General features: G+C 51.5%; 79 protein-coding genes, 2 pseudogenes and 1 riboswitch (1 of these 82 cut by a window edge). Of the genes and pseudogenes, 59 read left to right on the top strand and 22 right to left on the bottom strand.

The features are described from left to right. Nucleotides 1-133: 133 nt before the first annotated feature. From AC0LWN_RS21530 to AC0LWN_RS21515, 4 genes are all read right to left on the bottom strand, one after another. Nucleotides 134-445 (bottom strand): hypothetical protein, encoded by a 312-nt coding sequence (locus AC0LWN_RS21530; protein WP_474668897.1) that lies wholly within the window; start codon nt 443-445, stop codon nt 134-136. 94 nt (nt 446-539) lie between these two features. Beyond that, nucleotides 540-851, bottom strand: a complete 312-nt coding sequence (locus AC0LWN_RS21525; RefSeq protein WP_474668895.1) for an antibiotic biosynthesis monooxygenase — start codon at nt 849-851, stop codon at nt 540-542. Nucleotides 852-890: 39 nt separating this feature from the next. Continuing rightward, nucleotides 891-1,610 (bottom strand): 3-ketoacyl-ACP reductase, encoded by a 720-nt coding sequence (locus AC0LWN_RS21520; RefSeq protein ID WP_474668893.1) that lies wholly within the window; start codon nt 1,608-1,610, stop codon nt 891-893. Nucleotides 1,611-1,751: 141 nt separating this feature from the next. Then, complete coding sequence (locus AC0LWN_RS21515; protein WP_474668891.1) at nt 1,752-3,308, bottom strand: FAD-dependent oxidoreductase; 1,557 nt, start codon at nt 3,306-3,308, stop codon at nt 1,752-1,754. A gap of 186 nt (nt 3,309-3,494) precedes the next feature. Between AC0LWN_RS21515 and AC0LWN_RS21510 the strand changes: the two genes are divergently transcribed. The 12 genes from AC0LWN_RS21510 (at nt 3,495) to AC0LWN_RS21455 (ending at nt 18,317) form a co-directional block, all read left to right on the top strand. Beyond that, nucleotides 3,495-3,896 (top strand): Fur family transcriptional regulator, encoded by a 402-nt coding sequence (locus AC0LWN_RS21510; RefSeq protein WP_474668889.1) that lies wholly within the window; start codon nt 3,495-3,497, stop codon nt 3,894-3,896. 154 nt (nt 3,897-4,050) lie between these two features. Beyond that, nucleotides 4,051-4,863 carry a uroporphyrinogen-III synthase gene (locus tag AC0LWN_RS21505; RefSeq protein WP_474668887.1) on the top strand — a complete coding sequence of 271 codons (813 nt, stop codon included), beginning with the start codon at nt 4,051-4,053 and terminating at the stop codon, nt 4,861-4,863. 137 nt (nt 4,864-5,000) lie between these two features. Beyond that, nucleotides 5,001-5,633: a ThuA domain-containing protein gene (locus tag AC0LWN_RS21500; protein WP_474668885.1), complete on the top strand. Its 633-nt coding sequence runs from the start codon at nt 5,001-5,003 to the stop codon at nt 5,631-5,633. A gap of 98 nt (nt 5,634-5,731) precedes the next feature. Then, nucleotides 5,732-6,079 (top strand): phasin family protein, encoded by a 348-nt coding sequence (locus tag AC0LWN_RS21495; protein ID WP_474668883.1) that lies wholly within the window; start codon nt 5,732-5,734, stop codon nt 6,077-6,079. Next, nucleotides 6,080-7,750 carry an ABC1 kinase family protein gene (locus tag AC0LWN_RS21490; RefSeq protein ID WP_474668881.1) on the top strand — a complete coding sequence of 557 codons (1,671 nt, stop codon included), beginning with the start codon at nt 6,080-6,082 and terminating at the stop codon, nt 7,748-7,750. It abuts the gene before it with no gap. Between the two features lie 212 nt (nt 7,751-7,962). After that, a complete protein-coding gene (locus AC0LWN_RS21485) occupies nt 7,963-9,645 on the top strand; it encodes a DEAD/DEAH box helicase (protein WP_474668917.1) in 1,683 nt (560 codons plus the stop codon). A 119-nt stretch (nt 9,646-9,764) separates the two neighbouring features. Continuing rightward, nucleotides 9,765-10,688, top strand: a complete 924-nt coding sequence (locus AC0LWN_RS21480; protein ID WP_474668879.1) for a M15 family metallopeptidase — start codon at nt 9,765-9,767, stop codon at nt 10,686-10,688. Between the two features lie 663 nt (nt 10,689-11,351). Next, a complete protein-coding gene (locus tag AC0LWN_RS21475) occupies nt 11,352-12,923 on the top strand; it encodes an FAD-dependent oxidoreductase (protein ID WP_474668877.1) in 1,572 nt (523 codons plus the stop codon). A 247-nt stretch (nt 12,924-13,170) separates the two neighbouring features. Continuing rightward, nucleotides 13,171-14,187, top strand: a complete 1,017-nt coding sequence (locus tag AC0LWN_RS21470) for an LLM class flavin-dependent oxidoreductase (protein ID WP_474668875.1) — start codon at nt 13,171-13,173, stop codon at nt 14,185-14,187. Nucleotides 14,188-14,301: 114 nt separating this feature from the next. After that, complete coding sequence (locus AC0LWN_RS21465) at nt 14,302-14,778, top strand: glutathione peroxidase (protein WP_474668873.1); 477 nt, start codon at nt 14,302-14,304, stop codon at nt 14,776-14,778. 179 nt (nt 14,779-14,957) lie between these two features. Beyond that, nucleotides 14,958-16,592, top strand: coding sequence for a formate--tetrahydrofolate ligase (locus AC0LWN_RS21460; protein ID WP_474668871.1), 1,635 nt, complete (start codon nt 14,958-14,960; stop codon nt 16,590-16,592). 360 nt (nt 16,593-16,952) lie between these two features. Beyond that, nucleotides 16,953-18,317, top strand: coding sequence for an FAD-dependent oxidoreductase (locus AC0LWN_RS21455; protein WP_474668869.1), 1,365 nt, complete (start codon nt 16,953-16,955; stop codon nt 18,315-18,317). A gap of 67 nt (nt 18,318-18,384) precedes the next feature. Here the strand turns inward: AC0LWN_RS21455 and AC0LWN_RS21450 are convergent, their stop codons facing one another. Then, nucleotides 18,385-19,983, bottom strand: coding sequence for a DUF3863 domain-containing protein (locus AC0LWN_RS21450; RefSeq protein WP_474668921.1), 1,599 nt, complete (start codon nt 19,981-19,983; stop codon nt 18,385-18,387). Here AC0LWN_RS21450 and AC0LWN_RS21445 point away from each other — a divergent pair. Then, on the top strand, nt 19,976-20,755 hold the full coding sequence (locus tag AC0LWN_RS21445) for a hypothetical protein (protein ID WP_474668919.1): 780 nt from the start codon (nt 19,976-19,978) through the stop codon (nt 20,753-20,755). The two genes, AC0LWN_RS21450 and AC0LWN_RS21445, sit on opposite strands and share 8 nt — an antisense overlap. Nucleotides 20,756-20,784: 29 nt before the next feature. On the opposite strand, the pseudogene AC0LWN_RS21440 reads toward AC0LWN_RS21445, so the two are convergent. Beyond that, a pseudogene (locus AC0LWN_RS21440) lies at nt 20,785-21,363 on the bottom strand (S-layer homology domain-containing protein); the annotation flags it as partial. 318 nt (nt 21,364-21,681) lie between these two features. Here AC0LWN_RS21440 and AC0LWN_RS21435 point away from each other — a divergent pair. From AC0LWN_RS21435 to AC0LWN_RS21395, 9 genes are all read left to right on the top strand, one after another. Further along, complete coding sequence (locus AC0LWN_RS21435; protein WP_458965948.1) at nt 21,682-22,509, top strand: formate/nitrite transporter family protein; 828 nt, start codon at nt 21,682-21,684, stop codon at nt 22,507-22,509. A 302-nt stretch (nt 22,510-22,811) separates the two neighbouring features. Then, nucleotides 22,812-24,917 (top strand): molybdopterin-containing oxidoreductase family protein, encoded by a 2,106-nt coding sequence (locus tag AC0LWN_RS21430; RefSeq protein ID WP_474668866.1) that lies wholly within the window; start codon nt 22,812-22,814, stop codon nt 24,915-24,917. A 120-nt stretch (nt 24,918-25,037) separates the two neighbouring features. Further along, a complete protein-coding gene (locus AC0LWN_RS21425; RefSeq protein ID WP_474668864.1) occupies nt 25,038-26,249 on the top strand; it encodes an MFS transporter in 1,212 nt (403 codons plus the stop codon). A 73-nt stretch (nt 26,250-26,322) separates the two neighbouring features. Then, on the top strand, nt 26,323-26,853 hold the full coding sequence (locus AC0LWN_RS21420) for a GNAT family N-acetyltransferase (protein WP_474668862.1): 531 nt from the start codon (nt 26,323-26,325) through the stop codon (nt 26,851-26,853). Then, nucleotides 26,819-27,478, top strand: a complete 660-nt coding sequence (locus AC0LWN_RS21415; RefSeq protein WP_474668860.1) for an MOSC domain-containing protein — start codon at nt 26,819-26,821, stop codon at nt 27,476-27,478. Before AC0LWN_RS21420 ends, AC0LWN_RS21415 begins: the two co-directional genes overlap by 35 nt. 252 nt (nt 27,479-27,730) lie before the next feature. Then, a complete protein-coding gene (locus tag AC0LWN_RS21410) occupies nt 27,731-28,363 on the top strand; it encodes a TetR/AcrR family transcriptional regulator (protein ID WP_474668858.1) in 633 nt (210 codons plus the stop codon). A 75-nt stretch (nt 28,364-28,438) separates the two neighbouring features. Continuing rightward, nucleotides 28,439-29,371, top strand: coding sequence for an ABC transporter ATP-binding protein (locus tag AC0LWN_RS21405; RefSeq protein ID WP_474668856.1), 933 nt, complete (start codon nt 28,439-28,441; stop codon nt 29,369-29,371). Further along, on the top strand, nt 29,364-30,074 hold the full coding sequence (locus AC0LWN_RS21400; protein WP_474668854.1) for an ABC transporter permease: 711 nt from the start codon (nt 29,364-29,366) through the stop codon (nt 30,072-30,074). The genes AC0LWN_RS21405 and AC0LWN_RS21400 overlap by 8 nt, the downstream gene beginning before the upstream one ends. Nucleotides 30,075-30,167: 93 nt before the next feature. Then, entirely contained in the window at nt 30,168-31,010 is an 843-nt protein-coding gene (locus tag AC0LWN_RS21395) for an enoyl-CoA hydratase/isomerase family protein (protein ID WP_474668852.1), read from the top strand. An 83-nt stretch (nt 31,011-31,093) separates the two neighbouring features. Here the strand turns inward: AC0LWN_RS21395 and AC0LWN_RS21390 are convergent, their stop codons facing one another. Together AC0LWN_RS21390 and AC0LWN_RS21385 are read right to left on the bottom strand one after the other, a co-directional pair. Next, entirely contained in the window at nt 31,094-31,642 is a 549-nt protein-coding gene (locus AC0LWN_RS21390) for a GNAT family N-acetyltransferase (RefSeq protein ID WP_458965956.1), read from the bottom strand. 35 nt (nt 31,643-31,677) lie between these two features. Beyond that, a complete protein-coding gene (locus AC0LWN_RS21385) occupies nt 31,678-31,923 on the bottom strand; it encodes a DUF2164 domain-containing protein (protein ID WP_474668850.1) in 246 nt (81 codons plus the stop codon). 231 nt (nt 31,924-32,154) lie between these two features. Between AC0LWN_RS21385 and AC0LWN_RS21380 the strand changes: the two genes are divergently transcribed. Further along, nucleotides 32,155-33,855 carry a glutamine--tRNA ligase/YqeY domain fusion protein gene (locus tag AC0LWN_RS21380; protein WP_474668848.1) on the top strand — a complete coding sequence of 567 codons (1,701 nt, stop codon included), beginning with the start codon at nt 32,155-32,157 and terminating at the stop codon, nt 33,853-33,855. A gap of 97 nt (nt 33,856-33,952) precedes the next feature. Here AC0LWN_RS21380 and AC0LWN_RS21375 read toward each other — a convergent pair whose 3' ends face one another. Beyond that, nucleotides 33,953-35,188 carry an MFS transporter gene (locus AC0LWN_RS21375; protein WP_474668846.1) on the bottom strand — a complete coding sequence of 412 codons (1,236 nt, stop codon included), beginning with the start codon at nt 35,186-35,188 and terminating at the stop codon, nt 33,953-33,955. Between the two features lie 144 nt (nt 35,189-35,332). Here AC0LWN_RS21375 and mobA point away from each other — a divergent pair, with 144 nt between their 5' ends. The 4 genes from mobA (at nt 35,333) to AC0LWN_RS21355 (ending at nt 39,856) form a co-directional block, all read left to right on the top strand. Continuing rightward, a complete protein-coding gene (mobA, locus tag AC0LWN_RS21370; RefSeq protein ID WP_474668844.1) occupies nt 35,333-35,944 on the top strand; it encodes a molybdenum cofactor guanylyltransferase in 612 nt (203 codons plus the stop codon). A 390-nt stretch (nt 35,945-36,334) separates the two neighbouring features. Next, entirely contained in the window at nt 36,335-38,200 is a 1,866-nt protein-coding gene (locus AC0LWN_RS21365) for an ABC transporter ATP-binding protein (RefSeq protein WP_474668842.1), read from the top strand. Beyond that, nucleotides 38,130-38,810 carry a response regulator transcription factor gene (locus tag AC0LWN_RS21360; RefSeq protein ID WP_474668840.1) on the top strand — a complete coding sequence of 227 codons (681 nt, stop codon included), beginning with the start codon at nt 38,130-38,132 and terminating at the stop codon, nt 38,808-38,810. Before AC0LWN_RS21365 ends, AC0LWN_RS21360 begins: the two co-directional genes overlap by 71 nt. Next, nucleotides 38,807-39,856 (top strand): sensor histidine kinase, encoded by a 1,050-nt coding sequence (locus tag AC0LWN_RS21355; RefSeq protein ID WP_474668838.1) that lies wholly within the window; start codon nt 38,807-38,809, stop codon nt 39,854-39,856. The genes AC0LWN_RS21360 and AC0LWN_RS21355 overlap by 4 nt, the downstream gene beginning before the upstream one ends. On the opposite strand, the gene AC0LWN_RS21350 is transcribed toward AC0LWN_RS21355, so the two are convergent. Beyond that, entirely contained in the window at nt 39,849-40,592 is a 744-nt protein-coding gene (locus AC0LWN_RS21350) for an SDR family oxidoreductase (protein WP_474668836.1), read from the bottom strand. The genes AC0LWN_RS21355 and AC0LWN_RS21350 overlap by 8 nt on opposite strands. A gap of 48 nt (nt 40,593-40,640) precedes the next feature. Further along, the gene (locus AC0LWN_RS21345; protein WP_474668834.1) at nt 40,641-41,246 is read right to left on the bottom strand and encodes a TetR/AcrR family transcriptional regulator; all 606 of its coding nucleotides are present in this window, start codon (nt 41,244-41,246) and stop codon (nt 40,641-40,643) included. A gap of 188 nt (nt 41,247-41,434) precedes the next feature. On the opposite strand from AC0LWN_RS21345, the gene AC0LWN_RS21340 reads away from it, so the two are divergent. The 3 genes from AC0LWN_RS21340 to AC0LWN_RS21330 all read left to right on the top strand — a co-directional run bounded on the left by AC0LWN_RS21340 (nt 41,435) and on the right by AC0LWN_RS21330 (nt 46,163). Beyond that, nucleotides 41,435-45,139, top strand: coding sequence for an immunoglobulin-like domain-containing protein (locus AC0LWN_RS21340; RefSeq protein ID WP_474668832.1), 3,705 nt, complete (start codon nt 41,435-41,437; stop codon nt 45,137-45,139). A 441-nt stretch (nt 45,140-45,580) separates the two neighbouring features. Then, nucleotides 45,581-45,889, top strand: coding sequence for a hypothetical protein (locus tag AC0LWN_RS21335; RefSeq protein ID WP_474668830.1), 309 nt, complete (start codon nt 45,581-45,583; stop codon nt 45,887-45,889). A gap of 70 nt (nt 45,890-45,959) precedes the next feature. Further along, nucleotides 45,960-46,163 (top strand): hypothetical protein, encoded by a 204-nt coding sequence (locus AC0LWN_RS21330; protein ID WP_474668828.1) that lies wholly within the window; start codon nt 45,960-45,962, stop codon nt 46,161-46,163. 238 nt (nt 46,164-46,401) lie between these two features. Here the strand turns inward: AC0LWN_RS21330 and AC0LWN_RS21325 are convergent, their stop codons facing one another. Beyond that, nucleotides 46,402-46,629 carry a hypothetical protein gene (locus tag AC0LWN_RS21325; protein ID WP_474668826.1) on the bottom strand — a complete coding sequence of 76 codons (228 nt, stop codon included), beginning with the start codon at nt 46,627-46,629 and terminating at the stop codon, nt 46,402-46,404. Then, a complete protein-coding gene (locus tag AC0LWN_RS21320; RefSeq protein ID WP_474668824.1) occupies nt 46,626-48,152 on the bottom strand; it encodes an aminotransferase-like domain-containing protein in 1,527 nt (508 codons plus the stop codon). Before AC0LWN_RS21320 ends, AC0LWN_RS21325 begins: the two co-directional genes overlap by 4 nt. Nucleotides 48,153-48,314: 162 nt before the next feature. Between AC0LWN_RS21320 and AC0LWN_RS21315 the strand changes: the two genes are divergently transcribed. The 5 genes from AC0LWN_RS21315 to AC0LWN_RS21295 all read left to right on the top strand — a co-directional run bounded on the left by AC0LWN_RS21315 (nt 48,315) and on the right by AC0LWN_RS21295 (nt 53,206). Then, nucleotides 48,315-48,929 carry a LysE/ArgO family amino acid transporter gene (locus AC0LWN_RS21315; RefSeq protein WP_474668822.1) on the top strand — a complete coding sequence of 205 codons (615 nt, stop codon included), beginning with the start codon at nt 48,315-48,317 and terminating at the stop codon, nt 48,927-48,929. Nucleotides 48,930-49,104: 175 nt separating this feature from the next. Then, nucleotides 49,105-50,499, top strand: coding sequence for a helix-turn-helix domain-containing protein (locus tag AC0LWN_RS21310; protein ID WP_474668820.1), 1,395 nt, complete (start codon nt 49,105-49,107; stop codon nt 50,497-50,499). A 395-nt stretch (nt 50,500-50,894) separates the two neighbouring features. Then, nucleotides 50,895-51,074, top strand: a complete 180-nt coding sequence (locus tag AC0LWN_RS21305) for an aspartyl-phosphate phosphatase Spo0E family protein (RefSeq protein ID WP_474668818.1) — start codon at nt 50,895-50,897, stop codon at nt 51,072-51,074. Between the two features lie 54 nt (nt 51,075-51,128). Beyond that, nucleotides 51,129-52,418, top strand: coding sequence for a helix-turn-helix domain-containing protein (locus AC0LWN_RS21300; protein ID WP_474668816.1), 1,290 nt, complete (start codon nt 51,129-51,131; stop codon nt 52,416-52,418). Nucleotides 52,419-52,840: 422 nt separating this feature from the next. After that, nucleotides 52,841-53,206, top strand: coding sequence for a BLB8/JUQZ-1 family protein (locus AC0LWN_RS21295; RefSeq protein WP_474668814.1), 366 nt, complete (start codon nt 52,841-52,843; stop codon nt 53,204-53,206). A 52-nt stretch (nt 53,207-53,258) separates the two neighbouring features. Here AC0LWN_RS21295 and AC0LWN_RS21290 read toward each other — a convergent pair whose 3' ends face one another. Together AC0LWN_RS21290 and AC0LWN_RS21285 are read right to left on the bottom strand one after the other, a co-directional pair. Next, nucleotides 53,259-54,389 carry a DUF4179 domain-containing protein gene (locus AC0LWN_RS21290; protein ID WP_474668812.1) on the bottom strand — a complete coding sequence of 377 codons (1,131 nt, stop codon included), beginning with the start codon at nt 54,387-54,389 and terminating at the stop codon, nt 53,259-53,261. Further along, complete coding sequence (locus AC0LWN_RS21285) at nt 54,361-54,936, bottom strand: RNA polymerase sigma factor (protein ID WP_474668810.1); 576 nt, start codon at nt 54,934-54,936, stop codon at nt 54,361-54,363. The genes AC0LWN_RS21290 and AC0LWN_RS21285 overlap by 29 nt, the downstream gene beginning before the upstream one ends. A gap of 260 nt (nt 54,937-55,196) precedes the next feature. Between AC0LWN_RS21285 and AC0LWN_RS21280 the strand changes: the two genes are divergently transcribed. The 3 genes from AC0LWN_RS21280 (at nt 55,197) to AC0LWN_RS21270 (ending at nt 57,089) form a co-directional block, all read left to right on the top strand. After that, nucleotides 55,197-55,376, top strand: a complete 180-nt coding sequence (locus AC0LWN_RS21280) for a Spo0E family sporulation regulatory protein-aspartic acid phosphatase (protein ID WP_474668808.1) — start codon at nt 55,197-55,199, stop codon at nt 55,374-55,376. A gap of 110 nt (nt 55,377-55,486) precedes the next feature. Beyond that, nucleotides 55,487-56,719, top strand: coding sequence for a tetratricopeptide repeat protein (locus tag AC0LWN_RS21275; RefSeq protein ID WP_474668806.1), 1,233 nt, complete (start codon nt 55,487-55,489; stop codon nt 56,717-56,719). A gap of 82 nt (nt 56,720-56,801) precedes the next feature. Continuing rightward, nucleotides 56,802-57,089 (top strand): hypothetical protein, encoded by a 288-nt coding sequence (locus AC0LWN_RS21270; protein WP_474668804.1) that lies wholly within the window; start codon nt 56,802-56,804, stop codon nt 57,087-57,089. A 75-nt stretch (nt 57,090-57,164) separates the two neighbouring features. Here AC0LWN_RS21270 and moaA read toward each other — a convergent pair whose 3' ends face one another. Then, the gene (gene moaA / locus AC0LWN_RS21265; protein WP_474668802.1) at nt 57,165-58,166 is read right to left on the bottom strand and encodes a GTP 3',8-cyclase MoaA; all 1,002 of its coding nucleotides are present in this window, start codon (nt 58,164-58,166) and stop codon (nt 57,165-57,167) included. Nucleotides 58,167-58,555: 389 nt separating this feature from the next. On the opposite strand from moaA, the gene AC0LWN_RS21260 reads away from it, so the two are divergent. Next, nucleotides 58,556-59,251: a TorD/DmsD family molecular chaperone gene (locus AC0LWN_RS21260; RefSeq protein ID WP_474668800.1), complete on the top strand. Its 696-nt coding sequence runs from the start codon at nt 58,556-58,558 to the stop codon at nt 59,249-59,251. A 186-nt stretch (nt 59,252-59,437) separates the two neighbouring features. On the opposite strand, the gene AC0LWN_RS21255 is transcribed toward AC0LWN_RS21260, so the two are convergent. From AC0LWN_RS21255 to AC0LWN_RS21245, 3 genes are all read right to left on the bottom strand, one after another. Beyond that, a complete protein-coding gene (locus AC0LWN_RS21255; protein ID WP_474668798.1) occupies nt 59,438-59,527 on the bottom strand; it encodes a putative holin-like toxin in 90 nt (29 codons plus the stop codon). A gap of 284 nt (nt 59,528-59,811) precedes the next feature. Next, nucleotides 59,812-60,240 (bottom strand): MerR family transcriptional regulator, encoded by a 429-nt coding sequence (locus AC0LWN_RS21250; RefSeq protein WP_474668796.1) that lies wholly within the window; start codon nt 60,238-60,240, stop codon nt 59,812-59,814. Nucleotides 60,241-60,263: 23 nt separating this feature from the next. Continuing rightward, nucleotides 60,264-60,992, bottom strand: coding sequence for an SDR family oxidoreductase (locus AC0LWN_RS21245; protein ID WP_474668794.1), 729 nt, complete (start codon nt 60,990-60,992; stop codon nt 60,264-60,266). Between the two features lie 266 nt (nt 60,993-61,258). Between AC0LWN_RS21245 and AC0LWN_RS21240 the strand changes: the two are divergent. Continuing rightward, nucleotides 61,259-61,588: pseudogene (locus tag AC0LWN_RS21240) on the top strand (IS1595 family transposase); the annotation flags it as partial. A gap of 70 nt (nt 61,589-61,658) precedes the next feature. Here the strand turns inward: AC0LWN_RS21240 and AC0LWN_RS21235 are convergent. Continuing rightward, nucleotides 61,659-64,856, bottom strand: a complete 3,198-nt coding sequence (locus tag AC0LWN_RS21235) for an efflux RND transporter permease subunit (protein WP_474668792.1) — start codon at nt 64,854-64,856, stop codon at nt 61,659-61,661. A gap of 124 nt (nt 64,857-64,980) precedes the next feature. Continuing rightward, a complete protein-coding gene (locus AC0LWN_RS21230) occupies nt 64,981-65,895 on the bottom strand; it encodes a TetR/AcrR family transcriptional regulator (RefSeq protein WP_474668790.1) in 915 nt (304 codons plus the stop codon). A gap of 237 nt (nt 65,896-66,132) precedes the next feature. On the opposite strand from AC0LWN_RS21230, the gene cls reads away from it, so the two are divergent. From cls to AC0LWN_RS21160, 14 genes are all read left to right on the top strand, one after another. Then, a complete protein-coding gene (gene cls, locus AC0LWN_RS21225) occupies nt 66,133-67,641 on the top strand; it encodes a cardiolipin synthase (RefSeq protein WP_474668788.1) in 1,509 nt (502 codons plus the stop codon). Nucleotides 67,642-67,942: 301 nt separating this feature from the next. Next, on the top strand, nt 67,943-69,079 hold the full coding sequence (gene fni / locus AC0LWN_RS21220; RefSeq protein ID WP_474668786.1) for a type 2 isopentenyl-diphosphate Delta-isomerase: 1,137 nt from the start codon (nt 67,943-67,945) through the stop codon (nt 69,077-69,079). 41 nt (nt 69,080-69,120) lie between these two features. Then, on the top strand, nt 69,121-69,591 hold the full coding sequence (locus AC0LWN_RS21215) for a GNAT family N-acetyltransferase (protein WP_474668784.1): 471 nt from the start codon (nt 69,121-69,123) through the stop codon (nt 69,589-69,591). 112 nt (nt 69,592-69,703) lie between these two features. Further along, nucleotides 69,704-70,804 (top strand): redox-regulated ATPase YchF, encoded by a 1,101-nt coding sequence (gene ychF, locus AC0LWN_RS21210; RefSeq protein ID WP_474668782.1) that lies wholly within the window; start codon nt 69,704-69,706, stop codon nt 70,802-70,804. A gap of 295 nt (nt 70,805-71,099) precedes the next feature. Next, nucleotides 71,100-72,167, top strand: a complete 1,068-nt coding sequence (gene prfA / locus AC0LWN_RS21205; protein WP_458965980.1) for a peptide chain release factor 1 — start codon at nt 71,100-71,102, stop codon at nt 72,165-72,167. A gap of 25 nt (nt 72,168-72,192) precedes the next feature. After that, a complete protein-coding gene (locus tag AC0LWN_RS21200) occupies nt 72,193-73,215 on the top strand; it encodes a N5-glutamine methyltransferase family protein (RefSeq protein ID WP_474668915.1) in 1,023 nt (340 codons plus the stop codon). A gap of 421 nt (nt 73,216-73,636) precedes the next feature. Next, nucleotides 73,637-74,821 (top strand): FtsW/RodA/SpoVE family cell cycle protein, encoded by a 1,185-nt coding sequence (locus AC0LWN_RS21195; RefSeq protein ID WP_474668780.1) that lies wholly within the window; start codon nt 73,637-73,639, stop codon nt 74,819-74,821. A gap of 237 nt (nt 74,822-75,058) precedes the next feature. Then, nucleotides 75,059-76,228: an FtsW/RodA/SpoVE family cell cycle protein gene (locus tag AC0LWN_RS21190; RefSeq protein ID WP_474668778.1), complete on the top strand. Its 1,170-nt coding sequence runs from the start codon at nt 75,059-75,061 to the stop codon at nt 76,226-76,228. 99 nt (nt 76,229-76,327) lie between these two features. Then, nucleotides 76,328-77,080, top strand: a complete 753-nt coding sequence (gene spoIIR, locus AC0LWN_RS21185; RefSeq protein ID WP_474668776.1) for a stage II sporulation protein R — start codon at nt 76,328-76,330, stop codon at nt 77,078-77,080. 150 nt (nt 77,081-77,230) lie between these two features. Continuing rightward, nucleotides 77,231-78,421 carry an L-threonylcarbamoyladenylate synthase gene (locus tag AC0LWN_RS21180; RefSeq protein WP_474668774.1) on the top strand — a complete coding sequence of 397 codons (1,191 nt, stop codon included), beginning with the start codon at nt 77,231-77,233 and terminating at the stop codon, nt 78,419-78,421. Between the two features lie 170 nt (nt 78,422-78,591). Continuing rightward, nucleotides 78,592-79,170, top strand: a complete 579-nt coding sequence (locus AC0LWN_RS21175) for a manganese efflux pump MntP (protein ID WP_474668772.1) — start codon at nt 78,592-78,594, stop codon at nt 79,168-79,170. Between the two features lie 49 nt (nt 79,171-79,219). Beyond that, nucleotides 79,220-79,807 carry a low molecular weight protein arginine phosphatase gene (locus tag AC0LWN_RS21170; protein ID WP_474668770.1) on the top strand — a complete coding sequence of 196 codons (588 nt, stop codon included), beginning with the start codon at nt 79,220-79,222 and terminating at the stop codon, nt 79,805-79,807. A 51-nt stretch (nt 79,808-79,858) separates the two neighbouring features. Continuing rightward, nucleotides 79,859-79,942: riboswitch (ZMP/ZTP riboswitch) on the top strand. 94 nt (nt 79,943-80,036) lie between these two features. Continuing rightward, complete coding sequence (locus AC0LWN_RS21165; protein ID WP_474668913.1) at nt 80,037-80,690, top strand: TIGR01440 family protein; 654 nt, start codon at nt 80,037-80,039, stop codon at nt 80,688-80,690. 75 nt (nt 80,691-80,765) lie between these two features. Next, nucleotides 80,766-82,016, top strand: coding sequence for a serine hydroxymethyltransferase (locus tag AC0LWN_RS21160; protein ID WP_474668911.1), 1,251 nt, complete (start codon nt 80,766-80,768; stop codon nt 82,014-82,016). On the opposite strand, the gene AC0LWN_RS21155 is transcribed toward AC0LWN_RS21160, so the two are convergent. Continuing rightward, the gene (locus AC0LWN_RS21155; RefSeq protein ID WP_474668768.1) at nt 82,013-82,672 is read right to left on the bottom strand and encodes a hypothetical protein; all 660 of its coding nucleotides are present in this window, start codon (nt 82,670-82,672) and stop codon (nt 82,013-82,015) included. The two genes, AC0LWN_RS21160 and AC0LWN_RS21155, sit on opposite strands and share 4 nt — an antisense overlap. A 536-nt stretch (nt 82,673-83,208) precedes the next feature. Between AC0LWN_RS21155 and upp the strand changes: the two genes are divergently transcribed. From upp to atpB, 5 genes are all read left to right on the top strand, one after another. Further along, nucleotides 83,209-83,838, top strand: coding sequence for a uracil phosphoribosyltransferase (gene upp / locus AC0LWN_RS21150; protein WP_019914994.1), 630 nt, complete (start codon nt 83,209-83,211; stop codon nt 83,836-83,838). Nucleotides 83,839-83,913: 75 nt separating this feature from the next. Then, on the top strand, nt 83,914-85,068 hold the full coding sequence (gene wecB, locus AC0LWN_RS21145; RefSeq protein WP_474668766.1) for a non-hydrolyzing UDP-N-acetylglucosamine 2-epimerase: 1,155 nt from the start codon (nt 83,914-83,916) through the stop codon (nt 85,066-85,068). Nucleotides 85,069-85,262: 194 nt separating this feature from the next. Continuing rightward, nucleotides 85,263-85,517, top strand: coding sequence for an AtpZ/AtpI family protein (locus AC0LWN_RS21140; protein ID WP_474668764.1), 255 nt, complete (start codon nt 85,263-85,265; stop codon nt 85,515-85,517). After that, complete coding sequence (locus tag AC0LWN_RS21135; RefSeq protein ID WP_474668762.1) at nt 85,510-85,887, top strand: ATP synthase subunit I; 378 nt, start codon at nt 85,510-85,512, stop codon at nt 85,885-85,887. Before AC0LWN_RS21140 ends, AC0LWN_RS21135 begins: the two co-directional genes overlap by 8 nt. Nucleotides 85,888-85,917: 30 nt before the next feature. Next, a protein-coding gene (atpB, locus tag AC0LWN_RS21130; RefSeq protein ID WP_474668760.1) for a F0F1 ATP synthase subunit A crosses the window boundary here: on the top strand, nt 85,918-86,097 show its start. 660 nt of this gene lie beyond the right edge of the window; only the first 180 of its 840 coding nucleotides appear in the window; it begins with the start codon at nt 85,918-85,920; its stop codon lies off the right edge, out of view.

The following is an 86,097-nucleotide window of genomic DNA, read 5'->3' as shown; positions in this document are numbered from 1 at the left end:
AAGCCCCCGCTGATCTTTTCTCAGTGGGTCATGAAGCTAGAGGACCGCAGTCTTTTTCACCTTACACTTTGAAAGAAAGAGCAATCCTACAAGAACTTAAGTTTTGATAGGGCAGACTCCGGAATTAGGGGGCCTAGCCGGAAATGCTGTTGTTGGAGCACCGCAGGCGGGTTCTGGGCGAAACAACGGCAAAAATGCCGTTGTTAGAGGGTCGCATGCGGGTTCTGGGCAAAACAACGGCAGAAATGCCGTTGTTAGGGAGCCGCAGGCATGTTCTGGTTGGAACAACGGCAGAAATGCCGTTGTTAGGGCACCGCAGGCGGGTTCTGGTTGGAACAACGGCGGAAATGCCGCTGTTGGAGCGTACCAGGCGGGAAGTGGCGAAACGACGGCAGAAGTGCCGTTGTTCCACAACCCCGGTAAACCCGGTGACCCCCTCCCACATTTCGCGTCCCGCCCCGGTCCTCGTGTCTCACCCTAACCCCTGCGTCCCGCCCTGGTTCCCGCATCCCACCCAGATTCCTGCCCCAGTCTGGCGGCTACTCCCCGGGCGTGCGGCTGATCAGCAGCTCGTATTTGTCCAGCGAAGCTCCGAGAATATGCTCGTTGCTGCCTGCTCCGCGGTGGGATTCGCGGAAGGCGGGGCTGGAGGTCCAGCCCTTGAAGGCTTCCTCGTCCTCCCAGACGGTGCAGATCTTCAATTCTTCTGCGCCTTCTTTGGCTGCACCATGCCATACCTCCATACGGACGAAGCCTGGCATGGCCTGTACGCCGCCCGCTGCGCCAAAACGCTGGGCCAGGGCTGTACCGTGGCCTTCCCTGACCTTAATGGTGTTCGTAACTACCAGCATTTGTAGCCCTCCCTCATTGTGTTCAGTGATGGGTTTGCGTTATTGGGGATTGGTGGTCCAGATCCCGGCAGTCTTAACGAAGACGCGGTCCGGCAGCTTCAAAGCGGCCAGAGCCAGCTCAGCTACGTCCTCAGGCTGCATCATGCGGTCCTCATCGCCGATCTTCAGTCCGGCATTCTCCGCTAGGCCGGTGTTGACGGTGCTTGGCGTGAGCGCAACCACGCGGATGTTGTGCTTGCGCACCTCCTGTGCGAGCGCTTCGGTCATGCCCATCAGGGCGAACTTGGAGGCGCAGTAGGCCGAGCCGGTGGCAAAACCTCTTTCTCCCGCTGTTGAGGAGATATTGATAATATTGCCGCTGTTCTGCTCGATCATTGCAGGCAGGGCCGCGCGGGTAACATAATAGCTGCCGAACAGGTTGATCTGCATATGGCGCTCCCAATCCGCCGGGTCCATCTCCACAAGAGTGCCGAATTTGGCGATTCCGGCATTATTGATCAGCGCATCGAAAGCACCGAGGTCATTCTGAAGGGAGAGCACCGCGCGCTCCGCTTCCTCACGCACAGCAATGTCCGCCGCAGCGATGCTGACTTTCACGCCGTACTCGTTAGTTAGCACCGATTGGAGTGCCTCCAGATCGGATGCCGTTCTTGAGATCAGGCCCAGATTCGCGCCTTCTTTGGCCAGTGCAATGGCCAGAGCCTTGCCGATGCCTTTGCCGGCACCCGTAATCACAACGATTTTACCTTTTAATTCCATAATCTGACGTCACGCTCCCTTTAAAAATGCTTATTTAATGAGTAGCAATTCAGTACCCATTATACCTGAGCGGGAGCGGACAATCACGCCGGGACAGTGATGCCGGTGCGAGAGGGCAGCGTATGGCCCGCTGGATGCTGTTTATTCGATTACTTCCAGCTTTGTCAGAGACACCGTGGCCGGGCCTTCCAGCACGTCGCCATCAATAGAGTAGCGGGAGCCGTGGCAAGGGCAATCCCAGGAGCGTTCCGCTTCATTCCACTCGCATTCGCAGCCCAGATGGGTACAGGTTGAATCGACCAGATGCAGCTTGCCTTCGGGGTCGCGGTACGCACCGGCGCGCTTGCCGTCATAGAAGACAGCTGCACCTTCGTCCCTTCCAAGATCGCGGGCCTTTTTGTGCATAATTTCAATCTTGCCGGCTACCAGCTCCTTGGCGACATTGGCGTTCTGAATAATGAAATTTTTGATCGTCGGCTGGGGCTTGAAGCGAGAGGGATCGTACAACGCGCTAAAAGGATTATGTTTACACTGTATACCATCCGCAATGATGTGCGCGGCCATCGTTCCTGTGGTCATTCCCCATTTTTTGAAGCCGGTGGCGATATAGATTTCCTTATTTTCGGACGCCTTGCCTATATAGGGCACATGGTCCAAGGTGGTAAGATCCTGCGTGGACCAGCGGTAAGGTATGTTTTGGATGCCCAGTAGTTCCTCGGCGAACTGTTCCAGTCTCTCGTAATGGCCGAAGGTGCAGATGCCTTGACCTGTCTTATGGTTGTCTCCGCCGACAAGGACTAGCTTCTGGCCGTTCCATTCCACTGCCCGCAGGGAACGGGTGGTATCTCCGGCGCTCAAATACATTCCACCCTCGAACCCGGTTTTTGGCTCAATCGCTAGAACGTAGGAGCGTTCCGCATACAGGCGCGTGAAATACAGGGCACCTCCGTCATAAAAAGGGAAATGGGAAGCCGACACGGCATGGCGGCAATTGATTTTATACTGTTCGTTTTCGGTATAGAGAGTGAGAAGGCCGCCGTTCATATCCACGGTCTCACCGATCATCGTATGCTCGTAAATAACGCCGCCCTTATCCAGTATGACTTTCAGCAGGCCTTTGAGGTACTGGAGCGGATGAAACCGGGCTTGGTTCGGCATTTTAATAACACCGCCCGCCTTTAGCGGCAAGGTGAGATTGTCCAGCCACTCACCTGGAAGGCCGAGCTTCTGATAAGCCGCGAATTCAGCTTCAAGCTGCTTCAGCGTCTTCTCATCACCTGAATCGGCATAGAGATAAGCTGCTTCACGCACGAGGCCGCAGGACAGCTTCAATTCTTCTGCAGTGGCGATGATCCATTCCAGTGCTTCACTATTTGACTGAAAATAGAGCCGGGCGTTCTCCTCGCCGAAATCCTTAAGCAAATCCTGATAGACCATCCCGTGCTGGGCGGAAATTTTGGCCGTGGTAAATCCGGTAGTGCCTGCGAACAGTACGCCCGCCTCCAGCAGCGTCACCTTATACCCTGCCTGGGCCAGAAGATACGCCGTAGTAATCCCGGTAATTCCGCCCCCGACAATCGCGACATCCGTAACGTGGTTCGCCTCAAGCCGCGGAAAAGAAGGCAGCTCTACGCTGTCTCTCCATAAGGATTTCGGGAATTGCGGAAGGCTTTGTGAGTGCAAATGTGTGTTATCCATTTTATTTTTTCCTCCATCGCTGCCAGATTCCCCTTTATTTATTTCCATAGTTCCGGCAAAAGAAACCCGGCGCCAAGCTACGGTGCAATTGCCTCAGATGAGGTGACGGTGACATAGAGCACTTGATTGACGCTATCGCCATCAGGATTTATACTTGATCTAAAAATAAATAAAAGGATGATAAAGATGAAAACCCTGAATTTGACCTCTCAGCGTCAGGCTGTGTATGATATCCTCCGGAATTCTCATGATCATCCCACCGCTGCGGAGGTCATGAACCGGCTGGTAGAGCAGGGGCACAATCTGGCCTATGGGACGGTATACAATTCGCTGCGTTATCTTTCAGACAAACAGTTGATCCGTGAGCTGAAGCTGGGTGAGGCAGCCAGCAGATATGACGCCCGTCTGGACGACCATCAGCATATCCTTTGCGAGGTGTGCGGCGCGGTGGATGAGGTGATGACCGAGGTGCCGAAGGAATGGATGAATAAGGTGGCCGAGGAGACCGGGTATTCTATCTCCCATGCGCATGTAGTGTTCGGAGGGATATGCCCGGCCTGCAAAAGCAAGAGCGGCAACCAGCGCTAGCAGAAGGCATAGTGTGACCATAGACCCGGAAAATAAATAGACATATTGGAAAAGGCCGTTTTCATAAAACGGTCTTTTTGCCTTTCCTTTTTCCGCCCATTGCAAGTATACTGATTAACAATAATGTCTGGGCTGAAGAAGGGGAGAAAAGGACATGGCAGAGCAATTGCAGGGAATTACCGTGGCCCTTGCGGGCCCGCGCAAAGCAGAGGAAATGGCGAAGCTGGTGCAGAATATGGGAGGTACGGCGCTGCACCGTCCGGCCCAGGGCACGGTGTTTCTGGATGATGAAGCGCTGCGGGAAGGACTTGCCGCATGGACTTCACATCCGCCCGATCTGGCTATTGTGACAACAGGGATGGGGCTGGATGCGCTGTTTGCTATGGCCGCCCAAATGAATCTGGAGGAGCGTTTTCTGGAGGTCCTCTCCGGCTCGCCAATCGCTGCACGCGGCTATAAGACGGTTAATGCGCTCAAGAAGCGGGGACTGCAGCCTGAGGTGCGCGATGATGACGGCAGTACCTCGGGGCTGATCCGCGGGCTTAAGGATTGGGATCTGCGCGGCAAGTCGGTTGTGCTGCAGCTGCATGGCGATCCCGCACCGCGTCTGGTCGCCTGGCTGGAAGAAGCCGGTGCATCCGTCCGTGAGGTGCAGCCATACCGCCATACACCGCCGGAGCCTGGAGCGCTGGCCCGGCTGTTCGCTGAGATTACGGAAGGCAAGGTTGATGCCGTAGCCTTTACAAGTGCGCCGCAATTCCGGTTCCTGGCGCAGTATGCCCGGGAGCAAGGCAAGCTGAAGGAACTCGTGTTGGCTTTTGAAGACAGGGTGCTGGCCGTCTCGGTAGGCCGAATCACCTCGGAATCCCTGAAGGAGGAAGGGGTTACGCGGATTGTTATGCCGGAGCACGAACGGATGGGGAGCATGTTCGTGGAGCTTGGACGGTACGTGGCTGCGCACCGCTGATATCCAATCTGCTGTGACTGATTTTCTCCTGGGAACGGACAATTATATTGCCGGGAGTGGACATTCTCAGCCTTTCTACTTAGAATAATAGGCAACAATACACAAACATAGATACAGAAAGAAGGAGGAGGAACCCGATGGACAAGAGAAAATGTCTGCTTTTGGGTGATTATACCCACCCCCGCTTCCATCCGCTGCAGGGCGTGGACAAACAAATTAGTGAAATTCTGAACGATCTGCTGACTGTTCAGTGCTCGGAAAATAAAAAGCTGCTGCTGAGCGAGCACTTGGCCGGCTATGATCTGTGCATTGCATATAACGAATTGTGGAATGAAACCGTGTCTCCCCAGCAGACCGCAGGGCTGCTGAGCTATGTGAGCGGCGGCGGCGGCCTGATTGTGCTGCATACCGGCATTTCGCTCGCCAAACGGTATGAGCTGGCCCAACTGATCGGCGGCCGCTTTACCGGGCATCCGCCTTACGCTCCGCTGAGCTTCAAGGTTCTGGAGCATGATATTACGGAAGGCCTTGAGGATTTCGAGCTGGATGAGGAGCCGTACCGCTTTGATTTTGATCCTTTTACGGAGAAGACGATTCTGCTCCAGTATGAATCAGACGGTGAAATGCTGCCGGCAGCCTGGTGCCACAGCTACGGGCTTGGCCGGGTGGTTGTTCTGATGCCAGGCCATCATGAGCCATCCTTTATGCATCCTGCGATCCGCAAGCTGATTCTCGGGGCGGCCACCTGGGCCGCACGGATTCCTAGATAATCTTTTTAAATGAACCGCCGTTTGAAGATGCAGCTTTGAGAAATTGCCGTCAGGGGTTATACTTTATCCATAACTGGAATCTTTGGGAGGAAAGTGCTATGAGCGATTTGTTCAAAAAAGCGATCTCTTTAGGAGTGGGCCTCACCATTGTCAGCAAGGAAAAGGTAGAGAAGGTAGTAGAAGAGTTAGTTAAGAAAGGCGAGCTTGCTCCTTCGGAGTCGAAAGCGCTTGTTGACCGGCTGGTGGAGCGCGGGGAGGAAGAACGCGGGGCGTTCAAATCCGTTGTACAAGAGCAGGTTCAGCGTGTGCTGAAGGAGCTTAAGGTTCCTGTTCAAAGTGATGTAGCCGAGCTGGAAGCACGGATTGCCGTTTTGGAGCGCCGTGTAGCTGAACTGGAGGGCACTCCTCCCGTGGAAGAGACATTGCCGGAAACGCGTACGGAATAAATGGCAGTACGCATAAGACATGCCGGACGGTACCGGTCTATTGCCATGGCGCTCATGCGTCATGGCTTCGGCTATATGGTGGAGGAACTCGGCCTCTATCATCTTCTGTCGCTTCCGCGCCGGATCATCACCCAGGAGGTTCACGAAAGTCTTACGCTTGGGGAGCGGATTCGCCGGGTGCTGGAGGACTTGGGGCCAACCTTTGTAAAGCTGGGCCAACTGGCCAGCACCCGCTCCGATCTGCTCCCCGATTCTATTATTCAGGAGCTGGTTAAGCTGCAGGACAGCGTGCCTCCGTTCTCGGCGGAGACCGCGCGGAATATCCTGGAGCAGGAGCTTGATCAGCCTATTGATGAAATCTTCAGTGACTTTGAGAATACACCGCTAGCCGCTGCTTCCATCGGTCAGGTCCACCGGGCCGTGCTGCATGGCGGACAACATGTGGCGGTCAAAATACAGCGTCCCGGCGTTATGAGAACCATGACACGGGATTTGGAGATTCTTCAGGATTTAAGCGCTCTGGCCGAAAGAAGAATGGCCTGGGCGAAGCAATACGAGCTGACGCGGATGGTGGAGGAATTCTCCCGTGCGCTGCTGGCTGAGCTGGATTACGGCCAGGAAGGGCGCAATGCGGAGCGTATTACCGGACAGCTCTCCGAACATGATAAAGTATATATCCCGGCTATCTATTGGGATTTCAGCTCCACACGCGTTCTGACGATGGAATACGTGGAGGGAATTACGCTGAACCGCCGCGAGGAGCTGCTGGAAAAGGGCGTGAAGCTTAAGGCTGTGGCCCAGCAGCTCGTGGAGATGATGCTGAATCAGATTTTTATTCACGGGTTCTTTCACGCCGATCCCCACCCCGGCAACGTTATGCTGCTTGAGAACGGCAAGCTGGCACTGATTGATTTCGGTATGGTGGGCCGGCTCAGCGAAGAGATGAAGGACAGCCTGTCCGCGCTTGTTATTGCCCTGATGCGCAAGAACACCGATTCGATGGTGCGGGCCATTCTGCGGCTGGGTGTCACCCCTGAGGAAGCCGACCGGATGGCGCTGCATGATGATGTGGACCGGCTGCGCGAGGCCTATTATGATATTCCGTTCAATCAGATCAGCATCGGCAAGGCGCTGAACGATTTGTTCGCCATCGCCCGCAGGCACAGGCTGGTCATTCCGCCGGATTTGGCTATGCTGGGCAAAACGATGCTGACGCTGGAGGGCGTTGTCAGCAACCTTGATCCGAACTTCAGCATTGTGCAGATGGCTGAGCCTTTTGGCCGAAGGCTGGCGAGGCAGCGCTTCAGCGGAAGCCGCCTGCAGCGTAAAATCCTCGGCGGCGTGGCCGATCTTGCCGAAAGTCTGGTGGAGCTTCCCGCTCAGGCCAGGCAGTTGTCCTCACTGATCAGCAAGGGCAAGCTGAAGGTGGAGATCGGGCTCCCCGAGCTTAAGAGTATCGAGCAGAAGCTCAGCCGGATCGGCAACCGCCTGTCCTTCAGTATTGTGCTGCTCGCCTTCAGCATTATTATGGCGGGGCTGATCATTGCCTCCTCTCTGCGCGGCGAGCCTTCGATGCTGTGGGATTTTCCAATTGTTGAGATAGGCTCTTTGATTGCGCTCCTGATGATTCTGTGGCTGCTGTTCTCGATTTTTAAATCGGGCAGATTCTAGCCGATGTTCACCGGGGAATAAATTTTCTTCGGCGGATGCACACAAATGCCGCTGAATCAAGTACAATATAAAGGATTAGGCGATAAAGGGCGCATGTGGGACGGAAGGGCTCCGGTGACGGGGTTCTTCCGCTTTTGTTTAAATACAAAAAAGTGAATGCCTATAAGTCATGGGAATTGAGCAAAATTAAAGAAAATAGTGAGGTGGAGACATTGCCGGGTTTTAAGGAATTAGGAGTTTCGGAAAGTTTGAACGGTCTGCTTCAAGGACAGGGAATTGCGAAACCGACGCCGGTGCAGGCGGAAGCGATTCCGCCGCTGGTGCAGGGACTGGACGTTATTGCGAGAGCCAAGACGGGAACGGGGAAGACACTGGCCTTCCTGCTGCCGATTTTGGACAAGATCCGCGTGGAGCAGGCATATCCCCAGGCGCTGATTATGGCTCCGACACGGGAGCTGGCGCTGCAGATTACCGAGGAAGCGCGCAAGCTGGCGCGGCATACCGGAGTAAAGATCCTGGCGGTATACGGCGGGCAGGATGTGGAAAAGCAGCTCCGCAAGCTGGAAGGCGGCAGACATCTTATCATCGGCACGCCGGGCAGACTGCTGGATCATATGCGCCGGGGAACGCTGGATCTTAGCGGCGTCAAAATGCTTGTTCTGGATGAAGCCGACCAAATGCTGCATATGGGCTTCCTGGAGGACGTGGAAGCGATTATTACGGCTGTGCCTTACCGCCGGCAGACAATGCTGTTCTCGGCAACGATGCCTGACCCGATCAAACGTCTGGCCAGCAACTATATGAAAGAACCGCTGGATATCGTAATCAAGAGCGGCTCGCCGATCCCGCTGGACAATATCCGCCAGCAGGTCGTGGAATGCTCAGACCGCAACAAGGAAGAAGCGCTGATTGGGCTGATCGAGCGGGACCGGCCGTATTTGGCGATTATTTTCTGCCGGACGAAGCGCCGCGTCTCGAAGCTGAATGAAGCGCTGCAGGCCGCAGGTTATGAATCCGACGAGCTGCACGGCGATTTGTCCCAGGCCAAACGCGAAGCGGTCATGAAGCGGTTCCGCGACGCGAAGCTGCAACTGCTCGTAGCCACGGACGTTGCCGCCCGTGGTCTGGACGTGGAAGGTATCACCCACGTCTTCAACTATGATCTGCCGCTGGATGTGGACAGCTATATCCACCGGATCGGCCGCACGGGCCGCGCCGGAGGCAAAGGCCTGGCGATCACGTTTGCCTCGCCGCGGGACCGCGCCGGGCTCGACCTGATCGAGCACGGTATTTCCCAGCGGCTGGACCGCCGCCGCTACGAGAAGGATGAATTCGGCGTAGGCGAATTCATCTCTGTGCAAGGCGGCGGTTCGCCGCGCGGCGGACGTCAGCACGCCGCGCCTGAAGCGGCGCGTGCCGGACGCGGCGGCCGCAGCCAGGGGCGCAGCGGCGGAGCTCCGCGCGCCGAAGCCGGAGCGCGGCCGGGCGGACGCGGCCGCAGCAAGGAAGCAGGCGGCTGGGGCGCGCCTGCAGAGGGCCGCAGCCGCGCCGATGCGGGCGGCGGCGGTAAGCGCAGCGGCTACAACGCGGCTGCGCCAAGAGACGGCGCCAAGGGCGCGGAGGCCGGGGTCTTCAGCTACGGAGCCTACAAAGGAGCAGGCTCGGGCGGCAGATTTGGGGATCAAGCCGGCCCCAAGAACAGAGCGAACGCGGGCCGCAGCAAAGAGGCTGGCGGCTGGGGCGCGTCAGCTCCCAAAGGCGGCGGCTCACGCGGCGGCTCCAAGGGCGGCAAAGGCGGTTCCGGCTTCGGCGGGCGCAGCGGCGGAGGCAAAGCATCGCCGCGTGGCGGCCGTGGTTCTGGCGGATCGCGTGGAGGCCGCGGCTCATCCAGATAAAGGAGCCGGGCTTTTCCAACTTTGTCTTGATAAAGTGAAACATTTTGGCCCTATGGCCTGTCTAATAGATATAGAGAACAGAAGGATGGAGTACATTTTTTAGGAGGAAGCAACAGCATATGTCTAAGAGCGCCAAAATTGTGATCCTGCTCATCGTCGTGATTGCTGTCGGCTGGGGGATTGGTAAATATACTGCACCCTCGCCCTCGGCTTCGCAGGAGAATGGGGCAGCAGCCAGCGAAGGCAACGATGCTCAGGCTCAGCCCAGCCCGGCAGGGGAGTCTACAGATGGGGCGGTTAACAATCCAGATGATTCTAGTTTGAACAACAGCGGTGAGCCATCTCCGGAGAATCCGGGTTCGCAGGACAACGCCGCAAATACTGAACCTTCTCCCGCAGCTACAGATAAACCATCGGACACATCTAGCCCGGGAAATAATGAGGTCGATTATACCGTAGAACCTGACAACGTAGCAGTTATGGTCAACAAGCAATATGGGCTGCCTGACAACTATAAGCCGTCGGATCTGGTCTATCCCGATGTGCGGTTCATCTTCTCCGAGAAAATCGAGAAGCGGATGCTGCGCCGCGTTGCCGCCAAGGCCCTGGAGGAAATGTTCGCAGGGGCGAAGGAGGACGGCGTTCATCTGGCCGGAGTTTCCGGGTACCGTTCCGAAGCCACCCAGACCAGATTATTCAACAATTATGTGGCTAAAGACGGCGAAGAAAAGGCCCGCACCTACAGCGCCGTTCCAGGACACAGCGAGCATCAAACCGGACTTGCCATCGACCTTTCCGGCACTGACGGCAAATGCGCTGCCGAGAGCTGCTTCGCCGGGACAGAGGAAGCGAACTGGCTCGCTGCGCATGCGGCGGAGTACGGCTTCATTATCCGTTATCCCGAAGGCAAACAGGATATCACCGGATATATGTACGAGCCTTGGCATGTCCGTTATGTAGGCAAGGATATTGCCGCTGCGATCACCGAAAAAGGAATTACACTCGAAGAGTACTATTCTGATGCTATACCGGTGTCTAAGTAAACTAATCAGGTCTCCAAGTGAAAAGCACTGCAACCCGTTATCAGGCGGGTGCAGTGCTTTTTTTGTCTTTGGTTTGAACCGTCCGAGGGACGAAATTGCCCGGCAATAACAGAAATGCCGTTGTTGAAGCCGACGGGAGAACTGTTCCGGCTTATAGCCAGTTCAGCGATCTAACTAGATCAGCATCAGTTCTAAATCTGTGGCTTAGGACGGAGCCTTTGTGGTTCAGGGAGAGAGGGATTCGTCGATAGCCATCCTCCTGTTCCTTAACGGACCGTAAAGCCCTTATTTTCCCGAAAGGGATACATTTATCCGAGCTAACGGACCAGGAAGCGCTTATCGCCTCTTCGGCAGGTATATTTGGGGTGAATGTCCGCGTATAAAGGCTCTGGAGTCCGTTAACTTGCGGAAAAATGAATTCCAGCAGAAATAAGAGCTGCTCGGTCCGTTACAAGCGGGCAGACTCTTCCGATCAGGAGATGATTCTGTTCGCGGGGCCCTGGTAAGCCTGCAGCGTAATCTCCACGCCCTAATCCGTTCGGCGGAGTATCGTTTGAACTCCAACATTTAGAGTCTGACGATCTACCAGGTTGTAAAACCATCAATTTAAATTACTTATAAGTGTACAGATATAATTCTGCTTAGTGATGGAGGAGAACTGAGATGAACAAGCATATTCATGCGGATGTAATTATTATCGGCGGTGGAACAGGCGGCTGTGCGGCTGCACTGGGGGCGGCGAGATCAGGCAAATCAGTTGTAATGACTGAGGCCTATGATTGGATTGGCGGACAGTTGACCAGTCAGGTGGTTCCGCCTGATGAGAACCGTTGGATTGAGCAGTTTGGGTGTACGGCCAGTTACCGGACATTCCGCAATTCGGTACGCGACTATTACCGTAGGCTCTTTCCGCTGACGGAGCAGGCCCGTGCCCGTGCCGCCCTTAACCCCGGCAACGCCTGGGTCAGCAGGCTGTCTCATGAGCCGCGCACCGCGCTGGCTGTACTGAAGGATATGCTGGCTCCCTATGTGCACAGCGGACGGCTGCAGATCTGGAATGGATATAAGCCTGTACATGCGGAGACAGACGGAGACGATGTCATTTCTGTGACTGTATGCGGGCGGAACGGGGATCATCTGGTTCTGACCGGCGGCTATTTCCTGGATGCGACGGAAGGAGGAGATGTGCTCCCGCTGGCTGGCGTGGAATATGTGACCGGTGCGGAATCAGCCTCTGAGACCGGAGAAAGACACGCACTTGCCGGGCCAGCTAATCCACAGGATATGCAGGCATTTACTCATTGTCTGGCGGTGGATTATACAGAAGGTGAAAATTTCACGATTAACAAACCGAAGGAATATGAGTTCTGGAAGAACTATCAGGCAGACTTCTGGCCTGCCAAGCAGCTTAGCTGGACCGTGACTTCACCGTCAACGCTTACGCCTGTTACTTATGTGCTTCTGCCGGGCGAAGGGGCGAACCCCCTGTTTACTTACCGCAGGCTGGCGGACCGGAGTAACTTTCAGCCGGGAACCTACAAGGAGGATATCAGTGTGGTTAACTGGCCGCAAAATGACTACTGGCTTGGGCCGATCATTGATGTCTCTCCCGAAGAAAGACGGCGTCACCTGGAGAGCGCGAAGCAGCTCAGCCTCTCTCTGCTGTACTGGATGCAGACGGAGGCGCCCCGCAAGGATGGAGGTACCGGCTATCCCGGACTGCGCCCGCGGCCCGATGTTACGGGGGCGCCGGACGGTCTTGCGCAGGCTCCGTATATTCGTGAAAGCCGCCGGATTCGCGCGGAATTCACCATTCTGGAGCAGCATCTCAGCCCTGTCGATCACCCGGACGGCAAAGCCGAGAAGTACACAGATACGATAGGCATCGGCAGCTACCGGATTGATCTGCATCCCAGCACGGCGCTGCGGACCTTCATAGATATTCCTTCACTGCCTTTTCAGATTCCGCTCGGTGCGCTTATACCGGTTCGGGTAAATAACTTGATTCCAGCCGCTAAAAATATAGGTACAACGCATATCACCAACGGCTGCTACCGGCTTCATCCCGTGGAATGGAACATCGGGGAAGCTGCCGGCATGCTGGCTGCCTACTGCCTGGATAACAAGATTAAGCCCCGTGAGGTGCGCAATTCACCGGAGCAATTGAAGAGCTTCCAAACCCGGCTTCGCAATAACGGCTTCGAGCTAGAATGGCCATCTATCGGAGCCGTCTAAGCGAAGCGGAGGCCAGTGCTAAGCCGCTTTAAGCCGCTTCCAGGCCAACATCCAAGCTGTTCTGAAGTTACTCCCAAGCCACTCCAAGCAGATCCCAAGCAGTTTTTAAGCCACTTCTAAGCCACTCCAAGCCACATCCAGGCCCCTCTTAAGCCGGTGCAGATGCAGAATAACTGCTGTACGGTGATATAATGGAGGAACGATATGGATGCAGCAATCAAAATCTCATCATTGGAGTGGCTTGCTTATGAAATTGAGTATTCTGGATCAGTCGCCGGTCTCCGAGGGCAGCACACCGGCCGAGGCTCTAGCCCAGACGGCAAGCCTGGCCAGGGAAGCGGAGAGGCTGGGCTATCACCGGTTCTGGGTATCGGAGCATCATGGCGCGCGCGGACTGGCCGGATCAAGCCCGGAGGTGCTGATGGCTCATCTGGCTGCAGTGACCTCCACCATCCGCATTGGCTCGGGAGCCGTACTTCTTCCGCATTACAGCGCCTACAAGGTAGCAGAGAACTTCCGTCTGCTTGAAGCCTTATACCCCGGCCGTATTGATCTTGGGCTGGGCAGAGCACCGGGAGGCGGGGCGCTTGCCGCAAAGGCGCTTCAGGAGAACCGGACAGGCGGTGCGGATCTCTATGAGCTGCAAATCCGGGATGTCATCACCTATTTGCAGGGCGCAGCAGATTCTTCCCACCGTTTTGCCGGTCTTGAAGCCACTCCTTCCGTAAGATCAGCGCCGGAAATCTGGCTGCTTGGCTCAAGCGGGGACAGTGCCGCCCTCTCTGCGAGGCTTGGCACGAGCTTCGCTTTTGCCGAGTTTATTAACAGTGGAGGCCGGGCAGCGGTGCAGTCCTACAGGAGCAGCTTCCGCCCTTCTCCCGCCGCTGCGGCTCCCCGCTCACTGGTTGCCGTGTTTGCCGCCTGCGCCGAGACTGCGGAAGAAGCCAGCCGGCTGGCTTCCAGTATGGATCTTTCACTGGTTCTGCTGGAGAAAGGCCATGTCTCGACCGGAACGCCTTCGATTGAAGCCGCGCTGAACTACAACTATACGCCATATGACCGGTTCCGTATCGAGGACAACCGCCGCCGTATGGTGCTCGGCTCGCCGGAGGAGGTTCACCGGCAGTTTATGGCGCTCACGGAAAAGTACCAGTGTGACGAGATTATGTTCGCCACTGTTATGCATAGCTTTGAGGATAAGCTGAAATCCCTCCGGCTGATTGCCGAAGCCTGCGGATTGACCCGAAGGGCGGCTGGCGGTTAGCTTTTGTAAGCACGATACCTGAATTTTCTATTTCGCCGGGGATGAGGTAAGATGAAGGAAGGAATATACTTCACACAGCCACAATCAATCCGCTGACGAAAGGAAGGATTCAGGATGTCCATCTATAGCTTTTCAGGAGTTGCCCCTTCGGGTAAAGAACTGCCGTTCAAGGATTACGAGGGCAAGGTGCTGCTGATCGCCAACACGGCCAGCAAATGCGGGCTTACACCGCAGTATGGAGATTTGCAGAAGCTCTATGAGCAGTATGGAGATCAGGGGCTTGTGGTGCTTGGCTTTCCCTGCAACCAGTTCGCCGGTCAGGAGCCGGGGACCAGTGAGGAAGCGGAGGAATTTTGCCAGATTAACTACGGCGTTAAGTTTCCTATTTTCGCCAAAGTAGATGTGAATGGACCGGACGCAAGTCCTCTCTTTCAATATTTGAAGAACCAGCAGCCGGGTACGGGCGAGAGCAGTGATATTCAGTGGAACTTCACGAAGTTTCTTGTGGACCGCAGCGGTAATGTGGTTGCCCGCGTAGAGCCGAAGGAATCACCGGAAAGTATGAAGGAACAGATCGAAGCCCTGTTGTAAAATACACCTCCTGAAACGCGGCACATGCTGAAGCTGCGCTTCAGGAGGTGTTTTTATGAAAATTATCCTTGACGCTTTTCCAAGACGCTGTATCCTTTGAAGAGGAATGTAAAACTTGGTGAATAGCATAAAGTGCAGAAGGAAGCAGGATAATAACGGCAGGAGGGTTTTATAACGGCATGAGGTTAATTACAGAGGTGGCATCGGCAGCAGGTATTAGTGAGGAGCATCTGGAGCTGTACGGCAAATACAAAAGCAAGCTGTCGCCATCCCTTTGGGATGAGCTTAAGCATAAGCCGGATGGCAAGCTGGTGCTTGTTACCGCGGTCAATCCCACTCCGGCAGGCGAAGGCAAGACACTAACGACAATCGGGCTGTCCCAGGCGATGAATGCGGCAGGAGTCAAGACAGTCGCTGCACTCCGCGAGCCTTCGCTCGGGCCATGTCTAGGCATGAAGGGCGGAGCAACCGGCGGGGGCAAGGCGCAGATCGTTCCGGCGGACGAGATCAATCTTCATTTTACAGGGGATATTCATGCGGTGACTTCCGCGCATAATCTGCTGTCGGCCATGATCGACAACCACATCTTCCAGGGCAACGCTCTGGGGCTTGATCCGCAGCGTATTGTCTGGAAGCGGGTAATGGATATGAATGACCGCAGCCTGCGGAATATTGTGACCGGGCTTGGCGATGGCAACGGAACGGTGCGGGAGAGCGGTTTTCAGATTACGACAGCTTCGGAAATTATGGCGGTGCTGTGCCTGTGCGACAATCTGGCCGATCTGAAAAGACGCCTCAGCCGCATGCTGATCGGTTATGACCAGTTGGGTGCGCCGGTAACGGCCAAGGATATCGGGGCGGTGGAAGCGATGACCGCGCTGCTGAAGGAAGCGGTGAAGCCGAATCTGGTGCAGACGCTCGAAGGAACACCAGTGATTGTGCATGGCGGACCGTTTGCCAATATTGCCCATGGCTGCAGCAGTGTGATCGGAACCCGCTACGCACTGAAGCTTGGCGATGTGGTGGTAACTGAGGCGGGCTTCGGCGCGGATCTCGGCGCTGAGAAGTTCATGGATATCAAGTGCCGCCAGGCTGGACTCACCCCCGCAGCGGCAGTCTTGGTGGTAACGGTGAAATCGCTGAAATACAACGGCGGTGTCCGCAAGGAAGAGCTGCATGCCGAAAACCGGGCAGCGCTGCTTTCCGGCATTTCCAACATGGAGCGCCATATTGAGAACTTGGGCAAATTCGGCGTGCCTGTGCTGGTTGCGGTCAATCATTTCGAAGGTGATACACCGGGCGAGATTAACGATGTGCTGGATGCCTGCCGCCGCTTGGGCGTGCCTGCGGCTATCTCCAAGGTATGGGCCGAAGGCAGTGCCGGAGGGCTTGAAGTGGCTGAGGAGCTGAAAAAGCTGCTGGAGCAGACAGAACGCTCAGAGTATGCTCCCTTGTATGAGGATAACCTGGATATCCCGGCCAAAATCAAAAAAATCGTCACCGAAATCTACCGTGGCGCTGATGTGGTTTTCTCCCCTGCGGCAAAGCGCAGCCTGAATTCCATTGAGAAGCTCGGCCTCCAGAAGCTGCAGGTCTGCATGGCCAAAACACCGTACTCCTTCTCTGATCAGCCAAGGCTGCTTGGAGCGCCGGAAGGCTTCACGATGGGCGTGAGAGATATTACGCTGTCCCTTGGAGCAGGCTTTGCTGTGGTGATCACCGGAAATATGGTCACTATGCCGGGTCTTCCAGCCAAGCCGGCTGCGGAAGGGCTGCATGTTGACGAGGACGGCGTGATTTTCGGCCTGGAATAGCTGTTCACAAAATATAGACGCGACAATGCTGCGATACCGTTACAGCGTTGTCGCGTTTTTTTCTGCATAATATCTGAAATAAACTTCGTTTTACAACGGTTCTTTGCTAATTTCTATGGTGCATTCCCTGTCCCTTCCTGCCGCAAGATGACATAATGTACTCCCTCCGGGGAAAACTAAAGCAGCAGCAGATGATGATCAGGATAATCTTAAATTTTAGTCATTTGTGAACATTGTGAGAAAAATCACAAAAAAAGCTTGCGTTGTGATATTAATCACAATATAATCATCGCATGAAGTGAAAAAAATCACAGCTAAAGAAAAATAAATGAAACGCTCAATTTGGAGGAGGAAGAAACCATGAAAGTAGCAGTCATTGGATGTACCCACGCCGGAACCGCAGCAATTGTTAACACCGCCCAGCTTTACCCTGATGCCGAGATTACAGTGTATGAACGTAATGATAATATTTCTTTCCTGTCGTGCGGTATCGCTCTTTATGTAGGCGGAGTAGTCAAGGACCCGCAAGGCCTGTTCTATTCCTCGCCGGAAAAGCTGGCCGAGCTGGGTGTCAAAACGAACATGCGCCATGAGGTTATCCAGGTCGATACCGGCCGCAAAACCCTGCGGGCCCGCAACCTGGCGACAGGCCAGGAATTCGATGACTCCTATGACAAGCTGATCATGACTACCGGCTCTTGGCCGATTGTTCCGAAGCTGGAAGGCATGGAGCTTGATGGTATTCTTCTTTCGAAGAATTTTAACCATTCCAACACCATCATTGAAAGAGCGCAGCAGGTTAACAGAATCACCGTTGTCGGCGCCGGATATATCGGGGTTGAACTGGTGGAAGCTTTTCAAACGAACGGCAAGCAGGTTACGCTGATTGATGGCGAAGAACGTATTCTGAGCAAGTATCTGGATGAAGAATTCACCACCCCGATTCAACAATCGCTGGAGGATCATGGAATTACTCTGGCACTCGGGGAGAAGGTCAGCTCTTTTGTTGGTGAGAATGGTAAAGTGACCAAGGTGATCACAAGCAAGGGCGAGCATGAGACAGATCTGGTTATCCTCTGCATCGGGTTCCGTCCTAATACCGAGCTCCTGAAAGGGCAAGTGGATATGCTGCCTAACGGAGCGATTATCGTCAATGATTATATGCAGACCAGCCACCCTGATGTCTTTGCTGCCGGTGACAGTTGTGCCATTCATTATAATCCGACCGGCAAGCATGCTTACATTCCGCTGGCAACAAATGCTGTACGTATGGGTACGCTGGTCGCACGCAATCTGGTATCGCAGACGATCCCTTACATGGGTACACAGGGAACCTCGGGAATTAAAATTTATGAAGATAATATTGCCGGAACCGGACTGACCGAGGATGCAGCCAAGGCTGAAGGTATGGATATCGAAAGCGTGATGATTACCGATAACTACCGTCCGGAGTTTATGCCTACCCATGAGCAGGTGCAGCTAAAAGTGGTATTCGACCGTGCCACCCGCCGTATCCTTGGCGCACAGATCATGTCCAAAATGGATCTGACGCAATCGATCAACACCGTGTCGGTATGCATTCAAAATCGAATGACCGTAGACCAGCTGGCGTTCATTGATTTCTTCTTCCAGCCTCATTACAACAAACCGTGGAATTTCTTGAACACCGCAGGACTTCAGGCATTGCCTAAAAATGTGGCGGTTAAAGAACCAGTGACTGTATAAGCTTTTGTAGAAAATAGGCCCTGTCCAAGTGGACAGGGCCTATTTTGTCGAGCATGGATTATACCGGCTATTGGTAGCTGATATCCTCATGAAAATCCAGAACATCCAGACGGGCACGGATACGTTCGATTTCTGATGAGGTTAATGGAGCCGTGGGAGTCAATTTGTAGTTTCTCCCTGTAATGTAGCTAATATCGTCCGCTGCCCCATTGTGTGTATATGGAAGATTAGCGACAGGGGTTTTGGAATAGTCGGTGAAATCAATGATGCTCCAGGTTGGGTCACTGTCTTTTTTGGCAAGGATAATACGCTCTGTTGCAGTTTCTGTCCACAGATAACGCAGATCCGCTGGAGAATTCTCTCCGCTGGCCGTGGTATAGCCTGAGCCCCGGAACATCAGGGTGAATTCTGAGTGTTCATTACTGCTGGCACTTCTTGTTTTGTAGATTTCTGCCAGATCATGGACGCCTAATACTTTTACATTGGCATCTTTAGGGAATCTGCTGATGAAATCCTGCCAGGTTGCTTTCAGGCCGGGCGATCTGAGCACCCAATTGGTGCCAATCACCAGAGAGAGGTAATTGACCGTATTTTGGTTGCGATAAGGATTATTGAGATATTGGTAGGCCAGGTGCAACTGGGGTTCTGCCTTCATCTCGCTTACATACGGGTCCGCCGGATGCAGAGTCCATCTGGATGCCCCTGAAGTGTAACGGGAGCCGATGGGATCAATGCTGAGTGAATTCATAAATACATTGCCGCTGTTTGTAGCAGCATCCTGCGCGGGCAGCATCGGGTTAGCGGTATGTGACCAATAAGGCATCAGCGGTGATCCGTCAGCAGACAATTGGCCTACGTTAACCTGTGTTGCTGCCCACCCCATGAAGGCGTCAATCTGGAAATTGTCTTTCAGCCAGGCAGCCTGCTCGGGATTGATGGCATAGGTGGACAATGATTTGGGACGATACTTGTCAGGTATGCTCAGCCAAACGGAGCTGTCTCCGTTGGTTCCCCCCTGGTGGAGGTAATTGAGCGCATTATACCTGTACATGTACAGCCACGAATTCATCTCTGCAATCCATTGGGACAGATTGTAATTGTCATTGGGATAACCGGATACGATCCCTACCTCATCCCCATACAGATCTACATATTCAAGCACCTTTTGCAGTTGAGGACGTTGTGCTTCATCGAATACGAACCGGCTGTCCATAGCCCAGGTTACCCGCAAATTAGGATCAATGGTTGCGAGTGAATCCCGCATGGTTTCCATTTCAGCAATTGTTGTAGCATTTGCTCCCGTATCTTCCAGCAGCAATGATACCGTGAAATAAGATGCTGAGCTGTATTGAGGCTGCTTTACCAATAGCTCAAAGGTGCCAAGGACACTGAAGCCTGCAAGCTCAGAGCTGAGCAGAATGCTGCCATGGATAACAGTGCCCGGAGCCGGGATGTTATAAAAGCTTGCTACCGTCCCATCTGGTGCCAGTACAGAGTATTCATCTGTAACCGAGACTTTGAGGTCTGGCGGCAAAAACTCCGGTGTAATTTCCGCACCGTACACATCCAAGGTCACGTAAGCCAGCTTCCAATTGTCCACAGATACATTGAATGAAGCATCAATTGAATCGGTAGTAGTCTGGATAGAATCAACTGCCTTGTACACTGGCGGAGTTGCTGTTGGTACAGGTGAAGCGGATGGAGCAGGTGTTTCTGTTGGTACAGGTGAAGCAGATGGAGCAGATGTTGCTGTTGGTGCAGGTGAAGCGGATGGAACTGGTGAAGCTGTTGGTGCAGGTGAAGCAGATGGAGCAGGTGAAGCTGTTGATGCAGGTGAAGCGGATGGAGCAGATGTTGCTGTTGGTACAGGTGAAGCGGATGGAGCAGATGTTGCTGTTGGTACAGGTGAAGTAGATGGAGCAGGTGAAGCAGATGGAACTGGTGAAGCTGTTGGTGCAGGTGAAGCAGATGGAGCAGGTGAAGCTGGTGGTGTAGGTGAAGCGGATGGAACTGGTGGTGGTACAGGTGAAGCAGATGGAGCAGGTGAAGCTGTTGGTTCAGGTGAAGCAGATGGAGCAGATGTTGCTGTTGGTGCAGGTGAAGCAGATGGAACAGGTGAAGCTGTTGGTGCAGGTGAAGTAGATGGAGCAGGTGAAGCTGTTGGTGCAGGTGAAGCGGATGGAGCAGATGTTGCTGTTGGTACAGGTGAAGCAGGTGGCACCGGTGTCGGTGCAGGTGAAGCCGATGGAGCCGGTGTTGGTGGTGGTAAATTAGTAATAACCGGATTTTGCGGACCTGTGATATCTGTATTTCCTGATGGTACACCTTTGGGAACTTCGGATTCCTCCGGCAATTGCTTCGTTGATGTATCTTCCGGCAATCCATTTCCTTGTTCGAGCAGGTTTTGTATCCGCGAGGGCTCCTTAAGCAAAAGGTAAGCTTGTGCTGTTACTTTAGCGGCGCTCTGGCGGTCGACCAATTGCTTCGGGTTGAACCGATGCTGTCCATCTCCTTGGAACAGTTGAAGCTGCTGGGCCGCCCAGACGCTTGTTCGGGCTTCTTTCGAAATAGTAGAAGCATCCTTAAAGGTAGGCACATGCCCTTGTTGTTGGACCAGATCATACAGTCTAAGGGCCCGGATATACCACACAGCCAAGCTCTCTCGCGTAACTGTACTTCTCCTGTGTATCGTCTGGCCCTGCAGGATGCCTGCGGACAAGAGCGAACGTATGGAGGGGGCCGCCCAATCCGGCATCTCGTCCGTTGCTAGCGGGTAGTCCGCGTCAGAAACGGGAATGGATAATGCCCTGGACATCAAAGTGCCCATCTCAGCAAGGGTAATTGGCTGCAAAGGTTTGAACTTTGAATTGCCATATCCTTGAAGGATTCCCCTGTAGAACAGGTAAATAATTTCTTGACGAGCATAGCTGCGCTCTATATCCACAAATGGATTGCGCTCGGCCCTTACGGCCGAAGGGACTGCGGTAGCTCCGAATAAGATCAGGCATAGCAGAACCAGGGTGATTCGTCGCGTGTTATTCCTCATTATGTAAGCACCCATTTTCAGTTAGTATGGGAACAGCTCATCACCTCCTTTACTCAGATATCGGTGCAATTAGGCCGATTATTTAGCGTGTCAGGAGGTAATTGAGGGAATATGTTACATGGAATTTTGCAACTGTAACAAACATTTAATATTTTCAGTTTGTCTGATCACAATTTGTGTCCGTGTTAAATTTGACATGTCAGTGAAAACTTTCACTTAGTTTTCGTAGTAGTGATAATTATCACGTAAATGTGGTAGTTGACGCGCTACAATGGCATAAAGGAACAAATTTTAAGTAATTAGAAGGGGATAGGAATCATGGCTTATAACAAACCGCAGGGGATTGCCGAAGTCACGGTGGAGAACGGAATAAAGAAGGCACACAATCCGCTCAGCACCGTACTTATTCTTGGCTTTCTGGGGGGAGCGTTCATCGCGCTCGGATTTTTGCTGGATATTCGCGTTATTGCAGGCGCACCAAAGGAATGGGGCTCCATCGCCAACTTTATCGGAGCTTCTGTCTTCCCGGTAGGACTGATCCTGGTGCTGCTGGCCGGCGGGGAACTGCTGACAGGAAATATGATGGCGGTGCCGCTTGCTTTTATGGCGAAGAAGATTTCTCTCTGGGAAGTCATTAAGAACCTGGTGCTCATTACAATCAGCAATCTGGCGGGTGCCTTGTTCGTCGCTTATTTCTTCGGTCACGTCGTGGGCCTCACCTCAGATGGCGTATATCTGGACAAACTCGTTGATATGGCCGGCCACAAGATTGATGCCAGCTTTCTGCAGGCTTTTATCTCCGGTATAGGTTGTAACTGGCTCGTTGCTTTGGCGGTGTGGCTCTCTTACGGGGCAGATAATTTCAGCGGAAAAATTCTCGGGATCTGGTTCCCAACCATGGCGTTTGTAGCCATCGGCTTCCAGCACGTTGTAGCCAATATGTTCCTTATCCCTGCTGCTATATTTGAAGGACACTTCACCTGGGGCCAATATTTCGGCAATTTTGCTCCGGTCTGGCTGGGCAATCTCACAGGCGGTGCAATCTTCGTCGCATTCGCTTACTGGATGGCTTATCTGCGCAAGGCGCCAGCGGCTGCTCCATCCGTGGAAGGCATCTCCGCTGCCGGTGTGAAGAAACACGCATAAATATTTCCGGCTCACATGAGCTGAGATGATGATAGAGACACTCTTCGGAATTTTTCGGGGAGTGTTTTTTGCGTGGAAGGATGGTCTGCAGACGCAAAATTCGCCGTGCTTTCCGACTCGGGGGAACGAAATCGGGCTCACGGCGAATTCAGGCGAGTTCATAGGGAGTGTTTCATAAGCTTTATTACCCGGGAATAAGGGCGACGAATCAGGAGGTTCCGCTTACTTTCTTTACGTGAATCAGTTGCAGCTATAGAATATATAGAATACAACTATTCAATAGACAAGGAGGTCTGCGGCCAATGAGCTTCAGCGGAGATGGGATTTTTCCGGCGGTATGTCCACTGGATTGCCCCGATACATGCGGACTTCTGGTGCATAAGCAGGATGGCAAAATCATTAAGGTAGAGGGAAATCCTGAACATCCGGTGACCAAGGGAGCTATCTGCAACAAGGTGCGGAATATGGCAGAGCGGGTGCATCACCCGGAACGCCTGCTTCACCCGCTGCGCCGTGTAGGACCGAAAGGCAGCGGTTCCTTCGAACCGATCACCTGGGAGGAGGCAATTAGCGAAATTGCCGGCCGCTTCAAGAAGCTGTCAGCAGAATACGGACCGGAGAGCATCCTTCCGTACAGCTTCTACGGCAATATGGGCGTGCTTAGCGTGGAAGGGATGGACCGGCGGTTCTTTAATAGGCTCGGCGCAAGCCGCCTGGAACGGGCTATCTGCAATTCGGCGGGCACCGCCGGCTGGAAATATACGATGGGCTTTGGCGGCGGGACAAGTCCTGAGGATACGGTGAATGCTGATTTGATCATTGTCTGGGGCGGCAACATTATCAGCACGAACATGCACCAGGTGGTCTACGCCGAGCAAGCCCGCAAACGGGGCGCAAAGGTGGTTGTCATTGATGTGCACCGCAACCGGACGGCCCAGTGGGCGGACTGGTTCCTGCCGCTGTATCCGGGCACGGATTCGGCGCTGGCCCTGGGACTGATGCACATTCTGTTCCGGGATGGGATGACGGATGATGCTTTTCTTGAGCAGTATACGATTGGCCATCAGGAGCTGCGCGAGCATGTACTCGCCTATCCGCCCGAGCGGGTTGCCGAGATCACAGGCATTGCAGTGGATGACATAGAGAAGCTTGCTAAAATGTACGGCGAAGCCAAGGTTTCGCATATTCACATCGGCAACGGTCTGCAGCATCATGATAACGGCGGCATGAATGTCCGCAGCATCACCTGCCTTCCGGCACTCACCGGAGCATGGCTGAAGACCGGAGGCGGAGCGATCAAATCAAATAGCGGCTACAGCTCTACGAATGACCGTGCGCTGACCCGCCCGGATTTACGCCCGAACCGGGGGACACGGACAATTAATATGAACCGGATCGGCGAAGCGCTGGAGATGAAGGAGCAGCCGGTAATGGGGATGTTCGTCTACTGCAGCAATCCCGTTGTTGTGGCTCCCAATGCTGACCGGGTGCGGGCGGGATTCGCGCGTGAGGATCTGTTCACGGTTGTACATGATCTCTTCATGACCGACACGGCGCTGTATGCCGATATCGTGCTGCCGGCGACCACTTCATTTGAGAATGTTGATCTGTACACATCGTACTGGCATCACTACATCCAGCTCCAGGAGCCTGTGCTTGAAGCGCCGGGGGAATGCAAAAGCAACGTGGAGGTCTTCGCGCTGCTGGGCCGGGCGATGGGCTTCGACGCGGAAGCCTTCAGCGAGTCCGAATATGAGATGATCCGCCAGGCACTGGATTACCCGCGCAACCCATATCTAAATGGTGTTACGCTGGAGCGGCTGATTGACGAGCGGTTCGTGAAGCTGGACATGACTCCGCAGGCGGATTATCTGAAGAACCTTCCGACCCCCTCAGGCAAAATAGAGCTGTTCTCCAAGGCCATGCAGCTTGCCGGATTGCCTGCGCTGCCTACATATATGCCGCTGAAGGAAGGTTATGACGGTGTACGGCGGCCGCAGCCGGGAGCGGATTATCCGCTGATGTTCATTTCTCCGCCGAATCATAATTTCCTGAACTCCAATTTCGCCAATGTCCAGAAGCACCAGCGGATGGAGAAGCGGCCGACGCTGCAGATCCACCCCGAGGATGCGGCGGCGCGGGGGATCGAGGATGGCGACGAGCTGACTGTATACAACGACAGAGGCGCTATTGAGCTTTGGGCGATGGTAACGGACAAGATGCTGCCGGGAACAGTGATCAGCCAGGGGCTGTGGTGGGAAGGCAAGGGACGCAGGCATAGAGTAAATGTGCTCACGCCGGACCGGCTGAGCGATATGGGGAACGGGGCGACTTTTTTCTCGGGTACGGTTGAAGTGAAGCGCCGCTCAGAGCCTGATACTGCCAGCAGGGTTTTACAGGAGTTATAAATTTGGATTATGATGTGATAACGCGATAAAGCGGTAATTCGTATGCTTGCCTTGACCCTGTTTTCGGATGATACTGGTTAAATTAATGACACATAGTTAACAGGGGATGAAAGACAAAATATGAAGTTTTTGCAAGCTTATCCGAAGGAAGTTAAAGTGTTCCTGATTGCCAGCCTGATTAACGCAACCGGCAGCGCTTTGATGTGGCCGCTTGTTTCGATGTACGTATTCGATGAGCTTGGCCGCAGCATGAAGGATGCCGGCTTCGTACTGCTTATTCAGAGTCTCGGAGGGATCGCAGGCCAGCTGCTGGGCGGCTCGCTCTACCATAAGGTCGGTGTTAACCGGCTGATTGTAGGGGCTTTGGCCCTGACTGCCCTAACCTTGTTCGCTCTTCCGGCGGCAAGCGGCAACTGGTATATCTTCATCGCCGTCATGGGATTGTTCGGATTGTTCAACTCGTTGTCGCTGCCTGCCATCCAGGCGTTTATCGGGTTCCGTTTTGCCGAGCAGCGTGCAGATCTTTTTAATGTCATTTATGTTTCCAATAACATAGGGGTTGCGCTGGGAACATCGCTTAGCGGCTTCCTTGGCAACTATATGCTGAGCTTCGTGCTGAACGGTGTAACTTCGGCGGTGTTTGCCGTATTTTTCTTTGTATATTTGCGCAGGGTAGGTACAGTGCCGCCTCATCAACAGACGCAGAGAAGACAACAGCAGCATGAGCTGTCCGGCTGGAGGCTAATGGGCCAGACACGGATCTATTTGTTCATGGCGATTGGCTCGATGTTTCTGCTGATCGGCAATTCGATCTGGAATACAGGGGTATCGCCTTTTATTATATCGGAGGGCTGGCCGAAGCAGACCTACGGGTTCCTGTGGACGCTGAACGGGATTCTGATCTTTGCCGCGCAGCCGCTGGTCAGTCTGATCAAGCGCTGGTTCGCGGCAACCTCAACGGCACAAATGACTTCAAGCGCCATATTCTATTTGAGCGGCTACGCCGTTATTTTGCTGATGCCTACCTATCCGGGCCTGCTGCTGGCGATGGTGCTGGCTACGCTGGGTGAGATGCTGATTTCTCCGGCGATGCCGTCATTTATTTCGGATCATGCGGACCATAGTGCGCCATTCTATCTTGGGCTAAGCGGGGGGATTGGCGCGGTAGGCAGAGTCATCGGGCCTTATCTGATGGGTGTTCAGTTTGACAACGGAGGGCTGGCGCCAACGGGCTGGCTGGCTTGCGCAATGGCCGTTTTGTCGGTGGGCTTCTTCGGGTTCCACGCCTACATCAACCGTTCAGCCCGTACACTGGACCGCAATGCGGCATAAATCCAGGCCAAAGCACACGATGCTGGTATTGTCCGTATGTAGATATTAGCGCAAGGCAAGGGGTGTAAAAGCGATGAAACAACTTAACAGAGATACCTTTATCATCCGGCCCTCGGAGATTAGAGATGTCCGTGAGCTGATTATTCTCGATAATATGATCTGGACGGAGGACACAACGCCCGGCCCTCTAAGCTGGCGTTCCCCAGAGGATTATCTGCTGCATACCCCGCCCGGATCTCAACTGGTTGCTCTACAGGATGAGGAGCTGTGCGGATATGTCGGCTTCGGGTGTCCGAGCGGAATGGAGAGCAACCGCCATGTGTGCGAGATCAATATTGCTGTTCACCCACGCTTTCAGCGCCGGGGCGTTGGAGGACGGCTGATGGAAGCGATCAAAAGCCATGCGGCTCAGCACGCCATCCGTAAGCTGCGACTGCGGGTGCTGTCCTCAAACGAGCCTGCACTTTCGTTCTACCGCAAATGCGGATTTCAGGAAGAAGGCCGTTTGCGTGAGGAATTTTATCTCGGCGGACGTTATGTGGATGAGGTGTTTATGAGCTGTATGCTGATTGGAGGTAATGAGGATGGAAGTCATCTCGCTTAATGTAGGCAAACCAAAGACCGTAGACTACCGCGGCAAGCCGCTGGAAACGGGGATTTACAAGCTGCCTGCCGCCGGCAGAGTTCAGCTTCATCTCGAAGGCTTCGACGGTGACGGGCAAGCGGATCTGGTGAATCACGGCGGCCCTGACAAGGCGGTTTGTGTCTACCCGATTGAGCATTATGCCTATTGGGAGCAGCAGCTCGGGAAAAAGCTGGAGTATTCCGCCTTCGGCGAGAATATCACTGCCAGCGGATTGCTGGAGACCGAGGTCTGTATCGGCGATGTATACGAGATTGGCTCGGCGCTGCTGCAGGTCAGCCAGCCGCGTTTTCCATGCTATAAGCTCGCGCAAAAGCACGGCCCGGCTGAAATGCCGGCCCAGGTGCTGGCTACCGGGTACAGCGGCTTCTATTTCCGCGTGCTGCGCGAGGGGCAGATTGCCACTGGCGATAGGATCGTCAAGAAGGAGAGCGGCGCGGGCGGTTTTCCCGTCAGACGGGTGCTCTACCTGATGGAGCATGGACGCAAGGACAAGACGGACCTCGCCGAGCTGGCCGAGCTGGACACCCTGTCCGCCGTCACCCGGGCGAAGTTCCGGGGCTGGCTGGATGCTGCGGAGAGCTAGTTCTGCCGCTATTCCAGCGTCTGCAAAAACGCACTTCGTGTGGTTGTGTGAAGCTAATTAGCATGCCATAGTGAGTCACTTTGCCGCAGCTGCTCTGGTCGCGTCGAAGATAGGGCGAACTGAAGAAGGGTATAGCGGATGTGTGTGTTTAGGAGTCTCGTTCAGGCTGGTGAGTTGGGGCAGGTTGACATCGCGGGCAATATAGTCTTATTATTAACTTAACGATCGTTAAGTTAATAATAAGAGGCGGGTATGATGATTCAAAAACAGAAAGCAAAAAAAATGACTAACCGTGATCTTCAAGCGATAGAGCGAAAAAAGCAAATTTTAATGATTGCCAAGCAATTGTTTGCAGATAAAGGGTATCATGCGACTTCCATGAGAGAGTTGAATAAAGCAATTGGCATGACGGAAGCATTGACATATCACTACTTTCCGGGCGGAAAGCTGGAGATATTAAGGAATGTACTGCAACATGCTCAGGAAGAACGAATTAATGGCTTCGTGACTTTTTTCAACGTTACGTTTGATTCCAATGCACCATTGAAGGAGATTCTTACACACTTAATTCAGGGCTTTTCGGAAAGGGTCATTCTGGATAAAGAGTATTTCCAGATCCTAATAAGGGACCGCAATTTGCTCGAACAAGAGGACAAAGATGCGTTAGACAGATTAACTCGTTTACCCTTTGGAGCGATGTCCTCCTTCCTGACAAAGCAGCATGAGCAGGGAAAGATTCGCAGTATGAATTTCGAAATTGCTGCTTCTCAATTTTTATCCCATATTGTGGTTTTGATCGTCCAACAAATGCTAGATGGTCGTATGTTGGACGTAGATACCATTCATTCTTTAACCGACTTTTATGTTCATCTTTGGTCGAACTAATGCCAAGTCGGTTCTTTTTTTAATAATTTAATTCAACGAACGTTAGGTTAATAAAATTGCTTAGGAGTTGAGAACATGGAAATGATTCGTACAGATGGCTTAACCAAGGTATACAACGGAAAAACCATTTTGGATCGTGTTAGCTTGTCGGTCAAGAAGGGTGAAATTTATGGATTTCTCGGTTTGAATGGAGCAGGCAAAACGACGACAATTCGAACATTGCTCGGAATGATTAAGCCAACGGCTGGAGAGGTGAGGTTGCTTGGCAAAAAATTAACGAAGGGAGGGGATTTGTGGAATCACGTGGGCTATATGGTTGAGGTGCCCTATTCATATTCGAGCTTTACCGTAAGAGAGAACTTGGAGTTGTATGCCAAGATGCGCGGCTTAAAAGAACGATCTGCGGTTGATACGGTTATTGATAAGGTCATGCTGGGGCCTTACGCGAAGACCCAAGCGGGAAATTTGTCCTTGGGCAACGCGCAAAAACTGGGGCTGGCCAAAGCGCTTATCCATAATCCTGAAATATTGATACTGGATGAGCCAACAAATGCCTTAGACCCTGCGGGTATTGTAGGAATCCGGGAATTGCTTGCAGCTCTGTCTTCTGAGGGGGTGACCATATTTATATCCAGCCACATTCTGGAGGAAATGTCTAAGCTGGCTTCACGCATTGGTATCATTCATAAAGGCGTCCTTCTTCAAGAAATCTCTGCCCTGGAATTTGATCGCTTGCGGCGAAAATGCTTGTACGTCGATGTGCGGGGAAATGAAGAACGGACCAAGAAGCAGTTAACTAAATTGGGCTACGCTGTGGATGTTGATCATGGCGGTATTCTGAAAATTTCAGAGCCAGGCGCGATTCAGCATCCCGAGCGTGTCTCCCGGTTGCTGGCTGATGCTGATATACCGCTCTATTCGCTAAGAATAGTGGAAGAGGAACTGGAGTCCTATTTTCTAAACATGGTCGGAGAAAATCAGTTAAGGGGGCTAGAGAAGGATGCGTGAATTGTTCAGCGTAATGATGGTTGAAAACAAAAAGCTATATCGCTCATACGTATTATGGGGATCTTTGGCCTTCTATATCTTTGTGTGTGTGATTCGTGCCGGAGTTGCGGATTGGAACACTTATCTTGGGAATGTGGTGTTTATGTTCGCCAGTGTGCTCGGAATTGTCGGCTTTGCTGTTCTAACAGGCTGGTCGTTTGGACGCGAATATACAGACCGAACACTGAAGGATCTTCTGGCATTGCCTGTGTCACGCGGCAAGATTATTGCTGCGAAAACAGTGGTTAGCCTGGCATGGTGCCTGATTATGGCGGAAGCGGCATTCCTATTCTCTTTGTTGATCGGCTCTCTGACTGGACTTTCCGGCTTTTCCGAATCGTTGGTATTACACTATTATATTCAACTAATTATTACGGTTGTGATGCAATTGCTGCTATGCGGTCCGGTTATTTTCCTGACCAGTCTGTCTCGAGGCTACCTGATGCCGATTGTGTATTCGTTTATGGCCCTAATGCTAGCCTTGATCGCAGGCCCGACCCCATTTGCTAAGTATTTGCCCTGGGCCATACCTGCTCTTCAGCTTGCCGGCAGCGGCGATAGCCTATTCCCGCTCACAACGCTTAGTTATCTCATTCCTGTGACAACAGGATTAGCTGGATTTGTGGCAACCTGGGCTTGGTGGCATTGGGCGGATCATAAATGATCTTTGAGAGGGGGGATGCTGGCGAGACCCAGTGCGCAAGAGCTATTGACATGTAACAGTTAACAACAATCTATCACTTAAGGAGGACGATCTATGTCGGAGCAATTATCACAGTGGTTCCAGAGAACGGAACCTTCGCAATTTGAAGTGTACTCAGAAAAGTATAAGGATTTCCTGATGATGAAGCGTAAAGATGGCATTCTCGAGGTCAGATTGCACACCAATGACGGTCCCTTTCAGTATAGCTGGGATGCTCATGGTGTTTGGTCGCAGGCCTGGATGGAGATTGGAAGAGATTTTGCCAATGAAGTTTTGATTATTACAGGTACAGGTGACAGATGGCAAAATGGTAATCCGGATTTATGGAAGACGAAATATAGAGATTGGACTATGGATGACAAATTAAAGATGTATCACGAATCCATGAGATTACTTGAAAATTTGATCTTTTGTATTGATATCCCGACGATTGGAGCTATAAATGGCCCTGGTACGCATTGTGAAATGGGCACGTTGTGCGATATTACACTTTGTACCGAGGATACGGATTTCTTTGATCCGCATTTTCTCATCGGTACCCCTCCGGGAGATGGAATGGCTCTCACTCTGCAACAAACAATAGGCGTTAAGCGGGCTGCTTATTACGCGTACACAGGCCAGCACATCAATGGGAAAATGGCGGTGGAGCTGGGAATCGCTAATGAAGTGCTTCCGCGCGAACGTCTTCTCCCGCGTGCCTGGGAGCTGGCAGAAATGATTATGGAGCGTCCCCGCACCACTAGACACATGACGCATGCTATCTTGTCTCGCCCATGGAAACAGGCATTATCCAATGATTTAGGTTTTCACATGACTCACCAAATGTATGATATGGCGAACGATGAGATTGGGATCCACGCCAGGCTCATGAAGGTAAAGGAGCGTTTCCACGAATGATGTTGTAAAAGTAAAAAATCCAAAGCCCCGTGACCACTGGTCTCCAAGGCTTTGGATTTTTTGAATCCAGCTCGCCACCCTCATCAGCCCAGCAGCTTCCACTCGCTGCGCAGCAAGCCGTAGACGGCGTGGTTCACGTAGCCGCCGGGCAGCTTCTCCGCCTGGCGGATGACGCCTTCGAATACAAAGCCCAGCCGCTCGGGGATGGCCCGGCTGGAGAGGTTGCCGGTCGCGCAGCGGATTTCGACGCGGTTAAGCTCCATCTCCAGCAGTGCGTAATCAATAAAAACGCGGCAGGCGCTGGTCATGTAGCCTTTGCCTTCGTAGCCCTCCCCGAGCCAGTAGCCGATGCCGACGGAGCGGTTGTGCCAGTCAATTTCATGGTAGCCGATGATACCGGCCAGCTCTCCCCGGACCCACAGTCCGGCGGAGAATCCGCCATTTTCGGTGCCTTGCTTCATGGCGTTTTTGATAAAAGTGGTCAGATGGGCCTGCTCCGTAACGCCATCCACCCAAGGCAGCCACTGCCTGAGCCGGGCCCGCGAGCGCTCCACCAGTGCGAACATGTGGCGCGCGTGCTCCGGCATGAGCAGTTTCAGCATAAGCTCCTCATCAATGACATAATTAAACATGCGGCTGCCCCCTCTGCGATGCAAGGTCCATCTAGTTAACGTTTCTTCCATTCCAGCGCGTAGATGTCTTCCTCCAGCGATTGCATCCGCTGATCTACGAGGGTCCGGCAGTCGCTGAGCGCCCCGTTATAAATCGCCGGACCCAGCTCTTTTAAGAAAAACTCCAGCAGATTGTCTGCCGCCAGATGGCCGATTTCCTCCCCACGCTCAGATTCGAAATAGGCGCGGATATTCTCTGTAATGATCTCCCGCTGCTCTTTGGGCAGCTTGATTGGCTTCATAAATAAGTCCCCCCTTTATGCAGTTATGCAGATACAAAAACCTATACCTCTCATGCTACTCCATCCCCCGGAAATAAGTCAAAGCACCGGATGCGAAGGAGTGTCCGCAGCACGGCAGCCGGCCAATTCTTCCTGAGTTTTATTGAACATTCCCCGGTTAACGGGTATATTAAGAGGAAACATGTTCATAACAAGGAAGTAGTTATATTACAGAATGAAAGGTTGATAACTGTGGAGAACCATGGAACACCCTCCAATTTCATCAAGAATGTCATTACCGAAGATTTGAGCTCGGGCAAAGTGAAGGAAGTGGTTACCCGCTTTCCGCCGGAGCCGAACGGTTATTTACATATCGGGCATGCCAAAGCGATCTGGATTAACTTCACCCTGGCCGATGAATTCGGCGGCAAGACCAATCTGAGATTTGACGACACCAATCCGCTCAAAGAGGATACGGAATATGTGAACTCCATTCAGGAGGACGTGAAATGGCTTGGCTATGAATGGGACGAGCTGCGTTTTGCCTCGGATTATTTCGGAGAGATGTACGAACGGGCGGAGCTGCTGATTCAAAAAGGCAAAGCTTACGTGGACGACCTTACCGCTGAGCAAATCCGTGAGTATCGCGGTACGCTGACAGAGCCGGGAGTGAACAGTCCGCACCGGGAGCGCGGTATCCAAGAGAACCTGGAGCTGTTCCGCCGCATGCGTGCAGGAGAATTCAAGGATGGGGAAAAGGTGCTCCGCGCCAAAATCGACATGTCCTCGCCAAACATCAACCTGCGTGATCCGGTCATTTACCGGATTTCCCACTCACATCATCACAATACGGGAGATGCCTGGTGCATTTATCCGATGTATACCTTTGCCCATCCGCTTGAGGATGCAATTGAGCACGTGACGCATTCCCTTTGTTCCTTGGAGTTTGAGGATCAGCGTCCGTTCTATGACTGGGTGGTAGCGGAATGTGAAATGCCTGCTGCACCGCATCAATATGAATTTGGCCGCCTCAACCTGGCCCAGACGGTAACCAGTAAGCGCAAGCTGAAGCTGCTTGTGGATGAGGGCCATGTCGACGGCTGGGATGATCCCCGCATGCCGACGATTTCCGGGCTGCGCCGCCGTGGATATACGCCGGAAGCAATCCGCAGCTTCGTGCATGAGACCGGTATTTCCAAGAGCCAGGGTCTGGTGGACCTGCAAATGCTGGAGCATTTCATCCGTGAGGACCTCAAGCTGACCGTTCCCCGGACGATGTCAGTGCTGCGGCCGCTCAAGGTGGTCATCACCAACTACCCGGAAGGTGAAACGGAATGGTTCGAGATTGAGAACAATGTGGAGAATGAGGCAATGGGCACCCGCAAAATTCCGTTCTCCCGTGAAATCTATATTGAGCGCGATGACTTCATGGAAAACCCGCCGAGCAAATATTTCCGTCTCTTTCCCGGCAATGAGGTGCGCCTAAAAAATGCTTATTTCATCAAGTGTACGGACTTCATCAAGGACGAGAACGGCGAGGTTGTCGAGCTGCATTGCACGTATGATCCGGAGACCAAGAGCGGCAGCGGCTTCACCGGCCGCAAGGTTAAGGGAACATTGCACTGGGTCGATGCCAGCCAGGCTGTGCCGGCGGAATTCCGTCTCTATGAGCCGCTGATTTCCGCCGAAGAAGCCGATGCGGAAGCTGAAGTCGAAGGCATGGAGCCTTCCGCCGACAAGCCGGAGCCAAGCTTCCTCGATCAGCTCAACCCGAAATCCATCGAGGTTCTTCATGGTTTTGTGGAGCCGGGGCTGAAGGATAGTGTGCCGCAGGACAAGTTCCAATTCTTCCGTCATGGTTACTTCAACGTGGACAGCAAATATTCAGCGCCAGGACATCTGGTGTTCAATCTTATCGTTTCGCTCAAAAGCTCGTTCCAGCCCGGCAAGTAGGGCTGAACTCTATATCTGCAATAAAACAGGCTTGGCGTTCCTTTCAAGGAAGCCAAGCCTGTTTTTGAATGCAGCTCCGTCAGCGGAGGAAGAGCCGTCATCGGTTAGTCTCGAACTCCTCCAGATCGTCTTCCTCCAGCTCACCCGGAGGGTGATAGCTGTCGCGGCTGGCAAGCAGCCACATCGCGCCGAAGCCCAGAGTTCCGAACAGCGAAAGAAAAACCCCGGATTGGTACATGCTCTGCGCTCCGAGGTTCTGGTAGAGCCAGCCGCCGAGAACGCCGCCCAGGATTCCGGAAATGCCGCTCCAGCTCAAGGTGTACAGCGCTTGTCCTGAAGAACGGTATTGCTTCGGCACCAGCAGCATGGTAAGCCGGGTACCTACATAGAAGAACCCGCCGAACGTAATGCAGTGCAGCACTTGAATGAATGCCACCTGAAGCGGTGTTGTCGCATCGGCCATCAGCCACCAGCGGACGACGAACAAGGTGCTGACAAGCGCAAGCCAGCCGAGCAGGACCGGGATCTTGCGTTTCAGGAAGCGGTCGCACAGGAGCAGCACGCCTATTTCCAGAATAGAGGAGAGGAACACGGCCAGGCCGATCATCGTCTTGCTACCTCCAAGCTCTGTGATGTAGAGCGATACGAAGGTGTTGTTCATTGTGTTGGCGATGGAGACCAGAATGCCGAAGAAGATAAAACTCAGAAAGAACGGATGATAAAAGATTTGCCCGAAGCCCTTGAACGGAAACGGTGCAATTCCGATGGAATGATTGCGCCGCCTCGGCAGCACAGCCAGTGAAATCATGGCCGCAAGCAGCAGCGCGGCGAAGAGATAGGTCAATACGGAAACTCCAGCCCACTCAATAATCGGTCCAACCGAGATTGCCGTAAGTGCCCAGCCCAGCGACCCCCATAGCCGGAAAGAGGTGAAGCGGTGCTTCGTGCCGTCAATATAGCTCAGGATCAGGGTGTTGCTCTCGGCGAACAGCGGTCCTTGGAAGAAATAGAAGAACAGGATGGAGATATACATCATTTCATATGTATTTGCTCGAAATACAAGCTGGGATAACACCAGCGTCCCTGCCAGCATAAGCAGGACGATCTGCCGGATATTCTGACAGCGGTCGGTCCAGATGCCCCAGAAGGGATTGGCAATGATAGAGACAAGCGCTCCCACCGACATTAAGCTCCCGATCTCCAGCTTGTTCATCCCCACTTCCTGCAGGTATAGTGGAAAGAAGCTGGTGAATAGGACGACTGTTCCATACAAGAAGAAGTTGAACCACCTCAAGGAGGTGAAGGAAAACTGCTTATCAGGGTTCTCCCGCAAATTGGGCACTCCTTTCCTGCAAATGCCTTGCATTCATTAGGGGCAGCCCCGAACAGGCTGCTTCTATCACTGTAACATTTGTTGAAAAGGGATACAAACCAACTTTTAAGGATATTTTCAAATAATTAGGAAAGTGGTGGTGAAATGGAGATTACCGGTGTTATTTTGGCAGGAGGAACCTCACGGAGGATGGGAACCGACAAAGCGCTGCTACTACTGGCAGGACAGCCCTTGATCGCGTACACTGCAGCCCGTTTATCGCAGATTGCAGCTACTGTCGTAATTGCCTGCGGTGAAGAAGAACGGGAGGCCTACAGGACCCTTCATTTACCTATGATCCCGGACCGTTATCCCGGGCTTGGGCCGCTGGCCGGCTTGCACGCTGCACTAATGGAAGCACACACAGAGTGGGTCGTTCTGCTGGCCTGTGATCTGCCTTTTGCTTCAGAAGGGCTGCTTCGGCATATGCTGGCGCTTATCGCTGGCGGGACTGCTGCCCAGGCAATCATGCCAGTTACATCCGAAGGCAAAGTCCAGCCGCTGCTGGCGTTCTATCACCGGAGCATCCTGCCAGTTCTTGAAGAGGCGCTGAAGCGGAATGAGCTGCGGGTAATGGATTTTCTTGCCGGACTCGCGGTACATTATGTTCATGAAGGAGACTATCCCGAGGGTCCGGGAACACACGGGTTGTCCCTGCTTAACATGAACACACCGGAGGATTACGAGGCCGCCCTCAAGCTATATAAGTTGAACTAAAGAAAAAATAAAAAGGGCAGAAGTGACGGAGGGGAAGTTTGGATACTTACGGAGCGGAAGCGACCGCCTGAGAGCTTTCCGTAGGAAAGCTGGCATCGTAAGCATAAGCTGTCTGCGGATTTCAACCGCGAAGAGCGGTAACAATCAAGAAATCTGCAGGCGGGCAGCGGCCGGAAGTCCAAACATTCCACGCAGTTACGACCAGACCTCAATATGAAAATCTATAGTTCAACTTATATAGCTACAGATCAAAGATAAAGACAGAGGATTCTCCCGGGCACAGGCAGCATGCTGTTTAACTTCAGTTTAAATAGCTAAGTTAATGTGTTAATTAAGGCGGAAGGAGAGGCTACCTTTCCTGATATCTATCCGCAGAAAAGGGGATCTTCCATGAAAACCAATGAACCTGCCAAGAAGCAGGGAGCGGCTATGAAGCCGTTTCTGAAGCTGCTGCATGGCACTAAACCTTCCTATGGACTATTGGCACTGGCTGTTGCGCTCAGCATGATATCGACCCTGGTGGGGTTAGTTATTCCTATGTTCACCAAGAATCTCGTTGACGGCTTCTCGCTTGCGTCGATCAGCAGGCTGCAGATTGCCGGAATTGCCGGGGCCTTCATAGCCCAGACGATTGCCGGCGGAGTCTCGATCTATTTACTGAACTATGTCGGACAGAAGGTAGTAGCAGGTCTGCGGGACCGGCTGTGGCGCAAGTTTCTTGTGCTCCCGGTCTCCTATTATAATGATAACCGCACAGGCGAGAGCGTCAGCCGGATGACGAATGATACCGGAATTATCAAAACGCTTATCTCGGAGCATCTGGCCAGCCTGTTCACCGGGGTCATTTCCATTGTCGGATCGATTTCGGTACTGCTCTACCTGAACTGGAAAATGACGCTGGTGCTGTTCACCGTGCTTCCATTGTCCGCACTGATTCTGGTGCCGCTCGGCCGGCAGATGTACAAAATATCCAAAGGCACGCAGGATGAAACAGCGTCCTTTACCGCTACGCTCAGCGGCGTGCTGTCCGAAATCCGGCTAGTGAAATCCTCCGGTGCTGAGGAGCGGGAATATGAAGCCGGACGTACCGGAATTATGAATTTGCTGTCCTTTGGCATCCGTGAGGGCAAAATCAGCGCCATGATCAGCCCGCTGGTCTCCTTCGTGTTCATGATGCTGCTGGTGGTCATTATCGGCTACGGCGGAATGCAGGTGTCTTCAGGCGCTCTGACGGCAGGCGAGCTCGTGGCTTTTATTCTGTATCTTATTCAGATTGTGATGCCGCTAACCCAGCTGACCCAGTTCTTCACCCAGATTCAAAAAGCGAAAGGCGCTTCGGAACGGATCATTGAAACGCTGGCGGAGGATGAGGAGATCTACGAAGGGGTGGAGGTAGCAACAGGAGCGAAAGAAGCAATTGTAATCGAAAATTTGAGCTTTAGCTACAAAACAGGCGAGCCTGTGCTAAGCGGGTTGGACTTCTTCATGCTGCCGGGACAGGTGACGGCGATTGTCGGGCCAAGCGGGGGCGGCAAAACAACCCTGTTCTCCCTGCTGGAACGGTTCTATGAACCGCAGAGCGGTGTGATCAAGCTGGGGACGAAGCCGGTCTCGACCTTCTCGCTGCGTTCCTGGCGCAAGCTGATCGGCTACGTCTCACAGGAAAGTCCGCTGCTCTCCGGCACGATCGCCGACAATCTTGGATATGGACTGGAACGGGAGGTCAGCACCCAGGAAATGCGCCGTGCTGCCGCCATGGCTTATGCGGACGGCTTTATTGAAGAGCTGCCGGACGGCTATAATACGGATGTCGGCGAACGCGGGGTGAAGCTGTCCGGCGGACAGCGCCAGCGGATTGCCATTGCCCGGGCGCTGCTGCGCGATCCCAAGATACTAATGCTAGACGAAGCCACCTCAAGTCTCGACAGCCAGTCCGAGGCGGTGGTGCAGAAGGCCTTGTCTAACCTGATGCAGGGCCGGACCACGATTGTCATTGCCCACCGGCTGGCTACCGTGGTGAATGCGGATCAGATTATTTTTATGGAAAAGGGCCGGATTACCGGCAGAGGAACACATGAGGAGCTGCTGCAGAAGCATGAGCTGTACCGGGAATTCGCTGCCCAACAGCTTCAAATGAATACACCTGAGCTTCCAGGCGGCGGTGAAGAGGAGGGTTCCGCAGCAAATGGCCAAAATATTAGTAGTGGACGACGATCCGCACATCCGCGAATTGGTGGAAGTCTTCTTGAGGGCTGAAGGCATGGAGGACATATATAGCGCCTCTGATGGGGTGGAGGCGCTGAGGCTCCTCGAAGATACCGCTGTAGATATGGCCGTCATTGATATCATGATGCCCAACATGGATGGCTGGGAGCTGTGCCGGGAGCTGCGACGAAGCTATGATATTCCGATTCTGATGCTGACGGCCAAAAGCGAAACCTCGCAGATCGTCAAGGGCTTCGAGCTGGGGACCGATGATTATCTGGTGAAGCCCTTTGAACCGCCGGTGCTGATCGCCCGGATCAAAGCATTGCTGAAGCGGTATCAGATTTCCGCTGCCCAGAGCGTCAATGTCGGCCATTTGCGCATGAACCGCAGAACCTACGAGGTAGTCTCGGATGAGGGTAACATCACGCTGCCGCTTAAGGAATTTGAGCTGCTGTTCAAGCTTGCCAGCTACCCGGGGCAGACGCTGACGCGCGACCGGCTGATTGAAGAGATCTGGGGTTATGATTTTGAAGGCAACGAACGCACACTGGATGTGCATGTAGGCCGCTTGCGTGAGCGTTTTCCCCAGGAGGAATATGGCTTTGCCATCCGCACGGTCCGCGGTCTTGGCTACCGGCTGGAGGGGGAGATGGGATGAATAAGTTTTGGCAGGTGAGCAAGGTTGTTTTGGGCATTTCAGCATGGCTGGCGGTGCTCTTCGTTACATGGAATGGCGGCTATTTCGGAACCAGGCTGATGGTGCAGAGGTTCGGCTGGACGCTCTCAGCCTATGAAACCCAGCTGCTTATTATGGGGGGACAGGTCATCATCCTTGTCTGTATTGCGGGTATTATCAGCTTCGCCACCCGTGGTAAAGAGAGGTCGTTCTACATTCCGATCCTTACAGCCATGCGACAAATCTCCAAGGGCAATTTCAAGGTGGAGCTGGATAGCAGGAATTATAGACAGTTTGGCGGAATCGTGGAGGGCATTAACGAAATGGCCAGCGAGCTGAGCCGGATGGAAACCATGCGCCAGGACTTCATCTCCAATGTCTCGCATGAAATCCAGTCACCGCTCACATCCATCCGCGGTTTCGCCCGTGCCCTGCGGGATGAAGGGCTGAGTGCGGAGAACAGGAAGCATTATCTCGACATTATCGAAGCGGAGGGCAGCCGCCTCTCCGGGCTCAGTGACAATCTGCTGAAGCTGTCGGCACTGGAGGCGGAGAGCTTTCCATTCGAGCGGGTAGACTACCGGCTGGATAAGCAGGTGCAGGAGATGATTCTCGCCTGCGAGCCGCAGTGGCTGGGCAAGAACATCAATGTGGAGGCTGAACTGGAGGAGATCACCGTCCATGCGGTCAAAGACCTCCTGAGCCAGGTGTGGACCAACCTGCTGCATAACAGCATTAAATTCACACCCCCTGGAGGAATGATCACAGTCCGGCTGCATACCGTGGATGAGGGGATTGAAGTGGAAATCCGGGACACTGGCATCGGCATTGCCGAGGAGGAGCTGCCCCGCATTTTTGAACGCTTTTATAAGGTCGACAAAGCCAGAAGCGCCAGCGGCGGCGGAAGCGGACTGGGCTTGTCCCTGGTCAAAAAAATTGTAGACATTCATGGCGGCAGTATAACCATAACAAGCCGTCCCGGTGAGGGGACGGCTTCGCTGGTGTTATTGCCCTTGCAGCTTAAATAAATCCACCGTTCACACGCAGCGTCTGGCCGGAAATCCAGCCGGACTGCTCCCCGGCGAGGAAGCTGACAACTCCGGCAATATCCTCCGGCTCTCCCAGACGGCCGAAGGCGTTGGCCTTCTTCAGGCCTTCAAGCTGATCTTCGGATTTACCTTCCAGGAACAAATCTGTGGCGACAGGTCCCGGAGCAACGGCGTTAATGGTAATCCCTTTGGACCCGAATTCCTTGGCTAACTGGCGGGTGAACTGCTCCACTGCGCCTTTGGTGCCGGCATAGATGCTGTAGGACGGGAACATTTGCCCGTTGACCGAAGTGGAGAAATTGATGATCCGCCCGCCTTGCTCCAGATGATAGAAGGCCTGCTGGCAGGCGAAGTAAGTTCCTTTTACATTAATGGCGAACTGTTTGTCGAACTGCTCTTCGGTGGCCTCCCCGATCAGGCTGTTGACCATAATTCCCGCGTTGTTGACCACAATATCAATCTTTCCGAACAAATCCTTCGTATCCTTGAACAACTGTTCAATCTGTACGGGCTTGCTGATGTCGGCTTGAATGGCGGCGGCGGTGCCGCCTTTGGCCTTAATTCCCTGAACCGCCTCTTCCGCCTGTTTCGGGCTGCTCGAATAGTTAATGATTACCGAAGCCCCTTCTTCCGCTAATCTCTCCGCAACCGCGCGTCCAATTCCTCTTGAGGAGCCGGTAACGATAGCAACCTTTCCCTGCAGCGCTTGACTCATGTTTCATTCCTCCTTAATTTTATCTGCTATCTGCGAGCTATCTTTCCCTTAATGATCTGTAACCGCAAGTCCCCGCTCGAGGAGCATCCAGAGCTGTTCGAACTCCTGCTTGATGCTGGCGCTGTGCCATTCATAGGCATGAGACGGATGATGAAACCGGGCGGTCGCGTAAAAAATCGAACGGGCAAGCGCCCCTGTCTCAGTACTCGGGTCAATCTGCTTCTGCTGAACCCCTCTGTCGATGAGAATGCTCATCTGATCAATAATCCGCTGAATGTGCATCTGAACCAGCCCGGCAGCTTCTTCGGTAACGTCGGCGTACATCTTGAACATCTCCCTGTCCTGCTCGGCGTAGTGAACCTTAAGCTCGATCAGCCGGGCGATATACATTTTTAGCTGCGCCAGGGCATTGCCTGCGGGAGCATCAACGAGTTCGGCCAGCGGAGCAACAATCTGCTCCTCCAGCCACCGCTCAGTTACGGCCTCCCTTAATGCGGCTTTGCTGGGAAAATGCCTGTACAGCGTACCGTGGCTAACCCCGAGCAGCTTAGCTACGTCGGTTACCGAGGTCTTGTCAGGGCCAAATCTGCGCAGCGTCTGCTCGGCGGCATCCATGATTTCTGTTTTACTCAAAAATGAGCTGGATTTATTCATCAGCGCCCCTCCTCTTGCCCATCATAACAGAAAGTCTGACAAATGACAAATACTCGATTTTGTCATTTGTGATTTTCTAAACAATAAGGTTACAAAAACCTGCAACAAAATTCGACATATCTTTACATTCACCCTCTATTCTTAATACAGATTGTACGCAATATTAAGGACAAATGGAGGAACACACTTTGAAAAAGAGAAACATCCGCTTCTTTCTGACCTCATCCCTTGCTGTGATGCTCCTGGGGCAGAACCTGTCTTTACCCTCAGCCTACGGCGCTTCAGCAGAAGCTGTAACTCAGCCTGGGCCTTCGGCTTCTGCCGGTACCGGGAAATGGATGACAGGCGAATACCATGCCCATACCTATGAATCCAACGATGCACAGGAATCGCTCAAGGATGTGCTGGATACTGCTTTTGAGAAAAATGGCCTGGATTGGCTTGCTTTGGCGGATCACCTGCGCGTGTCTGACCGTGATGATGAAGGGACGGCAATTCCCGGCGGCTCGATTGCTATGTCTCAAGGGATCGCAGCCTACCAGACGCCGGTGATTAAGAAGCTTCAGGCAGACGGCAAGTATGCCGGTAAGATTATTTTCTCCGGCTTCGAATGGGACATGCCGCAGTACGATCATGCCGCAGTCGGCATTGTGACGGATGAGCCTGGCTCAGCAGCAGCGCTGAAAGCCATTAATCAATTTGAATATTTGTTCACGAACCGTGCTGTGAATTTGTTCAATCCGGCCGATGTGGCAGCGTGGAGCGCAGCCGACAGCAGAGCCTACTCCACCAAGACGGACACCCGCACCGGAATCCAGTGGCTGAGCAATCATTATCCGGGCAGCTATGTCCTGATTAACCATCCTTCGCGTAAAAATGGCTCCAGCTCGGAGCTCAAAATTGCCGATGTGCGTGATTTTAACAATATTGATCCGAATCTCGTGTTCGGCATGGAGGGCATGCTGGGCAATCAGATGTCCCCGGACCGCGGGGAGACCGTTCAGGTCTACGGAGGAACAGACGTTAAAGTAGCCCAGGTTGGGGGCTTCTGGGATGCGCTGCTTGGCGAAGGCCGCAGATTTTGGAATTTTGCCAACTCCGACTTTCATTTCAAGACAAGCCGTGACAATAAGTACTCCAGCGGCTATTGGCCGGGAGAATACTCCAAGAACTATACCTGGGTGGAAGGCTCCGATATTCAAGCTGTGGTAGACGGCATGCGTTCGGGTAAATCCTTCTCGGTATTCGGCGATCTCATTAATGCCCTGGATTTCAGCCTGTCCGCTGACGGGAAGAAAGAGGAAACGGGTGGGGATCTGAAAATTACGGAAGGCGACAACCTGGAGCTGAAAATCCGCTTCAAAAGCCCGGAGAAGAACAATAACGGCGACCCGGTTCAGGTCGATCATGTTGATCTGATTTCCGGTGAAGTTGGCGGCAAGGCCCAGCCGGGGACACCGGAATACGACAAAGCCACCAATGATACTACAAAGGTTGTAGCCCGGTTCACAAGTGCAGACTGGACTACCGACGCTGAAGGCTATAATGTGATCACTTACAAGCTGGGGGCAGCGGACAAGAACCGTTACTTCCGGCTGAGAGGCACTAACCTCGGATTGAATGTTCCGGGAGAGACGAGCAACGGCGAACCTATGCTTGATGTGAAAAATCTTACCGTGGACAATGCCACCCGGTTCACAGAGATCAACACCCGCAACTATTCGGATCTGTGGTTCTACTCCAATCCTATCTTTGTAGATGTTGCTCCATACAGTGACAAGCAGGCGGTGGATGATACCGCAGCGGCACTGGATCTGGGAAATACAACGGCGGTGACCGCCGATCTGAAGCTTCCTGCTGACGGCGAGCATGGCGCGCTGGTGAAGTGGGGGAGCAGCAATGCAAATGCATTGCGTATTGAAGACGGAGTGGGCGTTGTTACCCGTCCGGCAGCAGGCCAGCCAGATACTTCCGTATCGCTGACGGCAACGGTTACCCGTGGTGCAGAGAGCAAAGTCAAGACGTTCGATCTTACCATTCGGGCGAAGGATTATACGGATGCCGAAGCGGTTCTATTGGCAAAAGAGAAGCTGACACTCGGAGACACAAGCGCTGTGAAGAGTGATTTGTACCTGCCGGCGGCAGGGGAGCAGGGAACCAGCATTACGTGGGAGAGCTCGAATCCGATCCTGATGACAAGTGCCGGGAAGCTTGCCTTCCAGCCACAGAAGGATACGGAGCTGACGTTGACGGCTACCATCCGCCGGGGAGCTGCTGTGGAGACTAAGAGCTTCAAGATTAATCTTGCCGGTGATGCCAGCGTGACTCCGCTCGCGCTTCACGGTACACTGCAGACAAGTGACGGAAAAACCTATCTTAGTGGTGCATGGACCAATCAAAGTGTTACCGTAAGTGTTTACGCAAGTGTGTACGTACCAGGCAGTGACGTAGCTTATAAAGTTCGTTTGGATGGCAGCGAAAGCCAGTCCTATGAGAAAGATCAGCCTATCAAGCTTACAGCCGAAGGCAAGCACCAACTGGAGCTGCAAGCGGTGGATACATTGGGAAATACAGCATCGCTGCCGCTTGCGGTAAATATTGACCGGACTGCACCTGTGATTTCCCTGAAGGGCGGCAGCAGCCTGACCCTTGCCCAAGGAACCAGCTTCGTTGATCCAGGTACTGAGATTACTGACAAGCTGGGTATCGCGGGACCGGTAACAGTAACCGGAACAGTAGATACTCTGACTCCGGGAACCTATACACTGCGATACAATGGCAGCGATCTGGCCGGTAATGCAGCCCTTGAAGTGGTTCGGACGGTAGTGGTAGCACCACCTTCCAACACCGGTAATGGCAGTGGAAGTGGCAATGGAGGCGGCGGAGGTACGACAACCTCTCCGGTTGCAACTCCGCCTGCAACCACCGTGAAGCCTCCCGTTGCAGAGGTGAAGGTTGAGGTACCGGCACAGCAGGGAGGAACAGGCTCACTTCAAGGTGTGGCGAGCTTCTCCATTCCGACAGGAGCATTGTCTGCCGATGCCACCCTTACACTGAAAGCTCTGACAACAAGTGAAGCACCGGCTGCCGGCCAACTGAAGTCCTTGAGTCCGGCTGTAGCGTTCGAAGCAAGTAGCGCAAGCAAGCTCAACAAGCCTGTGGCATTGTCTCTTTCCTATGATAAGGAGCAGGTCACATCAGGCCATAAAGCGGCCGTATATTATTACAATGCCGAGAGCGGAAGCTGGATCTATGTGGGAGGTACTTCCAAACCGGATGGGACTATTACTGTAAATGCCAATCGTTTTGCCACCTATGCCGTAATGAATTACCAGCCTCTGGCGCTCACAGATTTGAGCAACCACTGGGCAACAGATTATACGGACCGTCTGATCGGAATGGGCGTCATGAAGGGCTTTGAAGATCAAAGCTTCCGCCCGAATGAATCGGTTACGAGAACGCAGTTCGCTTCCATTATCGCCAGAGCTCTGGGACTGAAAGCATCTGGCAGTACGGCTGTATTCGCTGACCAGAGTAGCATTCCGTCTTGGGCAGCAGGCGATGTGGCAGCAGCGGTAAAAGCCGGGATTATCAAAGGCTATGAATCCGGAGGCCAAGCCGAATTCAGAGGCTCAGAGAAGATTACCCGCGCCGAAATGTCCGTAATGCTTGCCAATGCCCTAAGCACCGGCTCCGCCACACTTACGGGCAGCAGCACCGTCCTTGCTGATCAATCATCTATCCCGGCATGGGCGCAGGCATCGGTGAAGGCCGGGATCGAGGCCGGTATTCTGGGCGGCTTCGAAGACAACACCTTCCGCCCGGACAAAACAGCCACCCGTGCAGAAGCCGCGACCGCAGTCTATAAGCTGCTTGCAGCATTGTCGATCTGATTGTGGCAGTGATGATTTAAGCGAAGCAGTTAATAATGCACCAAAATAGCGCCGCCCCCCTTGTTTTGGGGGGCGGCGTTTTTTTTACAAAATTGGGCGGAAGAAAATTACTCAGATTCAGTAAGCACCATCAAAAACGTCAAACTGTTACTGTCCTGTAAGGAAGAGTACACCGCTTCGAGCAAACCACAGGTTTGTCTCCTGTGCACCGATATGTCTCTGGATCTCGTGACCATTCAGAGATATTATGACATTTTTAACAACTTAAATATTATAATTAATGTTATTTTTTGTGAAAGACACAATGTTAAAATGAGTTGATGTTATTGGATGTAGGTGAAGGTACCGTTGAAACAGAATATTGGGTTCATTCAGGAATGATTAATTGCGAATCTTTTCAGGATTATCTGAATACATCACAAAGGGAAGGATTAGAGAGCCATGGTTAAATCCAATCATAAATTTGTTACCACAATATTGACTTTGTTTTTCCTGTTATCTTTAGCGGATTTGTTCACAAATGGTGAATCCAAAGGGTTGTTGTTTGGTTCAATAGGTTATTTGTTGTTTGTTTTTGATAAATCCAAAGTGACAGCGTCTGATTATCTTTTTGCAGGTAGTGTGATTGCAGGAGTGGTTATAGAATTTGTTACTATTTTTTATAAAAATGATTATCTGGCTAATTTGTATTCCGTATATCTGACCGGACTGACAATAATGATTTATTTTACAAAAAGGAATGAGTCATGAGTAAAGTGAATTAACTCGAAAACAGAAAATCTCGGTGAGTTCGCTGGATATTCTTTCGGAAAATAGTATTATGGATAATTTGTTTAAGATGGATTCAACTATTCTGGTGATTGCCCATAGACCCGCTAATATCGCTAAATTTGATAAAACTATCGTGATTGGTTATGGTGAAATAGTTGCTCCGGGTTCTCATGAGGAATTGCTTCGATCCAGTACACATTATAATCAATTATATATGGTCGATGCTCAGACAGATATTGTAGCCGTTGGGTAGTCTGGTTGAATACATCAGTTATTCTTGAATGCATACTTTATAAGGATTAATTTGCAACGGTCCAGCAGGGCCGTTTTTTGGTGCGTCACAGTCGCACAATCTATCAGCCTAAGAACTATGGAGAGATAATTCAACCCATTCCCGTCCAGTAATGATTATCTATAATTTTTATACCTTCAAATCTAACAAAGCATCCGTCGCCAATGGGCGATTGTGCTGAAAACCAATCTTGTCCACATCAGGCTTGAAAGAACGGCAAAAATGCCGTTGTTGAAGTACAGCTGGTGGATTTGTCCAGGAATAACGGCAAAAATGCCGTTGTTGAAGTGCCACTGGTGAATTTGTCCAGTAGTAACGGCAAAAATGCCGTTATTGAAGCGCCACTAGCGGATTTGTCCAGAAACAACAGCAGAAATGCCGTTGTTGAAGCAGCGCCCCCAGTGGATTGTTCATCTAGGCTGCTCAAACACCCGCCTGCTGCAGTTTACGGATCAGTCCGGCCAATATAGGGAGGCCGGTTTCCAACTCGGCAGGGGAGGCGTAGACGTAGGAGAGCCGCAGGTGGCGGCTGTCGCTGCGGTCGTACAGATCGCCAGTGTTCAGCAGCAGCCCGGCCTTGTGGGCTCTGCGGAACAGGGTCCGCAGCGGCACTGGCTCGTGCAGCGAGAGCCAGATATAGAAGCCTCCCGCCGGAATGTTCCACGCTGCGAGATCGGCAAAATGGCACTGTAGCAGCTCTAGCACAGCATCACGCCGCTGGCGCAGCTTGGCCCGCAGAAGCTGGAGATGCTCCTCGTGATAGCCGCCTTCCAGCCACCGCGCCGCCGCAAGCTGCGAGAGGGAGCTTGCGCCGTAATCGGTCTGCATCTTAATGTCAGCTAGCCGCCGCACTACCGGCTCCGGGCCGACGATCCAGCCGATGCGCAGGCCCGGACTGGCCGCTTTGGACAGTGTGCCCAGATGGAGCACTCTGCCTTCACGGTCCAGTGCCTTCAGCGGCAAGGGAGGCGGCGCATCAAGCCACAGCTCCTGATAGGCCCCATCCTCCAGAATAGGCAGGCCAAGACTGCCAGTCACCTCCATAAGCTCCTGCCGCCGCCCGGCATTCATCAGAATTCCCGTTGGATTATGAAAGGCAGGGATGCTGTACAACATAGCGGCCTTGGTTCTGCGGGCTTCCCCGGCAATCCGCTCCACGCACAATCCGCCTTCATCCAGGGGCAGTCCGCTGAATTTGACTCCGGCCGACTGGAATGCATGGATGGAATAGAGATAAGACGGCTTCTCCAGCAGGATGGTGGAGCCGCGCGGCAAAAGACCCATCGCAATAAGCTGCAGACCCTGCAGTGCTCCTGAAGTGATCAGAATCGAAGCCGGATCAGCTTCTATGCCGTTCTTCGCCAGCTCGCGGCTTACCGCTCTCCGCAGCCCGAGGCTGCCGAGCGGCTCCTCGTAGGAGAGCGGCGGCAGTGTCTGCCGGGACAGCTCAGAGAGCACCCGTGTCATCGCTTCGCCGGGCAGCAGCTCCGGGGCAGGCTCTCCAGTACCCAGCCGGATCAGGCCCGGCTCATACTCAAGCCTGTTAATGTCCTGCACCGTGGGCAGGTTAGGGTAATGGACGCCCTCTTCAACATAGGCATTCCAGCTCCCGGCGCGTGCCAGAGGAACGGGATGCGCCGATGGATCGGCGCCGGATTCAGCCACTGTCTGCACCCCTACAACCCATGTCCCGCCGCCTCGTCTGCCCTCGATCAGACCGAGCGCCTTTAGCTGTCCCAGCGCGGTCACCACTGTACTGCGGTTCACACCGAGCTGGCGGCACAGCTCGCGCTGCGGGGCGAGCCGCACCCCGGGCGGCCAAGCCCCGCTGGTGATTTTGTCCATATAATAGTCGGTAATTTGCTGGTGAAGCGGCAGCGCCGCTGCCGGGTCCGGTGTCCACTCCCGGCTATGGAAAACTTCTGTGTGGCGTTGGCGTGAGTCGGTCAAAGTGCCAGCCCCTTTTTTGAGATATAAGTTACCTGAATTATATCATTTGCAGCCTCCATTGCTTAATTTGGTTGGGTGGTGACCCAAGGTTTTGGCTGGTTACTAACCTGCTATAGCGGGGTACTATCAGAACAATATCAAGAAGGCTGGAGGAACAGAGTAATGTGGGAAGCAATAGTGCATGGAATTATACTGGCGTTTGGGCTGATTTTGCCGCTTGGCGTGCAGAATATATTTGTTTTTAATCAAGGGGCGCTGCAGCCGAGGTTCCGCAGTGCGCTGCCTGTTGTGCTGACGGCGGCTGTATGCGATACGCTGATGATTGCCGCCGCCGTCGGCGGTGTCTCGCTGGTCATACTCTCGGTGCAGTGGGTGACGCCGCTTGTGTATGGTGCCGGGATTATTTTTCTATGCATCATGGGCTGGAAAATATGGCATTCCTCCGCCACTGCAATGGGTGACGCCAAACGGCTGCCGCTAAAGGCACAGGTAGGCTATACCCTCTCCGTATCTCTGCTCAATCCTCATGCGCTGCTCGATACGGTCGGCGTTATCGGAACCAATTCCCTGCAATATACAGGTGCTGAACGGTGGGCTTTCGCTGCTGCTACGGCGGGAGTCTCCTGGGTGTGGTTTCTCAGCCTGGCAGCGGCAGGCCGGTTGCTAGGTCAAGCGGACTCCTCCGGCAGAGCAATTAAGGTGCTGAATACAACTTCCGCGCTCCTGATCTGGGGCATTGCCGTGTACATGGGAGTACAGTTGTGGAGGGCATTTTGACGTGTTTGTCCTTGTTTCATAAGGAAATGGCAACCGTGTTGCCTAAAATTTAAAATATTTTGCCGAGTTCACTTTTTATACAAATCTAGTATATTGACCGATGGAATATTATCACATAGGATTACAGATATAAAGACAAAAACCTATTTTTTGGAATTCGGAAGGTGGTGTTTCCTTGGAGTCTACAGCCACGATTCGAGATCAGTTAGCGCAGTATTTGTCAGAACGGAGTATGTCCATTAATCATTTTGCAGAACAATCGGGCATTAATTCCGGAACACTCAGCCGGATTGTCAACGGCCATCAGCCGATAGCAATGAGTCATCTGGAGTTGATTACAAAAGGAATGGGAAAGGAGGAGGACCACTTTTACAGTCTGTATGTCGATGAATGCTTCTATCATTCGGCACCAACTTGGCGGCGATTGCGGCCCTTTCTGCTGAGTTGTGCGGCGCTTGGCCGAATGGATTGTATTGAACGTATGGTCCAGATCCTGCTCGATAATCTGAGCAATGTGCCTACGCTATTCGATGTGGCCGAAGGGCTGTTCGAGCAAGGGCAATGGCAGGCAGCAGCGCTGCTATATCAGAATGTGAGCGCCAGCGAGAAGTATCAGTATTCCGAACGTTTGGCCGTGTGCCAATACCGCCTATTCCGAATCGCCCTTGGCGACGACCAGAGCGAGAACCTGCGTGCAGCGACCTTGTTCGAACCTTATATTCCCCGATTGGATGAGGCGGATCAGTTGGATGGATTGAAGCACTTAATGAATGTATATTATTCACTGCACCAGTGGCAGAAGGTGGACGAATTGGCTCAGGAGTTACTCCGGCTTGCTACGATTCGATATGATCTTTATTGCTGTTCTGGACAGGAGAAATATAACGAAAAAACACCTGAAAAACCGTTATATCTTTATATTTTATACGCTCATCTTATGCGTTCAAATGTATTCGAGGAGTGTGGAGACTATAATTCTGCGTTGAATCTTGTCCCTGTTTATTCGGATGGCAGTTGGATACAGGAAGACAATGAGGAAGTAAGGCGAACCATAACCCAATTCCAGGAATGGGGAAGGGCCAATACATATTTGTATCGCTTGATGGCGGGGGAATCGGAAGTTCTAGCTGATTATGTTGAATTTATTTCTACTCGGACAAGCGAGATATTTATGGCTGTTTGTAACATTATTAAATCGGCGAATCGTTATAATTGGAATGTCGATCACATTCTGGAACGTTTTTCTGAATGTATGACTTATTCAATTCGTTATACAGAGTTTGGTGAATATAACCGACAAATTATGGAAGATCAATATGCTAGGTTTCTTACTGAATTAGCGACCTATTACTTACAAAATGAACGAAAAGAGGGTATTCACTTCATATTACAGAGTTTAGAATATTCCACCAGAATCAATAACGAGGGTATTGTGCTCAATTGTGTAGATTTATTCGAGCAGTACCGCCATTTCGCAGAAGATTCAGAGAAGGAGCAATACAAACTTCTGATAAGAGAGGTTCGAGATTTATATGATAAAAAAAATACTAATCTTGCTTGCCACGTGTAGCGTAGCTGTTTTAATCATTTTATCCGATGGAACTGTTGTATCTATACCTGAAGGTAATATTCACACGTTAGTCCAAACCATGGGACATGGCGCTGGTGGAGTTTAAATATTTGGAATTCTAAATAATGGATATAAGATAATCTAAGGCCGTTTGATTAAGCTTGATTACATATTTATATTCCTCAAGATCCGATAAGCTAGGTAGTTTCCCTTTGACTATTAAATTCCTTTTATAAAAAAATTCACTATGGCGTCCTGCTCCTCGGGGACGTCTTTTTATATATAACCCTTCTAAATCCTTTATCACGGTAAATAAATAAGGCACTGCAACCATATTGACCACCTGCAATTTTACATAAATAACTAAAATATTGCATAAGGAGGCGAAAACCGTCGTGAGTAATACTGTATTCATTAGAATTCGTATTGAGCGGGCAAGGCGCAAGCTTTATCGGATGCATATGCAGTATGGTGGTTTCAGCCACCCTGAGGTGCTTCGGCAATCAGTAGAGCTGGACAAGCTGCTGAACAGTTACAGCAATAATCATATGAAACAGAGACGGCCAATGGCCTGAATTGAATGTATAAAAATAAATACGATTTAAGAGCTGAAAAAGGTGGTATTTCCCTTGGAGCACACAGCTACAATACGCGATGAGATATGGGCTTATTTATCGGATCAGAAGATGACTATTAATAAATTTGCTGTAGTCAGCGGCATTCATTCCGGGACACTTAGCAGGATCATGAAAGGTCAGCAGGCTATGGCGATGAGCCATTTGGAGCGGATCACCCGGTGCATGGGGCTTGCGGAAGACTATTTTTACAGTAAGTATGTGGATGAGTGTCTGTATGATTCTGCACCAACCTGGCGGCGGCTTCGGCCGTTTATTTTGCGTTCTGCGGAGCTTGGACGTCTGGATTGCATCGAACGTTTGGTTCAGAGTCTGCTGGATAATCTTATGTATGGACCTCTGCTTTTTGATCTGGCGGAAGAATTATTTCAGCAGGGTAAGCAGCAGGCGGCAGCGATTTTATATGAAAATGTTGGAGCCAGCGAGAAGTATCAGTACTCCGAACGGCTGGCACTCTGCCAATACCGTCTATTCGAAATGTCCTTGGGTGATGATCCGCAAAAGAATCTGATAGCAGCTACATTATTTGAGAGTTATGTTACTCGACTGGATGAGGCTCATCAGTTGGATGCGTTTAGGCAATTACTGAATATATACTATTCATTGCATCATTGGCAAAAGGCAGATGAACTGGCACAGGAAATGCACCGGCTTGCAACTATTCAATATTCTTTTCGCAGCCGTTCAGAACATAAGTGCAGCAAGGAGCAAATATTAGAAAGACCTTTATATTCTTACATTCTATATGCACAACTTATGCGTTCATGTACATACGAGGAGCTTGGAGACTACAAGACTGCGCTGGAGTTTGTGCCACTCTATACTGATGGTAGCTGGATACAGGAAGAAGGGGAGGAAGTTGACCAAATCATAGCCCAGTTCCAGGAGTGGGGAATGGCGAATACGTATTTGCTTCGCTTAATGGATGGACAGCAGGATGTACTGGATGAGTATGTGAATTTTGTTTCGACAAGGGAGAATGAGATCTTTTCGGCTTTGTTCAGAATTGTGGAGACGGCCAATCGCTATCAATGGGATGTGGACCACATCCTTCAGCGCTTTTCCGCGTACATTCCGTACCGAAGATACGGTAAACGTAATAAGCAGATCAACGATGATACTCACGCCCGCTTCCGGAGCGAACTGGCGACCTATTATCTGACCCGCAGGCAGTACAGAGGGAATGAAATCTCAATGCGCGGCGTGGAGCTTTCGGCCAAAATCGACAACGAACGTAATGTTATCAAAGGCACGATATCGGTGGATTTTGAGATAAATATATAGAGCAGTGCTACTAACTCAAAAAGTTAATGAAAGGAAATACTGATGTTCAAAGATTGGATAATCGTAGAAGTTATCCAGGAAAACGAAGGGGGTGTTCCAAGTAGCCATTTCTGGCTTATGGAATACCCCCTTATATATGATGAAAGTGAAGATAGTATCCGTCGTCTTTATCTCCTCACTACACAGTGCATACTTAGTTTGTTTCTTTACTAATTGTTCTGCTAAAAAGGCTAGAAGAGCGGGGCGCCCTAAGTGACCACTGGTATCAGAGCCGCAAAGGAACCTTTTATTTTTTTGGTTTTTAATTCCCGTTTTATGTTAAAAATATCGCAAAAATACTATATATGAGAAAATTGGCAATAAAATATATAATAACTACAGGTACTAAATGTACTAAAAAAATCATTAAAGGAGAAATTAATATGAAAAAGGTATTATTGTCTTTATCCGTTTCTGCTATGCTCCTCTCTTCAGGTGCTGTCGCCTCTGCCGCGCCAATTAATGATGCAACTGCAGCTACAAAATCAGATTCTGTAAGAGTAACAGTTACTTTCACCCCAGCTAAAGGAGAATCCCCAATTTATTCTACCCAGGATAAAGATGAAAAACTTGGTCTTGGAAGTGTGTATTACATGGAAGGTGCAAACTGGATGATTTTGTATGGATCAAATGTTGTTAGTCTTTCTGGAAACAAAGCTACCATGATAGGTATTGGAACAGCACAAGTTCAAGCATTCAAATCTAACGGTGCTATACTCGGTGTATATACATTTACTGTTGTAAGATAATAACTTTTATAAAAGTGAAGAAAGTGAGTTATTCCACTTTCTTCACTTTTTTTTATTTTATATCGATGGTGATTTCAAGATCAGGAATGTATTCTATCTGTGGGTATCCATACGGATCTAACTTAAACTTGGTTTCCTCTTTGTCTATATATATATATTTATAAGGTTTGATAATTATTGATTTGGGGACAGCATTGAAAGGTTCGAATCGAGCGTCGGTTATCAATTCAGTCCCATCTGTTGGATTCCAACCACTACTTGTAATGAAGTTGAGTTTATTCCCTTTGTCGTCATAAATATCGTACCCTAAGGTTGGTAGTGGGGTATTCTCAGGTGTTGTTCCAGACAATTGTATGCTCGTTGTAATGCTTGTTGTAATCGGTGTGAGTTCAACTTTATCTAGATTCAAGTCAAAATTCTTATAGGTTCGGACAATAGAAGGTGTAACAACCAGATTATCGGACGTACTCTTTTGAATAGGAATCTTGATTTCAAATGGATCTTTAATGCCCATTACAGTCATTTCCATAGTTAATTCAAATTTATCCGGGAAAGACTTTCCACCTTGGTTACGTAAATCTGAAAACTCAATAATCGCAGAATTATCATTATTACCTTTAAACGTATAAGGGTCAATTGTATTAGTTGTACCTGTTGGCGCATAAGAATTAATGGTTTTTCCATCAATAAACAGGCGTATATTTTCAATCATTCCCTGGACATTATTTTCTAAAAACTTATTATCAGATGTTTTACGCTCAATACCAATTGAAACGCGAGTTCCATCAAAACTAGCTACGGGGACATTCAATGTCAGCCCCTGATGCGTATCTCCTAAATTTGGAGTAACTACCATGCCTCTCTCATCGGCTGTTCTTAGTCCTAGGTCTCCTGCGAAACGAAATAATGTTTCCATACCCGGAAGTTGTCTTAACGATGCTGCTAAAGTTGGAGAAATAAACCCTGTACCCAGAATAAGAGTAAATACTACCGCTGCAGAAATAACGGTTAACATTGATTTATGATGCCGTTGTTTTCTAAAGCTTTTAGATTCTATTACTATTGGTGTTTTTCCAAATTTACTCATTGTCTGCTCAACTAAGTCAATAGTAATAGGGGTTTCTCGGATTTGTTTTTTTAACCATTCGATTTCTTTATCTTCCGGTATAAATTGAGTTTTCATATGTACCCAGCTCCTTTTTTTGAATGAGTTTTTTACGTAGCCGTTCATACTTTTTTCTAACAGTTACAGTAGTTAAACCCATAATAGAGGCTATTTCGTCATAACTGTAATCCTCAAGGGATCTTAATAGTAAAATTTGTTTTTCTTCCAGACTGAGGACATCCAATAGTTCATTGATTAACTCGGAGTATCCTGGTGCCGCTTTCTGCTCTATGTTGCTTTTGTACAGTAAAAGCGATGCATAGTTCTTACTTTTCTTTTTCAAAAAATCCGTACAATAATTATGAGCAATCTTATAAAGCCACGCTGAAAACGAAACGAACTGGGAAAATCCGTTTATACTTTGCAATCCTTTGATAAAGATGTCTTGAGTAGCGTCTTCTGCCTCTTGTTTATCTTTAAGTAAATAAAAGCAGTATAAAAATATTTGTTTTTGAAAGTGACAGATTATAAAGCTATAAGCTTGGGTATTTCCTGATTTGATTTGTTCAATAGCTTCTATAAGTTTGGTTTCATCCTCTTTTTTTGAGAAATTTGTCCCGTCCATTAAGTTCCCTCCTCTCAACCTATATAACTGAAATTGCTGATGTTTTGTGACAACAAGGATTAATTTTTTTTCGAAGCAATAAATTATGTGAGAACCAAACCTAAATATTTCAACAACAATCTTGTTAATCAGGGTATCTTTTTTTGACATTCTTTCGAAAACTCTTTACCACACTAAATTATTAAGGTGCTGCAATCATGATGAAACTATCTGATTTTACATAAATAACTAAAATATTGCATAAGGAGGCGAAAATCGTCATGTATAATACTGTATTCATTAGAATTCGTATTGAGCGGACAAGGCGCAAGCTTCATCAGATGCATACGCGATATGGTGGTTTTGGTCACCCAGAGGTGCTTAGACAATCGGTAGAACTGGACAAGCTGCTGAACGATTACAGCAATATTCACATGAAGCAGAGACGGCGGCAAGCCTGACTTGAATGTATAAAAATTAATACGATTTAAAAGCTGAAGAAGGTGGTATTCCCTTGGAGCACACAGCTACAATACGCGATGAGATATGGGCCTATTTATCAGGTCAGAAGATGACTATTAATAAATTCGCTGTAGTCAGCGGTATTCATTCCGGGACACTTAGCAGGATCATGAAAGGTCAGCAGGCTATGGCGATGAGTCATCTGGAGCGGATCACCCAAACTATGGGCTTGGCGAAAGACTATTTTTACAGTAAGTATGTGGATGAGTGTCTGTATGATTCTGCTCCTACCTGGCGGCGGCTTCGGCCGTTTATTTTGCGTTCTGCGGAGCTTGGACGTCTGGATTGTATCGAACGTTTGGTTCAGAGCCTGCTGGATAATCTTATGTATGGACCTCTGCTTTTTGATCTTGCGGAAGAATTATTTCAGCAGGGTAAGCAGCAGGCGGCAGCGATCTTATATGAAAATGTTGGAGCCAGCGAGAAGTATCAGCACTCCGAACGGCTGGCACTCTGCCAATACCGTCTATTCGAAATGGCCCTGGGAGATGATCCGCAAAAGAATCTGATAGCAGCTACTCTTTTTGAGAGTTATGTTACTCGACTGGATGAGGCTCATCAGTTGGATGCGTTAAGGCTTTTGGCACATGTATATGGCTCATTACATAAGTGGGAGAAGGTGAATGAGCTGGCGCAGGAACTGCTCAGGCTCGCTTCAGTTCAATATAAGCTGCACTGTAAATCTGATCGCAAGTACGACCAGAAAAGAATCCATAAGAAACCTTTGTATTCGTATATTCTGTATGCACAATTAATGCGCGCATACGTATACGAGGAGCTTGAAGACTATAAGGCTGCATTGGAAATTGTACCACTTTACATGGATGGAAGCTGGATAGAGGAAGATGGAGAGGAAGTTAACCAGGTTCTCAATCAATTTCGGGAGTGGGGAACCGCGAATACTTATTTGTATCGCATAATGGATGGACAAAAAGAGGTATTAGATGAATACGTAGATTATATTTCAACACAAGAGAATGAGATTTTTATAGCCTTGTTCAGAATTGTGCAGACGGCCAATCGCTATCAGTGGGATATAGACCATATCCTGCAGCGGTTTTCGGCTTATATTCCCTACCGAAGATATTTTATACAGAATAAGCAAATTAACGATGATCAACACGCCCGCTTCCGCAGCGAACTGGCGACCTATTATCTGGCCCGCAGGCGGTACGAAAGCAATGAAATCTCAATGAACGGCGTGGAGCTTTCTGCCAAAATCGACAACGAACGTAATGTCATAAAAGGTACGCTATCGGTGGATTTTGAGATAAATATATAGAATTGTCTAACGCAGAAAACTACAGTTTAGGTTAGGAATTGATTTCTGTATAAAACAAGCAATTTGGCATAGGTGGCTAAATATGAATTTTAATAAACTAATTACACGCCGCTATGGAGTCTTCTGTCCTAACTGTGGGCATGAGCTTTCTATTTACTCTACATTTTCATTGAACAAGTTTGCAGTGAAATGTAACTTATGCAGCAATGGATACATTCTTGAACGCAATAAAAATTATTTAGTTCCTTCAACTGTCATTGATGAAATTGAGGATTTATGGAAATATGATGAATTTCATCAATTTTACAAGGGTATTCCGACTAGCCAGGCTTTTATGCCCAACTGGCTAAAAAAGCGTATTAAAGACTAAAATTCTCGGTAAACTATAGTGGAAGCGCCATTCACATTGGGATGGCGTTTCCGCTTGTTCAGAAGTTTCTACCCACTACCCCCCGATTTGCGACATGCGCCGCAGGGTGGGGGTGTGGCTTTGGGCTTTGCGTTCCAGGGCGAGGGCCATTTCGTGGTTGTGCGGCTTGTTGCCCAGAGCTTTGCGGAAAAGGGCCTGAACTGCAGCCGGATCTCCGGTCAGAGGGCGTACATTGTATTCATCCGCCCAGTAGAGGCAGGCCTTGATGTGGCCGTCGGCGGTGAGGCGCAGACGGTTGCAGTTGTCGCAGAAGTGCTCGCTTACCGGATGGATCAGCCCGAAGGTTCCCTGTGCGCCGACGACCCGCCGGTTCTGGGATGGGCCGTTGCCCGAAGGCATGTCTGCTTCTTCCGTGGCCCAGCCTGCAGCATTGCAGGCTTCGACTACGGTCTCCAGCGGCAGATAGGTCTGACGCCAGGCATCGCTTGCGCTGCCGATGGGCATATATTCAATGAACCGCACATTCAGCGGGCTGTTCAGGGTAAGTGAGATGAAGTCTGTAATTTCATCGTCATTAATGCCTTTCATCAGTACGACATTGAGCTTGATCGGAGAGAGGCCCGCTGCTTCAGCGGCTTCAATGCCCTTCAGCACCTTGGCGACCTCGCCGCCGCGTGTGATCATGGCGAAGCGATCCTGCCGCAGGGAATCCAGGCTGATGTTCACCCGCGATAATCCGGCCTGCTTCAGGAGGGCAGCCTTGCCCGGAAGCAGGAGGCCGTTGGTGGTCAGCGATATATCTTTAATGCCCGGGATGGCGGCGATCATGGATACCAGCTTTTCTATATCCTTGCGGATCAGCGGCTCCCCGCCCGTGAGCCGCACTTTGCTCAGACCGAGCGGCGCGAGGGCTTTCACCACAGCGGTTATTTCCTCATAGCTCATAATTTCGTCCTGGGGCTGGAATTGCATTCCTTCCGCAGGCATACAATAAATGCAGCGCAGGTTGCAGCGGTCTGTAACCGAAATGCGGATATAGTCATGTAAACGTCCGAACGGGTCCGTCAGCGGTTCCATAGAGTGCTCCCTTCAGCTTGAATTTTACTTTAAATTTTAATGACTGTAATCGTTCGCGTCAATGCGCCAGGCTGCGGCACTTTACCTGCGAAGAGTTAGGAAGAGGAGGGCCACGGGTTGTGAAGCAGAAGAAAAGGACAACCTAAATCATATGTGACTGAACTGAAATGGCAAAGCCTAAATTTGACAGAGTTGCGACAATTTTAAGTAATGGTCATAGAATGCTCACTGAAAGCGCTTAACAAATTCGATATAATTTAAGTGCGGAAGATTCACACTTTTTCTACAATTCACTTTTGCGATGAGCACAGCTATGATACCGGATAACGCGCGCCTTGTACGATTATAGGCGATAAGCGTCCGGCAAACCAATAGGGAGGATTTGCAAAATGACAACACAAACAGTTTCATCACTTGTTGTACCGGAGATATTTAACCGTTGGCTGGAGAGTCGGGGATTAATATATCAGCTTTTAGTGGACTTTTATGGAAGAAAGCCAAGCCTCTCGCTGGTCGCGCAGTGGAGCCGCAACCAAAAGATCAGTGTGGCTGCGGACATGACTGAAGGCGGGCGGGAGTTGAAGCGCTACCTCTGCAGCCAAGAGCCTTCGGCGCTGCCGCAGATCTGCGAGCGAGAGAACCGGGAATACATGCGGCTGATGAATGAGCGTGCAGCCAGCACCATTATTGCCCGTGAAGCGGCTGAACTTGGCCGTGAAGAAGAATTCAGCAATGTTCTCTCTGATGTCTACGCATCAGCAGGGATTGTCTTTAAAAAATGCGGCGGCGAAGCCGATGATCATATCTCCATTGAGCTTGAATTTATGGCGGTGCTCCATGAGCGTATGCTGCACAACAGCTTCTCGATCCGCAGTGCAATGGAGCTGCTGGAAATCCAGGAAAGCTTCCTGGAGGAGCATTTGCTGAAATGGACCCCGCAATTCTGCGAGAGACTGAATGCCGCAACAGATAGCCCGCTCTATCTGGGACTCAGCCACATGCTGGAAGAATTTCTGCCGTATGATCTGCAAATGCTACGGGCTTGGAAGGCCTCGCTGGAGAGCAGCGCGACTGCTACGGCTTAGGCTGGAAATAAAGAATATACGAGGATTGAAATAAAGAATCAGCATGTTATAATAGAGCCAGAATAAGCGTAAAATAAAGAGAACCGTGCGCTAACACGGTCCTCAGTTGCAACAGCCGCTTTTAAGGGCGGTGGCTTAAAAGGTGTTTACGGACAGAATTAGACCGCTTCCTTTGGACAGGGCGGTCTATTTCTTTTTGAGGTAGTTCAGCAGAGCTATGATGAACATGCCGAACATGAACATCAGGGACAACGCTTGGTAAACCTCCATTGGCATCACCTCCCTTCCGGGAGAGTAGCCGACCGCCCATATTAGCCTTTCTATTGCTCCTGTGATTATATCATGGGATGTGATAGCTGGCATATACTATTATCTGACTATCCAGTTACCTCAGGTAATTGGAAAAAAAGTTTTAGAGGCCGTCCCACAGTCAATAACGATGACTCTTCGGACAGCCCCTGTTCCAACAAAAGCATATAAAAATGTATACGATGCTCATGCCACTAACGTGGCTTCATTATAAATGAAGAGATAAAGTTATTTCAGATTGATTACACAGTCTACAGGTCTCCACTTACAGTAGGGGTACAGTTGGTATTGCTAAGATCTGGATTTTGGGAGATCTCACGATAGTGGTCGATTTTATATTCAATGATTTTTTCGGTTTCATACAATCTGGAGATTTCTTTTTGGATTTTTTGTTTGTGCTTTTCGAGTATGGACAGTCTTAGGGGTATCGTATCGTTACCAATACTTGAAAGTTCTCGATAACGTTTCATTTCTTCTAACGTCATCCCTGTTGCTCTCAACCGGGTTAAAAATATGATCCCTCGGATCTGGTCACTGCTGTAAACCCGATGCCCGTTTCGTTTTCGGTCAGCATAAGGCAACAATCCAATTTTCTCATAATAACGAATTGTATCTTCCGTCAAACCTGTTAATTCTGCAGCTTGCTTAATGGAGGTTACTATCTCCGGAATTTCCTGCATAAGATCGTCCCCTTAAGTCATAATTACCAAGGTACTTCGCCATTCTCATCAAAGAAACCTCCTGTTGGCCCCTCTTCTGGAAGCGTAGCAAGGCGAATTATAATCCTGGCGGCTTGCTCGACTGAACGATAACCCGTATTGCGATTTAAATCGGTGGCCGTATAGCCGGGATCAGCAGCATTGATTTTCAGCGGTGAATTTTTAAATTCTTTGGCAAGCATTACGGTTAACGCGTTAACAGCTGTTTTGGAGCTACTGTAGGCCAGCAAATTGAAACGGGCGAATTCGGATTCTGGGTCGCTATTTATTGCTAGTGAACCGAGGCCGCTCGATACGTTGACAATTCTCCCGGATGGAGACTTTGTTAGTAAGGAAAGCATTGCTTTCGTCACTGCAAACATGCCGAAAAAGTTAGTCTCAAACGTTTCTTTTAAAACAGCCAATTCAAGTTGACTTGGGGAAGCGCCTCTTTCCAAAGATACTCCCGCGTTATTAATCAAAACGTCGAGCGACCCAAATTCTTGTTCAATCTGCCTGGTTGCTGCTTCAATCGTATCTTGGTTCGTAACGTCCAACAAAATAAAACGGGCATTCACTCCTTCATTTACCAACGCGGCTGCAGCCTCTTTTCCTTTCTCCTCGTTCCGCGTTCCAAGCAGGATCATAAAACCCATGGACCCCAATTGTCTAGCCGTTTCGTATCCAATTCCTTTGTTTGCTCCGGTAATCAGAACTTTCTTAGCTTTATGCATGTTTTTACCTCTTTTCACTATAGAATTTGTCTGAATTTTAGTGACAACCTTACTTTGAATTTACAACTTGGAGTATACTCCAAGTCAAGCGTTATTATCCTGCCAGCCTAAAACTCAAATCCGGCCTAAAAATACGAACTAACGTTTGATATACTGAAAACAAACGTTAGTTCGGGAGTGATTCTTATGGCAAAGAAAGAACCGATGAATTTAATTCAGTTCCAAAAAACATTCCAAACCGAGGAAGCCTGCCATCAGCATTTATACAACATGAAGTGGCCGGTGCAACGATATCCAGCGATAAGTATCGATCTTATCAAACCTTGGCGAAGAACGGTTATCAACATGAAGCCAAGTTGTTTAATCCGGCAGAAAATCCGGACCACCTCAAATGGCTCCACACGGTCATCTCCAACGCAAAAGCTTTTATTGGCGGAACATATCACGGTCTGGACAGAAAGCACCTTCAAGCTTATCTGGATGAATTCTGTTACCGATTTAACCGACGCGAAGTAAAGAGCGAAGTCTTTAATCGATTGGCTCAATGTTGCGTTTCGTCATCGACGATTACCTATCCTGAGCTAATTATTATTTAAGTAAAAAACAAGGCGCCCTTCCACTTAGGAAAGGCGCCTTATCTTTATTCTACAGTTATATGATCACTGCTTATTCATATACCTTTTTGCTGCGGAACTTCATCAGGAATTCATACACGACCGGTACGACAACCAGTGTCAGAAGGGTGGAGCTGACCAGACCGCCGATAACCGTTACGCCGAGGCCCTTGGAGATAATGCCTGCGCTGTTTTCGAGGCCGGTTACGAGCGGCAGCAGTGCGCCGATGGTTGCCAGCGCGGTCATCAGGATTGGGCGTAAACGGGTAGCTCCTGCTTCAAGCAAGGCTTGGCGCGTTGACATTCCCTCTTTTTCCTTGTGAATTACGCGGTCGATCAAGACAATCGCATTGGTGACAACGATCCCGATCAGCATCAGAGCGCCCATAAGCGCGGAGACGTTCAGGGTCTCTCCTGCCAGCAGCAGGGCAACAAGCGCTCCGATTACGGTGAACGGCAGGGAGAACAGAATTGCAAACGGTGCTAGGCCTCCACCGAATGTAACAACGAGCACGAAGTATACGATGGCGATAGCGGCTAACATGGCAATGCCGAGTTGTCCGAAGGTATCGTTGATTTGCTCGGTTACACCGCCGAAGGTGACGGTTACGCCATCTGGCAGTTTGAGTGCGTCGATCTTGTCTTTGACATTGTTCGAAGCACTGTTGACGTCACTCGCAATGATTTCGGCGGTAACATCAACCTTCATTTTGCCGTCTTCCCGGGTAATGGAGTCTGGCGAAGTTCCGTTCTCGATTTTGGCTACCTCGCCAATCGGCACTGTGATCCCAAGCGGAGAGGTTAGCGTAGCGTCTTGCATTTCCTTAATGCTGCTGTATTTGTCTTTGTCAGTCTCAATATAGACTTTATAATTTTTGCCGTCCATCGCTACCTCTGTCAGGACAGGGCGGGTACCGGCAGGACTGAGCTTCATTGCAATTTGTCCGGCAGTAAGGCCGAGGGAGCTGAGCTTTGCCTGATCAGCTACGATTGTATATTGATCATAAGCTTCGGCTAGACTGGTCTTTCCATCCTTGAAGTTGGCAGTGTCTGCTTGCACGATTCCGGCAATTTCGTCGGCTACCGGCTTCAACTGTTCAAGACTGTCGCCAAAAATATTAACGGTCAGCGTGTTGCCGCCAAGACCCCCGCCTGACATGCCGGACATATCACCCCACACGCCTTCCGGCACCTCTTTGGTCAAGCCTTCAATCAGCTTTTCTTTTACGGTATCAAAATCCGGAGTGTCGCTTTTAAAGGTGATGTAGAAGAGGCCAGAATTAGAGCCGCCCATACCGAACGGGCTGCTGCCCCCGATGGAATATTGCATTTTATCCAAATACTTTTTATCCATATACTTCTGGTCCATGATATATTTCTCGGCCTTCAGCCCCAGGTTCTGTACATCTTTCAGTGTCTGGCCCGCCTTCGGCGAGAAGGTGAGCATTACGTTCTTCTCCTCCTGGGAAGGCATGAAGCTGACGCCAATCGGTTTGATCAGGAACAGGCTGCCGACCAGCAGAAGCACGGCAACGCCGAAGGTGATCAGCTTGTGGGAAAGAGACCAGTTCAGAATTTTTTGATAGCCGGCAGCCATCTTGCCCGGCTTCTCACTGTGGCTGTTCTTGCCCTTTTTGAGACCGTTACGGAAGAGCGTATGCGCCAGTGCGGGCACCAGAGTGATTGCCACAACCAGCGAAGCGAGCAGGGAAAATACCATCGTGAGCGCAAAAGGCAGGAACAGCTCGCCCACCATACCGCTGACAAAAGCAAGCGGAAGGAACACGGCGATGGTTACAATGGTCGAGGACATGATCGGCACGAACATTTCACGCGTTGCTGCGCTGATCAGTTCACGGCCGCGCAGCTTCTCGCCGGACAGGGTCAGCCGCCGGTAGATATTCTCAATAACGACAATCGAGTCATCGACGACACGCCCAATGGCAACGGTCATAGCCCCCAGTGTCATCATATTCAGTGTAATATCCATTTGGCGCAGGCAGAGAATTGCAATCAGCAGCGACAATGGAATGGAGATAATGGAAATAATGGTGGAACGGATATTCCGCAGGAACAGCAGGATAATGAGCACGGCGAACAGGGCGCCGAAAGCTGCTTTGGACAGCATCGTATTCACGGAATCCTCAATCGGCTTCCCTTGGTCCAGCAGCACTGTGAGATTCATCGACTTGAATTGCTTTTTCAGTTCATCCGCCTTATCCTTCACGCCGTTAACCACGTCTACCGTGTTGGCGTCATTGGCTTTTACAATTTGAATCCCGATGGATTCTTGGCCGTTCGTGCGGGAAATGGACTCCGATTTGCCGACAACCTGAATATCAGCAATGTCTCCAAGCTTTACCGTTGGCAGACCGGCACCGGCCGCCATACCTGGATTACCAGCAGCGCCTGCCCCGGTTGTTCCAGCCCCGGGAGCTGCGCCTGCAGCATTGGCCGCTGCGCCTGCTCCGGGCTTTGCTCCAGCAGCACCCGCTCCCGCTCCAGAAGGAACAACAGGAATACTCAGGTTTTTCAGATCGTCAACTGTGGTGACATTGCCGTCCACGACAACCGCTTTTTGTGATTTCTCCATCTCGAACAGGCCAAGCGGCACGCGGAGGGAGGAGGCCTGAACAATTCCTTTAATGGTGTCTTCCGTCAGTCCGTATTGCTTAAGCTTGACTTGGTCGAACTTGAGGGTAACTTCCTTCACATATTGTCCGGCAATCTGTACGGAGGCCACGCCTTCGACGTCCTCCAGGGCAGGACGGATATCATTCTCCGCAATGCGGGTCAGCTCTTCCAGATTACCCGAGCTATCGGACAAGCTAAGCGAAATGACCGGCAGCGAGCTTAGACTGAACCGGGAAATTTGCGGCTTTTGCACATTGTCCGGCAGGGTTACTTCATTTAGAGCCTCGCGAACGGCGGCAGTTGCATTGTCCAGATTTGTACCATAATCGAATTCAATAGTGATGCTGGAGGCATTCTCCAGCGAGTTCGAGGTCAGCGTCTTCACGCCGTCAACATTGCGGAGCTTCTGCTCCAGCGGCTTGCTGACGTCATTCACGACACCTTCCGGCGCTGCCCCCGGGTAGATCGTTGTAATGCTGAGATAAGGGATGCTGATATTAGGCAAAGTCTCCTGCTTCATGGTCAGACCGCTGTACAGGCCGGCGAACACGATGATGATCGTCAGAAGCCAAATGGCAAATTTGTTTCTGAGCGAGAAATTAATTAGGCTCTTCATAAGTTACGTTTCTGCTCCTCTCAGGCTTTCCCGCGGGAAAACCTCCTGTATAAATTGTACTTGGCACTGTCTATCCGTACTTCTTTCTCTCTGCTTGTCATACCTGTCACGAACATTGAGAGCTTCATTGAAAACTGCATACATTCTGCATGTGGAGCGGAATCAGCTTCGTCAGCTCTTCTAGTTCCTTGTGCACTACCGGATAGCTCTGCAGGTTGGACAGCATGCCTTGAATGATGGCCTTGCGCGGATAAGGCATGAGAATTTCGCTCTCCAGAATCGTTAGCGATTCCAGAGCAACTTCTACACTCTGTGGTTCCATGCCGGGATCTGAGCTGAGTCCGGTCTTCATGTCTTTGATAAGCTGCAGCGGATTCCGGCGCGGGCTCCCCTCTTGATGCTCTACCCAGTCCGCCAGAACGGCGGAGGAGATCAAGGGTACAGGCCTTCCGGCGAGCAGGCCGGCTGCAGCAACATCCAATAGATCCACAAGGTGATCAGCAAGGCGCGGAATCGAAACTGCGGACTCATGATTGTAAAGAACCCAGATGTAAGAATAGATCATCCCGTTTCCTAACAGGCACAATTCTCCTGCATAAGGAAGAATCTCCTTCCCGTACAGAATCTCCAGCTTGCTCAGGCACCAACTGATGAAGGGGCCGTTGATCTTGCGCAGCCACTCGGGCGCATCCTTCACACCTTTTCCGGCATACTCCTGAATCTGCCGCTGCAAAAACTGGCGCAGCTCGTATACATGATTAAGCAGGATTTCAATCTGGTTGCGCAGCTTTTCCCGCGGTGTTCTTGAGCTCTCCTGCTCCTCCCGCTGAAGAGGGTCGCGGATCATGCGGAAGCAATATATATAAATGCTGCGTTCCAGCTCTTCCTTGGATTTGAATGCCAGGTAAAGACTGCCCTTGGATATCCCGCATAGCTCGGCAATCTCCTGCATGGAAGTGGAAGACGAGCCTTTCACAGCGAATAGTTGCATAGCTGTTTTAATAATTTGCTCCTTTTTAGTTGCATTTTTATCAACCACCAGGAAATGCACCTCCTTTCTGACTACTCGGTTCTATAATTGACTAATTGGTCACGTCGATTATAATATACATTTTAAGACATTACAAATTTAGGTACGCAAGGGTTGGCCAGAGGTTGCATTATTGTCTAAATTCCAGATTGACGGCGGTTTTCAGTAGGAAGAATGAGATTCTTCATGTAATATATAAATGTGTCATTTCAGTGATGAAAGGTATAAAGAGAAGGTAGGTTATCTATGAGAAGAGGATTGCAGACTTTAGTCATTATTGCGGCTTTATTGGCCTATTATTACTTTGGCTTCGGCGTATTCGGCAATACTGCCGGAACAATTATCAGTATTTTCTCCACTCTGACCGTTATCTCCATTGGGCTTGGTATTTCTATGGAGAATCGCAATCCCTCCACAACGGTGGCCTGGATTCTGCTGCTGGCGCTGATTCCGGTGCTGGGGCTTGTCTTCTATTTGCTGTTCGGACAAAATGTGTTCAAACGGCGCAAATATGATAAAAAAGCTCAGCGCGACCAGATGGCCTATGAGCGGATTGAGAATGACGCGCTGCGGATGCACCAGGATTGGTCGATCTTTGACGCTCCGCACCAAAAGCTGCTGGGATTATCGCAAAGACTGGCGCGGACCCCCATTTCGTTCAATTCTGAGACCCGTATTCTGACCAACGGTGAGGAGACCTTCGGCACACTGCTGCTGGAGCTGCGGCAGGCGCAGCACCATATTCATATGGAATATTATATTTTCCGGGCTGACCATATCGGGACGCGTATTCAGCAGATTCTCATTGAGAAGGCCCGTGCCGGCGTTGCCGTCAGATTTATGTATGATGCGGTTGGCAGCATTCAGCTCTCAAGAGCCTTCCTCAAGGAATTGAGCGATGCCGGGGTGCAGGTGGCGGCTTACGGCAATTCCACTTCCTTTTTCTCCAGCCGGGTGAACTACCGGAATCACCGCAAGATCGTCGTCATCGACGGGGATGTCGGCTTTATGGGCGGATTGAACGTTGGCGATGAATACCTTAGCCGAAGCAAGACGTATGGCTTCTGGCGCGACACGCACATGCTGATCAGGGGAGAGGCGGTGCGGACGATGCAGATTATTTTTCTGCAGGACTGGATGCACACGACAGGGGAAAAAATACTGGAGCAGGATTATCTCTCCCCTCAGCTGCGCTTTACCACCGGGGACGGAGCGGTGCAGATTATCGCCAGCGGACCGGACAATGAGCGCCGCGCACTCAAGAATATCTTCTTCTCCATGATCACCTCAGCAGAAAAGTCGGTGTGGATTGCCACCCCGTACTTTATCCCGGACGAGGATATCTTAACCGCGCTGCGCGTGGCTGCGATGTCCGGTCTCGATGTGCGGCTGCTGTTCCCGGCCAAACCGGACAAGTGGATTCCATTCCTGGCTTCCCACACCTATTTCCCGGCGCTGCTGGAATCCGGCGTAAAGATTTATGAATATGAAAAGGGCTTCATCCACTCCAAGCTGTTGATTACCGACGGTGAAATAGCGACGATAGGAACAGCCAACATGGATATGCGCAGCTTCCATCTAAATTTCGAGGTCAATGCGCTGCTGCTGCAGACGGAGAGTGTAGCCCGCGTCGTAGCTGATTTTGAACGTGATTTGCTGTCTACCCGCCAGATTGTGCATGAGACCTTTATGAACAAACGCCTGCTGGAGCGGATTCTGGAATCGGCGGCAAGACTGATGTCTCCGCTGCTGTGACAATCGGCGTATCTATCGTGCTTGTAATCTAAGAATGCACGGACAGGCCAGCAGGATAACAGTAATAAGACCGCCGGAAGGAGCAAGGAATAGCTCTGCGGCGGTCTTTTGTATGTCACTCATGAAAATTACAATGCTGCGGCTCACTGGGAGAGCCTTTATGTGGTGCCAGTTGCCATGCATGGTTGTGCTATGCGAATGTGTTATAATGAAGCGTGCTATTGCTGATGAATCGGATTCGGGTGGTCTGACGCCACCGGATATATATAGAATAGACCGTAAGGATCGGAGGGGAGACAGCATGAAGCAGATGCCGCAGGACGACTTGCCGCAGCGTACAGAAGGAAGTCAAGATACGGAGTCTGGCCCCGCCCCGCAAGGTGCTGAGAATAAGGGGCAGTCTTTGCTGCCCCTGTCCACGACGGGTGAGCGGAAGATTGAGCATGTGCGCCTCTGCCTGAATGAGGAGGTTGGAGGCAGCGGAATAACGAACGGCTTCGAGAACTACCGGTTTCGGCATAATGCCCTTCCGGAGCTGAATTATGACGACATCTCGCTGCGGACGGAATTCTTAAGCCGGGAGCTGCGGACGCCGCTGCTGATCAGCTCCATGACCGGCGGCAGCAAGGCGACAGGTGAGATCAATGCCAGACTGGCTGAGGCTGCGCAGCGCCGGGGCTGGACGCTCGGAGTCGGCTCCATCCGGGCGGCTGTTGAGCGCTCGGAGCTTGCCGCTACCTTCCGGGTACGGGACAAGGCTCCGGGGATTCCGGTCATTGCGAACATCGGCGCAGTGCAGTTGTCTTACGGCTTCGGTGTAGACGAGTGCCGCAGAGCCGTGGAAATTGCCGGTGCTGACTGGCTGGTGCTGCATTTGAATGGGCTTCAGGAGGTATTCCAGCCGGAGGGCGACACCGGATTTGCCGGCTTATTGCCCCGAATCGAAGAGGTATGCAGACAGCTTGAAATCCCAGTAGGTGTCAAAGAGGTTGGCTGGGGCATTGACGGGGATACGGCGTCCCGGCTGTACAGTGCCGGGGTCGCTTTTATAGACGTGGCTGGTGCGGGCGGAACCTCCTGGAGCCAGGTGGAGAAGTTCCGCAGCAGCGATGCTGTCCGGCGGGCGGCGGCGGAAGCCTTTGCGGATTGGGGGATTCCCACCGCGGAGTGCATTGTGGAGGTGCGCGCGGCCTCGAAGTATGGCGCGCTCATCGGCAGCGGCGGGCTGAGACACGGCGTGGATGCTGCGAAGGCGCTGGCGCTCGGTGCGGATCTGGCCGGCTTCGGGCGGAATCTGCTCGGCCCGGCTGTGAAATCGGAGGAAGCGCTGGATCATGCGCTGGCCCAGGTGGAGCTGGAGCTGCGGACCGCAATGTTCGGCATCGGGGCGCCGGATCTTGGTGCGTTGCGCGGCACGCCGCGCTTGATCCGGCGATAGAGGCAATAGAGATTACGGAAATAAGGAAGGATACCAATACAATGATTAAACTGGTACCAATGGATGAAACCGCATTTCAATTTTTCATCAGTCAATCGACCCGCGATTATGCGGAAGACAAAATAAAAGCCGGAGCCTGGGATGCCGAGATTGCCATGCAGCTCTCCCGGGAAGCGATGAGCAAATATCTGCCTAAGGGTCTGCATACGGAAGGGGCTCACCTATATTCCGTTGTCGAGGTGGAGACCGATACCCAGGCTGGCTATATCTGGTTCAATGTGACCGAGGGACACCGCAGCCGCGAGGCCTTTATTTATGATATTTATATTTTCGAGCCGTTCCAGGGCAAAGGCTACGGCAAGCAGGCGCTGCTTGCGCTTGATGAGGAAGCACGCAAGATGAATGTTGCCAAAATCGGGCTGCATGTGTTCGGCCAGAACACCCGCGCTTTTGAGCTTTATAAGAAAATGGGCTATCTGGTCACCGACATTACGATGTCAAAAGAACTTTAATACCAAGCTGATTGCTGTTGCTGGCGGTTTTGTTCTAATATATAATGGTTTAGATCAGGCTACGGAAATTATGCGGTGATCAATCCAACCGAAAATAGGAGTTGTCATATAAATGGCTTTGAAAGCTGGAATTGTTGGACTTCCGAACGTAGGAAAATCCACATTATTTAACGCGATTACGCAAGCGGGAGCAGAATCCGCCAACTATCCTTTCTGCACTATTGACCCGAACGTCGGTGTCGTGGAAGTGCCGGACGAACGTCTGGATAAGCTGACAGAGCTGGTGCAGCCGAACAAGACGGTTCCGACCGCTTTTGAATTTGTGGACATTGCCGGATTGGTGCGCGGTGCGAGCAAGGGTGAAGGCCTCGGCAACAAGTTCCTGGCCCATATCCGTGAAGTGGATGCGATTGTCCATGTCGTTCGTTGCTTCGTGGATGAGAATGTAACGCATGTCGACGGCAAAGTGAATCCGATCAGCGATATTCAGACCATTAATCTGGAGCTGATTCTGGCTGACGTGGAGAGCATCGAGAAACGCATTGAACGCTCCCGCAAAAATATCAAGGGCGGCGACAAGAAATACGTCCAGGAAGTTGAAGTTCTGGAGCGCGTCAAGGAAGCTCTCTATGAAGATAAGCCTGCACGCAGTGTGGAGCTGTCCGATGACGAGCGTCTGATCGTGCGCGATCTTCACCTGCTGACGCTGAAGCCGGTGCTGTATGCGGCGAATGTGGGCGAAGACGAAGTTGCTACTGCTGAAGACAACCCTTACGTGAAGCAGGTCCGTGAATTCGCTGCTGCCGAGAACGCCGAAGTGGTGCCAATCAGCGCGAAGGTTGAAGCGGAGATTGCCGAGCTGGAGGGCGAGGACAAGGCGATGTTCCTGGAAGAGCTGGGGCTGCAGGAATCCGGGCTGAACCGCCTGATCAAAGCGGCCTACAAGCTGCTGGGACTGTACACTTACTTTACTGCGGGTGTTCAGGAGGTTCGCGCTTGGACGATCCGCAAAGGAACCAAAGCGCCTGGTGCTGCCGGTGTAATTCACACAGACTTCGAGCGCGGCTTTATCCGTGCAGAGGTTGTGGCTTATGCCGATCTGCTGGCTGCCGGTTCGATGAACGGTGCCAAGGAACGCGGGCAGCTTCGCCTCGAAGGCAAGGAATATCTGGTGCAGGACGGCGACGTTATGCATTTCCGTTTCAACGTGTAAGCTGATATTTTTGATAGCAGAACAGAAAGAGGTTGTCTGGAAGTAGAATTTCTACTGGCCGGATGGCTTCTTTTTTTGCATAGGCCCGGAGCGTACATGAATAACAATCTTGCGCTTTTTACATAATAAGGAGCGTTTTCACAAGCTGCAAAAAATCCTGGCTCTGTACATATAGCACTGTAGCCAATCAGCAGGATTGGTGATATAATATAAAGTCGTATATCTATTTTTATTGTATCAACAATTTAAAACAATATGCTTGAACTTGACAATGAATCAGGAGAGGTGAATTCCCTTGTTGGACCGATTGCAATCCCTGGCGGACCGCTATGAGAAACTCAGTGAACTGCTTTGTGACCCGGATGTTGCAAGCGACAGTAAGAAACTGAGGGACTATTCCAAAGAACAATCCGATTTGCAGCCCGCCTTTGAGGCGTATGCCGAATATAAAAATGTAATGGAAGAGCTTGAAGCCGCAAAGATGATGCAGGCCGAAAAGCTTGATGATGAAATGAAGGAAATGGTCAAGATGGAAATCGACGATCTTTCCTCACGCCAGGTTGCGCTGGAGGAGAAAATACGCCTCCTGCTGCTGCCGAAGGACCCTAATGACGATAAGAACGTGATCGTGGAAATCCGCGGCGCAGCCGGGGGAGATGAGGCGGCATTGTTCGCTTCTGATCTGTACCGGATGTACACCCGCTATGCGGATGCCCAAGGCTGGCGCGTCGAGCTGATGGACGTCAATACGAATGACCTCGGCGGCTTCAAAGAGGTTATCTTCATGATCAATGGACGCGGCGCTTACAGCAAAATGAAATTCGAAAGCGGCGCACACCGCGTTCAGCGTATTCCGACTACCGAATCCGGCGGACGGATTCATACTTCGACCTCCACGGTGTCGGTTATGCCTGAAGCGGAAGAGTTCGAAATTGAAATTCTCGACAAGGATATCCGCGTAGATACCTTCTGCTCCAGCGGCGCGGGCGGCCAGTCGGTTAATACAACCAAATCCGCAGTCCGTGTGACCCATGTGCCTACCGGTATTGTAGCGACCTGTCAGGACGGGAAATCCCAGAACTCCAATAAGGAGAAGGCGCTGCAGGTGCTGCGTGCCCGGATCTCGGACATGAAGCGCCAGGAGGAAGAAGCAAAGTATGCCGGAGAACGCAAGAGCAAAGTCGGAACCGGCGACCGCAGCGAGCGGATTCGCACCTACAATTTCCCACAGAGCCGTGTAACCGATCATCGTATCGGCCTTACCCTGCACCGTCTGGATCAGGTGATGAACGGAGACATTACGGAAATTATCTCGGCATTGTCGATTGCAGAGCAAGCGGAGTTAATGGAAAAAGGAGAATAATGCTTTGAAACACGACTCTTATGTCATGCCTGACGTGCAAAGCATCAGGGAAGCCTTTGCGGAGGCTTCTTCTTTTTTGGACAAATCCGGGTGCAATGAGCCCCAGCGCAGCAGCCAGCTTCTGCTGGAGCATGTGCTGGGCTTGTCCGGCGCGGCTTATTATATGGCACTGGCTGATCCTTTTCCGCCTGCAGCGAAGGCGGCTTGGGAAGCCGGTGTTACCCGCCGCGCGGCAGGCGAGCCGGTGCAGTATATTATCGGCGAGCAGGAATTTTACGGGCGGGCATTTGAGGTGACGCCCGATGTGCTGATCCCCCGGCCCGAGACGGAGCTGCTCGTCGAGGCGATTTTGAAGTACGGCGCGGAGCTGTGGCCGGACGGTGTGGTGGCTGCGCCGGGCGGAGCGGCGCAGGAAGGCGGGCGCGCTGCGGGTGAAGCAGCGCAGGATGATGCGGCGGCTGCGGGTGCAGCCGCCGGGGCACTCGCGGGCGGCATGGCAGCCCGCGGGGACAGCGGCGCGGGCAACGCGCGCGCGCCGCGTCCGCTGACCGCCGTCGACATCGGCGCCGGCAGCGGAGCCATCTCCGTCACGCTGGCGGCGGAAGCGCCGGCGTGGCGGGTCTGCGCCGGCGACATCTCGCCCGGCGCGCTGGCCGTGGCCGGCCGCAATGCGCGGCGGCACGGCACGGTCGTGGACCTGCGGCTCGGCGACCTGCTCGAGCCGTTTGCGGGGATGGAGACGGATATTCTCGTCTCCAACCCGCCCTATATTCCCGGCGGAGATATCGCCGGGCTGCAGCGCGAGGTGCGCGACCACGAGCCGCGCACTGCACTGGACGGCGGCGCCGACGGGCTGGACCCGTATCGCCGCATGATGGACCAGCTACGGCTGCTTCCGGCACCGCCGCGGCTGGTCGGGTTCGAGCTCGGCCAAGGCCAGGCCGAGCAGGTGGCCGGGCTGCTGCGCGCAGCCGGCCACTGGGGGGAGATCGTCACAATTGACGATCTCGCGGGCATCCCGCGCCACGTGCTGGGGATCGCCCGCTAGAGGGGCGATCGCAAACCGTGTGCCCGGCCGGAGAAGTTCATGAAGCGCCCTTAGGCGCTAAATGGATTTACTCCACCTAAACTGCTGGAATCTGTGCGGCTGCAGCATTTAGTGGGATTTTCGCCAACTAATTTCGAATAAAGCCCGCCCAATCGTCCCTCAGCGCGGCATTAGGTTTACTTTTTCCAACTAAAGCTTTGACGAGAGCCAAATGGCGCTGAATTAGCTTTACTTTTTCCATGTATCCTTAATCTCCCGGTACAGCCGGATGTTACAGCATGCATGTCCACTCCAGGCAATGGAGTTCGGCTATGCAGTGAAATTGTATTTTTGCTGCCCCTTCCATTACAATAGACATGACGGGAATTCGGTTTGTAGACATGAAATTCAGAAGACCCAGTACGGAGTAAGGAGACAGAATATGCTTCAGAAGATTAAAAAGATTGACGGCGTCATTGTGGTCATTCTTATCCTGTTGATGGTCGTCAGCATTTTTTCCATATACAGTGTCACGCATGGACGGGAGAAGCTGGACGGGTCGCATCTTCGGATGATCAAGTTTTATGTGCTGGGTATTGTTGCATTTGTCGGACTGACCTTTGTAGATTACCGGCTGCTGGTTAAATATGCACCGTACGTTTATGGTGTTGGGATAGGGATTCTGGTGCTGGTCAGCTTTATCGGCAAGGAGCAGAACGGGGCCCAGGGCTGGATTAAGTTCGGAGGCTTCAGCCTTCAGCCGGCGGAGCTGTTCAAGCTGATTCTGATTCTTTTCCTGGCATCTATGCTGGTGCGCAAGATGAAGAATAAGCTCCTTTTCTGGCGCGATGTGGTTCCGCTCGGACTGCTCACCCTGCTTCCCTTTCTGATCGTCATCAGTCAAAATGACTTGGGCAACGCGCTTTCCTATATTGTGATCCTGTTCGGCCTGCTGTGGATTGGCAATATCAAATTTTCCCACGCCCTGATTGGACTGCTGGTAATAGGCGGAACGGCAGCGGCGGGGATCATGAGCTATATCCACTACCATGATGAAATCAAAACCTTTCTTACCGACATCGGCCGCTCCCACTGGGTAGAACGTTTTGACCCGTGGCTCGTACCTGATGAGGCGACTGCTAAGGCGAGCTACCATACCAAAAATGCCAAGCTGGCTATTGCTTCGGGAGGCATGAGCGGGGAAGGGTACATGAATGGCAGCTCCGTACAGACGGACCGGGTGCCTTACACCTATTCCGACTCCATCTTTGTCGAGATTGCTGAGGAATTCGGCTTTGTCGGTTCTGCGCTCGTATTGCTGCTCTACTTTATCCTGATCCACCGGATGATTCTGATTGCATTGGAGAGCAAGGACCGGGGCGGGCCGTTTCTGATCGTCGGCATTGTTGCGATGCTGCTGTACCAGATATTTGAGAATATCGGCGCATTTATCGGCCTTATGCCGCTAACCGGGATTACGCTGCCGTTTATCAGCTATGGGGGAACCTCACTGATGATCAACATGGCCAGCATTGGCCTGGTGATGAGCGTGCGTCTGCACGGTCAAGAGGTCGAGGAGGAACTACCGAATCCGTCAGTGTATTCCTCACCGGCTAAGCAAGGATAGCCAACAATAACTATAGACCGCTGGAGTTCATCGTTAAGATGGGTTCCGGCGGTTTTTTTATAATATATGAAAGTAAGGACGGCGCAGCCGTTTCTACTTGTTTTTACAATTTCAAGGCCGGGTGCTATAAAATTGTATTTGCACTGTATCTTGCTTTACAATGGAAAATAACGGCTTTGCGCTGTCGGCGTTTTACGGCAAGAGGCCTAAATCCGGATACAGTTAGGAGTTCATCACATGCTGCAGCGTTTTAAAAAGATTGACGGCGTCATTGTGGTTGTTCTGATCCTTTTGATGGTCATCAGTATTTTATCCATATACAGTGTCACCCACGGACGCAAAGATGACGGCCTGCACATTCAGATGATCAAGTGGTACGGAGTGGGTTTTCTTGCTTTCATAGGGCTGTCTTTATTTGATTACCGCCTGCTTGTAAAATATGCGAACTATATTTATATTCTGGGCGTAGGGATTTTGGTGCTGGTCAGTTTTGTTGGGACTGTGAAATACGGTGCCCGGGGCTGGCTGGAGGTAGGGGGGTTCAGCCTTCAGCCGGCGGAGTTGTTCAAGCTGATTCTGATTCTTGGGCTGGCTGCTCTGCTGGTCCGCAAAAATAAGAGCAGGCTTCAGTTCTGGCGCGATGTTGTGCCGCTCAGTCTGGTTGCGCTGCTTCCGTTCGTGATTGTGATCACTCAGAACGATCTGGGCAACGCGCTCAGCTATTTGATTATCCTGCTCGGTCTCTTGTGGATTGGTGGGATTAGATTATCCCATGCGCTGATTGGCCTGGTTGTTGGGGCCTTGGCAATAGGTGGCTTTATTTTCAGCTACATTAACTATCATGATCAGACCACGAACTTTTTGAGTAAAACGCTTGGCCGCGAGCATTTTGTGTCCCGCTTTGATCCCTGGCTGGTGCCGGAGCTGGCGAGCAGTGACGACAGCTACCAAACGCGTAATGCCAAAATCGCCATTGCATCGGGCGGGCTCAGCGGGGAAGGGTATATGAAGGGCGGTTCCGTCCAGTCGGGTAAAATACCGGTGCTCTATACGGATGCGATTTTTGCCCAGATTGCCGAAGAATTCGGCTTCGTAGGGGCGGCGCTGCTCCTGCTGCTGTTTTTTATTCTGATTCATAGGATGATTCTGATTGCCCTGGAATGCAAGGAACGGGCCGGGCCTTATCTGATTATTGGGATTGTGGCTATGCTGCTGTATCAGATTCTTGAGAATATCGGCGCGTATATCGGCCTCATGCCGCTAACGGGAATTACCCTTCCGTTCATCAGCTACGGCGGGACTTCGGTCCTGATCAATATGTCCAGCATGGGCATAGCGATGAGTGTGCTGCTGTATGGACAGGATGTAGAGGAAGACCTGCCCGCGGCGTCTACCCTGCATCTCTAAGAATACCCACATCAATTAATAGTTTAATAGGTTTGCGCTCTCTCTTCTCTGGACATACTGAGGACATAAGAGATTCAGAGGGAGAGGGGCTGCTGGAAGATGGAAATGAACAAGCCGGGACAACAGGATTCCTTGCGTGTAACTTTTAAGTATACTGCCATTTTAATTTGTTTTTTTATGATTCTCATGATGGCCTGGGAAGGGCAAAAAAGCGATGCCGCTGTGGCGGAGGCCTCCATTCCCCAGGATTCAATCCGGCTGCGGATTCTGGCGAACTCGGATGCGGCAGGTGATCAATTGGTCAAACGCCAGATTCGGGACAGCATTGTGGAGCAGATGAATCAGTGGGTATCTGCGCTGGAAGACCCGCAAAGTCTGGAGCAGGCACGCGCTCTGATCAGACAGCATCTGCCGGAGCTGAATGCACTGGTGGCGGGTGAGCTTGCGAAACGGGGCATCGAGTATAATTATAAAGTAGAGCTGGGAGTCGTTCCGTTCCCGACCAAAATGTACGGCGGCAAGGTCTATCCGGCCGGGGATTATGAAGCCTTGCGCGTGACGCTTGGTGCAGGCAAGGGGCAAAACTGGTGGTGCGTGCTGTTTCCGCCGCTGTGCTTCATTGATGCCGGCTCGGGAGATGCTGCCGCGCCGACCGAGGCCAAAGGAGCCAAAGCCGCCCTGGCTGATGCATCCGGAGATAGCCCTGAAGTGAAGACTGCAGCAAGCGGAACGGTACAAAAGGGTTCCGGCGCAGCCGCTGCCAGCGGGGAAGCGGAAGCGCCGAAGGTGCGTTTCTTCCTCTGGGAGCTGCTGGAGAATCTATGGAGCTGGATCAGCGGATTATTCAGCTAAGATCCTATGAATCTACTGCGGTCCATGATACGATATAAGCTGAACTTGCGCGGAATTGCTGCGGCTCCACCTGGTGGGGCCGTTTCTTCATAGTTTCTGTAATAATGCAAATCTGCAATAACGAACCTTAAAGAAAGCTTGTGATATGTAATGACAGAACATCAAGAGAACTCGTTTGCGGTCCAGCGCCGCAGCGGGCAAATAGATTCCACAGAATATTGGGAACTGTCCGGTGCTTCGCTGTCCGAACAGGATGAGCAAGCCATAGAGGAAGCGGCGGCTATGCTTCGCAAGGGGAGTACCGTTGCCTTTCCGACTGAGACGGTATACGGCCTCGGGGCGGATGCCCGCAATACCGCTGCGGTGGAGGCGGTGTTCGCCGCCAAAGGCCGGCCTTCCGACAATCCGCTGATCGTGCATATCGCCCGCCGTAGCGATCTGGACGGGCTGGTTACGGAGGTGCATCCTTCAGCAGCGGCGCTGATTGACGCTTTTTGGCCCGGCCCGCTGACGGTGGTGCTTCCCGTGCGTCCCGGCGTGCTGTCGCCGCTCGTTACTGCGGGGCTGGATACGGTCGGCGTGCGCATGCCCGATCATCCGCTCGCCCTGGCGCTGATTCGCGCGGCAGGCTGTCCGGTGGCTGCGCCTAGCGCCAACCGCTCCGGGCGGCCAAGTCCGACACTGGCCGCCCATGTCCTGGAGGACCTCGCCGGATATATCGGCGGGGTGCTTGACGGCGGCGCGGCCGGAGTCGGCCTGGAGTCGACCGTCGTGCAGGTGCAGCCGGACGGGACGGCCCTGGTGCTCCGTCCCGGCGGCATCACCGCCGAGCAGCTTGCGGCGGTGCTCGGTCCCGGGGCCGTCGGCACGGCCCCGGCTTCTGCGGAAGCGCCGGCCGGCGGCGCTTCCGGCCTGTCCCCCGGCGCGGCGTATGCCGCCGGGGACAGCAGCCCGGCGCCGCGCGCGCCGGGCATGAAGTACGCGCACTACGCCCCGCGCGGAGCGCTTGGCGTAGTGCGCGGCGCTTCGCCGCAGCGCGTGGCGGAAGCTGCCGCGGGGCTGCTGCAGGCGGCGCAGCGGGCTGGCGAGATTACGGGCCTGCTCCTCTTCGAGGAGCATGTGGCCCTGTATCCCGCCAGCCCGGCCGCCTGCGTCGTTTCTCTCGGCTCGCTGACCTCGCCGGAGGAAGGGGCCCGCTCCCTGTATGCCGCGCTGCGGCGCTTCGATGAAGCGGGAGCGACCTATATTCTGGCCGAGGCCTGCCCGGATACCGGCCTCGGCGCAGCAATCATGAACCGGCTGATGAAAGCCGCCGGCGGAACCGTCATCGACGCCGGATAACCCCGGCGTCCACCCTGCGGGCTTTTGTTGCCTGGAGTGGAGAACTGACTGCAGACAGCAGCAGCTTCTCTCCGCCGTATCGCTACCTGCTCTCTCCTGCACAGTCATGTTTCCCTCCTTGTCCGCATATCGTGGTTGTACAAGAACTTTCGGACCTTGGGGGTATGGGCATGGGCATAGGGGGAGTATATGCGGATTGGGGGCAGCTTGTGACGGTTGCCATCATGGCAATCGCACTTGGGATGGACGCTTTCTCGCTCGGTGTTGGAATCGGGATGAAAGGCATCCGTCTTTTGCATGTGCTGCAGCTTAGTCTGCTTGTTGCTTTTTTTCATGTGCTGATGCCGCTGCTGGGCTTGTTTACAGGCAGCTACGTAGGACATTTGCTCGGACAAGTTACGGCTTACGTTGCGGGTGGTTTGCTTGTACTGCTGGGCGGGCATATGGTGTTTAATTCTTTTCGGGACAATGAGAGCTACAGCTATCGGCATTTCATGGATCACCGGTCCTTTTGGGGCATGCTGCTCATTGCACTGAGCGTAAGTATAGATTCTTTCTCAGTGGGGGTTTCACTGGGGATGTTTGTGAATAGCATAGTTTTAACCGTACTTGCCTTTGGGGCCACCGGCGGTCTGATGTCGATTACCGGCCTGCTGCTGGGAAGACGGGTCAGCCGGGGGCTTGGGGTTTACGGTGAGGCGCTGGGCGGAGCGATCCTGCTAGCGTTTGGCTTGCTGTTCATCTTCTGATACAATAACGGCACAAGATTATAATTTTCATTTCATGGAGGTGGAAAGTATGCTGCATATTTTATTCGTCTGCACGGGAAATACATGCCGTAGTCCTATGGCTGAAGGGCTTCTGCGGAAGCTGGCAAAGGAACGGGGGATTGATGTGGAAGTGCGGTCTGCAGGTGTCTCCGCCATTTCCGGTACTTCCATATCCAGACATGCCGCAGCGATTCTGCGGGACGAAGGCGTGAATGATCATATAATATCCTCACAGCTCAGCGCAGAGACGTTGTCCTGGGCCGATCTGGTGCTTACATTAACAGGCGGGCACAAGCGGCATGTGCTGCAATATTTTCCGGGTGCGGTCACGAAGACGTATACGCTGAAGGAATACGTGCATGATGAAGTTTCGGTGGAGCAGGACATCCGCGAACTGGATAGCCTGTATGCCGCAGCAGAGCTTAACCTGGCGCTGGGCGTAGAGCCGGATGCTGCTGATATGCAGCGGATCATCGAGATCCGCCAAAGAATCCCGAGCTTTGATATTTCCGACCCTTTCGGCGGCTCTCGCGAGGACTACGAGCTTGCTGCTGCCGAGATTCGTACAGCGCTGCATAGTTTGCTGGATAAGCTGGAGTCCTTACGCCGTTTGTAAAGGTGGTTGATTTTTCGCGGCCATTCCTTTAAGATTAAAATAAATATTACCCGGTTCCGGTGTAACTGGCGACAAGTGTGGATCAAACCACGATGGAGCACCTGGAATAAACGGCCGGTCGCCTGGGCAAAAGAGCACATCCGCAGAAGGCTGCGGACTGCTCTTTTTTGTTTAAAATGTAGGAATGCTGTTATGCTGAGAGTAGGCAACGCTTGAGGGAGGCAGAATGATGGAAGAAGTCATGAAGCAGGACTCATCGGAGAACGGGGCCTCCGGTGGTTCATCTGGAAATGCCGGTAAGCCGGCGGCAGCGGAGCTTTCTTTAACTGCTGCAACCGCTGCAGTAGTACGTGAACTGGCGGAAGCCGGCAAGCTTGGACCCGGCAAGATTCTTGTTGTCGGTGCAAGCACAAGTGAAGTGGCTGGGGTCCGTATCGGCACCGGAGGCGCGCTTGAAGTGGCGCAGCAATTGCTGCAGGGCGTGGCTGAGGTTGCTGAGGAGCGGGGCTTTCATCCAGTGTATCAATGCTGTGAGCATTTGAACCGTTCCCTGGTGATGGAGCGCTCGTTGCTTGAAAAGCTGGGGCTCCGGGAGGTTTCGGCAGTGCCGATTCCGGGAGCCGGAGGTTCGATGGCTGCCGCCGCCTACCGTTCAATGGCTGATCCTGTTCTGGCTGAGACCGTAGAGGCCCATGCCGGGATAGACATTGGCGAGACGCTGATCGGCATGCATTTGCGCCGGGTTGCGGTGCCTTTTCGGCCAAGCCTGCGCTACATTGGTTCAGCAAGGGTGAACGCGGCCTGGAGCAGACCTCCGCTCATTGGCGGGGAACGCGCGGTATACCGCACCCCGGAGATCAGCGGATCACGGAATTGCGATTAAGGAAAGGCAAGGAACACCAACAACTGGTTAGTCTTCACACAACATAAACTAAAGAGCATTAGGGAGGAAATAAGAATCATGGAACAATTGCGTAAGAGTGACCCGGCAGTACTGGAAGCGATGGGACTGGAGCTGAGCCGTCAGCGTGCCAACATTGAGCTTATTGCCTCGGAGAATATCGTCAGCGAAGCAGTTATGGAAGCTATGGGTTCTGTGCTCACGAACAAATATGCCGAAGGATATCCCGGCAAACGGTATTATGGCGGCTGTGAAGATGTGGATATCGTGGAGAACCTGGCCCGTGACCGCGCTAAGCAGTTGTTTGGAGCGGAACATGCCAATGTTCAGCCGCACTCCGGCGCTCAAGCCAATATGGCGGTTTATCTTGCCGCGTTGAACCCAGGTGATACTGTGCTGGGTATGAATCTGGCTCATGGCGGTCACCTGACCCACGGCAGCCCGGTGAATGCATCCGGCTTGCTGTATAACTTTGTGGCTTACGGCGTTCAGGAGGATACCTTCCTGATTGATTATGATGAAGTGCGCAAAGCAGCATTCAAACACCGTCCTAAATTGATTGTAGCCGGAGCAAGCGCGTATCCGCGTACGATTGATTTTGCAGCGCTTGGTTCAATCGCAAATGATGTTGGCGCATTGTTTATGGTCGATATGGCGCATATCGCCGGATTGGTAGCAGCAGGTCTTCATCCGAGTCCGGTTCCGCATGCCCATTTTGTAACCACAACTACGCATAAGACCTTGCGCGGTCCGCGCGGAGGTATGATTCTGTGCAGACAGCCTTGGGCAGCGGCAATCGACAAGGCCGTATTCCCTGGCACGCAAGGCGGACCATTGATGCATGTGATTGCTTCCAAAGCCGTTTCCTTTGGCGAAGCGCTCCAGCCGTCATTCAAGACATATGCCGAGAATGTGGTGAAGAACGCCAAGGTGCTGGCCGAAACGCTGATTGGTGAAGGAGTTAACATCGTATCTGGAGGCACGGATAATCACCTCATGCTGATCGACACCCGCAGTCTGAACATTACAGGCAAAGATGCGGAGAAGGTGCTCGATTCCATCGGCATTACCGTGAACAAAAATGCCATTCCATTTGATCCTACCAGTCCATTCGTGACCAGCGGCATCCGCATCGGTACACCTGCCGTCACTTCGCGCGGGATGGACCAGCAGGCTATGGTGACCATCGGACATATTATCGCCAATGTGCTGAAGAACCCGAAGGATGAAGGCAAACTCGCCGAGGCTGCCCGTGAAGTGGCTGCACTTACTGAGCGATATCCGATCTATCCGGGGCTGCAATACTAAGCTTCTGCTTCTGTATAAATGTAGCGTTTTAAGAGTCTCTGCAGGTCTGGTTCTTCCAGTCCTGCAGAGGCTTTTTTGTCTTTGAGGAAATAATGATTTTGTTGTGTTGTGGATGAGACACGTACATATGATTGGGAAACGTAGCTAAACATAGTTGTTGGATTGACTATATAATGGAAATATTTAAACAGAAATAACGGCAGAAATACCGTTGCTGAAGCGAGTGTAGTTAGTTTGATGAGGAACAACGGCAGAAATACCGTTGCTGAAGCGAGTGTGGGTAGATTGATGAGGAACAACGGCAGAAATACCGTTGCTGAAGCGAGTGTAGCTAGATTGATGAGGAACGACGGCAGAAATACCGTTGCTGAAGCGAGTGTAGCTAGATTGATGAGGAACGACGGCAGAAATACCGTTGCTGAAGCGAGTGTAGTTAGTTTGATGAGGAACAACGGCAGAAATACCGTTGCTGAAGCGAGTGTGGGTAGATTGATGAGGAATAACGGCAGAAATACCGTTGCTGAAGCGAGTGTAGTTAGTTTGATGAGGAACAACTGCAGAAATACCGTTGCTGAAGCGAGTGTAGTTAGTTTGATGAGGAACAACGGCAGAAATGCCGTTGTCGAAGCGAGTGTGGCTAGTTTGCTGAGGAACAACGGCAGAAATGCCGTTGTTGAAAAAAGTGCGGCTGGTTTGACCAGAAAAACAGCAGAAATGCCACCTGTAGGACCGGGTCTGACCGTTTTTTTACTTCCAGCTAACTTGAACGTTTACCTCCGTTTCACCCCGGTTCCTTTGAGCTTTTTGTCCCAATAGACCAGAATCTGGCCTTCTATACGCAATGTGTTGCACAATGTTCACAATTTCAGACGGAAAAATGTCGAATTTCATCATGAAATATTCATGAAAGTTCATGGAATTTTCAACAATAGTGGTGAAAGAAATGTGAAAAGTATTATTTTGACAAAATGGCATAAACTAAGCCTCGTTTTATATCGGGAGTAACGTGGCCCTGCTTGGATTGATTCTACACATAATGATGTACAACAGATTGTAATTCGGTCTGGCGAAACAGGCCTTCGTAGGTGAAAAGCGCCTTCGGTGATGATATAATAAACAAGATTTAGCCTTGGAGGAAGCAAAAGCGCTTTCTATGGCTATAAAAAGACAGACAATTACCGGAGGGACAAGAATGGGAAAATTGGTGATTTGTGATCATCCTTTGATTCAGCACAAACTCACATTTATTCGTGATGTGCGGACAAATACGAAAGAGTTCAGAGAGCATGTCGACGAAGTCGCTACACTTATGGCATATGAGATTACGCGGGACATTCCGCTGGAGACCATTAAAGTCCAGACACCTGTTGCAGAAACAGAGAGCAAAGTGATTTCTGGAAGAATGCTGGGTTTGATTCCGATTCTTCGTGCCGGACTGGGGATGCTTGAAGGCGTGCTGAAGCTGCTCCCGGCAGCGAAGGTAGGACATGTTGGTTTGTTCCGTGATCCCGATACACTACAGCCGGTTGAATACTACATCAAGCTTCCTACAGATGTTCAGGAACGCGAACTAATTGTAATTGATCCGATGCTGGCTACTGGCGGCTCTGCTATTGCGGCGATCAGTTCGCTTAAGAAGCGCGGCTGCACTCAGATCAAGATGATGAATTTGATTGCTGCTCCGGAAGGTGTTGCTGCTGTACAAGCTGCCCACCCGGATGTTGATATCTATGTCGCTGCGCTGGATGATCATTTGAATGATCATGGCTATATCGTGCCAGGGCTCGGTGATGCCGGGGACCGTTTGTATGGAACCAAATAAATCCCGGTCAAGCAGTACTATAGACAGACAGAACAAACTAAACATAATACAGCATTTGAAGAGAGGGTAGGGGTTATGTCCAAAATTAAAGTGATGACGATTTTCGGAGTGCGCCCCGAGGCGATCAAAATGGCGCCTTTGGTCCTGGAGCTGGCAAAACATCCCGAACATATTGAATCTGTTGTTTGCGTAACTGCACAGCACCGTGAGCTGCTGGATCAGGTACTAGAGGTATTCAAAATCACTCCTGATTATGATCTGGACGTGATGAAGGACCGCCAGACGCTGAATGAAATTACCATTCGGGTGCTGGAGGGACTGGAGCCGGTGCTTAAGGAGGCCAAACCGGACCTGGTGCTGGTGCATGGGGATACACTCACCACGTTCCTTGCCAGCTATGCTTCTTTCCTGCAGCAAATTCAGGTAGGTCATGTGGAAGCAGGTCTTCGGACCTGGAATAAGCTGTCTCCGTATCCGGAGGAAATGAACCGTCAGCTTACCGGTGTGCTTGCGGATTTACACTTCTCTCCGACGGATTGGTCGGCGGGCAACCTAAGACATGAGAACAAAAAAGAATCAAGTATTTATATCACAGGCAATACTGTAACTGATGTGTTTCAATATACCGTACAGCCGGACTATCGGCATCCTGTACTGGATTTTGCTGCAGGAAAAAGACTTATTTTAATGACGGCGCACCGCAGGGAATCTCAAGGCGAACCGCACCGTCATATTTTCCGTGCTGTCAAAAGAATCGCTGATGAATTTGAAGATGTGGCCATAGTTTATCCTGTGCATCCGAGTCCGGCAGTAAAGGAACCGGCACATGAAATACTCGGCGGACACCCGAGAATCAAGCTGATTGATCCGCTGGATGTCGTTGACCTGCATAACTTTTATCCGCATACCCACCTGATATTGACCGATTCCGGCGGCCTGCAGGAGGAAGCTCCCTCCTTTGGAGTTCCTGTGCTTGTGCTGCGTGATACAACCGAGCGCCCGGAAGGGATCGAAGCCGGAACATTGGAGCTTGTGGGAACGGACGAGGAGAAGGTGTATCAACGGACACATGCTCTGCTGACTGATCAGGATCTGTATCAGTCCATGAGTCGGGCCGCCAACCCGTATGGAGACGGTAAAGCCTCCGAGAGAATTGTCAATGCGATTTTGCACCATTTTAGTGTGGTTAAGGAACGTCCGGAAGAGTTTCACAGAATGTTCACAAAATGAGCTATAAAGCATGAAAACGATATTCTGAATTGACCAAAATCAACATACAGTAAAACTGTACGGTTTATATGGTTTTGGAGAGTTTTGCTGTGATTATTTTCATACTTTCATCCGAAAAAGCCATGATTTGCGCTGGATTGACAAACTCTTGTAACATTCAGTAAAATGAATGGGACTTCTAAGGATGTGTTGAAATGAAGGGCCCTGATAAGCCTCAAGAACCGCATGAACAAACGGGCCGAGCGCTAAAAGCCATGAGTCTTGTCAGTGCTGTCGGGATTGATTTGGCCGCCTTTACTCTGGGCGGTTATTTCTTGGGGGCATGGCTGGACCGCAAGTGGAACAGCTCCGGGCTCGGAGTAGCGCTTGGTGTTATTTTAGGTGTGCTGTGTGGTATAGCGGGTGTCATCTTCATAATTAAAGCTGTCATGGAGGAAAGTGATGGATGATTTATCCAGATACCGCAAGGTATTGGCACTAGCAACACTTTGCTTCGTGGTTCTTTGCGTTCTGGCTGCGGCTTTATTCCCGGACTTCCGGAGTATTGCTCTCGGTATGGCGCTTGGCGGAGCTATTGGCTGCATCAATGTGACCTACCTCGGCTATAAGGTCCGGCAAGTGGCGGATATGATGGCGGGTGAAGGCAAGAGACGCGTAAATCTCGGGTTTTTGACCCGGGCCGCCCTTAGTCTCTTGGGTGTGATGGTGGCCTTTAAAACGCCGCAGTATTTTAACATGATTGCGGTGGCTGGCAGTTTGCTCTTAGCTCCAATTCTTCTTATTATAATAGGGATTGGTTTTTTGCGTAGAGAAAGATAAAGGTTCCAACGGAGAAAGGGGTGAGAAAAAATGCATAAATCACCAATTATTATGCTAGGCGGCTTACATATCGACCTTTCTATCGTGCTGATGCTGTTAGTGACCTGTACCATTTGTTTTGTACTCGGACTATTGGCAACACGCAACTTGTCGGTCGAGAATCCCGGTAAGCTGCAGAATTTCCTGGAATGGGCAGTTGAATTCGTTCAA

Source organism: Paenibacillus sp. sgz302115 (assembly GCF_056120445.1).
Note: the sequence above shows the minus strand (reverse complement) of the source record. Positions and strands in the feature narration are given on the sequence as shown.

What these genes read in the sequence shown, in the direction of transcription:
- moaA (WP_474668802.1), bottom strand. Translation starts at nt 58,166, where the DNA reads ATGGAACCGCTGACGGACCCGTTCGGACGTTTACATGACTATATCCGC.
- mobA (WP_474668844.1), top strand. Translation starts at nt 35,333, where the DNA reads ATGGAGATTACCGGTGTTATTTTGGCAGGAGGAACCTCACGGAGGATG.
- AC0LWN_RS21350 (WP_474668836.1), bottom strand. Translation starts at nt 40,592, where the DNA reads ATGAGTCAAGCGCTGCAGGGAAAGGTTGCTATCGTTACCGGCTCCTCA.
- AC0LWN_RS21295 (WP_474668814.1), top strand. Translation starts at nt 52,841, where the DNA reads ATGAAAAAGGTATTATTGTCTTTATCCGTTTCTGCTATGCTCCTCTCT.
- AC0LWN_RS21395 (WP_474668852.1), top strand. Translation starts at nt 30,168, where the DNA reads ATGTCGGAGCAATTATCACAGTGGTTCCAGAGAACGGAACCTTCGCAA.
- AC0LWN_RS21520 (WP_474668893.1), bottom strand. Translation starts at nt 1,610, where the DNA reads ATGGAATTAAAAGGTAAAATCGTTGTGATTACGGGTGCCGGCAAAGGC.
- AC0LWN_RS21510 (WP_474668889.1), top strand. Translation starts at nt 3,495, where the DNA reads ATGAAAACCCTGAATTTGACCTCTCAGCGTCAGGCTGTGTATGATATC.
- AC0LWN_RS21200 (WP_474668915.1), top strand. Translation starts at nt 72,193, where the DNA reads ATGCCTGACGTGCAAAGCATCAGGGAAGCCTTTGCGGAGGCTTCTTCT.
- AC0LWN_RS21355 (WP_474668838.1), top strand. Translation starts at nt 38,807, where the DNA reads ATGAATAAGTTTTGGCAGGTGAGCAAGGTTGTTTTGGGCATTTCAGCA.
- AC0LWN_RS21495 (WP_474668883.1), top strand. Translation starts at nt 5,732, where the DNA reads ATGAGCGATTTGTTCAAAAAAGCGATCTCTTTAGGAGTGGGCCTCACC.
- AC0LWN_RS21435 (WP_458965948.1), top strand. Translation starts at nt 21,682, where the DNA reads ATGGCTTATAACAAACCGCAGGGGATTGCCGAAGTCACGGTGGAGAAC.
- AC0LWN_RS21165 (WP_474668913.1), top strand. Translation starts at nt 80,037, where the DNA reads ATGGAAGAAGTCATGAAGCAGGACTCATCGGAGAACGGGGCCTCCGGT.
- AC0LWN_RS21170 (WP_474668770.1), top strand. Translation starts at nt 79,220, where the DNA reads ATGCTGCATATTTTATTCGTCTGCACGGGAAATACATGCCGTAGTCCT.
- AC0LWN_RS21335 (WP_474668830.1), top strand. Translation starts at nt 45,581, where the DNA reads ATGGTTAAATCCAATCATAAATTTGTTACCACAATATTGACTTTGTTT.
- cls (WP_474668788.1), top strand. Translation starts at nt 66,133, where the DNA reads ATGAGAAGAGGATTGCAGACTTTAGTCATTATTGCGGCTTTATTGGCC.
- AC0LWN_RS21425 (WP_474668864.1), top strand. Translation starts at nt 25,038, where the DNA reads ATGAAGTTTTTGCAAGCTTATCCGAAGGAAGTTAAAGTGTTCCTGATT.
- AC0LWN_RS21460 (WP_474668871.1), top strand. Translation starts at nt 14,958, where the DNA reads ATGAGGTTAATTACAGAGGTGGCATCGGCAGCAGGTATTAGTGAGGAG.
- AC0LWN_RS21175 (WP_474668772.1), top strand. Translation starts at nt 78,592, where the DNA reads ATGGGCATAGGGGGAGTATATGCGGATTGGGGGCAGCTTGTGACGGTT.
- AC0LWN_RS21420 (WP_474668862.1), top strand. Translation starts at nt 26,323, where the DNA reads ATGAAACAACTTAACAGAGATACCTTTATCATCCGGCCCTCGGAGATT.
- AC0LWN_RS21255 (WP_474668798.1), bottom strand. Translation starts at nt 59,527, where the DNA reads ATGCCAATGGAGGTTTACCAAGCGTTGTCCCTGATGTTCATGTTCGGC.
- AC0LWN_RS21360 (WP_474668840.1), top strand. Translation starts at nt 38,130, where the DNA reads ATGGCCAAAATATTAGTAGTGGACGACGATCCGCACATCCGCGAATTG.
- AC0LWN_RS21260 (WP_474668800.1), top strand. Translation starts at nt 58,556, where the DNA reads ATGACAACACAAACAGTTTCATCACTTGTTGTACCGGAGATATTTAAC.
- AC0LWN_RS21390 (WP_458965956.1), bottom strand. Translation starts at nt 31,642, where the DNA reads ATGTTTAATTATGTCATTGATGAGGAGCTTATGCTGAAACTGCTCATG.
- AC0LWN_RS21465 (WP_474668873.1), top strand. Translation starts at nt 14,302, where the DNA reads ATGTCCATCTATAGCTTTTCAGGAGTTGCCCCTTCGGGTAAAGAACTG.
- AC0LWN_RS21385 (WP_474668850.1), bottom strand. Translation starts at nt 31,923, where the DNA reads ATGAAGCCAATCAAGCTGCCCAAAGAGCAGCGGGAGATCATTACAGAG.
- fni (WP_474668786.1), top strand. Translation starts at nt 67,943, where the DNA reads ATGAAGCAGATGCCGCAGGACGACTTGCCGCAGCGTACAGAAGGAAGT.
- AC0LWN_RS21285 (WP_474668810.1), bottom strand. Translation starts at nt 54,936, where the DNA reads ATGGACGGGACAAATTTCTCAAAAAAAGAGGATGAAACCAAACTTATA.
- upp (WP_019914994.1), top strand. Translation starts at nt 83,209, where the DNA reads ATGGGAAAATTGGTGATTTGTGATCATCCTTTGATTCAGCACAAACTC.
- AC0LWN_RS21275 (WP_474668806.1), top strand. Translation starts at nt 55,487, where the DNA reads ATGACTATTAATAAATTCGCTGTAGTCAGCGGTATTCATTCCGGGACA.
- AC0LWN_RS21195 (WP_474668780.1), top strand. Translation starts at nt 73,637, where the DNA reads ATGCTTCAGAAGATTAAAAAGATTGACGGCGTCATTGTGGTCATTCTT.
- AC0LWN_RS21270 (WP_474668804.1), top strand. Translation starts at nt 56,802, where the DNA reads ATGAATTTTAATAAACTAATTACACGCCGCTATGGAGTCTTCTGTCCT.
- ychF (WP_474668782.1), top strand. Translation starts at nt 69,704, where the DNA reads ATGGCTTTGAAAGCTGGAATTGTTGGACTTCCGAACGTAGGAAAATCC.
- AC0LWN_RS21315 (WP_474668822.1), top strand. Translation starts at nt 48,315, where the DNA reads ATGTGGGAAGCAATAGTGCATGGAATTATACTGGCGTTTGGGCTGATT.
- AC0LWN_RS21500 (WP_474668885.1), top strand. Translation starts at nt 5,001, where the DNA reads ATGGACAAGAGAAAATGTCTGCTTTTGGGTGATTATACCCACCCCCGC.
- AC0LWN_RS21135 (WP_474668762.1), top strand. Translation starts at nt 85,510, where the DNA reads ATGGATGATTTATCCAGATACCGCAAGGTATTGGCACTAGCAACACTT.
- AC0LWN_RS21530 (WP_474668897.1), bottom strand. Translation starts at nt 445, where the DNA reads ATGTGGGAGGGGGTCACCGGGTTTACCGGGGTTGTGGAACAACGGCAC.
- AC0LWN_RS21475 (WP_474668877.1), top strand. Translation starts at nt 11,352, where the DNA reads ATGAACAAGCATATTCATGCGGATGTAATTATTATCGGCGGTGGAACA.
- AC0LWN_RS21250 (WP_474668796.1), bottom strand. Translation starts at nt 60,240, where the DNA reads ATGCAGGAAATTCCGGAGATAGTAACCTCCATTAAGCAAGCTGCAGAA.
- AC0LWN_RS21470 (WP_474668875.1), top strand. Translation starts at nt 13,171, where the DNA reads ATGAAATTGAGTATTCTGGATCAGTCGCCGGTCTCCGAGGGCAGCACA.
- AC0LWN_RS21400 (WP_474668854.1), top strand. Translation starts at nt 29,364, where the DNA reads ATGCGTGAATTGTTCAGCGTAATGATGGTTGAAAACAAAAAGCTATAT.
- AC0LWN_RS21280 (WP_474668808.1), top strand. Translation starts at nt 55,197, where the DNA reads ATGTATAATACTGTATTCATTAGAATTCGTATTGAGCGGACAAGGCGC.
- AC0LWN_RS21525 (WP_474668895.1), bottom strand. Translation starts at nt 851, where the DNA reads ATGCTGGTAGTTACGAACACCATTAAGGTCAGGGAAGGCCACGGTACA.
- AC0LWN_RS21330 (WP_474668828.1), top strand. Translation starts at nt 45,960, where the DNA reads ATGGATAATTTGTTTAAGATGGATTCAACTATTCTGGTGATTGCCCAT.
- AC0LWN_RS21515 (WP_474668891.1), bottom strand. Translation starts at nt 3,308, where the DNA reads ATGGATAACACACATTTGCACTCACAAAGCCTTCCGCAATTCCCGAAA.
- AC0LWN_RS21405 (WP_474668856.1), top strand. Translation starts at nt 28,439, where the DNA reads ATGGAAATGATTCGTACAGATGGCTTAACCAAGGTATACAACGGAAAA.
- AC0LWN_RS21190 (WP_474668778.1), top strand. Translation starts at nt 75,059, where the DNA reads ATGCTGCAGCGTTTTAAAAAGATTGACGGCGTCATTGTGGTTGTTCTG.
- AC0LWN_RS21180 (WP_474668774.1), top strand. Translation starts at nt 77,231, where the DNA reads ATGACAGAACATCAAGAGAACTCGTTTGCGGTCCAGCGCCGCAGCGGG.
- AC0LWN_RS21410 (WP_474668858.1), top strand. Translation starts at nt 27,731, where the DNA reads ATGATGATTCAAAAACAGAAAGCAAAAAAAATGACTAACCGTGATCTT.
- AC0LWN_RS21140 (WP_474668764.1), top strand. Translation starts at nt 85,263, where the DNA reads ATGAAGGGCCCTGATAAGCCTCAAGAACCGCATGAACAAACGGGCCGA.
- AC0LWN_RS21215 (WP_474668784.1), top strand. Translation starts at nt 69,121, where the DNA reads ATGATTAAACTGGTACCAATGGATGAAACCGCATTTCAATTTTTCATC.
- AC0LWN_RS21345 (WP_474668834.1), bottom strand. Translation starts at nt 41,246, where the DNA reads ATGAATAAATCCAGCTCATTTTTGAGTAAAACAGAAATCATGGATGCC.
- AC0LWN_RS21245 (WP_474668794.1), bottom strand. Translation starts at nt 60,992, where the DNA reads ATGCATAAAGCTAAGAAAGTTCTGATTACCGGAGCAAACAAAGGAATT.
- AC0LWN_RS21290 (WP_474668812.1), bottom strand. Translation starts at nt 54,389, where the DNA reads ATGAAAACTCAATTTATACCGGAAGATAAAGAAATCGAATGGTTAAAA.
- AC0LWN_RS21490 (WP_474668881.1), top strand. Translation starts at nt 6,080, where the DNA reads ATGGCAGTACGCATAAGACATGCCGGACGGTACCGGTCTATTGCCATG.
- AC0LWN_RS21430 (WP_474668866.1), top strand. Translation starts at nt 22,812, where the DNA reads ATGAGCTTCAGCGGAGATGGGATTTTTCCGGCGGTATGTCCACTGGAT.
- AC0LWN_RS21480 (WP_474668879.1), top strand. Translation starts at nt 9,765, where the DNA reads ATGTCTAAGAGCGCCAAAATTGTGATCCTGCTCATCGTCGTGATTGCT.
- AC0LWN_RS21235 (WP_474668792.1), bottom strand. Translation starts at nt 64,856, where the DNA reads ATGAAGAGCCTAATTAATTTCTCGCTCAGAAACAAATTTGCCATTTGG.
- AC0LWN_RS21505 (WP_474668887.1), top strand. Translation starts at nt 4,051, where the DNA reads ATGGCAGAGCAATTGCAGGGAATTACCGTGGCCCTTGCGGGCCCGCGC.
- AC0LWN_RS21365 (WP_474668842.1), top strand. Translation starts at nt 36,335, where the DNA reads ATGAAAACCAATGAACCTGCCAAGAAGCAGGGAGCGGCTATGAAGCCG.
- spoIIR (WP_474668776.1), top strand. Translation starts at nt 76,328, where the DNA reads ATGGAAATGAACAAGCCGGGACAACAGGATTCCTTGCGTGTAACTTTT.
- AC0LWN_RS21455 (WP_474668869.1), top strand. Translation starts at nt 16,953, where the DNA reads ATGAAAGTAGCAGTCATTGGATGTACCCACGCCGGAACCGCAGCAATT.
- wecB (WP_474668766.1), top strand. Translation starts at nt 83,914, where the DNA reads ATGTCCAAAATTAAAGTGATGACGATTTTCGGAGTGCGCCCCGAGGCG.